This is a genomic window from Methylobacterium sp. ap11 (assembly GCF_900110515.1).
GTDB lineage: Bacteria > Pseudomonadota > Alphaproteobacteria > Rhizobiales > Beijerinckiaceae > Methylobacterium > Methylobacterium ajmalii.
Window position 1 is genome coordinate 110,599 of sequence record NZ_FOEB01000006.1, and the last position, 110,693, is coordinate 221,291.

Genomic DNA, 110,693 nt, shown 5'->3' on the forward strand with positions numbered 1-110,693 from the left:
CGAGCGCCGACAGCAGGGTGACGGGCTCGAAATGCGTCGAGCGTGCGGTGCGCTCGCTGGAGCGCAGGTCGGCGTCGCGGATGCCGGTGCCGTCCTCGAGGAAGATCAGGTCGAACTTGGCGGCCTCGGCGCGCTTCGCCCAGCCGACGTAGCGCTCGAGGGTGATCCCGCCATCGGCCTCGCTCGACGGGTGGCGCCAGCCGGCGACGTGGTGGCCGGTGGCGTAGAAGAAGGCGCCGAGGCGCATCGTGGCTGTCGTCATCGCGTCCTCGCTCGGCCGGTCATCGCGCCCCTCGCGGGGGCGTCTGCGATCGGATCTAGGGCACGAAGGCCGCGCGGCTGTCAGCCCTTCGCGACGATGTCGAGGGCGTGGGCCAGGTCGGCCAGCAGGTCGGCCTCCGCCTCCAGCCCGACCGAGAGCCGCACCAGCCCGTCGCCGACGCCCGCCCGCTCCCGCGCCTGCGGGTCCATGGCGGCGTGGGTCATGGTCACCGGGTGGGCGATCAGGCTCTCGACCCCGCCGAGTGACTCGGCCAGACTGAAGACCTGCAGCGCCCCGACGAGCCGGCGCACCGCCTCGCGCCCGCCCGCGAGTTCGGCGCTCAGCATCGCCCCGAACCCCGCCTGCTGCGCACGGGCGAGAGCGTGGCCCGGATGGGCGGGCAGGCCCGGATAGTGGACGCGGGCCACCGCCGGATGACGGTCGAGGAAGGCCGCGACCGCGGCGGCGTTGCGCTCCTGGCGCTCGATGCGGGCAAACAGCGTGCGCACGCCGCGCAGGGTGAGGTAGGCGTCGAAGGGCGAGCCGGTGACCCCGACGGTGTTGGCCCAGGCGGCGAGCTCGTCGCCCAGCGCCGCGTCCGCGGCGATCACCGCGCCGCCGATCACGTCGGAATGGCCGTTGAGGAACTTGGTGGTCGAGTGGACGACGAGGTCGGCCCCGAGGGAGAGCGGCCGCTGCAGGGCCGGCGACAGGAAGGTGTTGTCGACGACGAACAGGGCGCCGGCGGCCTTGGCGAGTGTCGCGACCCGGCGGATGTCGGTGATCCGCATCAGGGGGTTGCTCGGCGTCTCGGTGAGCACGATCCGGGCGCCCTCGGCGAGGGCCGCCGCGAGCGCCGCCTCGTCGCCCTGGTCGACGAAGGCTACCCGGTAATGGCCGCGGGCCGCGCGCATCGACAGCAGCCGGTGGGTGCCGCCGTAACAATCGTGCGGTGCCACCAGGAGGTCGCCGGGGCGCAGCGGCGACAGGGCGAGGTCGAGGGCCGCCATGCCGCTCGACACCACGACGGCCCGGGCGCCGCCCTCGAGCTTCGCCAGGGTGTCGGCGAGCTGGTCGCGGGTCGGGTTGCCGAGGCGGGCGTAATCGTAGGCCCGCGGCTGCTCGAACTCGGCGAAGGTGTAGGTCGTCGAGAGGTAGAGCGGCGGGGTCACCGCGCCGAAGGCGGTGTCCGTGCCGATCCCGTTCGCGGCTGCGATCGTCTCCGCCCGCCGCTGCCCGTGCACCACGCTCTCGTCCGACACGTCGCTCTCCCGTTCCAGCCCGCGGGACCGGTCCCGCGCATCGCCTTGGCCGATGCGGGACCTTGTCCCGCTCCCTCTTGGCCGATGCGGCGTCCGGTTCCGCCCGTCGTTCTGTATGACGAACGAAACGGGCGATCAACGGAATATCGTTCTGTGCGGCGTACGGCGCGGGCTTTATTTCAGTCCGAAGCCCCGCCGTTCCAGGATCTCCCGCAGCCGGTCGCGGCCGCTCAGGGAGCCGGGCCCCCGCACCCGGTCGAGGGCGGCATCGCTCCAGCCGGCCTGCGGCATCCCCTGGCCGGCCTGGAAGTCGCGCATCGCCGCGTCGTAGGCGGCCACCGCCCCGCCGGCCCGCGCGGGCTCGTAGCGGCCGCGATGCAGCACCACGTCCTGCGGCAGGCGCGGCTTCACCGCCGCCGGCCGGGCCGGGTCGGGATGGCCGACGCACAGGCCGAACACCGCCAGCACGTTCGGCGGCAGGCCGAGAAGCTCGGCCACCGCCTCGGGGTCGTTGCGCAGGGCCCCGATATAGACCGTGCCGAGGCCGAGGGATTCGAGCGCCACCGTCGCGTTCTGGGCGGCGAGCGCGGCGTCGACCACGCCGACCATCAGCATCTCGAGGTAGTCGAGCCCGTCGGTCGCCTTGGCACGGTCGCGCCCGAGCGCCTCGAGGCGCGAGAGGTCGGCGAGCCAGACCAGCACCAGGGGCGCCTCGGCGACGTGGCGCTGCCCGCGCGCCACCTCGGACAGGCGCGCCCTGACGGCCGGGTCCTCGACCGCGACGACGCTCCAGGTCTGGAGGTTGGAGGAGGAGGCGGCCGATTGCGCGGCGGCGACCAGCGTCTCCAGGGTGCCGGCCGGCAGGGGATCGGGCCGGAACGCCCGCACGGTGCGGTGGGCGAGGAGCTCCGCGACCGTGGCGTTCCAGGCCACGTCGAGGGCCGGATCGGCGCCGTAGCGCGCCCGCAGCGCCTCCGCCCGGGCCTGCGGCGTCGCGGCGTGGTGGTCGGTGTCGCTCATCCGGTTCCCGTCTCCCATCGCTCCAGGCCGGCGGCTTACTTCATGCTGAAGACCTGCACCATGGCGGGGGTGAGGATCACCACGAACAGCACCGGCAGGAAGAACAGGATCATCGGCACGGTCAGCTTCGGCGGCAGTGCGGCGGCCTTCTTCTCGGCCTCGTTCATGCGCTGGTCGCGGCTCTCCTGGGACAGCACCCGCAGCGCCTGGCCGACCGGGGTGCCGTAGCGCTCGGCCTGGATCAGCGCTGTGGTGATGTTCTTCACCGATTCGAGGCCGGTGCGCAGGGCGAGGTTCTCGTAGGCCATGCGCCGGTCGGAGAGGTAGGACAGCTCGGCGGTGGTGAGCGCCATCTCCTCGGCGAGCGTCATCGACTGGTTGGCGATCTCGACGCCGACGCGCCGGATCGCCCCCTCGATCGCCATGCCGGATTCGACGCAGATCAGCAGCAGGTCGAGGGCGTCGGGCCAGTTGCGGGTGATCTCGGCCTGGCGCTTGGCGGTCTTGTTGCGCAGGAACAGCTCCGGCGCCTTGATGCCGAGATAGAGCGCCACGACCACGATGCCGAAGCGCACCAGCACCGGCTGGTCGATCACCTCGAGCACGAACAGGTAGAACACCGACACGAAGAAGAACGCGATCGGCGTCACCAGGCGGAAGAACAGGAACGCCACCTCGGCCTGCGGGCCGCGATAGCCCGCCATGGTCAGGCTGTTCTTGGCGTTCTCGGCGCCGAGCCAGTCGTCCAGGTGCAGGCGCTCGACGACCCGCTTCATGTAGGCCTTGGGCTCCTGGCGCAGGGACGCCTTCTGGTTCAGCCGCTCGCGCTCGCGCAGGCGGATGCGGTCGCGCTCCTTGCCGACGCTCTTCATGCGCCCGGCGAGCCGGTCGGGCTCGATGAGCGGCTGGACCAGGGTGAAGACCGTGGCCGCCGCCGCCACCGCGGCGAGGAGGGCACCGGCGAAATGGGGGTTGATCAGCTGGGACAGGAACTGCACGCGCCGTCTCCCGGGAGCGGTGGCGCCGGCCGCGCGGGGGCCGGGCGAGGAACGGGGCGGCGGGGCCGCGGGGACCCCGGCGCCGTCAGATGTCGAAGCGGATCATCCGGCTCATGACCACCACGCCGATGATCATCCACAGGGCCGAGCCGACCAGGGCGACGTGGCCGATCGAGGTAGTCCAGAGCAGCGAGATGTAGTCGGGGCTGGTGAGGTAGGCGAGCGAGGCGACGACGAAGGGCAGGGAGGCGATGATCGCCGCGGAGGCCTTGGCCTCCATGCTCATCGCCTTGACCTTCTCGGCCATCTTGCGCCGGTCGCGCAGCACCTTCGACAGGTTCCCGAGCGCCTCCGAGAGGTTGCCGCCCGACTTCTGCTGGATGCCGACCACGATGGCGAAGAAGTTCGCCTCCGACACCGGCATGCGCTCGTAGAGCCGCGCGACGGCCTCGGTGAGCGATATGCCGAGGGCCTGGGCCTCGATCATCGCCCGGAACTCGCTCTTGACCGGCTCCTGCGCCTCCCGGGCGATGATGCGCAGGCAGTCGCCGACCGGCAGGCCCGAGCGGATGCCGCGCACGATCACGTCCATGGCGTTGGGCAGTTCGAGGATGAAGCGGGCGATCCGGCGCTTGCGCAGGTAGCTCAGGACCCAGCGCGGCAGGCCGAACCCCGCCGCGAAGGCCATCCCGAGGGCGATGAGCGGATCGCCGCCGAACAGGAAGCCGAACGCGCCGACGACGGCACCGGCGATCGCGCTGAAGACGTAGAACTGGCGCGTGCCGATCGTGAGGCCGGCCTGGGTCAGCCGCATCTCGAGGCTGACCCGGGACTTCTTCTCCTTGTCCTCGATCTCCTTGAGGCTCTTGGCAACCTGGTCGCGGCGGCTGACCGCCTGCACCCGCTCGACGGCCCGGCGCTGACCGACCAGAGCCTGCTGGCGCTTGCTCGCCCGCGCCTCGCTCGGCAGCAGCGGCACCACCACGGCGGAGGCGATGCAGACCGCGCTGACCACGACGAGGACCGCCCCGAGGGTGGCGTCGATCTCGATCATCGGCGCGCACCCGGGCGGCAGTCCGGGACGTGGCCCCGGTAAGAGTGGGCCGGAGAGGAACGGGCCGGGGTCGCGGCGGCGGTCGTCATGCCGTCTCCTCCACCCGGACCTCGGCGGCGTCGAGGGCGGCGGCCAGCGCCCGGTCCTCGCCGTAGTAGCGCGCCCGCTCCCAGAACCGCGGCCGGCCGACCCCGGTCGAGCGGTGGCGGCCGATGAGCTTGCCGTTCGGGTCCTCGCCGACCACGTCGTAGACGAACAGGTCCTGGGTGGTGATGACGTCGCCCTCCATCCCCATCACCTCGGTGATGTGGGTGATGCGGCGCGAGCCGTCGCGCAGGCGCGCGGCCTGGACCACGACGTCGATCGAGCCGGCGATCATCTCGCGCAGGGTCTTGGAGGGCAGGCTGAAGCCGCCCATCGCGATCATCGATTCGATACGCGCCAGGCACTCGCGCGGCGAGTTGGCGTGCAGCGTCCCCATCGAGCCGTCGTGGCCGGTGTTCATCGCCTGGAGGAGGTCGAAGGCCTCCGGGCCGCGCACCTCGCCGACGATGATCCGCTCGGGCCTCATGCGCAGGCAGTTCTTGATCAGGTCGCGCATCGTGACCTGGCCCTGGCCCTCGAGGTTGGGCGGCCGCGTCTCGAGGCGCACGACGTGCGGCTGCTGCAACTGCAGCTCGGCCGCGTCCTCGCAGGTGATGATGCGCTCGTCGTCGTCGATGTAGCGGGTGAGGCAGTTGAGCAAGGTGGTCTTGCCCGAGCCGGTACCGCCCGACACCACCACGTTGCAGCGCACCCGCCCGATGATCTGCAGGATCTTGGCGCCCTCGGGCGAGATCGAGCCGAAGCGGGTGAGCTGGTCGAGGGTGAGCTTGTCCTTCTTGAACTTGCGGATGGTGAGCGCCGGGCCGTCGATGGCGAGCGGCGGGGCGATCACGTTGACGCGCGAGCCGTCGGGCAGGCGCGCGTCGCAGATCGGCGAGGCCTCGTCGACCCGGCGGCCGACCTGGCTGACGATCCGCTGGCAGATGTTCATCAGCTGCTGGTTGTCGCGGAAGCGCACCCCGGTCAGCTGGATCTTGCCGCCGACCTCGATGTAGGTCCGGTTGGCGCCGTTCACCATCACGTCGGCGATGTCGTCGCGGGCCAGCAGCGGCTCGAGCGGGCCGTAGCCGAGCACGTCGTTGCAGATGTCGTCGAGCAGCTCCTCCTGCTCGGCGATCGACATCACGACGTTCTTGAGGCCGATGATCTCGATGACGATGTCGCGGATCTCCTCGCGCGCCGCGTCCGGCTCGAGGCGGGCGAGCTGGGTGAGGTCGATCGCCTCGATCAGCGCGCCGAAGATCATGCTCTTCGTGCGGTAGTAGTCGTCCGAGCGGACGTTCTCGACCGGGACCGCGATCTCGCGGGGCGGCGCCTCGGCCCGGCGGCCGTCCTGGAAGACCGGCGCGATCGGCTCCGCCGGGACCGGCGCCGGTGCGGGGCCGGCCGGGCGCGGGGCCGGACTCTTCTGCGCCGTCGCTCCGGGTCTCCTGCCGAACATGGGATCAGCGGCCTTCTCGAGAAAACGGACCCCGTCGCGCGGTTTTCCGCCGAAGGGGGATTCGGGGGCGAGGGGACCCGGGGCGGCAGAACGAGGCGGACCCGTCGCGGCTTCGCGGGCGCGGCGCCCTCACGCCGCGGCCCGCCGGATCACGACGCCTTGCGGCGGGCGAGCCGGGCGAGCAGCGGCTCGAGGAGGTTCGCCCGGCCGCGGCGCGCCTCGGCGCGTCCGGTCAGGCTGCCGGCGAGCTCGGTCAGGATCTCGGTGACCTTGGACCCGGCCTGCACCTCGGCCAGCATCTGGCCGTTGTTGGCGGCGGTGCCGAACAGGGCGGGGTCGAACGGGACCGCGGCGGCGACCGGCGCGTCGAGGGCCTTGGCGAATTCCGTGGTGGCGATCTCCGGACGCTTGGGCATCCCGACGCCGTTGAGGACGAGGCGGGGCATCCGGTCGTGCGGCCGGGCGCTCTTCAGGACCTCGAACAGGTTGCGGGCATTGCGCAGGGAGGCGAGGTCGGGGGCGGCCACGACCACGATCTCGTCGGCGCCGATCAGCATGCGGCGGCACCAGGACGACCAGGTGTGAGGCACGTCGAGCACGATGCAGGGCACGCTCGCCCGCAGCACGTCGATGACGCCGTCGAACGATCCCTCGGCGAAATCGGTCGGACGGTCGAGGGTCGCGGGGGCGGCGAGCAGGCTGAGCTTGTCGGTGCACTTCGACAGCAGCCGGTCGACGAAGTTCGCATCCACCCGTTCGGGCGCGAACACCGCCTCGGCCACGCCCTGCGGCGGATCCTGGTTGAAGTTGAGGCCGGCGGTGCCGAAGGCCACGTCGAGGTCGGCGATGACGGTGGCGGTGCCGAAGTCGCGGGCCACCGACCAGGCGATGTTGTGGGCGAGCGTCGAGGCGCCGACGCCGCCCTTGGCGCCGACCACCGCGATCGTCCGGCCGAGGGGCTCGGCCGAGGGGTTGCAGAACAGGTCCGAGATCGCCGCGATCACCGCGACCGGGTCGATCGGCGCGATCAGGTACTCGCTCACGCCCCGGCGGATGAACTCGCGGTAGAGCACGACGTCGTTGACGTGGCCGACCACCACCACCTTGGTGCCGGCGTCGCAGACCTCGGCCAGGCCGTCGAGGGCGGCGAGCGGGCTGCCCTTGGCGGCGCCGATCTCCACGATGATGACGTTCGGGGTCGGGGCGTTGCGGAAGGCCTCGACGGCGGCGGGCGCGCCGCCCATCTGGACGCGGGCATGGGCCTTCTGCATCCGCCGGTCGGCGGCAGCGGCCTCGATCACCGCGGCGACGTCCGGGCTCTCGCAGAAGGCCTGGACGGTGATGCGGGGGACCGGGGCGATGACCCGGTCGGTCGGCGAGGTCGCATCAGACATGACGGGGCGCCTGCGGGACGGGGGCCGGTCGCCGGGCCCGCATCGGAGCCGGCCGGGGCCGGGAGGAGGAGGGTCGGGGGCGGATCCGGGTGGCGCCGGCGCGTCTCGCCGCGGGCGCGGCCGCGTCTGTCGTCCGGCGCGTCGTCATCACTGGTTCACCTGGTTCTTCACGCTCGCGCGGCCATCCTGCTTCCAACTGGTTGATGGATCCTTTCCGGTGCGCAGGTCGGTGAGGTTCTGGGTCCGGATCGCCGTGTCGATCCGGCCCTCCTGGCGGCCGCGCACAAGGTCGACCGGATCGGCGATCTGGCTCGCGACGTTCGACTGCATGGCGCAGCCGAGGTTCCAGTACGGCTCGTTGCGGGTGTTGAAGCCGGCATTGGACGAGCCGAGATCCTGCGGCCACAGCCCGCAGGCGCCCGCGACCTTGGCCTGCATGCGCTGGAAGCTGAGGCGCACCGGGGCGCTCACCGCGACGTTGGCGACCGGGTAGGGCGCGACTACGATCTCCCGCACGGCGACGCCGCGCTCCAGCGCCCGGGCGCGCACCCGCTGCAGGGTGCGCTCGACCGCGACGCCCGAGACCTGCGAGCCGCGCGGCACCTCGAACACCAGGACCCCGCGCCCGTAGCGGCGGTACTCGGTGAGGAAGCCGTCGACGTCGTCGGCCTGGCGCGGGTCGATATGGCCCGTCCCGGTCACGAACACGTCGAGGTTGCGCGACGAATCCGCCAGCACGATCGGGTGCCGCTCGGGGACCGTCATCGGGTAGGTCGAGCCGGTGGTCAGCGGCGGGCGGGTGCTGGTGCACGCCGCGAGGCCGGCCGTGGCGGCGAGGAGCGTCAGGCGGAAAGCGATGCGGATCATGGGAGCGTGTGCCTCGACGGGCCAAGTCGTGATGGCTGAGGTCGTGATGGCTGAGGTCTCGATCGGGGAGGTCCCGACCTGGGAAGGCTCGGCGGAGTCTCGGGGGAGACTCCGGGGGAGCGGGTCAGTCCGTGATGAAGCCGACCCGGCCGCGGTAGCGCGCGCCCAGCGGCGCGGCGCCGACCACGCCGTAGAGGCGGTTGAAGCGGCCGAGCAGGACCGACTGGCTGTCGCTGACCTCGGTGAAGCCGTCGTCGGGCTTCTTGACCTGGCCCGGATCCATCGGCTTGGCGATGAACGGGGTCACCATGATCATCAGCTCCGTCTCCTGGCGCTGGTAGTCGCGGGAGCGGAACAGGGCGCCGAGGACCGGCAGGTTGAGCATGCCCGGCAGGCCGCTGATCGCCTGGCGGTTGCGCTGCTGGATCAGGCCGGCGATCATCATCGTGCCGCCCGAGGGCAGCTCGATCGTCGTCTCGGACTTGCGCACCGTGAGGCCCGGCACCGAGATGGTGTTGTTGCCGTTCGAGACCGGGATCGCCGCCTGGGGGTCGATCTCGGTGACGTTGGTGCCGACCCGGATCGAGATCCGGTTCTCCGACTGCACCACCGGGGTGAAGTTGAGCGCGACGCCGTAGGGCTTGTACTCGATGCCGACCGAGCAGTTCGACGAGTTCGAGGCGAGCACCGCCGAGCAGCTCTGGCTCGTCGGCACCGGGATCTCGCCGCCGGCGGTGAAGTTCGCCGCCTCGCCGGAGATCGCCGTCAGGGTCGGCTCGGCCAGCACCCGCGACACGCCGGCCTGCTCGAAGGCCCGCAAGGTGGCCTGCAGCGAGAACCCGCCGGCCTTGATCGAGCCCGAGATGTCGTTGCCGGCCGGGTAGGAGCCGCCGGTCAGCGGGAACGGCACGCCGTTCACGAAGTTCATCGCGCTCCAGTTGGCGTTCAGGTTGACGCCGAACTGCTTGAGCACCTGGCGCGACACCTCGACCACGGTGACGCGCAGCATCACCTGGTCCTTGCCGCGGATCGTCAGGTTGTTGATCACCGCGCCGCGGGCGCCGACCGCCGCCCCGCCGACGCCCACGAAGGCGTTGGCAATGTCGATGGCCTGCTGGGCTTCGCCCGCCGAGGCGACCGTGCCGGTGAGCAGCACCGAATCGCCCGCAGGGCGCACGTCGAACCGCGCGCCGGGGAGGCTCGTGGCGAGCGTCTGGCGCAGGACGTTGAGGTCGCGCCCGACCGTGACGTCGAGGGCGGCGATCTGGCGGCCCTCGCCGTCCATCACGAAGATCGAGGTGGCGCCGTTCTCGATCCCGATCACGAACACCTTGCGGGTCGAGCGCACGACGGCGTTCGCCACCTTGGGGTTGGCGACGAACACCTCCTTGGCGTCCCGCGGCAGGTCGATCACCAGCGAGCGGCCGATGGTCAGGTCGAGGCGACGCGAGACGTCGGCCTCGTTGGCGCCGACATTCACCACCGGCGCCGGCGCGATGCCGCCGCGCATCCCGCCCTGGGCGAGGGCCGGGGCGGCGAGCGACGCCACGGCGCCGGCGACGAGGACGGCGCGCAGCGTGGCGGCCGCCGGGAGGATCTGGGACAGGCTGTTCCGGGACGGGTTCATGGGACGGGGACTCGCGGCGCGCAGGCCGGTCGCGCGGAATGGGCCGGGGGCGGGCGCGCTCATCGGCGGGGCATCTGCTTGGCGACGCCGTAGCGCACGACCGTGAGGCCGCCCTCGGCCGGCGGCTGCTCCGCCGTCGCCGGGGCGGTCTGGCCGGCATCGGCGAGGCTGCGCAGGGTGAGGGAGAGCTGGCCGACCTTCTGGGCGAGGGTGATGGCCTCGGCCTGGGACGGGGTCAGCTCCAGGGTCGCGGTGTCGCCGGTGACGACCCGCTCGCCGTTGCGCTCCTGCACGGTCTGGCCGACCGCCAGGACCCGGATGTTGGTGAGGATCGTCTCGGCGGTCTGGACGTCGCCGCCGCCGGAGCGGGCCGCGTCCTCGTCGCGGGAGGTGCGCAGCACGTCGACCCGGTCGTTCGGCAGGATGAAGCCGCCGGCGGTGTTCGAGCCGCGGGCGTCGATCGAGATCGCGACGGCGCGCATGCCGGAGGGCAGGATCGCCGACAGGAAGCCGCTGCCATTGGCCTTGATCAGCTTCTCGCGCCGGATCGGCTCGCCGGACAGGAACGGGCTGCGCACGATCGAGCCCACCGTGTCCTCGAGGGCCGAGGGAGCGGCGGCGCGCTGCAGGAAGCCGTCGCCGGCGGCGCTCTTCGGCCAGGACTGCCAGCGCAGGTCCGGCATCTTCACGGTCTGCCCCATCGGCAGCTCGGCGGCGGCGACCAGCACCTCCACGGTCTCCATCGCGGGCGCTGGCGCGGCGACCGGCGCGACCTGCGGGGGCGGGGGCGGCTCGCGGCCGCTCATCATGACGAAGGCCCCGGCCCCGGTCACGACGGCGACGCTGATGAGAAGCAAGCGCGATGACTTCATGGGGCGCCAAACAGAGGAGACGGCAGGGGACGACGCGGTGCCGCCCCTGACCGGACTTCATCAGGCAATCCTCAAATTAAGGTTAACCGCCCTTAGGGTTAACGATCTGCGCCGCACCCGGGCGGCCGTTCGTGCCGGACGCGGGACAGGCCGACGCAACGCGCCCGGCCGGGGCCGGGCGCGTTGCGCGACGGGAGAGGCGAGGAGAGCGTCGAAACGGCCGGGCCGGCGCTCAGCCCGCCAGCGCGATGCGCCAGAGCGGCGCCGACGGGCAGGTGATGAGCGCGGAGGCCGAGAGGGCGACGCCGTAGGGCATGCCGACGCAGCGGTCGTGCAGGCGCAGCGCGAAGGGCCAGGCGATCACGAAGCCGGGGAGGGGCTGGCCGCGGACGTACAGAATGGCGAGGGCGAGCAGGCCGCCGAGCAGCGAGAAATTGACGACGTAGTCGAGCAGCGGCTCGAACCCGAGCCACAGCGCGGTCGCCGCGGCGAGCTTGGCGTCGCCGCCGCCGATCACCCCGAAGGCGAACAGCACGAAGCCGACCGCCAGCACCAGCCCGAAGGCGCCGGCATGCCAGGCGATCTCGGACCAGCCGAGCCCGGCCGTGGCGGCCAGCACCGCGAAGGCGGCGACGAGGATCAGGCTCACCCGGTTGGGAATCGTCATCGTGAGGACGTCGCTCATGGCCGCGTAGGCCATCAGGAACGGGAAGACGACGAGGAGGCAGAGGCTGGCCATGCGGGCTCGCGACAGGGTCCGACGGACGCGGGATCGGTTCGTCCGCGCTTGCGTTACACCGACGGCCCGGGATGCCGGCGCATCAGGCCGCTGATCCTTCCCGGATGTCCGACACCGGGCCGGAGGCTTGGGCGACGATTCGAGAACGGAGCCGTAGGTCGTCTGAGACCGGTGGCATTGTACGCCGAATCGAGAAGGGCGGCACCGGGCCCGACCGGCACCCTGCCGGGAGCCGCCACGCCTTGCCGCCGTCTCGCGGATCGGGCCCGCCGTCGTGGCGGCGGCCGGGAGGCGATCCGTCTCGGGGCGCGGCCGCGAGGGCCGTGCCGCGCTCGCGCGCCGGCCCGCCGCGGCGGGCCGGCCCTGCGAAGCTTACTTGAGGTTGCCGGCGATCGAGTTGAACTGGGCGCCGAGGTTCTGGCCGACCGTGCGGGCCGCCACGATCACCGCCAGGGCGATCAGGGTCGCGATCAGGCCGTACTCGATCGCGGTCGCACCGGACTCGTCGCTGACGAAACGCTTCAGCTTGGTGATCATAACTCTTGTTCCCGCCTGGATGATCTCGGTTAGTCCACCGACAATCGACTGGCGCCGATCGGGACTGACGACAAGCTAGGCCCGACTGCGTTGCAGTTGGGTTAAAGCGATCGTCGATCCCGGCGGTCCGGCGCGGAAATCGGCCCGTGGTTAACGGATGCCTGATCCGATCATGGGCTCTGCCGGGGTGGCTTAGCGATTTGTCAACCCTCCGGGCGCTTCACTGGCGCGAGCCCGAGGATTCCCGCCCGAAAGACCGTCCTGCCGATGACCCCGCCCCGCCGCCCCAGCCTCCCGCGCGCCGCGAGCCTCCTCCTGGCCGCCGCCCTGCTGGGCCCCGCCGCCGCGCAGGGCGGCGACGGAGCGATCGTCACCGTGATGGTCGACAACGCCAAGGTGATCCGCCTGCCGGAGCGCACCGCGACGGTGATCGTCGGCAACCCGATCATCGCCGACGTGTCGCTGCAGCGGAACGGCATCGTGGTCCTCACCGGCAAGAGCTTCGGCAGCACCAACCTGATCGCCCTCGACTCGGGCGGCACGATGCTGGCCGAATCCGCCATCAGCGTGCGGGCGGGCAGCCCGTCGGTGGTCACGGTGCAGCGCGGGCTCGAGCGCGAATCGTATTCCTGCACGCCGGCCTGCCAGCCGGCGATGCAGCTCGGCGACGCCCAGCGCTACTTCTCCGAGGTGAGCGGGCAGGCCGGCCAGCGCAACTCCCTGGCGACGGCGGGCGCCGCGGCCGCGGGCGCGGCGGCGGGGATGCGCTGACGTCTCGGGGATCGCCGTAACGGATCCGCAATCTCCGTCCGGCATCGAACGCTCCGAGGCCCAGCACCGGACACGAACCGCACCATGCCCTGTCGTCGCGCGCTGCATGACCCCGGATCGCCGGCCCTCCGGGGCGCGACCGGTCGGCGGGCGGGCGCGGTCCGGCGCTTCTCCGCCTGCCGCGAGGGGGCGACCGCGGTCGAGTTCGGGCTGATCGCGATGCCGTTCCTCTGCCTCATCGCGGCGATCGTCGAGACCGCGCTCGCTTTCTTCGCCGGCCAGGTCCTCGACAACGCGGTGTCGAGTGCGGCGCGCCAGCTCTATACCGGCCAGTTCCAGGCCGCCCGCGCCGCGGACCCGCCGCCGCCGGCGGACAAGACGACCCAGCAGGTCGCGCTCGACAAGTTCAAGGACGCGATCTGCAACGGCCGGGTCACGATCTTCGCCTGCAGCAACGTCAAGGTCGACGTGCTGATGATGCCGGACGGCGGCAGCTACACGCCGGCGAGCCCGATCGATTCCTCCACCAAGTCCTGGCGCACCACGCCCACCGCCTTCGGCACGCAGTACCAGGACCCGGCCTCGAACCGGATCGTGATCGTGCAGGCCGCGGTGGAGTTCCCGGTCTTCTTCAGCTTTCTCAATCCCAACACCCTGGCCAACGGCAAGCGCGTGCTCCAGAGCACCGTGGCGTTCCGCACGGAGCCCTTCCAATGAGCGAGCGGGCCTGCGGCGCGGCCGGCCTCGCCGCCCGGGGACGGGGCGCCCTCGCGCGGTTCGGACGGGCGCGGGACGGGTTGGCGGCGGTCGAGTTCGCGATGGTGCTGCCGCTCCTGCTGCTGCTCTATCTCGGCACCACCGACGTTGCGGGCTACGTCAGCAACTTTCGCAAGGTCACGCTGGCGGCCCGCACGGTCGCCGACCTGGTCTCGCGCGAGGCCGGCGACATCCCGTCGGCCCAGTTCGCCACCATCGCCCGGGCCGGACGGGCGGTGCTGGCGCCCTTCGACGGCGCCGGCGCGCGGATCTCCGCCAAGGCGATCGGGGTGTACGACACCGGCGGCACGGCCCGGGTCTGCTCCTATGCGGTCGATGCCGGCAATGCCGGCGTGGCCCAGCCGACCGGCCCGACGACGGTGCCGCCGCCGGTGCCGGACGCGTTCAAGACCGTGGGCGCCCGCTACGTCGTGGTCGAACTGACGATGACCTACAAGCCCCTGTTCGGGGCGACGCTCGCCAACCGGTTCAACCTCAGCACCATGACCGAGACGGTCGTCTGGCCGGTGCGCAACGGCAAGGTCTACAACGTCGCCGTCACCGCCTCGCCCGAGGTGGTGCTGCCGACCGTGACCGATACCCGCAACGGCGGCGCCTGCCCGGCCACCTGAACGCGCACGGGGCGGCCCGTGCGGGGAGGGCTCCTCACCCCCGCAGGATCATGCGCCCGCCCGCGACCTCGAAGCCGCGCAGTCGGCGCAGGAACGACATGCCGAGCAAGCTCGTCTCGAGCCGGCCGCTCGGCAGCACCAGGGCCTCGACGTCGCGCACCGCGATGCCGCCGACCCGCATCTCGCGCACCCGCACCGGGGCCGCCGGCACGGTGCCGTTGGCGGTGCCGACCTTCGCGGTGAAGTCGCGCTCCGCGACCCGGAGGCCGATCCGGTCCGCGTCCTCGCGGGTGAACACGCAGAGCGTCGCGCCGGTATCGACCAGCATGCGCAGCACCCGGCCCTCGACCTGGGGGTGGGCCCGGTAGTGCCCCGACAGGTCCTGGGCCAGGGTCACGCTCGCCTCTGTCCCGGATGGCGTCGGGGCCGTCGCAGCGACGGCGGCCTCCGCGGTCACGGGCGCCGGGCGGGCGAGGCCGCTCCGGGCGATGCGCTCGGTGAGGGATCCGCCGGCGAGGACGGCCCCGGCGAGCACGCCGAGAGCCCAGAGGATCGGGCGCGTCACGGATCGGACCTCCGGGTCATGGGGCGGGGCGCCGCCCGAGGCGACGCCGCCTGAAGCGACGCCGCGCAGGGTCGCGGCGAAGCGGTTAAGGATCCATCCGGAACTTCGGGCGAAAACCGTGCCGTCCCCGGTCCGGGCTGGATTCTTGCCATCCGGGGCGATGCCTGCTAAGGGCTCCCCGCCCGCCGGACACCCTTGGAGGCCGGATCTCCCCTCGCGGGGACGGGCGTGGCGACGTCGGTTCACAGGGCCGTCCTCGAGGGGGCGGCCTTCGGCGTTTGAGCCATCCGCAAACACCAGTTTTAAGGATCACGCCATGAGCGCCGTGAAGCCGCTTGAGGCCGTGGCACGCGACCGGGTCGGCAAGGGGGCCGCCCGGGCCGTTCGTCGCCAGGGCCAGGTGCCGGCCGTCATCTACGGGGGCAACCAGCCGCCGCAGGCCATCGCCATCGACCTCATCCGCACCCGCACCCTGATCTACGCCGGCGGTTTCCGCACCACCGTGTTCGAGATCAGCACCGGCGGCCGCAAGGTCCGGGCGATCCCGCGCGACTTCCAGCTCGACCCGGTCACCGGCGTCCCGCTGCACATCGACTTCCTGCGCGTCGTCGCCGGCCAGTCGATCGAGGTCGAGGTGCCGGTGCACTTCACCAACGAGGACGCGGCCCCCGGCATCAAGCAGGAGGGCGGCACGCTCAACGTGGTGCACCACACCGTCACGGTCGAGGTGGCCCCCGAGTCGATCCCCGACGCGATCACCGTCGACCTGACCGGCAAGGCGATCGGCGACACCGTCCACGTCTCCGACCTGCCGGTCCCGGCCGGCGTCTCCGTCGTGCTCGGCGGTGACGAGGTCGTCGCCACGGTGGTGCCGCCGACGGTGCTGGGCGCCGAGGTCGAGGCCGAGGAGGCCGCGGTGGCCGAGGCCGCCCGCGCCGAGTCGGCCGCCGAGGCCGAGGCCGAGGCTGCCGAAGAGGCCGCCAAGGACGACGAGGCCAAGGAGGACTGAGCCGGTCACGGCTCACCTCTCGACCACATCGAAACGCCCCGGTCGCGAGACCCGGGGCGTTTCCCATTTCTCGGGGAGCCTCGTTTCGCCATGCGGCTGTTCGTCGGCCTCGGCAATCCCGGCACGCGCTACGCGGGCAACCGGCACAATATCGGCTTCATGGCGCTCGACGCGATCGCGCGCCGGCACCGCGCCGCGCCGTGGCGGCGCAAGTTCCAGGGCGACTGCACCGAGGCGGTGGTCGGCTCCGAGCGCGTGCTGCTCCTCAAGCCCCTGACCTTCATGAACGAATCGGGCCGGGCGGTGACGGAGGCGCAGCGCTTCTACAAGATCCCGCTGGACGGCATCGTGGTGTTCCACGACGAGCTCGACCTGGCGCCCGCCAAGCTCAGGGTGAAGAAGGGCGGCGGCAATGCCGGCCATAACGGCCTGCGCTCGATCACCGGGCAATGCGGCAACGAGTACTGGCGCGCCCGCCTCGGCATCGGGCATCCGGGCGACAAGGCCCTCGTCCACGCCTACGTGCTCAACGATTTCGCCAAGGCCGAGATGCCGTGGGTCGAGGACCTGTGCGACGCGATGGCCGACGCCGCCGATCTCATGGCCGCCGGCGAGGATGCCCGCTTCCAGAACAAGGTCCACCTCGCGATGGCCGGACGCGGCTGGGACGAGGTGAAGCGCGTCGGCGAGAAGCCGGCTTGACCCCGACACCTCCACACCGCAATGGCGACGCGACAAGGCCGCGGGCCGGCGGTCTCCACGAATCGAACGGAACGATCTGATGGGCTTCAAATGCGGCATCGTCGGCCTGCCGAACGTCGGCAAGTCGACGCTCTTCAACGCGCTGACGCAGACCGCGGCGGCGCAGGCGGCGAACTACCCGTTCTGCACCATCGAGCCGAATGTCGGCGAGGTGGCGGTGCCGGATAGCCGGCTCGACGACCTCGCGCGGATCGCCTCCTCGAAGGAGATCATCCCGACCCGCCTGACCTTCGTCGACATCGCCGGCCTCGTGCGCGGCGCCTCGAAGGGGGAGGGGCTCGGCAACCAGTTCCTCGCCAACATCCGCGAGGTCGACGCGATCGCGCACGTCGTGCGCTGCTTCGAGGACGGCGACGTCACCCACGTCGAGGGCAAGGTCGACCCGATCGCCGACATCGAGACGATCGAGACCGAGCTGATGCTCGCCGACCTCGACAGCCTCGAGAAGCGCCTCACCGCCCTCGAGAAGAAGGCCAAGGGCGCCGACAAGGAGGCCAAGGAGGTGCTGGACCTCGTCCAGCGCGCGCTGCCGCTCCTGCGCGACGGCAAGCCGGCCCGCCTCGTCCAGCGCAAGGCCGACGAGGAGCGCCTCTTCTCGCAGCTCGGCCTGATGACGGCCAAGCCCGTCCTCTACGTCTGCAACGTCGAGGAAGGCGCGGCGGACGCCGGCAACGCCCATTCGGCGGCGGTCTTCGCCCGCGCCAAGGAGGAGGGCGCCAAGGCGGTCGTCGTCTCGGCCAAGATCGAGAGCGAGATCGCGGTGCTGCCGCCGGCCGAACAGGTCGAGTACCTGGAGGCGGTCGGCCTCGCCGAGCCGGGCCTCAACCGGGTGATCCGCGCCGGCTACGAGCTTCTGGGCCTCATCACCTACTTCACCGTGGGGCCGAAGGAGGCCCGGGCCTGGACCATCACCAAGGGCACCCGCGCGCCGGGCGCCGCCGGGGTGATCCACACCGACTTCGAGAAGGGCTTCATCCGGGCCGAGACCATCGCCTTCGCCGACTACACGGCGCTGAAGGGCGAGGCCGGCGCCCGCGAGGCCGGCAAGCTCCGGCTCGAGGGCAAGGAGTACCTGGTGCAGGACGGCGACGTGCTGCACTTCCGCTTCAACACCTGATGGACCTCGTCCGGCGCCACGGCTGGGACCTGACGCCGGTGCAGGCCGTCGCGCTCCAGCGCCAGCTCGCCGGCGAGGTCGTGGCCGACCGACCCCTGAACCTCGACGCCGTGCGGCTCATCGCCGGCGTCGACGTCAGCGTGAAGAACGAGCGCTCGCACGCGGCGATCGTGGTCGCGACCTTTCCCGACTTCCGGGTGGTCGAGACCGTGACCGCCGAGATGGCGACCCCGTTTCCCTACGTACCGGGCCTCCTCAGCTTCCGCGAGGGCCCGGTGCTGGAGGAGGCGTTCGGACGCTTGAGCGCCGAGCCGGACGTGTTCCTGTTCGACGGCATGGGCACCGCCCATCCGCGCCGCATCGGCATCGCCAGCCATATGGGCCTGTGGCTCCAGCGCCCGACGGTCGGCGTCGGCAAGACCCGGCTGTGCGGCCGCAACGCGCCGCTCGACGAGGAGAAGGGCGCCCACCAGCCGCTGATCGACAAGGGCGAGACGATCGGCGCGGTTCTCCGCACGCGGACGGGCAAGCAGCCGCTCTTCATCTCGCCCGGCCACCTCGCCGACATCCCGACCAGCGTCGCCCTGGTGCTCGCCTGCGCGCCGAAGTTCCGGCAGCCGGAGCCGATCCGCCTCGCCCACAAGGCCGCGGGCGCTTTCGGGTAGGCGCCCGCCCGTGCTAGCCCGGCGGCCCGACCCGCGCCGGACGCCGACAGCCATGCCCCGCTACTGCTTCGAGAACCTTACGCCCGGCCTTCGGCTCGATTTCGGGCCGCTCGACGTCAGCCGCGACGACATCGTGGGGTTTGCCCGCGAGTTCGACCCGCAGGGCTTCCACGTCGACGAGGCTGCCGCGACGGATAGCTTCGTCGGTGGGCTGATCGCCTCGGGCTGGCATACCTGCGCGCTCGGCATGCGGCTCGTCGCCGACGGCTTCATCCTGCAATCGAGCTCGATGGGCTCGCCCGGCATCGAGGAGGTGCGCTGGCTGCGCCCGGTCCGCCCCGGCGACGCCCTGTCGATGCGCATGAGCGTGACCGAGAACCGCCCCTCGGGCAGCAAGCCCGACCGCGGTTTCGTGCGCTTCCTCCTCGAGATCGAGAATGGCGCCGGCCAGCCGGTGATGACCCAGGATTTCTGGGCGATGTTCGGCCGCCGCGGCACGCCGCCCCTGCCGCCCCGCCCGCGCCCGCCCGAAGAACCGGCCCCAAGCGACCTGCCCGAGGGCGAGGCGCTGCCCTCCGGCTACCTGGAGGACATGCCTCTCGACCGCAGCTTCGACCTCGGCGCCCACCACTTCACCCGCGACGACATCCTGCGGTTTGCCCGCGCCTTCGACCCGCAGCCGTTCCACGTCGACGAGGCGGCGGCGGCCGAGACCCATTTCGGGGGCCTGTGCGCCTCGGGCTGGCACACCGCCGCGGCCTGGATGAAGCGGATGGTGGCGGGCCGCGACCGCGGCCGGGTCTTGGCCCTCCAGCGCGGCGAGCCCGTGGTCGAGGGCGGCCCCTCGCCGGGCTTTCGCGACCTGCAGTGGCTGAAGCCCGTCTATGCCGGCGACACGATCCGCTACGACGTCACCCTGACCGAGGCGCGCCCCTCGCGCACCCGGCCGGGCTGGGGCGTCGTCAGCCACACCGCCACCGGCACCAACCAGCGCGGCGAGCCGGCATTCCGCTTCGCAGGGGCCTGGCTGGCGCCGAGCCGGGGCGCGTGAGGCAGAGCCGAGATTGAAGACTGTCAACCCATCCACGACCTCATCCTGAAGTGTTGGCTGATTGAAAATCGGCTGACCTCGAAGGAGGCTTCCAGGGATCAGAGAGGCATCTGGAGGTCTCCTTCGAGGTCAGCCCATCAATGATGGACTGACACCTCAGGATGAGGTTGCGAGTAGGAAAAGAGGGCGTCGATCGATAGGATTCGCGATCGAAGTTCATAATCAGACGATCGCTGTCCCCCTCACTCGATTACGCCGCTGCCCGCCGCTCCGGATAGAGCCCGAGCAGCCCCTCGGGCGTCGCCTCGGCTACGCCGCGCTCGGTGATGATCCCGGTGACGAGGCGGGCCGGCGTCACGTCGAAGGCCGGGTTCGCCACCGGGCTGCCCGGCGAGACCACCGCCACCGTCGCGAAGGCGCCCTCGTCGGTGCGGCCGGTGAGGTGGGTCACCTCGCGGGCGTCGCGCTCCTCGATCGGGATGCCGGCGACGCCGTCGGTGAGCGTCCAGTCGATGGTCGAGAACGGGAGCGCGGCGTAGAACGGCACGCCGCAATCGCGGGCGGCGAGCGCCTTGAGGTAGGTACCGATCTTGTTGCAGACGTCGCCGGTCGAGGTCGTGCGGTCCGAGCCGACGATGCAGAGATCGACCTCTCCGTGCTGCATCAGGTGCCCGCCGGCATTGTCGGCGATCACCGTGTGGGGCACGCCGTGGGCCTTGAGCTCGAAGGCGGTGAGCGCCGCACCCTGGTTGCGGGGCCTCGTCTCGTCGACCCAGACATGGACCGGCAGGCCGGCATCGTGCGCGACGTAGATCGGCGCCAGGGCCGTGCCCCAGTCGACCGTGGCGAGCCAGCCGGCGTTGCAATGGGTCAGCACGTTGACCGGCCCGGATTTCCTGCGCGCGATCGCGGCGATCAAGGCCGCCCCGTGCTCGCCGATCGCCCGGCAGCTCGCCACGTCCTCGTCGGCGATCCGGGCGGCCTCCGCGAAGGCGGCGGCCTCGCGCTCGCTCGGCGACAGCGGTTGCAGCATCCCTGCCACCCGGTCGAGGGCCCAACGCAGGTTGATCGCCGTCGGCCGGGTCGCCGCGAGCCGCGTCCGCGACCCGTCGAGGTTGCGGTCGGACGGGTCCTCCCGCATCGCCAGCGCCAGGCCGTAGGCGGCGGTGGCGCCGATGAGGGGAGCGCCGCGCACGATCATGGTGCGGATCGCAACCGCCGCCTCCGCCTCGCTCCGCAGCACCTTCGTCTCGAAGGCGAAGGGGAGGCGGGTCTGGTCGATCACGCAGATCCCCTCGCCGTCGGGCGCGGGGAAGATGGTGCGGTAGTGGCGGCCGTCGATCTTCATAGGCAGGAGTTTAGCACGAATGGCGGGGGCGGGGAGGCCCGTCCGATGGAGTCGCCGCTCTCCTGCGCGTGCGGTTCGATTCTCGTCGCCGCGTCGAGACGAGGCCCCGGCGGCGGGCGGATCGGTGGCGAACCGGCAGGCCGGGCCCCCTCTCTCCGACGAGCCGATTCACGGCATGCCCTTCTGTGCTAGAATGGAGGGTGTAATCGGAGGATCGACCGTGAAGGCACTCGTCCTGCCTGATGGAAGCCTCAACCTTCCCGAAGCCCTGCGCGAGCGGCACGGCCTGTCTCGGGGGGGAGAGGTGCTGGTCGAGGATACGGGCGAAGCCATTGTGCTCCGCACGCTCGACCAGGCCGTCGCCAGGGCGCAGGCCCTGAGCCGATGCCTCGTCGCGGGCCGGTCCGGCGCATCCGTCGACGATTTCCTTGCGGCGCGCATGGGTGACACGGGCGCCGAATGAGTGCCTTCGTTCTCGACGCATCGGCGTTGCTCGCGCTCCTGCTCGACGAACCGGGGGCCGATCGCGTCAAGGCTGTCCTCGACGGCGCCGCGATGGGTGCCGTCAACTGGGCCGAGGTCGTCAGCCATTACGCCAAGCTCGGTGCAGCGCGCACGGACATCGAGGCGATGCTGCGGCCGCTCCCGATCCGTGTCGTCCCGGCCGATCGGGATCTGTCCGTCTCCGCCGGCATGCTGCGGCCGATCACGCTGCCACTCGGCTTGTCGCTCGGCGACCGTTACTGCCTGGCTTTGGCGAAACGAGAGGCCGCGACGGCGCTGACGGCCGAGCGGCGCTGGTGCGACATCGCCGCGGCAGCGGCCGTCGAAGTCGAAAGCATCCGTTGAATGGGCGGGAAGACCACCGGCAATCCCGCCCCCGACCGCTTCAGAACCGCACCGCCCGCGCCCGCTTCACCTGCGGGATCGCCTCGATCGCCTCCAGCAGGGCGCCCGAGACCGGCTCGTCGACGGCGGCAAAGCAGATCGCGTCGCCGCCCGGCCGGTCGCGGCCGAGATGGAATGTGGCGACGTTGACGCCGGCCTCGCCCATCAGCGTGCCGAAGCGGCCGATGAAGCCGGGCTGGTCGGCGTTGCGGATGTAGAGCATGTGCGGCGCCACCGCGGCCTCGAGCGCGATGCCGCGGATCTCGACGAAGCGCGGGCGGCCGTCGCCGAACACCGTGCCGGCGGCGTCGCGGGGCATGTCCTCGGCCTCGACCGTGAGGTGGAGGCGCGAGGCGTAGGGCCCCTCGACGGCGGTGCGGGTCGCGGTCTCGACCTGGATGCCGCGGGCCCGCGCCACCTCGATCGCCGAGACCATATTGACGCCTTCCAGGAACGGCCGCAGCGCGCCGGTTACCGCAGCCGCCGTGAGCGCCTTGGTGTTCAGCTCCGCTGCCTCGCCCTCGTAGACGATGCGGATGCCGCGGATCGGCGCCTCGGTGAGCTGGCCGAGGAACGAGCCGAGCTGCTCGGCGAGCGTCACGTAGGGCCGCAGCCGCGGCGCCTCCTCGGCGGAGATCGACGGGAAGTTGACCGCGTTGCGGATCGCGCCGTTGAGCAGGTAGTCGCTCATCTGCTCGGCGACCTGGAGCGCCACGTTCTCCTGCGCCTCGGTGGTCGAGGCGCCGAGATGCGGCGTGCAGACCATGTTCGGGTGCCCGAACAGCACGTTGTCCTTCGCCGGTTCCTCCGTGAACACGTCGAAGGCCGCGCCCGCGACGTGGCCGGATTCGAGAGCGGCGCGCAACGCCACCTCGTCGACGAGGCCGCCGCGGGCGCAGTTGACGATCCGCACCCCGGGCTTCGTGCGCGCCAGTGCCTCGGCCGACAGGATGTTGCGGGTTTTTTCCGTCAGCGGGACGTGCAGGGTGATGACGTCGGCCCGGCGCAGCAGCTCGTCGAGCTCGACCTTCTCGACGCCGAGCGCCACGGCCCGCTCGGGCGTGAGGAACGGGTCGTAGGCGACGACCCGCATCCGGAGGCCGATGCCGCGATCGGCCACGATAGCGCCGATGTTGCCGCAGCCGATTACGCCGAGCGTCTTGGCAGTGAGCTCGATGCCGAGGAAGCGGTTCTTCTCCCAGCGGCCGGCTTGGGTCGAGGCGTCGGCCTGCGGGATCTGGCGGGCGAGCGACAGCATCAGCGCGATGGCGTGCTCGGCGGTGGTCACCGCGTTGCCGTGCGGCGTGTTCATCACGATCACGCCGCGGGCGGTGGCGGCCGGCACGTCGATGGTGTCGACGCCGATGCCGGCCCGGCCGATCACGGTGAGGTTGCCGGCGCGCTCCAGGAGCGCGGCGGTGACCTTCGTGGTCGAGCGGACGGCGAGGCCGTCGTACTCGCCGATGGCCGCGGCGAGCGCTTCCTTGTCCTTGCCGAGCTCGGGGCGGAGGTCGGCCTGAATCCCGCGCTCGCGGAAGATCGCGATCGCCGCGGGAGAGAGGGTGTCGGAGATCAGGACTTTTTTGATGGGTGTGGGCATGGCGGCCTCGAATGGGGTCGCGCCATCGCCCCGCGGAGGAGCGGGTCGGCCGGGGGCTCGCGCAGTCACACCGGGTCGCGCGCATGTCTCCTCTCCCCGCTCGCGGGGAGAGGAGAAACCCGCGCTTCATCGGGCGATGTGTGGTTGTCGTCAGCCTTGTTCGGCCGGCTCCCGCTCACGCGGGGCTCCGGCGCCGGATACGGCGATGATGGGCTTGGAGATCAGGCCGCCTGCGTCAGGCGGGCCTTCTCCTGGGCGAAGGCCCAGTCGAGCCACGGCGTCAGGGCCTCGAGGTCGGACGCCTCGACGGTGGCGCCGCACCAGATCCGCAGGCCCGGAGGCGCGTCGCGGTAGGAGCCGATGTCGAGGGCGACGCCCTCGCGCTCCAGCGCCGTGGTGATGCCCTTGGCCACCGCCGCCACGGCTTCGGGGCCGCGCCCGACCACGTCGGGATCGCTCACCACCAGGCAGACGCTGGTGTTCGAGGCGGTCGCCGGGTCTTCGGCGAGGTTGGCGATCCAGGGCGTGCGGGCGACCCAGTCGGCGATCACGCCGGCGTTGCGGTCGGCACGCGCCCGCAGGGCCGACAGGCCACCGAGCGTCTCGGCCCAGAGCAGCGCGTCGATATAGTCCTCGACCGCCAGCATCGAGGGCGTGTTGATGGTCTCGCCCTGGAAGATGCCCTCGATCAGCTTGCCGCCCTTGGTCATGCGAAAGATCTTCGGCATCGGCCAGGCCGGGACGTGGCTCCCCAGGCGCGCGACGGCGCGGGGCGAGAGGATCAGCATGCCGTGGGCCGCCTCGCCGCCGAGCACCTTCTGCCAGGAGAAGGTCACGACATCGAGCTTCGGCCAGTCGAGGTCCTGCGCGAAGGCCGCCGAGGTGGCGTCGCAGATCGTCAGCCCCTCGCGGTCGGCGGCGATCCAGTCGGCGTTCGGCACGCGCACGCCCGAGGTCGTGCCGTTCCAGGTGAACACCACGTCGCTGGCGCGGGTGTCGACGGTCGAGAGGTCGGGCAGGCGGCCGTAGGGCGCCTTGATCACGCGGGCGTCGAGCTTGAGCTGCTTCACCGCATCGGTGACCCAGGTCTCGCCGAAGGATTCCCAGGCGAGCATGTCGACCGGGCGGGCGCCCAGCAGCGACCACATCGCCATCTCGACGGCACCGGTGTCGGAGGCCGGCACGATGCCGATGCGGTAGTCGTCCGGCACCTGCAGCACGCTGCGGGTGAGGTCGATCGCCTGCTTGAGCTTGGCCTTGCCGAGCTTGGCCCGGTGCGAGCGGCCGAGCGCCGCGTCGGAGAGGGCGTCGGGGGTCCAGCCGGGGCGCTTGGCGCAGGGGCCGGAGGAGAAGAAGGGCGCGCGCGGGCGCACCTCGGGGAGGCGGGTCGTCGTCATCTTGTGTCCATCCTTCCAGATGGGCGCCTCTCGGTGGGGAGAGGTGTCCCGCCGCCGGGGATGCGCCGCGCCGGCCCCCGCGTCAAGCCTGCCGTCGGCGCACCCTGGCCGGCCGGCGCCCGCCCGGATACGAGGAGACCCGGTGAGACGGGGGTGACACGGAGGGGTGACATGGACGAGTTCGGGCGCGCGCTGGGGCTGGCGGTGGCGATGATCCTGCGCGGGGATGCCGACCTCGTCGCCATCGTCGGCCTGTCGCTGCGGGTCAGCCTGACGGCGGCGGCCCTCGGCTTCGTCCTCGGCGCGCCGCTCGGCGCGCTCCTCGCCGCGACGCGGTTTCCCGGCCGCGGCGCGGTGCTGGTGCTCGTCAACGCGCTTCTCGGCCTGCCGCCGGTGGTGGTGGGCCTGGTGCTGTACCTGCTGGTCTCGCGCTCGGGGCCGCTGGGGAGTATCGGCCTGCTGTTCACGCCCGACGCCATGGTGATCGCGCAAGGGGCGCTCGCCCTGCCGATCGTGGCGGCGCTCTCGCATCGCACCTGCGAGGCGTTGTGGGCGGAATACGGCGACGCGCTGCGGGTCGACGGGGTCGGGCCCGGGCACGCGGCCCTGATCCTGCTCGCGATGACGCCCGCGCCCCTCGTTACCGCCTTCCTGGCGGCGTTCGGGCGGGCGATCGCGGAGGTCGGCGCCATCCTGATGGTGGGGGGCAACATCCGCGGCTACACCCGCACCATGACGACCAGCATCGCGCTCGAGACAAGCCGCGGCGACCTCGCGCTGGCGCTCGGCCTCGGGCTCGTCCTCGTCAGCCTGACCCTGGTGGTCAGCGCCGCCGCCTTCGGCATCAACCGGGTGGCGGCGGCGCCCCGCGGGTGATCACTGCGTCGGCATCGTGCCGGTCGGGAAGAACAGCTGCTCGCCGCCGACCTTGAACGAGGCGATGGCCGCACGGCCGCGCTCGGAGGTCAGCCACTCGTGCCAGATCTTGGCATCGGCGGCGTGGATCTGCGGGTTCTTCGCCGGGTTCACCAGGATCGAGCCGTAGGGGTTGAACAGCGAGGCATCGCCCTGGACCAGGATCGCGAGGGTCTGGCGGTTCTTGAAGTTCGCCCAGGTCGCCCGGTCGGTGAGGGTGTAGGCGTCCATGGCGGCCGCGGCGTTCAGCGTCGGGCCCATGCCCTGGCCGAGCTCGCGGTAGCTCGCCCCCAATCCGCGGGCCTCGATGCCGGCCTTCTTCCACAGGCGCAGCTCGGTGCGGTGGGTGCCGCTGTCGTCGCCGCGGCTGGCGAACGGCGCCTTGGCCTTGGCGATGCGGGCGAGCGCCTCGGTTGCGTCGCGCCCGCCCTTGATGCCGGCCGGGTCGGCGGAGGGCCCGACGATCACGAAGTCGTTCGCCATCACGTCGCGGCGGTCGAGGCCGTGGCCCTCGGCCACGAACTTGTCCTCGCCGGCCCGGTCGTGGACGAGGAGCGCGTCGGCGTCGCCCTTGGCGCCGATGGCGAGCGCCTGGCCGGTGCCGACCGCCACGACCCGCACCGTGATGCCGGTCTCGCGCTGGAAGATCGGCAGGAGGTGGCCGAACAGGCCCGATTGCTCGGTCGAGGTGGTGGAGGCGAGCGTGATCGCCCGCTCCTGCGCGGTGGCGGGCAGGACGGGGGCGAGGGCGAGAAGCGCGGCGAGCGCGAGGCGGCGCGTGATCGGGAGGCTCAAGGGCGGGGCTCCGGTGGCGGTGTCGGCCAGCGATAGCCCGCGGGCCGGCCGCGGCGCCAGGGCGATTCGCGGTCGGGGGATCACCTCTTCGCGGGCGCCGCCGCTGCGAGGCTGTTGGCGAGCGTCGTCAGCAGGGCGGCGGCCTGGGTGGCGACCGCCGGTTCCTGCCCCTCAGCCGCCAGCCGGCGCTTGGTCTCGATCACGGTCTCGACCGCCTCGACGAGCTCCGCCGCCGGGACCGTCCCGCGCTCGACGAGGACCAGCATCAGGCTCTCGACCAGCATCAGGGCGGCCTGGGCCTCGGCGGCGTAGACCCGGTCCATCCCGGTCGGCTCCCCGTCGCGCTCAGGCTCCGGCATCGTCGCCGCCCGTCCGCTCGCCGCCGGCTTCCCGCACGCCGACGAATTCCGGTCGGCCGCGCTCCGAGATGTCGAGGAGCGGCCCGGCGATCCGCACCAGCGCGTCGAGGTCGCCGATCGTCACCCGGCGCCCGCGCATCGCGACGACGCCGTTCTCCCGAAACGAGCGCAGGACCCGATTCACGTGGACGTTGGAGATACCGAGATGGTCGCCGATCTGCTCCTGGGTCATCGGCAGGTCGTAGGCCCGCGCATCGGGGGCGATGGTGCCCGTGAGGATCAGGCGGCCGCGGAAATCGACCAGCAGCATCGCCAAGCGCTCGTCGGCGCTGCCGCGGCCGAGGCCGACGACCCAGTTGTGCAGCCTGCGCTCCTCCTCGATCACCTGCCACATGCAGCGGGTGGCGAGGTCGGGGTCGCGCTCGTAGGCCTCGCGCAGGGTCCGGTGGTCGACCTGCTCGACCATCACCTCGGACAGGGCCTGCACGGCGTCCGGGCTGTGGGTGGCAAACAGGCTTTTGACCGCGAACAGGTCCCCGGGCAGGAAGATGAGGATGAACTGGCTGCGCCCGTCCTCCAGGGTGCGCAGGCGCCCGACCCAGCCCTTGCGCAGGCGGAAGACCGTGTCGTTCGGGCTGCCGGCCTCCACCAGCAGGCGGCCGGCCGGGTAGATCCGGCCGGACCCGGCCATCACCCGGTCGAGCGCCACCTCGCCGCGACGCAGGGCCCCCAGGATCTCGGGCCGGTGCATCATGTAGCGGGCGGAATCGGGCATGGGGGCGGGGCGGTCCGGGGCGTCGCGAGGGGACGACGCCCGGGAGGGACGGCGTCGATCCCCCCGGCTCTACGGAGCCTCGGTGGCCGCGGCATTCACCTGCGTTGTGTTCCCAGCAGAGTCCGGTGGACGCGGACCGACGATCAGCCGATCAGGTCCGGGCGCCGCTCGCGGGTGAGCCGGGCGGATTCCGCCGCCCGCCAGCGGGCGATGGCCGCGTGGTTGCCGCCGGTGAGCACCTCGGGGATCTCGCGCCCCTCCCACTCGCGCGGGCGGGTGTAGTGCGGATATTCGAGGCCGCCGCTCTCGAAACTCTCCTCGACGCCGGAGGCGTGCTTGCCCATCGTGCCGGGCAGGAGGCGCACGCAGGCGTCGAGCACCACAAGCGCCGCGGGCTCGCCGCCCGACAGGACGTAGTCGCCGATCGAGACCTCCTCGAGGCCGCGTCCGGCGATCACCCGCTCGTCGACGCCCTCGAACCGGCCGCAGACCACGACGACGCCCGGCCCCTCGCTGAGCGCCCGGACGCGGGCTTGCGTGAGCGGGCGGCCGCGGGGGCTCATCAGCAGGCGCGGGCGGGGATCGTCGGGCGCGCAGGCGGCGTCGATCGCCGCGGCGAGCACGTCGCAGCGCAGCACCATCCCGGCGCCGCCGCCGGCGGGCGTGTCGTCCACCGCCCGGTGCCTACCGATCCCGTGGTCGCGGATGTTGCGCGCCTCCAGGCTCCAGGCCCCCCGCGCCAGCGCGTCGCCGGCGAGCGACAGGCCGAGATGGCCGGGGAACATCTCGGGGTAGAGCGTGAGGATCGTGGCGCGCCAGGGCGCGGCGGGGGAGGCGTCGGAGGTCATGCGGGTTGATGGCGCCGGAGGGGCGGGACGGTCAACCGGCCTTCCCGTCCTCCGCACCTTCCGCCCGGCACAGCTCGTCGACGGTCTTCAGGTAGGCCTTGGCGTCGAACTTCTTCAGGGTGTTCGGCCCGAGGTAGCGGACGGTGCCGAAGACCTTGCGCCGGCCCCAGGGCCGGTCGTGCAGGCCGAACAGCCAGGCGACGTTGGTGAAGGAGTTCGCGTCGCGCCCGTCGAGGAAGTAGCGGTTGTTGAGCCGGAGCGCCACCGCGAACGCTTCCTCCGGCGAGGGCGACCATTCGAGGATCTTCTTGCCCCAGTACATGCGCAGGTGGTTGTGCATGTAGCCGGTGACGCGCATCTCGCGCATCGCGGCGTTCCAGTGTTCGTCGTGGGTGCGCCCCTCGGCCAGCGCGTCCTCGTCGTAGAGGTGGGGGCGGGGATCGTCGGCGTGCTCGGCCAGCGCCTTGCGCGACCAGTCCGGCAGGGCCGTGTCGTAGGCCGCGTAGCCCGGATTGGTGTGGACGTGGTTCATCGCCAATTCGCGCCGGACGATCAGCTCCTCGAGATAGGCCGCCCGGTCCTCCGGGCCGCCGGTCTTGGCCGCCTGCACCTTGAGGGCGATCGCCACCGGGGAGATCTGGCCGAAATGCAGGTAGGGGCTCATGTGCGAGGCCGCCCCCGCCTCGGGCTTGTTGCGCACCGTGCCGTACTCGCCGAACGGCCCGGCGAGGTAGGACGCGAGGCGGCGATGCGCCTCGACCTCGCCGCCGCGGAAGCGCCGCACCGGCGGCACGTCGCGGTCGAGCGTCATCGCGGCGAGCGCGGCGTCCGGATCCGAGACGTCGATGTCGCTCTTCAGGGAAAGGTCCTCGGCCGAGTGCTTGACGGTGCGGGCCCGCAGAGGCGCGAGATAGGGCTCCCAGGTCCGGTGCAGCTTGGGCCGCAGGGTGCGGGCGGCGAATTCGTGCTTGCCCGAGGCGACCTCGAGCGGCACCACCACGTCGCCCTCGACCTGGACTAGGCGGCCGTCGAACCCCGCTTCGATCTCGGCGTACCACTGCTTCTGGATCGTCAGGTAGCCGCGGTCGAGGACCAGCATCGCGGCTTTCTTGCCTAAAGTCAGTGCAGCCTTCGCCGGAGTGGCGCGGCGCAGCACGAAGGCGATGCCCCGGCGCTCCAGGCCCGCCCTGGCGTCGGCGAGGCCCTGCAGCAGGAAGGCGTAGTGCCGGGCGTTGGCTTCGGGGAAATGCGCGCCGCCGTCGAGGAGGCCGAACCCCGCCACGACCGGCAGTCCGAGGCGGTTGGCTTCCTCGACGGCGTATTCGAGGGCCGGGTTGTCGCGGCTGCGCATCCCCTGCTGCATCAGGTAGAGCACGTAGGCGCCGTCCCGCGGCTCGACGTCCTTCAGAACCCGGATCCGCCCCGCCTGAATCGCCATGTCGCCGCCCGGATCCCGATGCCCTGCCAGAGCGGCGAAACTAGGCCTTGGCGAGGCGCGGTCCAGGGTGGCGCGGTGCCGCTGCCCGGAAAAGCGGCAGCGCTGCCACCAATGTCGCCTTGCCTTCCGGCGCGGCATCTCTATTTTTTGCAGTGCGGGAACGCGATGGCGTCGCGCTCCCGCAGCCCTCTCTTTGGGCGTTTCCTCCCTAGACTTCGGGCCACTCGCGAGAGTGGCCTTTTTTCTTGGCCTGGTGCCTGCGGGCCGGATCTCGATTGACGTGCGGTGGAGCTTATGGCCGCGCTCCGCGTTGCCCCTCCGGCAATGGCCCGTCTCGTGCATCGCGGGTGGATCGGAGCCGAGCGTCAGGGGAGCGGTCGAACGATGCGGCAGTTCACGTTGCGGGTCGAGGAGAGCGGCGAAGGCTTCGTCTGCATCACCAGCCCGGAGATCAAGAGCCTGTTCGTGGCCGACGAGACGCTGGCCGACGCGCTGGAGGCGGTGCCGAGCGTGGTCCGCGCGCTGATGCGCGAGGAGGGCCGCGGCACCCTGCCGGGCGAGGAGGCCGCCGAGTAGGCGGCCCCCGCCGGGCTCAGCCCCTGGCTCGGGCCCGGATCATGAAGTTGTCGTAGGTATATTCCGCCACCTGGAACCACAGGTACTCTTCGTTGCGGAACGTCTTCAGCGCGTCGTAGACGCGCTTGAAGTCCGGGTTCTTCGCGCCGATCTCGGCATAGATGTCGTTCGCCGCCTTCAGGGCGGCTTCCATCACCTCCTGCGGGAAGGGCCGGAGCTGGGCCCCGCCGCCAACGAGCCGGCGCAGGGCGGCGGGGTTGCGGGCATCGTACTTGGCTTGCAGGTCGCCGTTGACGGTCGCCGCCGCGCCCTGCGCGATCGCCCGGTAGGCCTTGGGCAGCTCGGCCCATTTCTGGGCGTTGAACCAGAAGTGCAGCATCGAGCCGCCCTCCCAGAAGCCCGGATAGTAGTAGAACGGCGCCACCTTGTTGAGGCCGAGCTTCTCGTCGTCGTAGGGGCCGATCCACTCGGCGGCATCGAGGGTCTTGCCCTCCAGCGCCGCGTAGAGATCGGCACCCGGCAGGGTCTGGGTCGCGACGCCGAGCTTTCCCATCACCTGGGCGCCGAGGCCGGCGATGCGGAAGCGCAGGCCCTGGAGGTCGGCGAGGCTCTTCACCTCGCGCCGGAACCAGCCGCCCATCTGGGTGCCGGTGTTGCCGCCGGGCAGGGCGTAGAGCTTGCTCTTCGAAAAGATCTCGTTGAACAGGTCGAGTGCCCCGCCCTGGAGCATCCAGGCGTTCTGCTGGCGCGCGTTGAGGCCGAACGGCACCGCGGTGGCGAGCGCGTAGGTCGGGTCGCGACCGACCTCGTAATAGGCCGCCGAATACGCCATCTCGACGGTGCCGGAGCCGACCGCGTCGAGGAGGGCGGGGGATTCGCCCGACGGCGCGGCCGCGACCTCGATCTGGAAGCGGTTGTCGGTCGCCTCGGCGACGAGGCGGGCGAAGAGCTCGGCGGCGCCATAGAGCGCGTCGAGGTTGCGCGGGAAGGCGGAGTGCAGGCGCCAGCGCAGCTCGGGGGCGGTCTGCGCGACCGCCGGTGCCGCGAGGGCGGTGCCGCCGGCGAGGCCCAGCCCGGCCGTCAGGATGTCGCGACGCTTCATGCTCTCCCCATCGGAGGATCGTTCCCGTGGCGGGCCGCTCCGGGCCCGCCGGTCCAGAGGTAGGGCATCCGGCGCGAAAGCGCACCGGGGGCGGCCGAGGCAGGGTGTGGAGGCGGGGTGTGGAGCTTTGGGCGGGGTCCCGGCCGTCCCGGGAAAGACCTCGTCCGGGCGGGTGGCCTATGCTACCTCCCGGGTCCGATCCCGCGGGCCCGTCGCCCCGGAGCATCCCATCGGCCCTGCCGGAGCGACCCGACCGTGAAGCCCGAACCGATCTCCCTGCACACGGTCTGCGGCCTCGAGGAGCTGGACCACCACTCGACCCGCGGCGTCACCCACGTCCTGTCGATCCTCGACCCGGCCTGGCCCGAGCCCGAGGCCTTCGGCACCTACGACGCGCATCACCGCATCACCCTGCGCTTCCACGACATCATCGAGCCGACGGACGGGCAGGTCCTGCCCGAGCGCCGGGACGTCGAGGCGATCCTGCGCTTCGGCGAGGAGCTGACGGCCGAGACCGCGCGGCGCAAGACGCACCTGTTGATCCATTGCCACGCCGGCATCTCGCGCTCCACCGCCGCGATGACGATGCTGCTGGGCCAGGCCCATCCCGACCTCGACGCCGCCGCCGTGGTGGCGAAGGTCCATGCGCTGCGCGAGAAATCGTGGCCCAACGCCCGCATGATCGCCTTCGCGGACGAGGCGCTGGGCTACGACGGCACGTTGACCGAAGCGGTGCGCCGGCTGCACGCCGAGCAGCTGCGGATCCGCCCGAACCTCGTCGAGCTGATGCGGGGCCTGGGGCGCGGGCGGGAAGTGGATGCGGCCCTGGCCTGACCGGCCCGGCACCGAAGCTCGGCCCGCCTGGGAGTGCGAGACGGAATATCAGCCCGGATCGTCCAGTCTGATACGTCGACTGTCGTATCTTGTATCGTTCTTGCGTCATTTACTGTCGGTCGGTAAGACTCTCGCAGCTGGTCGATCGCGAATCCCAGCAACACGCGGGATACATTCGATGCGAGTTCGACCCATCCTCTTGGCGGCCGGTCTCCTGTCTGTGCTGCCGGCGAGCGCATTCGCCTGGCAGCGGCCGGTTCCGACGGTCGAGAAGGTCGTGAGGCCCGGGCAGACCTTGAAGATCGGGTGGTTCATCTCCGTCGATCCGACCTGCCGCTCGCTGGGTCCGATGACGGTCAACCTGATCGAGCCGCCCGAGAAAGGGCGGATCCTGGTCGAGCAGGGGCCGGAATTTTCGAGTTTCCCGCCCGCCAATCCGCGCTCGGCCTGCAACAAGCGGAAGACTTCGGCCACCCGCCTGATCTACAGCGCGCCGCCCGGCCCGGCGGACGACGACCGGTTCACCATCGAGATCGTGGATTCCCTCGGCGATGCCAGGCGGGTGAACTACCACGTCGCGCTGCACTGATCGGCAGCCGATCGGGTCCACGCATTCCGGGTTCGCCGCCGGAGAGACGGCGGCCCGACCGCGGGGACCGCTCCTGCCTGTTCCAAGATGAGCGGCGACAGCGATTGCCCCGGGGCTCGGCTATCGCCGATCACCCGGCATCGAGCGGCGCGGAACCCGTCAACCGAGCACGTACCGCTCGACGGCCTCCGCGAATCCGTCCGCCTCGTTCGTCGCCGTCACGCGGGTCGCCGCCCGCTGCACCGCCTCGCTGGCGTTCCCCATCGCGATCGACAGGCCGGCGCGGGCGAACATCGCCGTGTCGTTCGCCATGTCGCCGAGCACCGCCACCTGGGCCAGCGGGATGTCCAGCTCATCGGCGAGGCGGGCGACGAAATGGCCCTTGTCGACGTGGGGCGGGGTGACGTCGAGATAGTAGGCCTGCGAGCGGTGGACCGCGGCGCCCGCGCCGATCTCGGCGGCGAGGCGCGGTTCGAGGGCGGCGAGCGCCGCGTGGTCGCGCGAGACCCCGACGAGCTTGGCGGCGCGGGCGAGGTGGGGCGCGAGGTCGTCCACCACCCGCGGTTCGGCCTGGAGCGTACGGCGCTCGAGATCGGTATAGGCCCCGGCGGGATCGGTCAGGAGCCAGGCTCCCTCGGAAAACACCCAGAGGTCGACGCCCTCGGCGGAGAACCGCGCCGCGGCCTTGCGGGCCGCCTCCTCGGGGATGAGCACCTCGTCGACGAGCGACAGGTCGGGCCGCACCACCGTCGAGCCGTTGAAGGCGCCCATCGGCAGGGTGAGCCCGAGCGGCGCCACCAGTGCGCGCAGGCCGATCGGCGGCCGGCTCGAGGCCACCGTGAAGGCGATGCCGCGCTCGCGCAGAGCCGCGATCGCCCGGATGGCGCGGGGCGTCAGCCGCTTGTCGCCGGTGACGAGCGTGCCGTCGACGTCGGTGACGACGAGGCGGATCGGCAAGGCGGTCGTCATGCCTGGGGCTTCCTCAGATTTCCCGGTGGACCGGCACCGTCTCGGGCGGCGTCTCGGGCCGCAGCGGGACGATGGCGGGGGTGAGCACCCGCTCGCGCAGGGCCTGCGGCCCGAGCGTCAGGGCGAAGAAGTCGTACTCGCCGGGCAGGTCGTTGGCCATCAGGAACTGGAAATGCATGCGGAACGGCCGGAACGAGATCCGGCGGTAGACCTCCGGCACGATGATGTCGCGGAACTGCGTCGAGCGGATCACCGGGTTGCGGACCGGGCCGGACGGGGTCTCGCCGAGGTCGCGGGCGGGGTTGAAGCCCGGGAAGTTCATCCAGTCCTGCGGCGCCTGGTAATCGGCCCAGACCATCCTGTCGGTGGCGACGAGGCTCATCAATTCGGCCCGCACGCCGCGGGCCCGCGGGTTGATGGCGACGAGGGGCAGCCCGGCCCCGAGGGTGAGGAGCGACAGGCGCGGCCCCGGCGCGCTCCCGGCGGTCGCGGGCAGGACCCGGGCGGCGACCTCGGCGGCGGTGAGCCCGCCGGAGGAATGACCGACGATCAGGATCTCGTCCACCGCACCGGCCTCGTGGATCCCGGCGACGTGGGCGGCAAACAGCGCGAGGCGGTCCTCGTAGTCCCGGCGCCAGCCGTTGCTGTGCTGCCAGTTGAACACCCAGTCGTTGATGAGCTGGCGCAGGAAGATCCGGTCGAGGAGCGGGGTCGCCGCCAGCACGAGGCCGATGCCGGCGAGCGCGCCCACGAGTCCCGCGGCGAGGCCCGGCAGCCAGCCCGCGGCGAGATGGGCGACCCCCTGGCCCAGCACGGCGGCGAGGGCCGCGAGGATCAGCGTCATGCCGAACGGGTACAGGATGACGTTGCCGTACTTCCAGTTCAGCCCGTAGAGCCGGAAGAGCTTGCCGGTCACCGCACCGTGCAGGATGCCGGCGGTGAGGAGCGCCATCGAGGCGATCAAGGGCCGGCGGAAATCCGCCCGCACGAGGTCGTCCCAGAGCAGGACCTCGTAGGTGGTGTGGGTCTCGGCGCCGTCCCGTCCGGTCTCCACGGTCCAGGTCTGGACCAGGCCGTCGGGGCGGGTCTCGGCCCGGGTGATGCTGCGCTTCGCGAGGTCGAAGCGCTTGGCGTAGCGGGTGAACTCGCGGGCGAACAGCGCCCGGTAGCGCTTGCCCGCCTCGGGATCGTAGCCCGGCAGGTAGACGACGTGGCGCCGCCGCACCGGCCCGGGGGCCTGCGGCGCCAAATCCGGCGGCGTGAAGCCGATCTGTGTGGTCATCTCTGTCCCGCCATCCGCTCGTGCCCGGCCTCGCCCTGATCCGTGGCCGGTGCCCGCGCCGTCCTAAAGCCGTGATTTGGTAACCAGTGTCGTGGTTGGACGACATGACGAAGGATACCGCCCCGGCCCCTCGCCGCCCTGTGTCTAGCGGGGAAGACGGCCCTAGGGGAGGGCTCCCGGAGCCACTGTGACACGCCGGCCACGGACAGCGGTCCTCGACTCGGCTAGGGACCACTCTCAAGCGAAGGACGAGCAATCTCCCTGATGCGCGCAATCCCGATCGCCCTGTGCACCGCGCTCGCGGTGTCGGGCTGCTCCAACTTCCTGCCCGCGGCCGGCCCCACGGCGAGCGCGGTGGAGTCGGGCGCCGACGTGGCGACCGACCAGGGCCTGCTCGCCCGCTACGAGATCGTCGACGTCAACGCCGCGACGGTCGAGGCCCTGCGCGGCCGTCCCCTCGACAGCCTGCTCGCGTCCTTCGGCGACCGGCGTCCCTCCGTCGAGCCGGTGATCGGCGTCGGCGACATCGTGGCGGTGACGATCTACGAGGCCAGCACCGGCGGCCTGTTCTCCGGGTCCCTGTCGATCGACCGGTTCTCCTCCGGCTCGAAGTCGGCCACCATTCCGCCCCAGACCGTGACCCGCGACGGCGCCATCACGGTGCCGTATGCCGGCCGCGTCCAGGTGGCGGGCAAGCGCGTCCAGGACGTCCAGACCCAGATCGAGCAGGAGCTCGCCGGCAAGGCGATCGAGCCGCAGGTCATCGTCACCGTCGTCCAGCCGACCAGCACCGCCGTGACGGTGACCGGCGAGGTGACGGCGGGCGCCCGCGTGCCGCTCTCGACCAAGGGCGATCGGCTGCTCGACGTGGTGGCGGGTGCGGGCGGCGTGCGCGCGGCGGTCTCCGAGACCTTCGTGCGGCTGTCGCGCGGCGGCACCACCGCGACGGTGCCGCTGACGGCGATCGTCTCCAACCCGCGCGAGAACATCTTCCTGCGTCCGGGCGACACTCTCACCCTGGTGCGCGACCCCCAGACCTTCCTGGCGGTGGGTGCGCTCGGGGCGCAATCCGAGATCCCGTTCTCGGCCGAGGGCATCACGCTCGCCCAGGCGCTGGCCAAGGCCCGCGGCCTCTCGGACCTGCAGGCCGATCCGGCCGGCGTGTTCCTGTTCCGGTTCGAGCCGGCCTCGGTGGTGCGCCGCCTGCGGCCGAACAGCCCGCTGCTCTCCTCGAACTTCGTGCCGGTGGTCTACCGGATCAACATGCGCGATCCCAACAGCCTGTTCGTCAGCCAGGCGTTCCGGATGCGCAACCGCGACCTCGTCTACGTCTCGAACGCTCCCTTCACGGAAGTCCAGAAGGTGCTCGGCGTGTTCTCGACGATCACGGCGCCGGTCTCGGCCGGCGCCTCGGTCTACGCCGGCGTCCGGTAAGGGCGATCGGGCGGGCGTCCGGCGCCCGCCCTTCGCGTTCAGGCCGTCACCATCCGCACCGGCGCGCCCGAGCGCCAGGCCGCGATCGCCTCGACGGTGTCCTCGTAGAACATCCGGAACGTGCTGTCGGTGACGTAGCCGAGATGCGGGGTCAGCACCGCGTTCGGCAGGCTGCGCAGCGGATGGTCCGCCGGCAGCGGCTCGCGGTCGAACACGTCGAGCCCGGCCCGGATCCGGCCTTGCGCCAAGGCCGCCACCAGCGCCGCCTCGTCGACCAGCGGTCCGCGCGAGGTGTTGATCAGGATCGCGTCCGGCCGCATCCGGGCGATCTCCGCCGGCCCGACGATGCCGCGGGTCGAGGGCGCCAGCACCATGTGCAGGCTGATCACGTCGCTCTGCGAAAAGAGTGCCTCGCGGGTCGCCAGGGCCGCGCCGCCGGCCTCCGCCCGCTCGGGCGTCAGGTTCGGGCTCCAGGCCGTCACCCGCATGCCGAGCGCCCGGCCCACCGCCGCGACCCGCGCGCCGATCCGCCCGAGCCCGACGAGGCCGAGGGTGCGCCCCTCCAGCCCCTCGCCCAGCGTCTCCTGCCAGCGCCCATTCGCCATATTGGCGAATTCCCGCGGCAGGGCGCGGGCGCAGGCCAGCATCAGGGCGACCGTCAATTCGGCGGTGGCGATCCCGCCCTCGCCGTTGCGGGTGTTGCAGACGGTGACGCCGCGGGCCCGGAGCGCCGTGGTATCGACCGAGGGGTTGCGCCCGCCGGTGAACACCACGAGCTTCAGGGCGGGGAGGGCGGCGGCCAGGCCCGCGTCGAGCGGCATGCGCTCGCGCATCAGGCAGAGCACGTCGTAGGAGGCGAGCCGCGCGGCGGCCTCCGCCGCCGGCACCGGCTCGTGAAAGAAATCCACCGCCACGTCGGGACCGAGGCCGGCCCAGTCGGCGAGCCCCGCCGCCACGCCCTGGTAGTCGTCGAGCACCGCGACCCGGATGCCGTGAGCCTGTGTCATCGTGCGCGTCCTCCTGTTGATCCGTCCCTATCCCGGCGCCGGCGGGCATTCCAGCCGCGCCGTCCGTGCTATGCTTCCCGCTGCACCCTGACGCGTCGCGGCCCCCTTGCGCCCCCGCGGGCTCGCGCCCGATAGAGCGGGCGGTCGGCCAAGCCCGTCGGTCTCGCCGGACAAGGGGGCTGCGGTCGTGCTAAGCGGCCGGCGAGACGCCGAGGAAGCCGAGCCGGAGGTCGGAGTGGGTCGTTGCAAGCGGGAGCGCCGGGGATGACGCGCACCAGGGCCGTCGCCGCCCTGTGGCTGGCGATCGGGGCGCTCGTGACCGGGGCGGGACCGGCCCGGGCCGACGTGACCGTCGGGGTCGCGGTTCCGCGCACCGGCGCGGTCGCGGGGATCGGCGAGCAGGTGCTCCAGGGCGTGCAGGCCGCCGTGCGCGACGCCAACGCCCGCGGGGGCATCAGCGGCGAGCCGATCGTGCTCGACGTGCAGGACGATGCCTGCGACCCGGGCCAGGCGATGGCGGTGGCCGAGCGCTTCGTGCGCGCCGGCGTGCGGCTGGTGATCGGGCACGTCTGCTCGAGCGCCTCGCTCGCGGCCTCCGACGTCTACGCGGCGGCCGGCGCCGTGATGATCAGCCCGGCCTCCAACGCCGCGCGCCTGACCGACCGCGGCCTGCCCACCATCTTCCGGGTCTCGGGGCGGGAGGACGACCAGGGCCGGCTCTCGGCCACGATCCTGGCCGAGCGCTTCCGCGACAAGAAGATCGCGATCCTCTACGACGACACGCCGCTGTCGCGGAACCTCGCCGAGTCCACCAAGGGCAACCTCAACAAGATCGGCCAGAACGAGACCCTGTTCGCCGCGATCGTGCCCGGGCAGACCGACGACGCGGCGCTGATCAAGCGCCTGCAGGGCGCGGGGATCGAGGTGGTCTATTACGGCGGCCACTACCAGGAGATGGGCAAGCTGGTGCGCAAGGCCGCGGAAGCGGGTTTCCGCCCGCAATGGTTCGGCACCTCGGGCATCGCCACCAAGGAGTTCGGCGCGCTCGCCGGCCCGGCGAGCGACGGCGTGCTGATGACCTTCAACCCGGACCTGCGCCGCAAGCCCGAGGCGGCGGCCGCCGTGAAGGCGCTGCAGGCCGACGGGATCGATCCCGCCGGCTTCACCCTCTACGGCTACGCCGCGCTCCAGGCCCTGGTCGAGGCCGGCAACTTCGCCAAGTCGACCGACCCGAAGGCCATCGCCGAGACGCTGCATTCCGAGCGCTTCACCCTGGTGCTCGGCAATGTCGGCTTCGACCAGAAGGGCGACGTGACGGCGCCCGGCTACGTGCTCTACGTCTGGCGCGACGGCGTGTTCACCTACGCGAATTGAGGTCGAGGGGGAGGACCCCTTCCGCCACCGTGAGGGTGCGGCCGCCGATCCAGTCGGCGCCGTCGTAATCGACGAAGATCCGGCCGCGGCGGCCGAGCTTGGTCCCTTGCGCGGCGACGTAGGGCCCGGCGGTACGGCCGGTCTCGCGCAGCCAGCCGGCCACCGCCGCGTTGAAGCTGCCGGTCACCGGATCCTCGACCAGCGCGCCGGCGCCGCCGTCGAACAGGGTGCGGATCTCCCAGGCCACGTCTGCGCCCGGCGCGTGGGGACCGACGAGGCCGACATCGATCCGGCCCTCGATCCGTCGGATCGGCTCGACCGCCAGCACCTCCTCGGCCGAGGCCAGCATCACCCCGACCCAGCCCGGCCCGTTGTCGCACCAGCGCGCCTCGACCACCCGCTCGGGCGCGATGCGCAGCACCGCCAGGATCTCCCGCATCAGGGCCTCGTCCACCGGCCCTTCGCGCAAGAGCTTCGGCGCCGCGAAGGCGAGGCGGTCGGCCTCCTGCCGGATCGGCACGAGGCCGGTGCCGCATTCCTGCACGATCCGCCCCGGCCGGCGCGGCACGCCGCCCAAGGCCAGCCAGGCGTGGCAGGCGCCAAGCGTCGGGTGGCCGGCGAAGGGCAATTCGTGGGCGAGCGTGAAGATGCGGGCCCGGTAATCGGCCCCCGGATCGGTCGGCGGCAGCAGGAACACCGTCTCCGACAGGTTGAACCACCGGGTCATCGCCTGCATCGTCGCGGTGTCGGGCTCGACCCCGCTCACCACGGCGAGCGGGTTGCCGGTGAAGGCGCCGTCGTGAAACACATCGATCAGGGCGAAGCGGGCGGTCATGCTCGGGCCTCCGGCCGGCGGCTCGTGCCGCCACGGATTTCTGTGCCCGATTCCGTTGCCCCCTCCCAGCCTGAACCTCATCCTGAGCAACCATCCGATCGCATTTTTCGGATGCGATCGGGGTGCGTGCGACTTCGAGCATGGCGGCGGGAGGAGCGTGGACGAAGCTCCTCCTTGCCCGATTTCCTCCATTGCCAGCCTCGGGAGCGGGAGAGATCGATCGGTCGGCCTTATCAGTCGGTCTTGGCGCGGCCCAGGTGTCGACGACGTCCACCGGCCGGCCCACCCCGGATGGCCGTCCCGCGTGGGCCATTCCCCGTCGGAACCAACCCCTTCTACGTCACCGCGCCATTACAGGGCGTTGGCGATCGAAGATCGCAGGTAATCAAAGATCGACTGACCTCAAAGCAGACTTTCGGAGGCCGCTGCGATTCCTGGAAGCCTCCTTCGAGTTCGACCCATCTTCGATGAAATAACGTCCCGGGACGAGATCGTGGATGGAACGAAAAAGACCAAAAAAATAGCCTCACCGCTTGCGCACGAACTCCGTGCGCAGCACCAGACCCTTGATCGTGTCGTGGCGGCAATCGATCTCCTCGGGGTCGTCGGTCAGCCGGATCGAGCGGATCACCGTGCCCTGCTTGAGGGTCTGGTTGGCGCCCTTGACCTTCAGGTCCTTGATCAGCGTGACGGCATCGCCGTCGGTGAGCACGTTGCCGGAGGCGTCGCGCACCTCGCGGGTCGCGGTGGCCTGCATCTCGCTCGCCGGGCGCCACTCGCCCGTCGCCTCGTCGTACACGTAGTCGTCGTCCGCACCCGTCACGCTCGTCGGTCCTCCGTTGCCGGGGCGTTGTCGCCGGTGGGGACGGCCCCCCGCAAGGGGCCGCGCCTCAGATAACCGGTAGGCCGCGCTGCTTGGCCTCCTCGCCGGGCTCGACGTGGATCGTCACCACGGCGCCCTCGACCGCCCCCTCGATCGCGGCTTCCAGCCGGTCGCAGATGGCGTGGGATTCCGCCACCGTCATCTCGCCCGGCACCACGAGGTGGAAATCGATGAAGGTGACCTGACCCGCGTGCCGGGTGCGCACGTCGTGGGCTTCCAGCGCGCCCTCGCCGTGCTCGGAGATCAGCCGGCGGATCTGCCCCACCATCTCGGCCGGTGCGGCCTGGTCCATCAGGCCGCTCACCGAATCGCGCACCATGGCGCCGCCCGACCACAGGATGTTGAGCGCCACCACGACCGCGATCACCGGATCGAGGATCGCCCAGCCGGTCGCGGCGGCGAGCCCGAGGCCGATGAGCACGCCGCCGGAGGTGAACACGTCGGCCAGCACGTGCTTTCCGTCCGCCACCAGGGCCGGCGAGCGCCAGTCGCGACCGCGCCGCACCAACATCACGCCCCAGACGAGGTTGATCACCGTGGCGAACCCGTTCACCGCGACGCCGACGAGCGGTGCGTCGAGGGTCTTGGGCGCCTGGAGCGCGTCGTAGGCGTCGCGCAGGATGACGATCGCCGCGACGATGATCAGCGCGCCCTCGATCACCGCCGAGAAGTACTCGGCCTTGTGGTGGCCGTAGGGGTGGTTCTGGTCGGCGGGCTGGGCGGCGACGCGCAGGGCCACGAAGGCCGTCATCGCCGCGACGACGTTGATGATGCTCTCGAGCGCGTCCGAGTAGAGCGCGAGGCTGCCGGTGATCCACCAGGCGAAGAACTTGAGGCCGAGCACCAGGAGGCCGACCCCGGCACTGGCGAGGGCGGCGGCTTGCGCGCGTTCCATGACGATGTTCCGAGGCACGAGGGTGCCGCCGCGGCGCGGAGGGCGCCGCCGCGGTCCGGCGCCGCTCCCATACGGCGCCGCGTGCCGGAAGGCCACGGCACAGGTCTTAGCCCCGGCTAAGACCTCGGGCGCCGGCTATTCCTCAGGGGAAGGCGCGGGCCCGCTCAGCCGATGGCGGGCCGGGGAGCCGGCTCCCGGGCCTGCTCGCGCAGGCGGCTCACCTGGGCCCGTGCCCGGGCAGCGGCGGCCTTGTGGGCGTAGTGCCGGCGCGTGAAGCCGAAGCGGGCGGAGGACGCGAGGCTCTCCAGCCGCGCGGCCTCGCACTCCCACCAGACGACGAGCTCGGCATCGAGGGTCGGATGGCTGGGCATGACGGGAACTCCGGACGGACGAAACGACGCGATGTCAGATGGGGCGCCGGAGGCCGGCGCGCCATCCTCCGCCCCGCGAGCGCCCGTGCCCCATTGATCCGGCGGCGGAATCCTGGCTGAAGGGCGCGATGCGCGTGGACCTGTTCGATTTCGACCTGCCGGAGGACAGCATCGCCCTCCGGCCCGCGGTGCCGCGGGACGGCGCCCGCCTGATGCTGCTGCATCCGGGCAGCCCCCCGGAGGACCGCATCGTGCGCGACCTCCCCGGCCTCCTGCGTCCGGGCGACGTGCTAGTCTTCAACGATACGCGGGTGATCCCGGCGCGCCTGCGCGGCCTGCGCCACCGCGACGGCGGAACGGTACGGCTCGAGGCGATGCTGCACCTGCGGGAGGCGCCCGACCGCTGGCGCGCCTTCGCGCGGCCGGCCAAGCGCTTGAGGGTCGGCGACCGGGTCAGCTTCGGGGCGGCCGGGGAGGGCGAGGCCTGCGGGCTCACCCGCCTCGACGCCACCATCGTCGAGCGCGGGGAGGGGGGCGAGACCACCTTCGCGTTCGACCTCGCGGGCCCCGCCCTCGACGAGGCGGTGGCGGCGCTCGGCGAATTGCCGCTGCCCCCCTACATCGCCGCCAAGCGCCCGACCGACGCGCAGGACGCGGCCGACTACCAGACCGTCTACGCCCGCGAGCCCGGGGCTGTGGCCGCCCCGACCGCGGGCCTGCACTTCACGCCGGAGTTGCTGGCGGCCTGCGACGCCGCCGGGCTGGCGCAGGTGAGGGTGACGCTGCATGTCGGCGCCGGCACCTTCCTGCCGGTCAAGGCCGACGACACCGACGCCCACCGGATGCACGCCGAGATCGGCGAGATCACGCCGGGGGAGGCGGAGGCCCTGAACCGGGCCCGCGCGGCGGGCGGGCGCATCGTCGCCGTCGGCACCACGGCGTTGCGGCTCCTCGAGAGCGCGGCCGATTCGGAGGGCACGATCCGGCCCTGGACCGGTGCCACCGACATATTCATCACGCCCGGCTACCGCTTCCGCGCGGTCGACGCGCTGATGACCAACTTCCACCTGCCGCGCTCGACCCTGTTCATGCTCGTCTCGGCCTTTGCCGGGCTCGAGCCGATGCGGGCGGCCTACGCCGCCGCGATCGACCGCGGCTACCGCTTCTATTCCTACGGCGATAGCAGCCTGCTCTTCCGGGCGGAGACGCGATGACCGACCAGTTCACCTTCACCGTCGCGGCCACCGACGGCCCGGCCCGCACCGGCGAGATCCGCATGCCGCGGGGCGTCATCCGCACCCCGGCCTTCATGCCGGTGGGCACCGCCGGCACCGTCAAGGCGATGTATCCCGAGCAGGTGAAGGCGCTCGGCGCCGACGTGGTGCTCGGCAACACCTACCACCTGATGCTGCGCCCCGGTGCCGAGCGGGTGGCGCGCCTCGGCGGCCTGCACGCCATGATGCAGTGGCCCTACCCGATCCTGACCGATTCCGGCGGCTTCCAGGTCATGTCGCTGTCCGGGCTGCGCAAGCTCGACGAGACCGGGGTGCGGTTCCAGTCGCATCTCGACGGCTCGACGCATCTCCTGAGCCCCGAGCGCTCGATCGAGATCCAGGGCCTGCTCGGCTCCGACATCCAGATGCAGCTCGACGAATGCGTGCGCCTGCCCGCGCCCGAATCGGCGATCGAGAGCGCGATGCGCCTCTCCCTGCGCTGGGCCGAGCGCTGCCGCATCGCCTTCGGCGACCAGCCCGGCAAGGCGATGTTTGGCATCGTCCAGGGCGGCGATATCCCGGCTTTGCGCGTCGAGAGCGCCAGGGCCCTGGTCGACCTCGACCTCAAGGGCTACGCCGTCGGCGGGCTGGCGGTGGGCGAGCCGCAGGCGACGATGCTGGCGATGATCGAGACCGTCGAGCCGCACCTGCCGACCCACAAGCCGCGCTACCTGATGGGCGTCGGCACGCCCGACGACATCGTCCAGGCGGTGAGCCGCGGCATCGACATGTTCGACTGCGTGATGCCGACCCGGGCCGGCCGCCACGGCATGGTCTATACCCGCCACGGCCGCCTCAACCTGCGCAACGCGCGGTTTTCCGAGGACAACACCCCCCTCGACCCGGAATCGACCTGTCCGGCGGCCAACCTCTACAGCAAGGCCTACCTGCACCACCTCGTCCGCGCCGGCGAGATACTGGGAATGATGCTGCTGACCTGGAACAACCTGTCCTACTACCAGGACCTGATGGCTGGCCTGCGCAAGGCCATCGCCGAAGGGCGGCTCCAGGACTTCATCGGCGAGACCCGCGAGGGCTGGCAGAAGGCGGAGCGCGACCGGGCCGCCTGATCACGGGCCCGTCGCCCGCGGCGCGGCGAGCACGCGGTAGAACCCGTCCGGGTCGTCGGCCTTCGCGTCCACCGCCCGGCGCAGGGCATCGACGATGCGCCCGGCGACCGGCAGGCGGTAATGCAGCGCGTCCCAGTACTGGGTGTCGTCCCGCGTCACCGGTGACGGGATGCGGAAGTCGACCAGCGTCGCGCCGCGGCGGCGGGCGATGTCCGTCACCCGCGCCTTGCAGGCCGCCTCCCGCGCCGCCCCGGCGCTACCCGGCGGGGGTTGCGCTGCCACGTTGACCGGCATGAAGGCGACGAGCTTGAGGGCATCCGCCGGCACGAGGCCCAGCAGCTCGTCGAGCCAGGCCAGGGCCGGTGTGGCGGGATCGGCCGCGGGCGCCGCGTCGGGTGCGGGCGCCTCGCCGTGGATATGGGCCGCCGCCCGGGCCGCGTCGTAGAGCGATTCCGGCGGGGTGAAGACCTCGTAGCCGTCGCCGCGGATGCGGGCCTTCATCCGGCCGAGGCGGTGGAGGAGCGCCCGTCCGGCGATCTCGACGCTCTGCTGGTTCCATTGGTGGAGGAGCGCGTTCCAGGCGAGCGGCTCGCGGTAGAGCCAGGGCGGAAAGGCCCGGAAGGTCAGGCGCTTTGCATCCGCATCCGCCTCGCACCACGGCGCGTCGAGGCCGAACAGCACCGCCTTCGCTGAGGTCCGGGCGAGGAACAGCCGGGCGAGCTGCGTCTGCTCCCAGGGCGTCGCGGCGTTCATCGCCAGGTTGGCGAAGCGCCCGCCGAAGGCGCGGTCGAGGGCCTGCGGATCGAGGAGCCGTGCCGTCGAGGTGCCGAACACCGCCGCGTCGTAGGCGCCGCTGCGCACCACCTGCGGGTACATGAAGCGCTGGTTGAGATCCATGATCGGCCCCGGCGCCCGCCCGGGCGCGGCACGCAGGCCGTAAGGGTCGAGGAGCGTCACGAAGCCGAGCACGAGGAGCCCCAGCGCGCCGGCCGCCCCGACGAGGAGGCCGGCGAAACGCCGCCAGGCCGCGGCGGACACGGTCGCGGGATCGGCGGACGGGGCGGGGGCAGGGGACATGGCGACGGGGGTTCTGTGGGCGGCCGTGGTCTCCCGGTTGACCCGGCCGCGTCAACCCCCTATGTCCGCCCATGCTCCGAACAGGACCAGGGCCGGCCCGCCAGCGCCGCGCTTCATCCCGGGAGCACGGGCGCGTAGCTCAGCTGGTAGAGCAACGGACTTTTAATCTGTAGGTCCTGGGTTCGAGTCCCAGCGCGCTCACCACTCTTCTTCCGACATTCAAGCGATGTGGCTGCAGCCCACGGCAAATGCCGTGGCGCGAGTATCGCATGACGGGAAATGTCGGTCTCGACTGTTCGCGGGGTCTTTCGTCCGCAGTCTACGCGCCGGGTCGACCGGACCACCGGCGTCGCGGCGGCGGCCGTATCCCGGGCAAGACGCGGGGACATCCCTGCGGTCGTGCGGGTCTTCGTTGACGCTGTCGGACACCTATGCAACGAGCCATTGCCCAGAATGTCTGGAGGGGCAATGTCGGAGAATGATGCGCTCATGAAGGCCTTGGCTGATGTGAGCGAACGGCGCGCGGCGCTCGAGGCCGAGTACGAGCGGATCGGGGCGGAACTCGCCAAGCTCCGGCTCGCCGAGAACGCGCTGCGGGCGATCGTCGAGGATACGCCGATCGAGGATCTCGGCCTCGCGCGGCCGGCGGCCGGCCCGGCGGGCGGGTTCGCGGGCGCCGGCGGCATGAGCGCCGAGGCGCGGGCGAGCGGGCGGCGCGGCCCCCGGGGCCCGCGGGCGAACTCGACCAAGGGGCGGCTGAAGGCGCTGATCGACGGGGCCGGGCCGCAGGGCCTGTCGCAGCCGCAGATCCTGCGCGCCCTGCCGGACGCCGCACCGGCGACCATCAACGCCTACCTGAGCGGCATGGTCGGCGCCGGCGAGGCGCTGCTCGTCGGCAACTTCTATACCAAGCCGCGGACCCGCGACGACGAGGTCCAGGCCCAGAACGGGGCCCCGCACGACGACGGCGCGGAGGACGAGGACGACCTCTACGAGGGCGAGGGCGAGGTCGAGGACGGCGACGCCGACGAGGCTCCGCCCCGCGACCGGTGATCCCACGACGGGGCACGATCCCATCGCGGGCGCGTCCGGCGCGCATCCGGGACACACCCTCGCGGTTTCTCGACCTGCGGGGGGCCCGGGCATGACCGGTTTCGGGGGAGGGCGGTGGCGGTCCGGCTCCGGCTGGCCTAGGTGATCGGCCATCCCCGTCAGCCCCTGACACGCCCCGGGACCGGATGACGCCCATCATCACGATCGCCAACCTGTCGAAGACCTACGCCTCGGGTCACGCCGCGCTCAAGCGCGTCGACCTCGACGTCCGGGAGGGCGAGATCTTCGCCCTGCTCGGGCCGAACGGCGCCGGCAAGACCACCCTCATCAGCATCATCTGCGGCATCGTCACGCCGAGCACCGGCACGGTGACGGTCGGCGGCCACGACATCCTGGCCGCCCCCCGCGCCGCGCGCCGCCTGATCGGCCTCGTGCCGCAGGAACTGACCGCCGACGCCTTCGAGACCGTGTGGGCGACGGTGAGCTTCAGCCGCGGCCTGTTCGGGCTGAAGCCCGATCCGGCCCATATCGAGCGGGTGCTGCGCGACCTCTCGCTGTGGGAGAAGCGCGACGCCAAGATCATGACCCTGTCGGGGGGCATGAAGCGGCGCGTGCTGATCGCCAAGGCGCTCTCGCACGAGCCGCGCATCCTCTTCCTCGACGAGCCGACGGCCGGCGTCGATGTGGCGCTGCGCCAGGACATGTGGCGCCTGGTGCGCCGCCTGCGCGAGCAGGGCGTCACGGTGATTCTCACCACCCACTACATCGAGGAGGCCGAGGAGATGGCCGACCGGGTGGGGGTGATCGCCAAGGGCGAGATCGTGCTGGTCGAGGAGAAGGCCGAGCTGATGCGCAAGCTCGGCCGCAAGGAGCTGACGCTCCTCCTCCACGATCCGCTCCCCGCCCTGCCGGCGGCGCTCGCCGGCCATCCCCTGGCCCTGTCGGCGGACGGCACGGTGCTCACCTACACCTACGACGCCAAGGCGGAGCGCACCGGGATCACCGGGCTGCTCACCGACCTCGCCGCCTCCGGCATCCGCTTCCGCGACCTCCAGACCCGGCAGAGCTCGCTCGAGGACATCTTCGTCGATCTCGTGAAGGACCGCGCATGAACTGGCCCGCCATCCGCGCCATCTACGGCTTCGAGATGCACCGCGCCTTCCGCACGCTGCTCCAGAGCATCGTCGCGCCGGTGATCTCGACCTCGCTCTACTTCGTGGTGTTCGGCGCCGCCATCGGCGGGCGGATGACCTCGGTCGACGGGGTGCCGTACGGCGCCTTCATCGTGCCCGGGCTGATCATGCTGACGCTCCTGACCCAGAGCATCTCGAACGCCTCGTTCGGCATCTACTTCCCGCGCTTCTCCGGCACGATCTACGAGATCCTGTCGGCGCCGATCTCGGCGGTCGAGATCGTCGCCGGCTATGTCGGGGCGGCGGCCACCAAGTCGATCATGCTCGGGCTGATCATCCTGGCGACCTCGGCGCTGTTCGTGCCGCTGCGCATCGAGCACCCCTTCGTGATGGTGCTCTTCCTGGTGCTCACCGCCGTCACCTTCAGCCTGTTCGGCTTCGTGATCGGCCTGTGGGCGGACGGGTTCGAGAAGCTTCAGCTGGTGCCGCTCCTCATCGTCACGCCGCTGACCTTCCTGGGCGGCAGCTTCTACTCGATCGACATGCTGCCGCCGCTGTGGCGCACGGTCAGCCTCGTCAATCCGGTAGTCTACCTGATCAGCGGCTTCCGCTGGAGCTTCTACGGCCATTCGGACGTCAACCCGGCGGTGAGCCTGGGCATGGCCGTGGTGTTCCTTCTCCTCTGCCTCGCGGCGGTGGCCCGGATCTTCAAGACGGGATACCGGCTCAAAAGCTGACGATTCGATCGGACGGTCGCACGAGTCTCCGTCCCGCCCCGCGCGACCGTGCTTTTGCCCGTTCTCCGTCGGAGCCGGAAGCGGGTGCACAGAGCCGGATGCAATGGCAGGCTGTCCACGACGAGGTCCGCCGCCGGCATGCCGGCGGGGATCCCCTGCTCGGGATCGCCCGTGACCATGGGGCTGGCTCGTGCGACGGTGCGCCACTGTGCGAGCGCCGAGGCGTTCCCGGCGCGGCTGCCTCACGGTGCCGGAGCGAGCCTGCTTGATCCGTACGTCGCGTACCTGGCGGGGCGGATCGACGAGGGCTGCGAGACCGCGATGGCCCTGTGGCGCGAGATCCGGGAGCAGGGCTATCCGGGGACGAGCCGGCAGGTGCATCGCTTCGTCGCCGAGCGCCGGACGAGGCCGGTCCGATCAGGCCGCAAGCCCCTCCGTGCGAGGGCCCAGTGCATCGCAGCGGCCTGGCACGGATGCTCCATCGCCGCCCGCACGGCAGCTGGCGTGGCTGCCCGTGCAGCCGACCTCGGTCTTGGATGAGGGCGACGCCGCTGTGATGAGCCGCATCGAGCAGGATGACACCGCGCGGGCCGTCACGGGTCTGGCCCGCCGCTTCACGGCCCTGGTGCGCGCCGCCGGGAAGGGCAAGACCGTCGCCGATGATCAGAACGCCGCTGCTGACCTCGTTGTCCGGATCACCAAGGCCCGGACCTGCGACGCTCCTGCGATCGCGATGTTCGCCTCGGGATTGGACGCGGACCTCGCGGCCGTTCGGGCTTCCCTCACGGAGCCCTGGAGCAGCGGCCAAGCGGAAGGCCAGGTCAACCGGCTCACGCTCGTCAAGCGCCAGTGCTATGGACGGTCCGGCCTCGAACTTCTGAAGCGCCGCATGGTTCTGGCCGCCTGATCCACGCAAAGTGAGCAAGAATCCGATCCGGGGCAGTCCCAAACTGACCGATCACCCCGCACAGCCTCGTGGCGAATGCTACCACGAGATGCACGCCGTCGCAGCCGTCGCGCTCGGCTGGAGCCGAACCGCGCAGCCGTTTGCCGTCGAGCGCCACGTGTTCGTGTTCCAGATCCTGGCTCAGGCCCCGCCCCGGTTCGGCTGCGCCCCGCACCCAGGCTCCCGGCACCGCCTCGGTCGCCGTCACTTCGATGGCCTTGAAGAAGTAGTGGTACGCGGCATGGCAAGGCGCCCGCTCCAGGCCGAGCAGGAACAGCGCCTCGGGCAGCCGCCGCCGGCGCCGTCGGAATACGGCGCGCAGATCGTAGGCGCCCGACAGCATGGCGGCCAGAGCCAGGGTCGGAACGGACGACAGCCCGTGCTGGTGTCCTTTGCGGCCGCGCCGATCCGGGATGACGGCGAAACGATCCCACGAGCTGCGGGGCTCCGCGATGTCCAATGCTTCGTCCACAGCCCCCTCCAGGATCGCGTGCCGGATCCTGGATGAATCGTCCCCGCACGCCCGTCACCCCACCAACCGACTTCCCTGAATCGCCCTGCCCGGTTCAGGCCGACGCCTTGCCGCCGGGCCTCGGCTGTGCCCTGTTCGACGTCGCGGTGCACAGCGCGACGAGGCGGGCGGCAATCGGACGGCAGCGGGCGCTCAAGACCGCCAACGACGGCAGGCAAGGGTCGATCACCGTAGGGCCGTCGAGACACACGATCCGCAGAGAGGATCACTGCCCTGTGCGACCGGCGGCAGCGCCTCCAGCGCGGCGGTGGCGACCGCCTTCGACGTGGTTCGGGTCTCTCTGGTGACCGTAGGCCTCGCACAGTAGCCGGCCGGTACCCGTCGCCGATCCGGCCCGCCTCGCGGCGCGGATCGACGACGAGACCGCTCACTCCTTCGCCAGCGCGTCGGCGAAGGCCGCGATCCGGTTGCGGGCGTAGGTCGGCAGGCCGGCGCTGATCGAGGTGCCGGTGTTGAACGAGGAATTGCCCATCAGCACCTGGGCGGGCAGCAGGTTGCGCAGCACCGGCACGCGCTCGTACTCCTTCTTGCGGTCGAGCACGTCGGCCTTGATGCCGAGCGTCATGTAGGCGGTCACCGCCGTCTTGTTCGGATCGCCCGCCACCGGCTGCATCACCGCCAGGAACTTGCCGAAGCGCAGGATCTGGTTGACCCAGAAGATGTTCTGCTCCATCGCGCCGGCCACCGGCGCCTCGATCCTGGTGAGCTGGACGAGCTTGGCCGCCTCGTCGGGCGGCAGCACCCGCAGCTCGCTCTGGAACGAGACGAACTCGGCGATCTTCTTGCCCCCGTCCTCGAGCTTGTTGGCGAGCTTCACGCCGAGCGGCAGCTTGCCCTCGAGGTCGTAGCGCGACTCGATGCAGGTCGTGTCGGGCGCCTCGCACCACGGCCGGTCGGGCCGGCGGGCGAAGGCGGCGGCCGGGTCCTTGGTCGGGGTGGCGTCCGCGGGGCTCAGGGGCTTGTGCTTGATCGCCGGGTCCATCCGCGACACGAACGGGATCGTGGCGAAGCGCTTGAGGTCGATCCGGTCGGCCGGGCGCGGCACGACGAACCGGGCCTCCGCCACGTAGACCTTCAGCGCCTCGTGGCGGGGCTTGGCCACCCCGTTCACGGTCTGGACGTAATCCGGCTCGGCGTAGGCCGGGTGAGGGGACAGCAGGGCCTTCTGGGCCGGGCTGCGCTTGCCCCACTCGGTGAACGGCACGAGGCCGCTCTCCGGACTCGCCGGGTTGTCGCGGTGATCGGTGAACGCGATCGTGTTCGGGGCGATCGTCGCCGGATCGAGGCCCGTTACCGCCGGCACGTCCTTTGTGCGGTACTCGGCGAGGGCCGGGGAGGCCGCGAGCGCGGCGGCGAGCACGAGCGGAACGGGGCGCAGGCGCGCCGTGAGGCTGTCACGCACGGGAAAGGTCCTGTCCTGAGGGTCAGTAGGTCGGGTCGTCGCCGAACGGGTAGTCGGGATCGCGCCGGCGCGGCCGGCGGACGTATTCGTCGTCGTCGCCGAAGGGCGAGCGGCTGCGGGCGCCGGGCCAGACCGGGTCGGGCGGCTGGATCGGCTGCGCCCGGCGGGCATAGGGGCGCGGCTCGGGCCGGCCGAACAGGCTGCCGAACGGGTCGAACCGGTCGGAATCCGGCGCCTCGTCGGGGGCGCGGCCCGGATTCTCGCCCGGCAGCCCGCCCTCCATCGCGTCGCCGTCCTGGTCGCTATCCGGGCGCATCGCGTAGATCTGCTCCTGCGGCACCAGGCGGAAGCGGGTATCGGCGAGGCGCCCGTCGACCGAGAGGCGGAAATGCTCGATGAAGCCGCCCCCCGACACCCGGTTGCCCGAGCGCAGGTCGATCGCCGCATCGGCGATCAGGGGCTTGGCCTCCGGGCTCGGGCCCGAGAGCGGGGTCTTGGCGACCCCGTTGGCCCAGGCGGCCTGGAGCACCTGGGCGAAGATCGGCACCCCGAGATGGCCGCCGGTCTGGCCGCGGCCGAGCGTGCGGCGCCTGCCGTCGGCGTTGTCGTAGCCGACCCAGGCCACGATGGTGATCTCGTTGGTGAAGCCGGAGAACCAGGCGTCGTTCTCGTCCTCCGAGGTGCCGGTCTTGCCGGCGACGAAGGGCGAGAACCGGGCGAGCGCCGCCGCGGTGCCGCGCTGGGTCACGCCCTGGAGCAGGCTCTTCAGCTGGTAGAACGCCACCCGGTCGGCCGCGCCGATGCGGGCGAGCGGCCGGTCGGCGTGCTGGTAGAGCACCTTCTCGCCCTGGGTCACGCTCTCGAGCCCGTAGGGCGAGGGGCGCTGGCCCTCGTTGGCGATCGCCGCGTAGAAGGCCGCCAGATCGATCATCCGCACCGGCTGGGCGCCGAGCACGAAGGGGTAGTAGCGCTCGCACTCGGCGTAGAGCTGGGCGTCGAGCGCGATGTCGCAGACCTTCTGCAGGCTCGCCGGCGCCTTCTCGGCGATGCCGCCCTTGAGGAGCTGGGCGGTGACGAGGTTCTTCGAGTGCTCGAGGCCGCGCCGCAGGGTGGTGGGACCGGAGCCGCCGCCCTCGTAGTTCTTCGGCGACCACGAATCGCCGACCCCGCCGATCGGCGGCAGGGTCACGCGGGCATCCATCACCAGGGTGTTGGGTTGCAGGCCGGCGTTCAGCGCGGCGAGGTAGGTGACGGGCTTCAGCGTCGAGCCGGGCTGGCGCACGCTCTGGGTGACCCGGTTGAGCTGGCTCAACGGGTAGGAAAAGCCGCCCGCCATGGCGAGGATGCGCCCGGTGCGGTTCTCCATGACCAGCACCGCGCCCTGGACCTGCGGGCGGATGCGCAGGTCGGCGCGCGGCGCACCCTTGCCCTCGGAGAGCTTGACCCGCACCACGTCGTAGGGAGAGAGCCGGCCGCGGGCGGCACCCGGGTTCAGGCTCGCGACGCGCCCGTCGGCGAGGCCGACGCGCACGCCGCCCTGGCCGCCGGTGGAGAGCACCACGGCCGCCGGCCAGTGCACGTCGTAGAGCGGCAGGCGCGCGGTCTCGAGGGCCCGCTGCCAGGCCGGCTTCGGACCGGCGGGCTTTGCCACCTTCGCCTGCTTCTTGCCCTTCGGCGCCGGTTCGGGCGCGGGGGCGGGGGCCGGCTCGGGGGCGGGCGCGGCGGCCTCGATGCGGCGCACCGCGTCGGCGAGGTTGGCCTCCGGCCCCTCGTAGCGGGCGCGGCCCGTAGAGGCCTCGTAGCGCGACAGGCTCTCCTGCAGGATGCCCTCGGTCGCCTCCTGGAGGCCGGCATTGAGGGTGGAGCGCACCGTGTAGGCACCGGCGGTGAGCGAATCGAGGCCGGCGAGGGTACGCGCCTCGCGGGTCAGGTGGTCGACGAAGTGGAAGCCGGCATCCTGGCGCAGGCGCTCCAGGGGCGCGAGGCCGAGGGGCGCGGCGAGCGCCGCGTTCATCTCGGTCTCGGTGATCGCGCCCTCCTCCTTCATCCGGGTGAGGACGTAGGCGCGGCGCTCGCGGGCCCGCTCGGGGTAGCGGTCCGGGTTGTAGAAGTTCGGGCCCTTCGGCATGCCACCGAGGAGTGCCGCCTCGGCGACGTTCAAATCCTTGACCGACTTGCCGAAATAGCTGCGGGCGGCCATCTCGACGCCGTAGGCGCCGCGGCCGAGATAGATCCCGTTGAGGTAGAGGCCGAGGATCTCCGGCTTCGTCATCACCCGCTCGGCCCGGGCCGCGACGATCATCTCGCGGATCTTGCGCTCGTAGGTGACGTCGTCGCCGACCGAGAGGTTCTTCACCACCTGCTGGGTGATGGTCGAGCCGCCCTGGGGCCGGCCCGGCGAGGCGAGGTTGCCGATGAAGGCGCGGATCACCCCGCGCTCATCGATGCCGTGATGGGTGAGGAAGCGCTTGTCCTCGGCCGCGATGAACGCCTTCTGGACCAGCGCCGGAACCTCGCCGATCGGCACCGCGATGCGCCGGCCGTTCGGCTCGAAGGTTTCCGAGAAGCGCTTGCCGCGCTCGTCGAGGATCGTGGTGGCGCCGGGCAGCCGCAGCGTCTTGAGGGAATTGGCGTCCGGCAGGTCGGTGACCGCCTTGTTGTAGAACTCGATCACGTCCCGCGCCACGAAGGGCGAGTTCGCCGGGTTCTCGCCCTTGCAGAACTGCTTGTAGCTCGTGTTGAGCTCGCCGATGTCGAGGCCGTGCAGGAGCTTCGACTCGCCGGCGACCGCCTTCGGGTCCTCCATCGCGGTCGAGATCAGGTCGTCGAGGTTGATGTCCTCGATGTCGAAGGCCTTGCGCATGTGGGCGCAGCCGTCGCGCAGCAGCCGCACCACCTCCGGCCCGTCCTTGGCCGGATCGAACTGCGTGCGGATCGCGTCCGGCCGGGTGGTGACCTGGCTCAACGTCAGGGCCGTGGCGAACAGCTTGATGAGGATCGCGTTCATCGATGACCAGAGAGCCGGGGAGGGCCGGGGGCAGGAGGCGCCCGGCGGCCTGAACCGGACTTGACCCAGCCGGACATCGACAACGCGGCTGTTTTAAGGACGGGGCGGGGTCGCGGCCGCCGAAGCGGGGTTCTCCCCGGTCTCCTCGCCCGCCTCGCCCCGCAGCCGCCGCAGGGCGAAGGCGGTGAAGACGCCGACGAGGCAGAGCGCGAGGCCGAACCAGGTGAAGGCGTATTGCAGGTGGTTGTTCGGCAGGTCGACCCGGAGCTGCCCGCCCTTCGGCCAGCCGCCGGGATTGGGCGTCTGGTCGGACTCGATCAGGTAGGGGGCGACGCCCGACGGCCCCGTCGTGGCGAGCCCCTTGGCGGCGGCGATGCCCGGCACGTCGCGGTTGAACCACTCGCCGGTCTGCGGGTTGGGCGCGGGCACGAACATCGCCCGCGCCTCGCTCTGGCGCAGCATGCCGGTGACGGTGGTCTCGCCCCCGACCTGCCCGGCGGCGCGGCGCGCGACCTCCTTGAGTTCGGTCGGGACGAAGCCGCGGTTGACCAGCACCGTGCGGCCGTCCTTGAGGCGCAGGGGCGTGATCACGTAGTAGCCCTGGAGCGCCCGGCCCGGCGTGTCGCCGGGCGCCAGGCCGTGGACCAGCGTCTCCTTGTCGTGGAGGAAGCGGCCGGCGGCGCGCACCCGCTCGAACTCGTCCCGGGCCGGCTCGAAGGAGTCGAAGGCCGGCAGAGGGGCCGGCGGGTCGATCCGCGAGCGGGCGACGATCCGGTCGATCAGGGCCTCCTTCCAGGCCTTGCGCTCGAGCTGCCACACCCCGAGGCCGACCAGGATGCCCAGGCAGACGAGGCTCGCGAGCGCCGGCGCCACGAGGTCGCGCAGGGCGGCCCGCCGCTCCGCCGCGCCGGGCCCGGGGGCGGGTGCCGTCACCGGAAGCGCCCCTCCGCGGCCTTGTTGGAGTATTGCAGCGCCGCCATCATGCCCTTGAGCGGGCGGACCAGGATCAGGCTGAGGATGATCGAGAGCGGCGCCCAGAGCGCGGCATGGACCCACATCGGCGGCTCGTAGGCGAACTCGACCCACATGGCGAGCGCCACCACCACGATGCCGACGATCGACATCACGAAGAAGGCCGGACCGTCGGCGGAATCGATGAAGCGGTAATCGAGGCCGCAGACCTCGCAGGACGGGCGGAAGCTCAGGTAGCCCTTGAACAGGTGCCCCTCGCCGCAGCGCGGGCAGCGGCCGCGCAGGCCCACGGTCGCCGGTGAATCGACGGTGCGGTTGGATTCCATGGCCCTGCTCCTCGAGGCGGTCGGCGCGATGGACCCGATCTGGGCCCTGCCCGCCATAAGAAAAAGGGCGGCTTGCGCCGCCCTCTCATGTTCCCGACGCGGATGCGTCCCGGATCAATGCGCGGCGGCGTGACCGACGCCCGAGCCCCAGACGTAGATGGCGGCGAACAGGAACAGCCACACCACGTCGACGAAGTGCCAGTACCAGGCGGCGAACTCGAAGCCGAGGTGCTGCTTGGCGGTGAACTGGCCGAGGTAGAGGCGATACAGGCAGACCGCGAGGAAGATCGTGCCGATGATGACGTGGGCGCCGTGGAAACCGGTCGCCATGAAGAAGGTGGCCGAGTAGATGCTGCCCGAGAAGCCGAAATGGGCGTGGCCGTACTCGTAGGCCTGGACGAAGGAGAACAGCACGCCGAGGGCGATGGTCAGCCAGAGGCCGTACTTCATGCCCTTGCGGTCGTTGTTCAGCAGGGCGTGGTGCGCCCAGGTGATCGTGGTGCCCGAGGTGAGCAGGATCAGGGTGTTGAGCAGCGGCAGGTGCCAGGGATCGAACGCCTCGACGCCCTTCGGCGGCCACAGGCCCCCGGTGAACTCGACGCGCGAGGCCTGGATCGGGTCGGAGGTGTAGAGCGCGGCCTCGAAATAGGCCCAGAACCAGGCGACGAAGAACATCACCTCGGAGGCGATGAACATGATCATGCCGTAGCGGTGCGAGAGCTGCACCACGCGGGTGTGATCGCCGGTATTGGCCTCGTGGGCGACGTCCCGCCACCAGCTGAGCATGGTGTAGAGGATGCCGATCAGGCCGGCGAAGAAGACGTAGGGCCCGACCGCGAGGTTCGCGATGGTCAGGCTCTTCATCCACAAGACGGCGCCCGACGTCATCACGAAGCCGCTCATCGAGCCGACGAGCGGCCACGGGCTCGGATTGACGAGGTGGTAGTCGTGGTGCTTCCCGTGCGCCTCGGCCATCGTGTCGGGTCTCCTGCCTATCGTCTCGGACCGGTCGCGCCCCGCGCCGGCCGTGGATCTTGGTCTCGCGCGGGGCGGACCGGCTGCCGGCGTTCGGCCGCCGGCCTCGCATGGTCACGCTTTAAAGCCGCCCCGGCGCGGTTGTCACCTCGTCAATTGGCCTTGATCCCCGCCGGCGTCGCGAGCGCGGCCTGCGGCTGCCCGTTCTTCGACGCGAAGTAGGTGTAGGACAGGGTCATCTCGGTGAGGTCGCGGGTGTTCGAATCGGCCTTGATGCCGGGCTCGACGTAGAACACCACCGGGAAGTCCATGGTCTCGCCGGGCTTCAGCGTCTGCTCGTTGAAGCAGAAGCACTGCACCTTGACGAAGTAGCTGCCGGTCAGCGCCGGCTGCAGGTTGAAGGTCGCGATGCCGGTGCTCGGCACGGTGCCGGTGTTGGTGACGCGGAAGAACACCGTCTGGGTGGCGCCGAGCTGGGCCTCGACCCGCGGGGTCTCGGACTGGAAGCGCCAGGATAGGCCGGGCGCGACGTTGGTGTCGAAATGGACCACCATCCGGTCCTCGCTCACCGGCCCGGTGCGCGAGGTGCCGGTGCGGGGCGTGCCGTCGAAGCCGGTCGCCTTGCAGAACAGGTCGTAGAGCGGCACGAACGCGAAGGCGAGCGCCGTCATGCCGGCCACGATGCCCAGGCAGGCGAGAGCCGTGGCGCGGGACTGCCGCTGGCGGGTGCGCGGATCGGTCATGGCGGGTTGCCTCCTCGCGTCACAGCGGCCGGTTGAGGACCTGGGGGCCGAGCTTGGCGATCGTCAGCACGTAGAAGATCAGCACCAGGGCGGCGAGCACCATCGCGATGGCGACGGAGCGCTTGCGTCGGCGCTGGATCTCTTCGGGGGTCAGTTGCTGGGGCACCGTGCTCATCACCGGGTCGACCTGAGGGGAGGGCGCTTCAGCCGAGGACCGGCCGGAACAGCCCGAGGCCCTGCTCCGCCAGGAGGGCGGAGAAGAGCAGGAACAGGTAGAGGATCGAGAAGCCGAACAGGCTCATCGCCGCCTTGTTGGCCGCCTCGCCCTCGCGCCGGCGCAGCACCTGGACGCTGAGGCCGATCATCGCCAGCCCGCCGACGAGGCCGACGAGCCCGTAGAGCAGGCCGCCGAAGCCGAGGAAGACCGGGGCGAGCCCGAGCGGGGCGAGCAGCACCGAGTAGGCGAGGATCTGGCGGCGGGTCGAATCGGGGCCGGCGGTGTTCGGCATCATCGGGATGCCGGCGCGGGCGTACTCGCCGGCCTTGACCAGCGCCAGCGCCCAGAAATGCGGCGGGGTCCAGATGAAGATGATCAGGAACAGGACCGTGCCCTCGATCCCGATCGAACCGGTGACGACGGCCTGGCCAATCATCGGCGGCAGGGCGCCAGCCGCACCCCCGATCACGATGTTCTGGGCGGTCGAGCGCTTCAGCCACATCGAGTAGATGACGGCGTAGAACACGATGGTGAAGGCCAGCAGCCCCGCCGACAGCCAGTTGGCCGCGAGCCCCAGCACCAGCACCGAGCCGACCGACAGGGTCAGCCCGAAGGACAGGGCCTCGCCGGGCTGGATCCGGCCGGCCGGGATCGGGCGGGTGCGGGTGCGGGTCATCACCGCGTCGATGTCGGCGTCCCACCACATGTTGAGGCAGCCCGAGGCGCCGGCCCCGACGGCGATCATCAGGAGCGAGATCGCCCCGATTACCGGGTTCACGTGCGAGGGCGACACCGTCATGCCGACGAGGGCGGTGAAGATCACCAGCGCCATCACCCGGGGCTTCAGGAGCGCGAAGTAGTCCGCGACCTCGCCGCCGGAGCTGTTCGCCTCGACGAAGGGACGGTCGGAGATCGCGCTGTTCGACAGGGTGGTCATGCTGGGTGTCGCGGCCATCGTGGAAAGGGATTGCAGAAGGTGTCGCGCTCCTCGCCGGAGCGCCCGTGAGGGCGCTCGGGGAAGGAGCGGGGGCCGCACGCGGGCGGCCCCCTCTCGATCGTCAGTGGGCGTGGGACGGCTCGTCCACGATCACCGGCAGGGTCTCGTACTGGTGGAAGGGCGGGGGCGAGGTCAGGGTCCACTCGAGGGTGGTGGCACCCTCGCCCCACGGGTTGTCCGCGGCCCGCTCCTTGGAGCGGAAGGCGAGCACCACGCCAATCACGAACACCACCATGCCGAGCGCGAAGATGTGGCCGCCCATGGTCGCCACCCAATGCCAGCCCGCGAAGGCCTCCGGGTAGTCGGCATAGCGACGCGGCATGCCGGCGAGGCCGAGGAAGTGCATCGGGAAGAACAGCACGTTGGCGCCGATGAAGGCGAGCCAGAAGTGCAGCTTGCCGGCCCACTCGGGGATGATGCGGCCGGTCATCTTCGGGAACCAGTAGTAGACGCCGGCGAAGATGATGAACACCGCGCCGAGCGACAGCACGTAGTGGAAGTGCGCGACGACGTAGTAGGTGTCGTGCAGGTAGCGGTCGACGGCGGCGTTGGCCAGGATCACGCCGGTGACGCCGCCAACGGTGAACAGGAACACGAAGCCAACGGCCCAGTGCATGGCGGCGGTGAAGCGGATCGAGCCGCCCCACATCGTGGCGATCCAGGAGAAGATCTTCACGCCGGTGGGAACCGCGATCACCATGGTGGCGAACACGAAGTAGGACTGGGTCTGGAGGGTGAGGCCCACGGTGTACATGTGGTGGGCCCACACCACGAAGCCGACGACGCCGATCGCCACCATCGCGTAGGCCATCGCCAGGTAGCCGAAGACCGGCTTGCGCGAGAAGGTCGAGATGATGTGCGAGACGATGCCGAAGGCCGGCAGGATCATGATGTAGACTTCGGGGTGACCGAAGAACCAGAACAGGTGCTGGTACAGGATCGGGTCGCCGCCGCCGGCCGGGTCGAAGAAGGTCGTGCCGAAGTTGCGGTCGGTCAGCAGCATGGTGATCGCGCCGGCGAGAACCGGGAGCGACAGCAGCAGCAGGAAGGCGGTCACCAGCATCGACCAGGCGAACAGCGGCATCTTGTGCAGGGTCATGCCCGGCGCGCGCATGTTCAGGATGGTGGTGATGAAGTTGATGGCGCCGAGGATCGAGCCGGCGCCCGACAGGTGCAGGGCGAAGATCGCGAAGTCGACGGCCGGGCCGGGATGGCCGGCGGAGGACAGCGGCGGGTAGACGGTCCAGCCCGTGCCGGCGCCGACGGCGCCGGGCGCGCCCTCGACGAACAGCGAGCAGACGAGGCTCATGAAGCCCGCGACCGTCAGCCAGAACGAGATGTTGTTCATGCGCGGGAACGCCATGTCGGGCGCCCCGATCATCAGCGGCACGAACCAGTTGCCGAAGCCGCCGATCAGCGCCGGCATCACCATGAAGAACACCATGATGAGGCCGTGGCCGGTCACGAACACGTTGTAGGTCTGCGGGTTGGAGAAGTACTGGAGCCCGGGGGCCTCCATCTCCATCCGGATGCCGAAGGACAGGAACGCGCCGACGATGCCAGCCGAAAAGGCGAACAGCAGGTAGAGCGTGCCGATGTCCTTGTGGTTGGTCGAGTTGAACCAGCGCTGGAAGAACGGGGGGGTATGGTCGTGGGCGTGGTCGTGCCCTGCCGTGACGGCTTGAGCCATGGTCAGCCTCTTCGAGGGATGTCTCGGTCGGTCTGTCGGAAGGTGCGGGGCGCGCCGCCGGCGGCGCCCCGCGTCATGAGGTCGGCGCGCGTCGGCCGCGCGCCCGCGGCGCCTAGCGGTTGGCGTCCGCGAACTTGGCGCCGCCGTCGGTGCGGGCGAACTTGGTCTTGGCCTCGGCGGTCCAGGCCTGGAAGGCCTGGTCGCTCACCACCTTCACGGTGATCGGCATGTAGGCGTGGCGCTGGCCGCACAGCTCGGAGCACTGGCCGTGATAGGTGCCCTCGCGGTCGGCCTTAAACCAGAACTGGTTGAGGCGGCCCGGGACGGCGTCGATCTTGAAGCCGAAGGACGGCATCGCCCAGGAATGCATCACGTCGGCGGCGGTGACCTGGATCTTCACGATCTTGTTCACCGGCACGACCATCTCGTTGTCGGTCGCGAGCAGCTTGGGCTGGCCGGACTTCACCTGGTCGTCGCCCTCCAGCAGGTTGGCGTCGAACTTGAAGCCGCCGACATCCTCCGGGTACTCGTAGGACCAGTACCAGGCGTGGCCGATGACCTTGACCATCAGGTCGGCCTTCGGGTCGGAGAGCTGCGTGCGCAGCACCCGGAACGACGGGATCGCGATCGCCACCAGGATCAGCACCGGGACGATCGTCCAGGCGACCTCGAGCATCGTGTTGTGGGTGGTGCGCGACGGGGTCGGGTTCTTCTTCTCGTTGAACTTGACCACCACCGCGATCAGCAGCGCGAGCACGAACAGGACGACGGCGAGCATGATCCAGTTCAGGAGGTGGTGGAAATTGTAGATTTCCGTCGCCACCTCGGTCACCGGCCGCTGCAGGTCCATCTGCCACGGCACCGGCTGGCCGGTCCCGGCCGCCTCGGCGGCCGCCGCGGACCCGAGGAGCCCGGTCGCCGCCAGCGCCGCGGCGCGTCCCCCGAAGCTCCGGACCGTCGCCGGCCGTATCTGCGCCCTCGCCATCCCCATGGTGCCCTCGATGCTCCCCAACAGGCTGTCTGCCGGCAACGGCTGCCCGCGGGGCGGAGCGCCGTCCTCGCTTCGGCCGCGCGATGCCGGCCCGCTGCCCTGCGGCCGGAAACCGGCCGAGACCCGGTTGCCGTCTCTCACCACAATGCCGCCGCAAGCGCAACGGCGTTGGCGTCGCATCGGCGCCGGGAATTCGCGTGTCGGCACTGGACATTCGTCGTGATGCTCGAATGATTCCGCAAAAGCGTGCGCGATCCCGCCGCGCCCGTCCGGACCCGCTTCCGTACCCTGCCGGCACGCCCGACCGAATTGCGATTCTTCGATGATCGATCGTCTCGAGTTCATCCTGGCGCTCGCGCGCGAGCAGCATTTCGGCCGCGCCGCCCAAGCCTGCGGGGTGTCGCAGCAGACCCTGTCGGCGGGGGTCAAGCAGCTCGAGGAACGCCTGGGTGTGCTTCTCGTGCAACGCGGCTCGCGGTTCCAGGGCTTCACCCCGGAGGGCGAGCGGGTGCTCGACTGGGCGCGGCGAATCGTCGGCGACGCCCGCGCCATGCGCCAGGAGGTGGCCGCGCTCCGCCGCGGCCTCTCGGGCACGCTCAGGATGGCGGCCGTGCCGACGGCGACCCCGATGGTCGCGGCGCTCACCACCCCGTTCCGCGCCCGCCACCCTGCGGTACGCTTCTCGGTGCAATCCTCGACCTCGCACGAGATCGTCCGGCAGATCGCCAACCTCGAGCTCGATGCCGGCCTCACCTACATCGAGGACGAGCCGCTGGGGCGGGTGACGGCGCTGCCGCTCTACCGCGAGCATTATCGGCTGCTCACCGCGGCCGACGGGACCTATGGCGGGCGCGCCAGCGTGACCTGGGCCGAGGTCGGCCGCATCCCGCTCTGCCTGCTCACCCCGGCGATGCAGAACCGCCGCATCATCGACCGCCACCTGCGCGCCGCCGGGGCCGAGCCGGCACCGCTGCTCGAATCGAACTCGATGATCGTGCTCGTCACCCACGTGCGCACCGCCAAGTGGGCGAGCATCATGCCGGCGGCGCTGGCCGAGACCTTCCGGCTCACCGAGCGGGTCCGCGCCGTGCCGATCACCGATCCCGACGTGAGCCACACGATCGGCCTCGTCGTGCCCGAGCGCGATCCGATGACCCCGCTGATCGCCGCGTTCCTCGCCGAGGCGCGGGCGATCGCCCCGGAACTGGCCGCCGAGGTGGCCGCCCTGTAAGTTCTTCGGCGGACGTTCTGCACGATGTCGGCAATCCCTTGAAAAGGTGCTGTCGCTCAATGCCTTGAGGGTACCGGTACCGGTCCCCGGCCGCGCTCCTGGAAAGCGCGTTCGCTCCATGAAAATGCGTCGCCGCGTGCGCTTTCAACAAAAATTCGTTGTCGCATCACCGAACCGCGCGATTGATTCCGCCACCACCGGTGGTCAGGTTGGAGATTAGAACGACAACGATCTGGGCTGGAAACCATGCCGGGATACGCACCCTGGGACGCCGACCGGGCGACCGGGATCATCGCCGAACACGCCCACCGCGAGGGCGCGACCCTGCCGATCCTGCACGCGCTCCAGGAGACGTTCGGCTACGTCGACGGCGCGGCGGTCCCGCTGATCGCCGAGGCGCTGAACCTGTCGCGGGCCGAGGTCCACGGCTGCATCACATTCTACCACGACTTCCGCAGCGCGCCGGCCGGCCGCCACACTGTCAAGTTGTGCCGGGCCGAGGCCTGCCAGGCGATGGGCGCCGACGCCCTGCATGACGACATCCTGCGCCGCTACGACGTCGCCTGGCACGGCACCACCCGGGACGGGCAGGTGACGGTCGAGCCGGTCTTCTGCCTCGGGCTCTGCGCCTGCGGACCGGCGGCGCTGGTCGATGGCGAGCCGGTCGGCCGCCTCGACCTCGACGCCCTGGCGGGCGCCCTGACGGAGCGGGCGGCATGAGCATCACCCTCTATCTGCCCAAGGACGCCGCCAGCCTCGCGCTCGGCGCCGACCGCGTCGCCGGGGCGCTCCAGCGCTCGGCGCAGGCCCGCGGCCTCGACGTGACGCTGGTCCGCACCGGCTCGCGCGGCATGCTGTGGCTCGAGCCGATGCTCGAGGTCGAGACGCCGGAGGGGCGCATCGCCTACGGACCGGTGCGGCCCGGCGACGTCGAATCCCTGCTCGATGCCGGCCTGGTGCAGGGCGGGGCGCATCGCCTGCGCATCGGCCGGCCGGAGGACCAGCCCTATTTCGCCCGCCAGCAGCGCCTGACCTTCGGCCGCTGCGGCGTGATCGACCCGGCCTCGGTCGAGTCCTACCGGGCCCATGGCGGCTATCGCGGCCTGGAGGCCGCCCTGAAGGCCGGCCCGGCCGGCACCGTCGAGGCGGTGAAGGCCTCGGGGCTTCGCGGCCGGGGTGGTGCCGGCTTCCCGACCGGCATCAAGTGGAACACGGTGATGCTGGCTCAAAGCCCGCAGAAATACGTGGTCTGCAACGCCGACGAGGGCGATTCCGGCACCTTCGCCGACCGGATGCTGATGGAGGGCGATCCGCTCACGCTGATCGAAGGCATGACGATCGCGGCCGTCGCGGTCGGCGCCACCCGCGGCTACATCTACTGCCGATCGGAATATCCCCACGCCTTCGCGGCGCTGGAGACCGCGATCGCGGCGGCCGAGCACGCCGGCTACCTCGGCGCCGACGTGATGGGCTCGGGCCACGCCTTCCACCTCGAAGCGCGGCTCGGGGCCGGCGCCTATATCTGCGGCGAGGAGACCTCGCTGCTCGAGAGCCTGGAGGGCAAGCGCGGGCTCGTGCGGGCCAAGCCCCCGATCCCGGCGCTCAAGGGCCTGTTCGGTCAGCCGACGCTCGTCAACAACGTGCTGTCCTTCGCCGCCGTGCCGTGGATCCTGGAGCATGGCGGTCCCGCTTATGCCGCCTACGGCATGGGCCGCTCGCTCGGCACCCTGCCGATCCAGCTCGCCGGCAACGTCAAGCGCGGCGGATTGATCGAGACCGCCTTCGGGCTGACGCTCCGCGAGGTGATCGAGGAGTTCGGCGGCGGCACCGCGTCCGGTCGGCCCTTGCGCGCCGTGCAGGTCGGCGGGCCGCTCGGGGCCTATTTCCCGGAAAGCCTCCTCGACACGCCGCTCGACTACGAGGCCTTCGCGGCGAAGAAGGGCCTTCTGGGCCATGGCGGCATCGTGGTGTTCGACGACACCGTGGACCTCGCCCGCCAGGCCCGCTTCGCCTTCGAGTTCTGCGCCGCCGAGTCGTGCGGCAAGTGCACGCCGTGCCGGATCGGCGCGGTGCGCGGCATGGAGACGATCGACAAGGTGATCGCCGGCGAGTCGCCGCGCGAGAATCTCGCCCTCGTCACCGACCTCTGCGAGGTCATGACCGACGGTTCGCTCTGCGCCATGGGCGGGCTCACGCCCGTCCCGGTGATGAGCGCGCTCACCCATTTCCCGGAAGATTTTTCCGGCCGCGGCGCCAAGCTGCCGCTGGCTGCCGAGTGAGGACGCGTCCGATGGCCCTCATCAAGGAAATCGACTACGGCACCCCGATCCGCGTCTCCGACCAGTCGGTGACGCTGACGATCGACGGCCAGAGCGTGACGGTGCCCGCCGGCACCTCGGTGATGGCGGCGGCGATGCATGCCGGCACGCAGATCCCCAAGCTCTGCGCCACCGATTCGCTCGAGCCGTTCGGGTCCTGCCGCCTTTGCCTGGTCGAGATCGACGGGCGGCGCGGCACCCCGGCCTCCTGCACGACGCCCGCCGAGAACGGCATGGTGGTGCACACCCAGAGCGACAAGCTCGCACGCCTGCGCAAGGGGGTGATGGAGCTCTACATCTCCGACCACCCGCTGGACTGCCTGACCTGCTCGGCCAACGGCGATTGCGAATTGCAGACCCAGGCCGGCACGGTGGGCCTGCGCGAGGTCCGCTACGGCTACGACGGGGCGAACCACGTCTCGAAGAATTCCGAGCTTTATCTCCCGAAGGACGAGTCGAACCCTTACTTCGCCTACGATCCGTCGAAGTGCATCGTCTGCAACCGCTGCGTCCGGGCCTGCGAGGAGGTGCAGGGCACCTTCGCGCTCACCATCGCCGGGCGCGGCTTCGATTCGCGGGTGGCGGCGGGTCCCACCGACTTCTTCAACTCCGAATGCGTCTCCTGCGGCGCCTGCGTCCAGGCCTGCCCGACGGCGACGCTGCAGGAGAAGTCCGTCATCGCGATGGGCCAGCCCGAGCACGCGAAGGTGACGACCTGCGCCTATTGCGGCGTCGGCTGCTCGTTCAAGGCCGAGATGCAGGGCGACCGCATCGTCCGCATGGTGCCCTACAAGGACGGCAAGGCCAACGAGGGCCATTCCTGCGTCAAGGGCCGCTTCGCCTACGGCTACGCCACCCACCAGGATCGCATCACCAAGCCGATGGTGCGCGAGCGTATCACCGATCCCTGGCGCGAGGTGTCCTGGGAGGAGGCGATCCAGCACGCGGCCTCCGCCTTCAAGCGCATCCAGGCCCAGTACGGGCGTGATTCGGTCGGCGGCATCACCTCGTCGCGCTGCACCAACGAGGAGGCCTACCTCGTCCAGAAGCTGGTCCGCGCTGCGTTCGGCAACAACAACGTCGATACCTGCGCCCGGGTCTGCCACTCGCCGACCGGCTACGGCCTGATGTCGACGCTCGGCACCTCGGCCGGTACCCAGGACTTCAAGTCGGTCGAGGATGCCGACGTGATCCTGGTGATCGGCGCCAACCCGACCGACGGCCACCCGGTCTTCGGCTCGCGGATGAAGAAGCGCCTGCGCCAGGGCGCCAAGCTCATCGTGGCCGATCCGCGCCGGATCGACCTCGTGAAGTCGCCCCACATCAAGGCGACCCATCATCTGCCGGTGAAGCCGGGCTCCAACGTCGCCCTCGTCAACGCGCTGGCCCACGTCGTCGTCACCGAGGGCTTGATCGACGAGGCCTACGTCCGCGAGCGCTGCGACCTCAAGGACTTCGAGATCTGGGCACGCTTCATCGCCGACGAGCGCCACGCGCCGGAAGCGGTGCAGGAGCTGACCGGCTGCGATCCGGCCGAGGTGCGGGCGGCCGCCCGGCTCTACGCCACCGGCGGCGCGGCGGCGATCTACTACGGGCTCGGCGTCACCGAGCACAGCCAGGGCTCGACCATGGTGATGGGCATGGCGAACCTCGCCATGGCCACCGGCAACATCGGCAAGCCGGGCGCCGGCGTGAACCCGCTGCGGGGCCAGAACAACGTCCAGGGCTCCTGCGACATGGGCTCGTTCCCGCACGAGCTCACCGGCTACCGCCACGTCTCGGACGACGCCACCCGCGAAACCTTCGAGGCCCTGTGGGGCGCCGAGCTGTCGCCGAATCCGGGCCTGCGCATCACCAACATGCTGGACGAGGCCGTCGCCGGCACGTTCAAGGGCCTCTACATCCAGGGCGAGGACATCGCCCAGTCCGACCCCGACACCCACCACGTCACTGCCGGCCTGCGGGCGATGGAGTGCATCGTCGTCCAGGACCTGTTCCTGAACGAGACGGCGAAGTACGCCCACGTCTTCCTGCCCGGAGCCTCGTTCCTGGAGAAGGACGGCACCTTCACCAACGCCGAGCGGCGGATCAGCCGGGTGCGCCAGGTGATGGCCCCGCTCGGCGGCTACGGCGACTGGGAGGGCACGGTGCTCCTCGCCAACGCGCTCGGTTACCGGATGGACTACACGCATCCCTCGCAGATCATGGACGAGATCGCGTCGCTGACCCCGAGCTTCGCCGGCGTGTCCTACGCCAAGCTCGAGGAACTCGGCTCGATCCAGTGGCCCTGCAACGACAAGGCGCCGCAGGGCACGCCGATGATGCATGTCGACCGCTTCGTGCGGGGCCTCGGCCGGTTCATGCTCACCGAGTTCGTGGCCTCCGACGAGCGCACGACGCGCAAGTTCCCGCTCATCCTCACCACCGGCCGCATCCTGTCGCAGTACAATGTCGGGGCGCAGACCCGGCGTACCGCGAACTCGCTGTGGCACCCCGAGGACGTGCTGGAGATCCACCCCTTCGACGCGGAGAGCCGCGGCATCGTCGACGGCGACCTCATCAGCCTGGAGAGCCGGTCGGGCGACATCGCGCTGAAGGCCCGGGTCACCGAGCGGATGCAGCCCGGCGTGGTCTACACCACGTTCCACCATGCCAAGACCGGCGCCAACGTCATCACCACCGATTATTCGGACTGGGCCACCAACTGCCCGGAATACAAGGTGACGGCGGTGCAGGTGCGGCGTACGAACCGGCCCTCCGATTGGCAGGCCCGGTTCTATGAGGAAGACATCTCCCTCACCCGCATCGCCCAAACCCTCGATGCCGCCGAGTAGCGGCGTCGCGACGAGCGCACCCGTCCCGACCCGCGTCGTCGCCTACGGGCGCGGCGAGGAGCGGGACGGGGAGCGCCCGCTCGCCGTCGAGATGCCGGTGAACGTGATCTACGGCGACGTTCCCTACGCCGTCATGATGACGACGCCGGCCGATCTCGAGGACTTCGCCTACGGCTTCAGCCTGACGGAAGGGATCGTGGCGGGCGCCGACGAGATCCGCGGCGCCGCGGTCGAGGAAGGCGAGGGGGGCCTGCGCCTCGTCGTCGACCTCGCCCCCGGGCGGCTGCGCGAGCACCTCGCCCGCAAGCGGGCGCTGTCGGGCCGCACCGGTTGCGGCGTCTGCGGCATCGACGACCTCAAGGACATTCCCCGCGCCGAGCGGCGGGCGGCCGACGGAGTCACGGTCTCGCTGTCCGCGGTCGAACGGGCGCTCCAGGCCCTCGACGACCTCCAGGTGCTCGGGCGCGAGACGCGGGCGGTCCACGCCGCCGCCTGGGCCGACCGCGACGGCGCCGTCCTCGCGGTGCGCGAGGATGTCGGACGGCACAACGCCCTCGACAAGCTGATCGGGGCGCTCCTGCGGGCGGGCACCGATCCGGCCGCGGGCTTCCTCGTCATCACCAGCCGCTGCTCGTTCGAGATGGTCGAGAAGGCGGCGAGCTTCGGCGCCGCGATCCTGGTGGCGATCTCGGCCCCGACCTCGCTCGCCGTCGAGCGCGCCGCGCTCCACGGCCTCACCCTGGCGGCGATCGCCCGCCACGACACCGTCACCCTGTTCACCGCTCCCGAGCGCCTGACGAAAGCGTGAGTGTTCATCGATGAGTGCCGCCGATCCCGCCGAAAAGCTCGTCCGCATGGCGAACCAGATCGCCGCCTTCTTCCGCTCCTATCCGGAGGACGAGGCGGTGGCGGGTATCCACAAGCACATCGTGGCGTTCTGGACCCCGCGCATGCGCGAGCAGCTCGTCACCTATTGCGCGGACGGCGACCACGGCCTCGATCCGCTGGCGCTGACCGCCCTCGAGGTCACCCCGAAGGCGCGCAGCCCGATCCCGGACGCTGTCACCGACCCGCACGAGCAGGGCCTGGGGGCGAGCGACGCGGGGTAGGCCGGCGCGGGCCAGGTACCACCTCGACGATTCCTGGGCCGTCGGTCGACGAAGTTCAATCACACCGCCTCGCCGTCGCCGTCCGGTAGCCGGATCGCGAAGGTCGATCCCGGCTCGTCCCCATGCATCTCGGCGGTGGCCCGTCCGCCATGCAATTCGGCGATGCGCTTGACGATCGAGAGGCCGAGGCCCGTCGAGCCCTCGCCGGCGGTGGGCTTGGCCGACAGGCGCTGGAAGCGGCCGAACAGGCGGCCGAGATCCTCCGGCGACAGGCCGGGCCCGCGGTCGCGCACGGCGTAGACCGTCTCGGCCTCCTCCCGCACCACCGTGACGGTGATCTCGCCGCCGGGCGGCGAATACTTGATGGCGTTCGAGACCAGGTTGTCCATCGCCTCGCGCAGGCGCTCGGCATCGCCGTGCAGCACCAGGGAATCGGGGATCTCGGAGCGCAGGCTCTGTCCCTTGGTCTCGGCGAGCGGCGCGTTGGCTTGCGACACCTCGCGGGCGAGGGCCGCGACGTCGATCGGCTCGCGCCGCACCGCGATGTCGTGGGCGTCGTTCATCGCATCGGCGATCAGGGTCTCGATCATGCCGGTGAGGCGGCGCGCCGTGTCGCGGATATGGCCGATCTGGGCGTGCATCGCCTCGATCGGCTGCGGCTGCGCCTCGGTCATGTCGCGCAGCATCTCGGCCCGTCCGAGGATGACGGCGAGCGGGTTCTTCAGGTCGTGGGCGACCGTGCCCAGGATCTCGGTCTTGAGCTGGTTGGCCCGGCGCAGGTCCGAGCGCTGCAGGGCGAGGCGGCGGTTGGCCCGCAGCAGCTCGCCGGTGCGCTCCGCCACGCGCTGCTCCAGGCCGACATTGGCCCGCTGCAGTTGTTCGTAGAGGATCACGTTGTCGAACGCGATCGAGAGCCGGGAGGTGAACAGCCCGATCAGGGCGCGGTCGGTCTCCGACAGCGGACGGTCGGTCTTCAGCAGGGCGACGATCTCGCTGCCGCTGGCCGTGTGGACGTAGAGGGTCGACCACAGGTCGCCGAAGGTGTGGCGCCGCTCCGCGAAGGCCCCGGCGACGATCGTCCGCACGTCCTCGTCGAGGGGCCAGGCCGCGTCGCCGCCGACGAGGTGCTGGTAGCAGCCGGAGCCGGCGAGCACGCTCACCGCGTCCTGCGGCCCGGCCCGGTCGCGCAGCACCAGGATGCCCGCGCAGGCCGCGTTGAGGAGCGAGGCGACCTGGGTCAGCACCCCCTCGGCCAAGCGCTGCATCGACTTGTAGTCGAGCAGCATCGGGGCGGCGTCGATGATGATCTCGAGCCCGCGCCGCGTCTCCTCCAGGCGCTTGAGCTGCTGGTAGGCGCGCAACGCGGCGGTCAGGCTGGTGAACAGCTTGTCGGCGGTGAGCTCGGTCTTCGCCTTGTAGTCGTTGATGTCGTAGTCGACGATGACGCGCCGCTCGGGCGCCTGGCCGGGCTGGCCGGTGCGCAGGATGATGCGCACGGCCTCGTTCTTCAGCTCGTGCCGGATGTGGTCGACGAGGCGCAAGCCCGCGTCGTCGGTCTCCATCACCACGTCGAGCAGGATCACCGCGATGCCGGGCCGCGCGGCCAGCACGGTCCGGGCCTCGGCTGCCGAGTGGGCGGAGACGAGGTCGAGCCGCGCCCCGTCGAGGCAGTAGCCGTCGAGCGCGAAGCGGGTGCCCTCGTGCACCGCCGGGTCGTCGTCCACCAGCAGCACGGGCCAGGCTGCGGCGGGCAGGGCCTCGCCGGGCTCGTCATCCGGCAGGAGGAAGAGGATGTCGTCGTCGCTCATCGACCGTCCGTAGACCATCCCGCGACGGGGACAACGGCCCGCAAGTCGTCGGTCCGGTATCCTGGCCGGGCCGGGGCGTCCCGGCAAGATCGCCGCAGACACACCCGATCCGGCGCGGCGGGAGAAACCACGCCCGGGCGACCGGCACCGCCGCCCGCCCTGTGCGCGAGAGCACATCGCGCCGGCGCCGGATCGCGAAACGTGGTCTGATCGGTATTCGGGCAGCAGAGCGCATCGACAAGCGCCCCGCCCGCGGACGAGGGAGACAGGCGATGCTTCACGTGGTCCCGGAGAAAGCCGGCGCGCGCGCCGTTCCACTGACCGAGGACGCACCCTGGCGGCGCGACCTCGCGGCCCTCGACGCCCTGCTGCAGGCCTCGCGCGCCGGCCCGAGCCTGGCCGAGATCGCCGCCTTGATCGAGGACGAGGCGCCGGGCGCGCTCCCGGCCGCGGTCCGGACCCGGATCGCCGAACGGCTCGCCGCGCTCCTGGACTGACCGTTGTACTGACCTTCCCGAACGCCCCCGCGCGATCCGTGGACGGACGGCGCGCGGCACGGCATTGTCGCCGGGCGGGCGCCCGGACGGTCGGCGCCGCTCCGGTACGGGGGCGCGGGATGAGGGGGCGGCGCGGAGCGATGGGGGCGGCCCGCCATCGAGGAGCGGCGCCGTGACGGGCGCCATGCCCCACGCCGGCCCCCACGCCGGCCCCCACGTGGGCCCCCATGTCGTCGTGGTGGACGACGAGGCCGACGCCCGGGCGATGGTGGGCGACTACCTGCGGATGCACGGGTTCGAGGTCAGCCTGTGCGACGGCGGCCGCGCGTTGCGCCGGCGGCTCGACGAGGTGACGCCGGACCTGATCGTCCTCGATCTCAACATGCCGGAGGAGGACGGGCTCTCGATCGTGCGCGACCTCAAGGGCCGGTCGAGCGTGCCGATCATCATGCTCACCGCGACGGCAAGCCCGATCGACCGGGTGGTCGGCCTCGAGCTCGGCGCCGACGACTACCTGCCCAAGCCCTGCGAGCTGCGCGAGCTGGTCGCCCGCATCCGCTCGGTGCTGCGCCGGGCGGCGCAGGCCCGCGGGGCGCCGCACGCGCCGGCCCGGCCCGCCGGCGGCCTGCGCTTCGGCCGGGTGACCGTCGACACCGAGACCCTGCGGCTGCGCGACGAGGCGGGCGCCGAGCAGATCCTGACCCGCTCGGAATGCGCCCTGCTCAAGGCCTTCCTCGACAATCCCCGGCGCGTGCTGACGCGCGAGCGCCTGCTCGACCTCGCGGATGCCCGCGACCCGGAGGCCTTCGACCGGGCGATCGACGTGCGGATCAACCGCATCCGCAAGAAGGTCGAGCCCGATCCGGCCCACCCGCGCTTCATCAGGACGGTCCGCGGGCTGGGCTACGTGTTCCGGCCGGACGGGGATTGAGGGGCGGGCCTGCGTCGCAGGGGCTTGATGAATCGGGTCCGCCTCTCCAGGCTAACGAGAGAAGATCGTCGCGCATCGGAGCGGCGTGCGCGGGAAACCGTCGCCCCCTCCGGCAGCCGTGGAGAAGTCCGTTGTCGTCCAGCCCCGCCGTTCCCGCCGCCGATCCGGTCGCCGGCACCGTCGACCCGGTCTGGCGGCGGCTGCGCCACGAGGCCGAGGCAGTGATGCGCGACGAGCCGCGCCTCGCCTCGTTCCTGTTCGCCAGCGTGCTCAACCACGCCACCCTCGAATCGGCGGTGGCCCACCGGGTCGCCTCGCGGCTCGGCCACCCGGCGCTCACCGCCGACCTGATCGCCCAGAGCTTCGGCGAGGCGGTAGCGGACGATCCGGATATCGGCCAGGCCTTCCGGGCCGATATCGGCGCGGTGATCGACCGCGATCCGGCCGCCGGCCGGGCGATCGAGCCGGTCCTATACTTCAAGGGCTTCCACGCCATCCAGGCCCACCGCCTGAGCCACTGGCTCTGGATTCGCGGCCGGCGCGACCTCGCGCTCTACCTCCAGAGCCGGTCCTCGGAGGTCTTCCAGACCGACATCCATCCGGCGGCGCGGATCGGCCGCGGCATCTTCCTCGACCACGCCACCGGCCTCGTCGTCGGCTCGACGGCGGTGATCGAGGACGAGGTCTCGATCCTGCACGGCGTGACGCTCGGCGGCACCGGCAAGCAGGGCGGCGACCGCCACCCGAAGATCCGCCAGGGCGTGATGATCGGCGCCGGCGCCAAGATCCTCGGCAACATCGAGGTCGGCGCCCGGGCCCGCGTCGCCGCCGGCTCGGTCGTGCTCCAGGCGGTGCCGCCCTGCACCACCGTGGTGGGCGTGCCCGCCCGCGTCGTCGGTTCGGCCGGCTGCTCCGATCCGGCCCGGGCGATGGACCAGTTCATCCACCTGATGGACGGGATCTGAGACAGCGGTCGCCGCGCCGCCTTGCCCGGCCGGTCCCGGCGTGGCAAGGCGGGGCCCACCGCCCCTGCACCGCCCCCGCGGCACGCCCGGCGGGGAGGGGGCGTCGTCGCGTCCCGAGCCCGGCCCGCGGCTTCGGGATCCTCGATCAAGACGGAACGCAGCCGCGCCGGATCGCTCCGGGCGCGGTCGCCGACTGCAAGCAGCTGAAGAGGCCAGCGTGAACAAGACCGAGATGACGAAGGTCGAAGGCTACCTTCGCCGGACCTTCGCGAACCACAACATCCGCCTCGTCGCCCGTCCCAAGAAGACCGACTCGGCCGAGGTCTATATCGGCGAGGAGTTCGTCGGGGTCCTGTCGGTGGACGACGAGGACGGCGACCGCTCGTTCAACTTCTCGATGGCGATCCTCGACACCGACCTCGACGAGTAGTCGTCGCGCGAGCGATCCCCGACGGCCGCTCAGGGCTCGGAGCCGAACAACCGCTCCAGCCCGGCGAGGCCCGCGCTCCAGGCCGGGAGCCGTTCGGGCGAGAAGCGCAGGCGCAGGCTCAGCGCGCCGATCCGCACCTCGCTGAGGCAGGCGGCATCCGGCTCGGGGCTGGCGCCGGTGGTGCAGCGGGCCGCGAACCGGCCGCCCTCGCCCTCGGCGAGGTAGAGGTCTTCGCCCTCGAACGGCGTTCCGGCGCGGAAGCGCCGGCGCATCAGGCCCTCGGGCAGGGGCTGCGCCTCGGCGGTGAGGAAGCGGGCGTAGCGCCGGGCCGGGCTCAGCGGGGCCTCGGTCTCGGGTGCGCGGGTCGCCGTGACCCGCATCAGGCCGGGCAGGGCGCTGCCGGTCAGTTCGCTCCACGGAATCGCCAGGTCGATGCGGCCGCCGTCAGTCCCGGCGGCGGGCCGGACGAACCAGGCCGCCGGCAGCACGACAGGGCGCGGCGCGAGCGTGCCGACGACCACCGGGCCGGCGGGCTTCGGCGGCCGGGCGAGCCAGGTCGCCGCGAGCCCCGTGAGGGCGACGGCGCCGACGAGGCCGAGGGCGCCTCCCAGCATGAGCCGCCGGTCGAGCGGGACGAGGAGCGGCGGGGCGGCCCGGGGCGATCCGCGACCGGCCGCCCGCAAGCGTCCCGGGCGCACGCCATCCCGGTCGAGTCTTGCCCTATCAAGTCCTGCCCGATCGAGTCCCGCCCGGTCCAGTCCCGTCGGGGCGCTCAGTGCCGACCGCATGGCGCCCGCCTCCGCATTCGTTCGAGTCCCTGCTCCCGAGAGGGAGCACCCGCGAACGTTCGGCTCGCGTCCTTAACGGCCCCTTACCGCAGGGGCGGGGCGGCCCCGATTTTTTTCGCGCTTCACGAGCGCGATGCCTGGGCAAGTCCCGCGGCGGGACATGGCGAAGAGATCTGTGGATAACTGAATATTAACCATAACCGCAAATCGCGACTGGCGCAGGGTGGGACGAACGCGCCGCCAGGGATTTAACGATCCATGAACCTTTCGCCCTCCGCCCTCGAGAACCTCCAGACGCTGGTGCTCGGCCTCGCTTTCGCGGGCCTGCTGGCGAGCGCCTTCGAATGGGCGACGGCGCGCCGGGCGAGCTTCGGGCTCCTGGCGAAGGGCGGGCTCGTGGCGGTGGCCTCGCTGCCGCTCCTCGCCTTCGGGGCGCCGTTCATCATCCTGCGCAACACCGTGCGCGGCCGGCGGATCGAGGGGCGCCCAATCCCTTTCGTGATGTTGGCGACGATCCTGGCCTGCGGCTGGAGCCTGGTCTCGGGCCGGGTGGTGCTCGACCTCGCCCACTTGTTCGCGGGCGCGTGACGGTCGGTCGGGGATCGACCTCTCGACCTTAGGGAATGTCGCTCCCTATTCGTCCGCAGACCTCGTCAGGGATGCGCACGATGCCGATCGCCGTCCTCGCCCTGTGCTTCACCGTCGGTCTGGCGGTGCACGCCGCCAAGACCGGGCGGTTCTCGCCCTGAGGCTGGATCATCATCCTGCTGCCGCCCCTGGGCGGCGTCGCCTACCTCCTCGTCGAGGTGCTGCCGGAACTCCTCGGCTCACCGCGCGGGCAGAGGACGCAGCGCGCCGTCGCGCAGCGCGTGAACCCCGAGAAGACCTACCGGGTCCTGCGTGACCGGCTCATCGATGCCGACACCGTGGCCAACCGGGCGCGCCTGGCCGAGGAATGCGCCGCGCTCGCCAAGTGGCAGGAGGCCTGGGAGCAGTACGACGAGATCGTCCGCCGGCCGAACGGTGACGAGCCTGTCTTTCATCTCGGCTTGGCCGAAGCCGACCTGGAACTCGGTCGGCCCGACGCGGCGCTGGCGGGGCTCGAGGCCCTGAAAGCGCGGGAGCCCGACTTCGCGAGCGCCCGCGGGCACATGGCCTACGCCCGGGCGCTCGCGGCGCTCGGCCGAACCGACGAGGCGCTCGATGCCTTCGAGGCGATCTCGCAACACCATCACAGCTACGAGGCCCGGGCCCGGCTCGCGGCGCTGATGGCCGACACGGGACGTATCGAGGAGGACCGTCGCACCGCCCAGGAGATCCTGGATCGCCTGCGGCGCGCACCCGCCCATGTCCGCAAGATCCAGGCGGGGTGGGGCCGGGTCGCCGAGGAGGTGCTGCGCCGGACCTAACGGCGCGGAGCGGGACGTCTCAGCGATTCGCGGTGGTGACCGGCGAGGCGATCCCGTTCAGCGCCACCCAGGCGAGGCCGTCCTGGCCCTCGCGCTTCACGTAGGTGTAGCCGGTGCGCTGCCAGGGCAGGATCGCGTTGGTCTTGTTGTCGAGGATGTAGTCGCCCCGGTCGGTGCGGACCATCAGGACGGCGTGGCCCTCGCCGATCTCGTCGATGACCACGGTCATGCGCAGGGCCCGGCGGGCGAGGCCGCGCTCGACCAGCATGCGGCGCTTGAGGAGCTGGTAATCCTCGCAATCGCCCATTCCGTCGTCGGGAAAATCCCAGCGGTCGACCACGCCCCAATGGTCCTGGTCGACCACCGGGCGGATGCGGCCGTTGACGCGGCGGTTGACGGCGGTGAGCGTGCGCCACAGGGCCGGCGTCATCGTCAGCGTCGTCGGCTCCTTGAGGTCGACGGCGCATTCCGCCGGGTAGCGGGCGCAGAAGTCGTTCCAGGCGCTGACGGGCTTGGCCGAACCGCCGCGCTCGATCGCCGCGCTGGCATCCGGCAGGGCCGCGAGGGTCTGCGTCTGCCCCTGGGTGGTGGCGCCGCCGACCAGCAGGAGGGCGCCGAGAAGACCCAGCTGCGCCGCACGGGCGCCACGCATCAGGAGGCCCTGGCGGTCGATCCGAAAATCGACGTGGCTCGCCCGGCCCAGGCCGTCCATCACTGCCCGCATTGCCCCATCGCTTCGTTGAGCTTGGTTCTTGCATCCAAGCTGCCACGGGGCCGGGCGGGGCTCAACCGAAAAATTTAAACCCTGGTAAACGGTCTCGCCGCACTTTGGTTCCAATTCGAGACGCAGATTTTTCGGTGATTCGCCGGCTCAGCGGTTCGCGGTGACGGTCGGGGCGGTGGCGCCGCCGAGGGACACCCAGGCGGTGGCGTCCTGTGATTCGCGCTTGATGTAGGTGTAGCCGGTCTTGTGCCAGGGGAGCACGGCACTGGTCTTGTTGTCGAGGACGAAGTCGCCGCGGTCGGTGCGCAGCATCAGTACGGCGTGGCCCTCGCCCTTCTCGTCGATGACGACGGTCATGCGCATCGCCCGGCGGGGCAGGCCGGCCTGGGCCAGCAGCTTGCGCTTGAGGAGCTGGAAGTCCTCGCAATCGCCCGAGCCGTCCTCGGCGAGGTCCCAGCGGTCCGGCACGCCCCAGTGCTCCTGGTCGGTGACGGCGCGCAAGCTGGTGTTGACCTGGCGGTTGACCGTCGTGACGGTCTGCCACAGCCGCGGGGTCAGCGTGACCTGGGCCGGCTCGCTCGCGTCGACGGCGCATTCCGAGGCGTAGCGCGAGCAGAACTCGATCCAGCCGACGATCGGCCGGGCATGGCCGAGATCGGGGGCGCCGACGCTCGGCATCGGCAGGGCGGCCAGGGTCTGGGCCGAAGCGGCCCCGCACGAGGCCGCCGCGACGAGGGCCGCGCCGACCAGAACCCGCTTCACGTTGCGCCCGAAACCCGTGGTCATCTGAGCCATCCCCTTCGTTAGGAAGGAGAGTGCCGCCCGACCTGCTGGCCCGCGCTGAAATGGATCTGCGCAATTTTATCGAATCGGCCGCCCGGAAGACCGGCGCGGCGACAGGACCAAGACCCCGCTCAACTGATCCGGTGAAAGCGATCATTCGCGTTCACCGGCCGGTGAGCTTAACCGGAGGTTCCCGGCTGGATCGGCGCCTGGTAGGACAGCCCCATGTCCCATGGGAAGTAGATCCAGGTGTCCTGGCTCACCTCGGTGACGAAGGTGTCGATCAGGGGCCGGCCGGCGGGCTTGGCGTAGACCGTGGCGAAGTGGGCGTCCGGCAGCATGGCGCGGACCACCTGGGCGGTCTTGCCGGTATCGGTCAGGTCGTCGAGGACGAGCACGCCGCGGCCGCGTCCGTCGCCGATGGCGCGGATGCTCGGCGCCACGTCCTTGAGCACCTGGAGCGAGCCCTGCTCCTGGTAGTCGTGGTAGCTCGCCACGCATACGGTCTCGATGAGCCGGATGCCGAGCTCGCGCGCCACGATCGCGGCCGGCACCAGCCCGCCGCGGGTGATGCACACGATGGCCTCGAACGGGCCGGCGCCGGCGAGGCGCCAGGCCAGGGCCCGGGCGTCGCGGTGGAACTGGTCCCAGGAAACGGGAAACGCCTTGTCGCTCGGGGCAGCCATTGTCTCTCAGGTCCGCTCTGCTTGGAGGCGCGCCAGCAGCGCCTCGATCTCGGTGCGCGCGGCGGCCAGCGCCTCGGGCTCGCGGCCGCGCACCACGATCTGGTTGCGAAAGCCCGCCGGGGTCATCGACGGGTAGGAGCCGATCGAGACGCCCGGATGCGCCTTGGCGATGACCGCCAGGCCCTCGGCGTAGCCGCCCTCCGGCAAGTTGCCGGCCTCGATCGTCTCGGCGGTCACCCGCGCGCCGGTCTTCAGCCGCGGGGCGACCGAATCCATCATCGCCTGCATGATCGAGGGCACGCCCGCCATCACGATCACGTTCTCGATCATGAAGCCCGGCGCCTTCGAGATCGGGTTCTCGATCAGCTCGGCCCCGAACGGGATCCGGGCCATGCGCAGGCGGGCCTCGTTCAGGTCCTCGGGCTTGATCCGCTCGAGCAGCATCGCCCGCGCCCGCGGGTCGACGTCGATGCCGACGCCGACCGCTTGGGCCACGCAATCGGCCGTGATGTCGTCGTGGGTCGGGCCGATCCCGCCGGTGGTGAACAGGTAGGTGTAGCGGGTCCGCAGCGCGTTGACCGCCGCCACGATCTCCTCGGCGACGTCGGGCACCACCCGCACCTCGCGCAGGTCGATGCCGGAATTGGTCAGGTACTCGGCGATGTAGCCGATGTTCTTGTCCTTGGTGCGTCCGGACAGGATCTCGTCGCCGATCACCAGGATGGCGGCCGTGACCGGGGCGGGGCTGGCGTCAGGCATCTCGGGGGCTCTCTTCGACGGCCCGCCGCCCGGCGGCGGCCACAGGGTTGCGCCCGCCTTATCGCGGCGCCTCGCGGGGCTCAAGCGTGACACCCCGGCGCCCACCGGGTTAAGCGGCGGGCATGTCCACCGGAATCGTCCCTCCCATGCGCGCGTCCCGATGCGTTTCCCCGGCCCGCTGACCGAGGGGCGGCTGGTGCGCCGCTACAAGCGCTTCCTGGCCGACGTCGAACTGTCCGACGGCAGCCTCGTCACCGCGCATTGCGCCAATCCGGGCGCGATGCTGGGGCTCGTCGCGCCCGGTCGACCGGTGCTGCTCTCGGCCTCGACCAATCCGGCCCGCAAGCTCGCCTGGTCGTGGGAGCTGGTCGAAGCCGACCTTCCCGGGGGGCCGCAATGGGTCGGCATCAACACCGCGCGGCCGAACGCCTTGGTGGCGGAGGCCTTTCACGCGGGGCGCCTCCCGCCGCTCTCCGGCGCGACCTCCTGGCGGGCGGAGGTGGCCTACGGCCGGGCGAGCCGGGTCGATTTCCTGGCCGGCGACGCCGACGGCCCGATCCACGTCGAGGTCAAGAACTGCCACCTGATGCGGGAGCCCGGCCTCGCCGAGTTCCCCGACTGCGTCGCCGCCCGCAGCGCCCGCCACATGGACGAGCTCGCCGAGGTGGTGCGGCTCGGCGGGCGCGCGATGGTGATCTGGGTGGTGCAGATGCGGGCCGAGCGGTTCGCGGTCGCCGGCGACCTCGACCCGGGCTTTGCCGCCGCGTTCCGGCGCGCGCGGGCCGCCGGGGTGGGGGCGCATGCCTTCATCTGCCGGGTCGATGCGACCGAGGTGACGATCGGGGAGGAGATCCCGATCGTCGGCTGAGGCGCCTACCAGCGCCCGTCCCCGCCCTCGTCGTCCCAGTGCCGGTGGCGGCGCCAGGGGGGCGTGCCGCCCCAATGCGGGCCGTCCCAGCGCGGGCGGTCGCGGTACTCCGGCGCCTCGTCGCAGACCCGCACCCGGCGCACCACCTCGTCGCCGTCGGCGTCGATGCGGCGCTTGACGAAGACCCGGCAGGGTCCCGGGCCCTGCGCGAAGCGCGGCGGGGGAGGAGGAGGTGCCGGGCGCCACTCGCCCCGGCTCTCGAAGCGGGGCGGCTCGGGAGGGGGCGGAGGGGTCGGGCGCCACTCGCTCCGGCCCTCGAAGCGCGGCGGCGGGTAATCGTCGAGATCGGCCGCCGCGACCGGGCCCGCGAAGGCGAGGAGCGCGAAGGCACCGAGGATCAGGGAGCGCGCGGTCATGGCGGGCGACTCGTGTGTGGCAAGCTCGGGCGGTGATGACCGCCGGCATGTCCGTCACTGTCGCGCCCACCCGTTGAACCGGGGCTGAAGCCGGCGTTGTCGAACCGTCAGGTTTCGGGACTCGCCACGGCGCGGCGCGACGGATGCCGGCTGTGGATGCCCGGGCGGCGCCGGCTTGTCCGGGTCGGCCGTCTCCGCGAACCTGGAGCTGCAATGGCCGGCGACGGGTCGCCCCGGGCCGCGGGAGCGGCCTCGCCGAGAAGGATCACGCCTCATGCGCCTCCTGAGGGCCGAAGACCACGCGCGCATGCCATGGAAGAACGGCGGCGGCGAGACCGTCGAGGTCGCCGTCCATCCCGCCGTGCCCGGGCTCGACGGGTTCGACTGGCGCGTCTCGATGGCGACCGTCGCGGCCGACGGTCCGTTCTCGTGCTTTCCCGGCATCGACCGGACGCTGGCCGTCTTCGACGGCGCGGGCCTGGAGCTGTCGGTGGAGGGGCAGGGAGCGCATCGCCTCACGCCGGCCACCGCGCCGCTCGCCTTCCCGGGCGACGTCCCGGCCTTCGCCCGCCTCGTCGGCGGGCCGGTCACCGACCTCAACGTCATGACCCGGCGGCGGGCCTGCCGGCAACGGGTGACGCGGCTCCGGGGAACCCACCCGTCCGCCGCCTTGTGCGGGGCTTGGATCGTCCTCGTCACCGCCGGTCCCTCGCTCGTCACGGTCGATGGCCGGGAGGTGCGGCTCCGACGCGGCGACGCTCTGCTCGGCGAGGGCGGTGCCGCGGTCGCCGGGGGCGACGATCCGGTCGACCTCTTCGCGGTGGAGATCGATCCCGTCTCACCCTCGTGACGGCGGCGCCGAGACGAGGCCCTGGGCCCGGCCCTCGCCGAGGAGCCAGCGGTGGAAGGCCCGCGCCCCGGTCTTCCTCAGGGAATCGGGGTTCCAGGCCAGGTAGTAGGGCTCGGGCAGCGCCAGGCGCAGGTCGAAGGGGACGACCAGCTTGCCCGTCTCGAGCTCCGGCCCGATGAAGGCGATCTGCCCGAGCACGAACCCCTGGCCGGCCAAAGCCGCGTCGATGGCGCTGCCCGACAGGCCGTAGGTGAGGTTGGCGGGCGGCGGCCGGGCACCGATCAGCCGGCCCCACTCGGCCCAGCCGGGATTGGCGCCGAACCGCGTATCCCAGGCGATGTGCAGAAGGGGAAAGCCCAGGATGTCGTCCGGGCCGGAGAGGTGCCGGCCCTCGATCAGGGCCGGCGCGCAGACCGGCACGATGTGGTCGACGAAGAGCTCGGCGTGGTGCGGCGGATGGCGGCGGCCGCCGTAATAGATCCGCAGGTCGACCCCGGCCTGCGCCAGGTCAGGCTCCGCATCGCTGCCGACGAGCGAGACCCGGGCGGTGGCCTCGAGGGCGGTCCAGTCGCGCATCCGGCGGCCGATCCACTTGCCGAGCACGGTCGTCAGGCAGGACAGCACGATGACGTCCGCGCTCGCCTCCCGCAGGGTGGCGGCGGCATCGGCGAAGGCCGCGAAGCCCTGGCGGATCTGCGCGTGGTACGTCGTCCCGAGCGGCGTCAGGCGCAGGCCCCGGCCGTCATGCTCGACGAGCCGCGCCTCCACCGCCTCCTCGAGCTTGCGCAGCTGCTGGCTGATCGCCCCCGGCGTCACCCCGAGATCCGCCGCGGCGAGCGCGACGCTGCCGGTCCGCCCGAGGGCGTCGAAGGCCTGGAGCGCCTTCAGGGGAGGCAGGGGGGACACGAGACTTCCGGCATGACACCTCCGCCATATCGCCCGGGATCCGGCGCTGGGCCGATCCTGCGCAGATTTTCTAAACCATGAAGCAGAATCCCTGCGCTCCCCGCAAGCCCGGACCCGGGCATACTGGTCGGCACCGAGGCCGCGCCGTCCCGTTCAGGAGAGCCGTGAATGACCCGACCGGACAAGCTCAAGCTGGGCACCTTCGTCTACACGTTCGGCTTCCACCCGGCGGCATGGCTGCACCCGGGCAGCGACGTGCGCGGCGCCAACGACCTCGGCCATCTGGCCCACTGCGCGAAGGTCTCGGAAGCCGCGAAGCTCGACTTCATGTTCTTCGCCGACAGCCCGGCGAGCGCGATCGGCGATGCGGGCGCGCTCGCCCGCAACCCCACGAAGATGAACCGCTTCGAGCCGATCACCGCCATCACGGCCCTGTCCCAGCACACCGACCGGATCGGGTTCGTGGCGACGGCCTCGACGAGCTACTACGAGCCCTACAACGTCGCCCGGCTGTTCGCCTCGGCCGACCACCTCTCCCGCGGCCGCATCGCCTGGAACGTCGTGACCTCGGACCACGACGAGACCGGCTACAACTACAACCGCGAGGGACTGCCGCCCCATGCCGAGCGCTACGAGCGCGGCGAGGAGTTCCTCGACACGGTGTTCGGACTCTGGGACAGCTTCGAGGACGACGCCCTGCTCCTCGACCGGGAGAGCGGCGTCTACTACGACAAGGACAAGCTCCACACGCTCAACCACAAGGGCAAGCACTTCCAGGTGCGCGGACCGCTCAACATCGCCCGCACGCCGCAGGGCCGGCCGGTGATCGCGCAGGCCGGCGGCTCCGAGCAGGGCATGGAGCTGGCCGCCCGCACCGCCGAGATGGTCTTCTCGCTGGCCTCGAACATCGAGAAGAACCGGGCCTTCTACGCCAACGTGAAGGGGCGGATGGCCCGCTACGGCCGCGACCCGAACGACCTCAAGATCCTGCCCGGCATCGTCATCAACGTCGGCGAGACGCGCGAGGAGGCGGAGGCGAAGGCCGAGGCGCTGGTCGCGATGATGCACCCCGATGTCGGCCTGCTGATGCTGCAGGAATTCCTGGAGACCGACCTCCACGGCGTCGACCTCGACAAGCCGTTCCCGATGGACCGGATGCCCGCCGCGGCCAAGGGGTCGAAGGCGATGTTCGAGGAGCTGAAGGAGTTCGTCACCCAAGGCCACACGATGCGCGAGCTGATCACGCATTACGCCCGCCGCCATACCGGCAACGGGCTCACCGGCACGCCGGCCGAGGTCGCCGACTTCATGCAGGAATGGTTCGAGACGAAGGCCGCGGACGGCTTCATCCTGATGTGCCCGACCCTGCCCTCGAGCCTGGAGGACTTCACCCGCCTCGTCGTGCCCGAGCTGCGCCGCCGCGGCCTCTTCCGCGAGGAGTACGAGGGGACGACGCTGCGGGAGAATCTCGGTCTCTCGACCCCGCCGAACCGCCACGCGCTGGCCCGCGGGAGGGACCGGGCATGACCCTGGCGATGGCAACCCGGATGCCGGGCGCGCCCCGGGCCGCGTATCCCGGCGAGGCGGCGGGCGGCGAGCGGGCCGGTCCCGCGCTCCTGTCGGGCGATGCCGAGACCTTCCGGCAGCTGTGGCGCGGGATCGGCGCGACCGTGGCGCTGGTCGCGACCGAGCACGATGCGGCGCGCCACGCCATGCTGGCGACCGCCGTCACCTCGGTCTCGATGGATCCCCCCTCGCTCCTCGTCTGCGTCAACCGGACGGCGTCGTCGCACGCGGCCCTTCGGGCGCGCGGCGCCTTCTCCCTCGGCATCATGGCGGCGGCGCACCGGGACCTCGCCGCCGCCATCGCCCAGGCGCCGTCGGCCGCGCGCTTCGACCACGGCACCTGGCGGGCGCTGCGCGCCGACAGCGACGCGATCGAGGGACTGCCCTGGCTGGAGGAGGCCGACGCGACCCTGTTCTGCGCGATCGACATCTGCCACGATTACGGCACGCACGCGGTCCTGATCGCCCGGATCGCGGGTGCGGTCGGCGCCTGCCCGGGCGATCCCTTGCTGTACCGCGACGGCGGCTACGGCCGGTTCGCGGCCGCGGACGCGTGACGGAAAGCCCCGGACGCCATCGTCCGGGGGCGGGCCGCGAGGCGTCACCCCCGGGTGGACGCCTCGCCGGCATCCGGGCCGAAATTCGCGACGAGCTGATGCTCGCTGCCGGGATAGAGGAGCCGGACCCCGGTCACCCAGGCGCTCGCGACCTGGGTGCGCCTGACGATCTCCAGGCACGCCTCGCCGACCGCGAGCTCGAGGAGCTTGGCCTCGGCCGCGGCCGCGTTCACCGCGCGGACGCGGTGGCTCGCCACGCTCCAGGGCACCGCCTCGAGCAGCCAGGCTCCCGGGGCGAGCGCGGTGAAGTCCTGGCCCTTGGCGCCCTCGGCGACCGCCGGGTTGATCAGCCGGGTCTCGAGGCAGAACGGGCGGCCGTCGGCCAGGTGCAGGCCCTGAAGCCAAAGGACCTCGGCACCCCCGGGCGGCCCCCCGAGGAGCAGCGCGTCCTCCTCCTTGCCCGGCCGCATCCGGCGGGCGAGCAGCTGGAAGCGGTAGGCGCGGCCCGAGCTGCGGACCTCGTCGCGGATGTCGGCGATCGCCACCACGGCCGATTCGGCGCGCGGCTGGGCGACCTGCGTGCCGCTCTTCTTGCGCCGGACGAGAAAGCCCTCGCGGGCGAGCTGGCCGAGGGCCTTGTTCATCGTCATGCGCGACACGCCGTAGCGCTCGGCGAGCTCGGTCTCGACCGGGAGCTGGGATCCCGGCGGCCAGCGCCCGTCGACGATCAGCGCGCGGATGTCCTCGACGATGTGGTCGTGGCGGGTCGAGCCCTCGGGGAGGCGGGTCGAGCCTTCCGGGAGCACGGAGGGCGGGGAGGCCGTGGGGCGGGTCGTCCGGCCCGGCGCGCTCACGCGGGCTGCAGCAGCATCGCCGCCCCGCGATCGAGATAGGTCTCGAGGAACTGCGTCAGGCGCGGGTGGCGGGGCGCGGCGAACAGCTCGCCCGGGGTGCCGTTCAGGAGGACGCGCCCGTGGTCCAGGAAGGCGATGCGCTGGCCGACGGTCGCCGCGAAGCCGATCTCGTGGGTCACGACCACCATCGTCATGCCCTCGGCCCCGAGGTCGCGCATGACGTTCAGCACCTCGCCGGTCAGCTCGGGATCGAGGGAGGCGGTCGGCTCGTCGAACAGCAGGATCGCGGGCTCGAGGGCCAGGGCGCGGGCGATCGCGACACGCTGCTGCTGGCCGCCGGACAGCTCGGACGGGTAGTGCCGGGCCCGCGCCTCAAGGCCGACGCGGCGCAGCTGCGCCATGCCGCGCGCATCGGCCTCGGCCCGCGACAGGCCCTTCACGGTGACGAGCGCCTCGGTGACGTTGCCGAGCGCCGTCATGTGCGGCCAGAGGTTGAACTGCTGGAACACCATGCCGATGCCGGCGCGCACCGCGCGGATCCGGTGCGGGGGCAGGCGCACCCGCTTGCCGTCGGGCCGCTCCTCGAAGCCGAGGGGCTGCCCGTCGATGAGGATCGTGCCCCGCGTCGCCTCTTCCAGGAAGGCGATGCAGCGCAGGAGGGTCGACTTGCCCGAGCCCGACGGACCGATCAGGCAGGTGGTCGCCCCGCGGGCGATCTCGAGGTCGATGTCGTGCAGGACCTCGGCCTTGCCGTAGCTCTTGCACAGGCCGCGGATGGCGATGGCGGAAGGAGGAAGCGTCATGCGAACCTGAACTTCGAGAGCCGGCGCTCGATCATCCGGCCTGCCCAGCCGCAGGCCTCGACCAGCCCCCAGTAGATGACTGCGAGCAGGAACAGCGCCTCCAGGAAGGCGTATTGCTGCGAGCCGATGGCGCTGATGACCCCGGTCGCCTCCGGCACCGCGATCACCGACAGGACGGCCGTTTCCTTGACCAGGATCACCGCCATGTTCACGCATTGCGGCAGGACCAGCATGGTCATCTCGGGGACGAGGATGCGCCGGACGATCTGGGCCCGGGTGAGGCCTACGCAATGCGCGGCCTCGACATGGCCCCGCGGCACGGCGGCAAAGCCCGCCCGGAAGATCTCGGAGAAGTAGGCGGCGGCGTAGACGGTCAGGCCGAGGAGCCCGGCCGGCACCGGATCGAGGCTGAGCCCGACATACGGCCCGCCGAAATAGAGCAGGAAGATCTGCACGAGGAACGGGGTGCCGCGCAGCACCTCGACCACGAGTCGCAGGGCGAGGCCGAGGGGCGCGGGCCCGAAATGCCGCAGCGCGGCGACGACGAAGCCGAGGACGACGCCCATCGCCGCCGCGGCGAGCCAGATGCCGAGCGTGACCTTCAGCCCCGACAGGATGGCGGGCAGCGCCGCGAGGATAACCGAGACGTCGAAGCTCATGCGAGACGCCCCCGGCGCAACGCGCGCTCCGTCAGGCTGCCGCCGGCGGCCACCAGCCAGTTGATCGCCAGGTAGAGGCCGCCCGCGGCCGAGTAGAACAGGAGCGGCTCGTAGGTCGAGGCGGCGAGGTTCTGGGCCGTGCGCGTCAGCTCGACGACGCCGACCACCGAGATCAGCGAGGACGCCTTCAGGATCAGGATCGCCTCGTTGACCAGCGCCGGGACGGTGAGCCGCAGCGCGATCGGCGCGCGGATGCGGCGGAACTGCTGCCAGGGCGACAGGCCGGCCATGTCGGCGGCCTCGAGCAGGCCGCGCGGCACGCTGGTGAAGCCGCCGCGCAGGTTCTCCGCCTGGTAGGCGGCGGTGCAGAGCGACAGCCCGATCAGCGCCGCCACCACGCTCGGCACCGCGAGGCCGAGGACCGGCAGGAGGTTGTAGATCAGGAGCAGCTGGACGAGGAGCGGGACGCCCCGGAAGAAGCTCACGAACAGGCTCGCCGGCCAGCGCAGCCACGGCCGCGGCGAGAGCTTGGCGGCGCAGACCAGGAGGCCGATCAGGAGGCCGATCGCGATCGCCGCGACGCTGATGGCGACCGTATAGCCGGCCGCCTTGAGCATCAGTTCGAACAGCCGGGCGGACATCGGGCGCTCGAGACCGGCCGCCGCGTCAGAAGCTCGGCTCAGGCGCGACGTCCGGCGTGTCGAACGCGGTGCCGAACCACTTCTCCTGCAGCTTCTTCATGCGGCCGTCGGACTTGATCTTGACGAGCGCGGTCTGCACGGCATCGAGCAGGGCCTGGTCGTCGGGCTTCTTGGTGCCGATATAACCGAAATAGCTCTTCTGGCCGAAGGGCGGCTTGACGACCGCGAAGGTGCCGGGCTGCTTCGAGGCGACGTAGGCGATGTTGGGCAGCGAGTTCGCCACCGCCGCGATGCGCCGCGCCGCGAGGTCCGCATAGGCCTCGTTGAAGCCCGGATATTCGCGCATCTCGACCGGCTTCGGCAAGGTCGCCGCGTAGGTCTTGAGCTGGGCGAGCTGGGCCGTCGCCTTGCCGGCGCCGACGGTCTTGCCGGCGATGTCCTCGGGCTTCTGGATCGAGTCGTCCTTCGCGCCCTTCAGGATGGCGACGGTCGCCTCGGCGACCGGGGACAGGAACCGGTAACGCTCCAGGCGCGCCTTGGTGATGGTGGCGGGCCCCGCCACCATGTTGAACTGGCCCGCCTCGAGGGCCGGCAGCACGCCGTCCCAGGGCAGCTCCACCCACTTGATCTTGACGCCGAGCTCCTTGCCGACCTCCGCGAAGGCGTCGACGTTGAAGCCGGCATGCTCGCCGGTCGCGTCGATGAAGTCGAAGGGCGCGAAGGCCGTCTCGGTGCCGACCTTGAGGACGCCCTCGGCCTTGACGCGCGCCAGGGCGTCCTTGGCCTGCGGGTCCTTGGCTTGCGCGTTCTGGGCCTGGGCCATCGCCGGGACGGCCATCACCAGACCGAGGCCGAGAGTGATCTGCACGAAGAGACGCTTGTTCACGCGGGCCTCCCACAGGACCGGTCGGCGCGAAGGGGCGAGGCCGACGGGTTAATATGATTAGACATAAGGACGGCTGCCGATCCTGATGTCAATCGCGGGTCATCCGGCGGGATGCGAAAAAACGCGGCATCCGGTGGCGTCCGGAGCGCCTCCCGGGATCGTCCGGTCGACCCACCAGGGCGCGGCGCCGCCGGACCGGATGCAGGTCTCCGCCCAAATTTCGTGCAGCCGCGACGGGCGCGCCAATGCCAGTGGGGCCGGCACTGCGCGAACGCAACGGCCGGTGGCGTCCTGGCGGTGGAAATCCTTGCGTCAATGATGCGGTTATACCGGGTCGGGAGTATTTTTCCTCGGAACAGGTTAGCGCGCGATCTGTTTGTGACCCACCGTCGCCGTACCGGCGACGGGGCCGAAGGGCGGCTCGCGTCGCCGGAAGGAAGAGGGACATGAGCAAGGGATATCCGTCGATGACCGCCCTGCTGGGCCTCCTGGCGGTCGCCGGCTACCAGAACCGGGACAAGATCGCCGAGTGGCTGGGCGGTCCCGACCAAGACCTCCACCGGTCGAGCGTGCCCCCGGTGCCGCAGGCCCGGCCCGGCCCCGGCGCGACGTTGCCGGCAGGCCTGGAGCGCGTCCTCGGCGGAGTGGGGTCGGCCGGGGTCGGCGGCCTCCTGGCGAGCGGCCTGAGCGAACTCGTCGAGCACTTCACGCATAGCGGCCACGGCGCGACCGCGCGGTCCTGGGTCGACCAGGGCGCCAACCAGGCCATCGCCGAGGCGGACCTCGAGCGCGCGATCGGCCCGACGACCCTCGACCACCTGATCCACCAGACCGGCCTGAGCCGGTCGGAGATCCTGGCGCGCCTGTCGCGCGACCTGCCCTCCGCGATCGATCGCTACGCGATCGACGGCCGCCGCCTCGGCTGAGCCCCGCGTCGTCCGGTGCGCGGCGGCCCCTTCCGGGACGCGGCCGCGCACAAGAGTCGACCGGACCTTAGCCGACCGGAGTTCCGCGACGCCGGGAAAGCCCCCGGGAGAGACCAGCCCCAGGAGAGACCGCGTCCATGATCGCCCGCCTGCACCGCATCCTCGTCACCGCGCTGCTCGGCGCCCTCATGGGCCTCGGGGTGATCCGGGCGCTGTTCGGCGGGCGCCCGAGGGCCGGGATCGCGGTGCCGGACCGGGGACGCGACCTCGTCGCCATCCCGGTACCGGTCGCCCGGACGGCGGGCCGTCGACGCATGGCCGCCGCGGGGCTCGCGGGCCTGCTGCTCGCGTCGGGCGCAGCCTGGATCGTCCTCCTCGACCCCGATGCGGGCCCGCGGCCGGGGTCGGCCACCCGGGAGGGTCAGGGACGGCCCCTCGCCGCGCTGTCGCCCGCCCGGCCCGGCGGCGGAGCGGCGCCGGCACCGCAAGCGGACATTCCCACGGCTCCTGCGCCGCGCGACGCGGTGCCGACGCCCGGGGCGGGATCCGACGCGCGAGCGCTCGTCACCGCAACCCCGCCCGCACCGAGCTTCGACGTCGTGCGCGTCGAGCCGAACGGCGACGCCGTGATCGCCGGCCGGGCGGCGCCGGACGCCACCGTCGAGCTGCTGGTCGACGGCCGGCCCGTGGCGAGCGCCCGGGCCGATGCCGCCGGCCGCTTCACCGTCACGCCCGAGGCGCTTCCGACCGGCGGCAGCGAGGTCACGCTGCGGGCGGTCGAGGCCGACGGCCGCGAGCAGCGCTCCCCGGCCCGGGTCGCCGTGGTGGTCGCGCCGGCGAAGGACGCCCGGCCGCTCGTCGCCCTCACGTCCCCCGACGCCCCGACCCGGGTGCTGTCGCAGCCGGACCGCCAGCGGGAGACCCGGGCGGGCGCGGCCGCCGAGCCGGGACGGCAGGCGCCGCGCGAGGGCGAGGCGCCGTCGGGCGCGTCCCAGGCCCCGGCGAGCGGGACGGAAGCGGGCGCCGGCGCTGTGGCACCGCCGACGATCGTCAGCATCGATTCCCATCCGGGCGGACGGTTGTTCGTCACCGCGCGGGCGCCAGCCGGCGCGGCGATCCGGCTGTACCTGAACGACACGCTGATCGCCCCGGCCACCGTGGCGCCCGACGGCAGCGTGACCTTCACCATCGGGCGGGGCGTGAAGCCGGGCGCCTACACGGTCCGGCTCGACCGGATGGACCCCGCGACCGGGGCGGTCCGGGCCCGCGCCGAGGTTCCGTTCACGGCGCCCGATCCGGCGCATGACGGCGGGGTCGAGTACGCCGCCCCGAATACCGCGGCATCCGGCGACGCCGCGCGTCCCCGCACGCCGCCGGCCGTGCCGAGGCAGGGGGCGGCCGAGGCCCGGTCCGGCCGGCCCGCCGTCGTCGATCCGCTCGAGACGTCGAGCACGCGCAGCCGCGGAGGCGACGCGACGAGCGCGAGCGTCTACGTCCCCGAGGTCGCCACGGCCCGCATCGTGCGGGGCGACAGCCTGTGGAGGATCAGCCGGCGCGCCTACGGCGAGGGCGACCGCTACACGGTGATCTACGACGCGAACCAGGACCAGATCCGCGATCCCGACCTCATCTACCCCGGACAGGTCTTCGTCCTGCCGACCGACGGCGCCGCCGAGCGGCGCGATTGACCCCGAAACCCGGCGCGCCGAATCGCCCGATCCGCGAATCCGAAGCGTGCCGGTTAACGGCACGGTCAGCCCGGAATGGTACGACAGACCAATTGGGCGTGGAGCCGGGGCGATAAATGGCGAGGGCGGTGCGCAAGTCTTGGGTCGGACCTCGGAGTCGGTCTCGCAGCAGGAGCAAGTCCTGGGGTAAAGGCGAGTTATATGAAACGCTCTGCCTGCTGATCATCGGCGCCGGCTGCTACCTCATCGGCAGCGTCCTGGGCATCTTCGAGGTCGTGATCGCCTTCTCGCTGCAGCACGGCCTGCTCGACCTCGTGATGCTCGCCGGCTGCATGGGAATCGCGCTGTTCGGGGCGATCATCCGCAAGTCGCTGACGCTGCGCCGCACGATGCTGGAGCGCGACGCGGCGGCCAGGCAGGCCGAGGCGATCGCGCGCCACGACGCCCTGACGGGCCTGACCAACCGGCGCCACTTCGTCGAGGCGGTGGAGCGGGCGCGCGAGCGGATGGGCGAGGGCGAGCGCGCCGCGGTGTTCCTGATCGACCTCGACCGCTTCAAGCCCGTCAACGACCTCTACGGCCACGCCGCCGGCAACGCGGTCCTGTGCACGGTGGCCGACCGCCTCCAGGAGCTGCTGCCGGCCGGCGGCATGGCGGCGCGCCTGGGCGGCGACGAGTTCGCCCTGCTGGTGCCCTTCACGGGCAGCCTCGAGACCATCAAGCGGCTGGCCCAGCAGGCGATCGCGAGCCTCACCGCGCCGATCGACTGGAACGACGGGGAGGTCAAGATCGGCGCGACCATCGGCATCGCCCTCGTCAGCGCCGAGCACGATGCGGACGCGCTCCTGCACGCGGCCGACCTGGCGATGTACCAGGGCAAGCGCGAGGGCCGCGGCACCTTCCGGGTGTTCGAGGACGCCATGGACACCGAGCTGCGCGAGCGGGCGGCGCTCGAGGCGGAGCTGCGCGAGGCCGTCGAGCGCGGCGAGATCGAGCCGTTCTACCAGCCGGTCGTCGCGCTGCCGGGGCGCGACTGCGTCGGCTTCGAGGTGCTGGCGCGCTGGCGCCACCCGACCCGCGGCCTGCTCGGTCCCGACCAGTTCATCGGGATCGCCGAGGAGACCGGCATGATCGCCGACCTCAGCTACCGGCTGCTGCAGCAAGCCTGCCGGGACGCGCTGTCCTGGCCCCCGCACCTGCAACTGGCGATCAACATCGCGCCCCAGCAGTTCCAGGATCGCGGCCTCGCGCAGCGCCTCCTCGGCATCCTGGCCGAGACCGGCTTCTCGCCCCGGCGCCTGGAGGTCGAGATCACCGAGAGCGCCCTGGTGCAGGACCTCGAGGCGGCGCGCACCACCCTGACGTCGCTGCAGAACCTCGGCGTGCGCATCGCGCTGGACGATTTCGGCACCGGCTATTCGAGCCTCTACCACCTGCGCGAGCTGAAGTTCGACAAGCTCAAGATCGACCGCTCCTACGTCGACACCATCACCCTGAGCGAGGAGCGCGCCAAGCTGGTGGACGCCATCATCAGCCTCGGGCGCAGCCTGGGCCTGGTGACGACCGCCGAGGGCATCGAGACGGATGCCAGCGTCGACTGGCTCTCCGGCCAGGGCTGCGACTTCGGCCAGGGCTACCTGTTCGGCAAGCCGATGCCGAAGGAGGAGATCGACACGCTGCTCGAGGCGGGCCCGGTCCTGCCGCGGGACGCGCCGGTGATCGCCGCAAGACCCTCGTCCGAGGTCAAGCCGTCGTCCAAGGAGGGCCCGGCCGGGGACGTGGGGCCCGCCAGGCCCGGCGCCCCGTCGATCCCGGACCACGCGATCATCCGGTACGGCCGGGTGCGCGCCGCCTGAACCCGGACGGGCCCGCACCGGGAGAAGAGGCGAGCGTCGCTCAGGCGCGCCGGTCCTCGGGACCGTCCGGCCGGCGGAACCGAGCGAAGCTTTGCGCCAGCACCGGCAGGACCGTGAGGTTCAGGAGCGTCGAGCTGGCGAGACCGCCCAGGATCACGATCGCCATCGGCCCCTCGATCTCGCGGCCGGGCTCGCTGGCGCCGAGCGCGAGCGGCAGGAGGCCGAGGCCGGTGACCAGGGAGGTCATCAGGATCGGCACCAGGCGGTCGGCGGCGCCCTCGATCGCCGTGGCGGCGTCCCAGGTCCGGCCCTCGACGAGGACCAGATGCTCGTAATGCGCGACCATCATGATCGTGTTGCGCAGCGAGATGCCGAACAGCGTCACGAAGCCGACGACGACCCCGAGGGAGACGAGGCCGCCGGTGGCGGCCACCGCCAGCACCCCGCCGACGAGGGCGAAGGGCAGATTGACGAGGATCAGCGCGAGGTTGGCGGGCGACCCGGTGACGACCGTGAGCAGCAGCAGGATCCCGATCCCGGACAGCCCGGCATGGAGCGCGAGGTCGCGGCGGGCCTGTGCCTGCGCCTCCGCCGCTCCCCCGACGCCGACATAGACGCCCGGCGGCAGCTTCACCTCGCGGGCGATCTTGCGCTTCACGGCCTCGGTGAACGAGGCGACGTCCCGGCCCTCGACGTTCGCGGTCACCACCCGCACCCGCCGGGCGCCGTGATGGGCGACGGCGTAGCGCCCGACGGTCTCGTAGACGTCGGCGACCTGCGACAGGCGGATGATGCTGCCTCCGGGGGTGCGAAGCGGCAGGTCGCCGAGGCTCGACAGCCGCGAGCGGGCGGCCGGATCGAGGACGACCACGACGTTGAACACCGCGTTGCCCTCGTAGGACTGGCCGACCGTGTCGCCCTGGAAGGCGGTGCGGGCGAGCTCCAGCACCTCGATCGCGTCGAGGCCCCAGTGGCGCAGGTCGGCGGGTCGCAGGGTGAGGTTGATCTGCGGCAGGCCGGCCGGCGAGCGGAGCTGGATGCCGACGGCACCCCGGACCTCCGCGATCTCCCGGGCCACGTCCCGGGCCGCCGCCTCGATCCGGTCGAGGTCGGTCCCGTAGACGCTCACCACCACCGGGGCGGTGAAGCCCGACACCACCTCCTCGATGCGCTCGGTGAGGAAGGTCTTGAGGGAGAAGGTCGCGCCGGGCGTCGCCGCCATCAGCGCGCGGATCGCGGCCTCGGCCCGCTCCTGGGCCTGCCCGTCGAGATCCGGCGCGAGGTCGATGTGGATCTCGCTCTCGTGCGTCCCGCCGAGGTCGTAGCCGGCTTCCGCCCGGCCGACCTGCTGGGCGACGGCCCGCACCTCGGGGATCGCCTTCAAGCCCGCCGTGACGTGGCCCCCGAGCCGCAGCGTCTCCTGCAAGGAGGTGCCCGGGGCGGTCGCCATGTGCAGGATGAAGTGCCCCTCCTTGAGGTCGGGCAGGAAGGCGCCGCCGAAGGACGGCACCGGGACGGCGCTGGCGAGGACCGCGAGGAGCCCCGCCGCGGCGACGAGGGCCGGGTGCCGGGCCAGGGCCTGCAGCAGCCGGACATAGGCGCCGCGCACCGCCCGGGCGACCGGCGGCTCCCGCGCCGGCAGGGTCTTGCGCGGCGGGGTCCCGTGCGGCGGGGGTTTGCGCCCCGCGAGCAGCAGGCGCGCCAGGGCCGGGGTGACGGTGAGCGCCACCACCAGGGAGGCCAGGACCGCCAGGATGTAGGCGAGTGCCAGGGGTCCGAACAGGCGGCCGGGCACGCCGGTGAGCGCCAGCACCGGCAGGAACACCAGCAGCACCGCGAAGGTCGCGTAGGCGACCGAGACCCGGACCTCCAGGATGGCGTCGAGCACCACCCCGGCCTCCGGCCGGGGCGCGGCGCGGCGTCGGTTCTCCCGCAGCCGGCGCATCGCGTTCTCGACGCCGATCACCGCGTCGTCCACCACCTCGCCGATCGCGATGGCGAGCCCGCCCAGCGTCATCGTGTTGAGGCTGAGGCCGAAGGCGCCGAGCACCAGGACCGCGCCGATGAGCGAGAGCGGGATCGCCGTCGCGCTGATCAGCGCCGTGCGCCAGTCGAAGAGAAAAACCACCAGGACCGCGACGACGAGGATCCCGCCGAGCGCCAGGGCCTGGAGGACGTGGCCGGTGGCCCGGGCGACGAATTCGGCCGGGCGGAAGAGGTCGGCGCGCAGGACGATGCCGTCCCTGGCGAGCCCGGGCCGCAGCTCGGCGAGCGCCGCCTCGACCCCGGCCGCCGCCTCGACGGTGTTGGCGCCGTACTGCGCACCGATCATCATCAGGACGCCCGGCTTGCCGTCGACCAGGGCGGCGCTGATCGCCGGCTCCGGGCCGTCCACCACGTCGGCGACGTCGCCCAGCACCACGCTGGCGCCGCCCTCGTTGATCAGAACCGTGCGGGCGACCGCCGCCGGCGTCACCGACTGCCCCTCGGTCTGCAGGGTGATGCGCTGGTTGACCGTGTCGATGAAGCCGGCGCCGCGCACGCCGGTCGCCTTGCGGCCGGCGGCGAGCACGTCGGCGAGCCCGATGCGGAAGCGGACGAGGTCCCGCGGCCGGACCTGGATGCGGATCGAGCGGACGTCGCCGCCATAGACCAGCACCTCGCCGACCCCCGGCACGGCGAGCAGGCGCAGGCGCACCCGCCAGTCGGCGACGGTCCGCAGGTCCATGAGCGAGCGCGAGTCCGAGGTCAGCCCGGCGAGCAGGATCGCGCTCGTCGAGGAGGTGAGCGCCGTCATCGTCGGCGCGGCCACGCCCTGCGGCAGCCGGCCGGCGACGCCCGCCAGCCGTTCGCCGACGAGCTGGCGCGCCCGATGGATGTCGGTGCCGGCGCGGAAGGTCGCGGTCACCACCGACACGCCCTGGATCGAGTTCGACCGCAGGCCGGCGAGGCCGGGCAGGCCGTTGAGGACGCCCTCGACGGCCTGGGTGACCAGCACCTCGACCTGCTCGGGGTTGAGGCCGGGCGCCTCGGTCTGCACCGTGACGCTGGGCGGGGCGAATTCCGGGAAGACATCGTACTTGGCTGAAGTCAGGGCGGCCAGGCCGTAGACGACGAGGGCCAGCGCCAGCGCAACGACGATCCCCGGCCGGCGCACGGCGAACCGCACCAGGGCCGCCTGCAGGCCGGATGGGCCGGCGGGGGCCGGCGGGGGCGGGCAAGCGTCGGCCGGAGGCGGCGCGGCCGCGTTCGGATCCGTCATGGTCGATCGGTCGGGGTCATTCGGACGCCGTCGGGTTCATCGGACTGCGCATCAATCGTCGTCCGCATCGCCGGAGGCCTGGACCTGGCTCTTCAGCTCCTCGGTGAGCACGACCTGCGGCCCGGTCACGACGATGTCGGCCTCCCCGTCGAGGTCGTCGACCACGTAGCGGTCGGCGGAGACCGCCGCGTCCGGCTTGAGGGGATGGCGGACGAAGGCGTCGGGTCCGATGCCGCGGTAGATCCAGGCGCGTCCCTGCCAGTGGATCACCGCACTCTCGGGCACGGCGACCCCGACCGCCTCCTGCGGCGAGGTCAGGAAGGCCTGCACGCTCATGCCGGGCAGGAGGCCGCTGTCGCCGGCGGCGAGGTAGAGGTAGCCGAGGCCCTGGATGCGCTGGTCGGCCCGGGTCGCCGGCGAGACGAGGCGCAGGGGCACCCGCTCGCTCTGCGGCGGCACCTCGGCGGAGGCGTCGGCCGGGGGCGGCTTCGGCGCCTCGCCGGAGGGCAGCGTGACCTGCACCAGGAGGTCGGCGCGTTCGATCAGCCGGGTGGCGAGGGGCGCCCGCTCGACGATGGCCCGGCCCAGCACCGGCCCCCATTCCTGCTGCGCCGTGGCGGCGAATGTCCGCACCTGCGACTCGGCGGCCGCGACCGCCGCCTCGTCGGTGGCGGCGGTGCCCTCGACCGTCTCGCGCTGGGCGCCCGACACGACCGTGGTGCCGAGGGTCCGCGCCCGGCGCAGGGCCCCGGCCGAGACCTCCGCCCGCGCCCTGGCGGTGCGCAGGGCGGCGACCGCCCCGGCGTAGCTGTTGGTCAGGTCGGTGACGCGGGCCGGATCGAGCACGCTGCCATAGGCCGGGATCTCGATCCGGTGCGGCTGCCGCGCGAGGCGGGCGGTCGCGACCCCGATGCGGGCCCGCTCTTCGGGGGTCAGCCGCACGACGACGCGGCCGCCCTCGGACGACACCCGCGCCGGTCCCTGGCCCTGCGCCGGCACGACCCCGCCGCCCACGCACAAAGCCAGCACCGCGGACCGCACCGCCCGTCGCATCGTCGCGCCTCCCCCGTCACAGCCCCGCTTCTAAGCAGACTTGGCTTCGCAGGCCAACGCTCCGTCCCGCTTAGAACCTTGTTCTATCGCGGACTTTTGCCGCGAAATCGCCGGCCGCTCTTGTGGAATCTGCCCGGCGCGGATTCCAGCCCAGGGCAGGGCGGCGCCTCAGGGGACGGGCTCGGGGTTGGACCTCGCGCCCTGGTTCACCGACCGCTCGACCCACGCATCCAGCAGGAGGTGCGGCAGCGTGAGGGCGGCGAGGAGCTGAAGGGTCAGGGCGAGCAGCCGCTCGGTCCCGGGCGCCTGCCGGTAGGTCGGCCAGAGGAGGAGGCCGATGAGGAGCGTGAGCCCGAAGACCGGCAGCGCCAGCACGACCGCCCGACCCATCCCGTCGACGGCCGGGGCACGGGCGGGGTCGCCGGCGAGCGCCCGCATGTGCCGCGGCGCATGCAGGCAGACGAAGTAGAGCCCGAAGGCGCTGAGCGGCGGCAGGACCAGGAAGGCGAGGCAGAGACCGGCGAGCTCGAGGAGAAGCCGGGGCGCCGGCCGTGCCGCGAGGAGCCAGACGAGCGCCAGGCAAAGCCAGGCCTGGGCGAAGAATCCCCACCAGCCCGGCAGCACCGGCATCGCCGTGTCGGTCACGACCGCGAAGATGCGGGCGGTGGCCTCGGGCCGGGCCAGTGCCGGGAGCGCGATCGGCAGGCCGCCGCGCACCAGGGCCTCGACCGGGCGGCCCGGCCCGGCATCCTCGCGGCCGAAATGCAGGACCGAGAGGGCGAGGAAGCCCGCGAGCGTCGCCTCGGGGGCGAGCCGCCAGGCGACCAGCACCGCGGCGGTGAGCGCGAGATAGGGCGCGGCGAAGACCGGGAACCAGGCCCGCCCGAAGCGCGGTCGCAGGAGGGGCTTGGCCACCTCGCCGTCGAGGGCGCCGTGCGGCACCCCGAGGCCGATGACCACGACCAGCACGGCGAGCCAGCCCGCCTCCCGCGGCAGCAGGGCGGTCGCCGCGAGGAGGATGGCGGCGGCGGGGAGCAGGCAGAACGCGGCCCCCCGCCAGGCGGCGGGCCGCGGAATCCGCGGCACCGGGGCGCCGGCCACCGCCGGGATCGGGGAGGGCCGGCGCATCGCGCCCGCCTACTCGGCCGCCGCGAGGTGGGGCCGCACCGGGGCGGCCTTGCCCTCGGCGAGGTCGCGCTCGACGCGCTTGGCGGTCTGGACGGTGGCCATCAGGCCGTAGACGACCTTCGCCACGAGATCGAGCACCGCGATGATGCCGAGGCCGAGCGCCGGCCCGAGCAGGCCGAGCCCGTCGTCGCCGAACAGCAGCACGACCGGGTAGGCGAGCCAGATCACCGACAGGAACACGGCGTTGCGCAGGAAGTCGGCCCGGGTGTCGTCGCGCTCGTGGGCGTTCTCCTCGCGCAGCTGCACGAAGATCCCGTAATACACCGCCAGGAAGGCGCCGCAGGAGATGGCGAACCAGGTCCATTTCAGCCACGCCACCTGGCTGAGGCCGAAGACCAGCGCGGTGACGATCATGATCAGGTCGGAGCCGATCATCCCGCCAACGACCGCGCGGCGGCGCATCCCGCTATGCATCGCGGTGTTGGCGAGGCCGAGCAGCAGGAGCGGCGTCGTGAACGACCAGTCGATGTAGCGCGCGAAGTAGAACGCCCGCGTGGCCGTGCCGGCATCCGGCCCGGCCGGCAGGAGGATGCTGCCCTGGCCGGTCGCCATCGCGAAGTACGAGCAGGCGGCGATGATCGGCACCAGGCCGTGGATGATGGTGTCGGCCTCCTCGGCCGGGGTGCGCCGCTTGCCGATGAACAGGATCAGGGCGGCGCCGACGCTCATGCCGGCGAAGCCGACCCAGAGCCAGAATTGCGGTGACATCAGTTCGTCCGTTGCTCGAAAAGCCAACCCCATCGCAACGGTCCCGAACGGACAGCAGCAAGGCGGCACGGCAACACAGCATCGGCCGTGAAGTTCCGCACGGTGACACAGCAAATCTGACGCAGAACCGCATAATTTCTGCTTGATCAATTACGAATAATCTAATTCTTGACCGATTGTTTCCATCCGGTTTCCAACGGCACGGGTCGCCGTCTCACGCTCTGTTCGATCGATCGCGACGAGGCCGGAAGACTTTGGACGATGCGCGGGACGAACGGGAACCGCCCGGTGCGGCGCCTCGATCATGTACGGAGCATCAGTATTCGCGCGGCTCGGGTGCGACCTCTCGCGAGCCAAGGCATCGGGACGCACGCCTCGACGGCGGGGGGCTTCGCGGCCGGTCGTCACCCGCGGCGCTTGTCGCGCACCGCCTCCTTGGTGCGGACGAGGGCGGCCTCCGCCGATTTCACGTCGCGCTGCGCGACCAGGACGAAGATCGCGTCGAGGATGTTGAGCTGGGCGATGCGCGCCGCGGCGTTCTCGCCCAGCAGCGGCGAGCCGCGGGCGGTCGAGCACAGCACCACGTCGGCGGCCTCGGCCAGCGGCGAGTGCGAGTAGTTGGTGATCGCGATGGTGCGGGCGCCCCGGCGCCGGGCGATCTGGAGCGCCTCCAGCGTCACCAGGGTCGCGCCCGAATGCGAGAAGCCGATCGCCACGTCCCGGGTGCCGAGCAGCGCGGCCGACATCGCCATCATGTGGGCGTCGTCGTAGACCGAGGCGTGGATGCCGATGCGCAGGAACTTGTGCGCGACGTCGCGGGCGATCTGGGCCGAGCCGCCGACACCGTAGAGGTCGCGCTGGCGGGCATCGGCGATGAAGTCGGCCGCGCGCTCGAAGGCGGCGACGTCGGCGATGGCGAGCGTCTCCTCCAGCGCCTGGATCGAGGCCCGGAACACCTTGCTGACGATCTCGGCGCCGGAATCGTCGGGCGAGAGCTCGTCGTGCATCTCGGCATCCGAGACGCGGACGTAGTCGGCGACGTTCTGGCGGAAGTCGCGGTAGCCGGAGAAGCCGAGCTTCTTGGCGATCTTGACCACCATCGCCTCCGAGACCCCGGCGGTCTCGGCCACGTCCTTGAGGGCGGTCTCGACGCTGAAATCGCGCCGGCCGAACACGCTGTCGACCACCTTCGCCTCGAGCGGCGTCAGGTTCGGCCGCATCATGCGGATCCGCGGCCCGACCGACTTCGGATCCATCACCTCGTTCATCGGGTCCGTCTCCTTGCCGGATGCACTGCTTTAATACCCTCGTGCCTCGGCATCGATGCCCATTCGGCCTGGCCTCGCGCCGTCGAACGGACCCGTTCAAAGGCGCGGCGGAATCACAGCCTGCTCGCCTTGAACCGAAACCTTTGCCCCACTCTAGATCTCATCCTGAGGTGTTAGTCCATCAAGGATGGACTGACCTCGAAGGAGACCTCCAGATAGCGATGAGATCCCTGGAGCCCTCCTTCGAGGTCAATCGATCACAGATCGACTGACACCTCAGGATGAGGTTGTGCATGGGAAAGAAAATTATTGCGCGACATGAGTTATCTCCATCAAACAGGTTCCCACATCTCAGGATGAGGGTGCGATAGGAATGAGAGCGTTTGCTCCAATCACACGCTCCCTCAGACGACACCCTTGCGCAGGATGAAGCAGCCATACGGGCCGGGATCGGAGGTGCGCACCACCGCGAAGGCCTGCCGGGCGGCGGCGTAGAAGTCGAACCGCTCCAGGGCCTCGACGAGGACCGGGCGGCCCTCGGCGCGGTCGGCGACCTCCTGCATCCGCTCGTGGGCGGGCATCAGCCGATCGGGATCGCCCACGACCTTCATCCGCTTCACGGGCGCCGGCACGAAGGCGTCGAGCGGCATCACCGACAGGATCGCCTCCGCGGCCCGGGGGAGATCGCAGCCGGCCATGTCGATGACGCGGCCGTGGACGGTGTGGCGGGCGATGCTGGCGGCGGGATGGTTGACGTCGCAGATCAGGAGATCGTCGCCATGCCCCATCGCCATCAGCATGCCGAGCATCTCGGCCGACAAGGCCCGGTCCAGTCCCTTGAGCATCTTCGTCCCCTCGAACGGTACGCAGGCGCGCCGCGTCAGGCTTGCGGCGGCGCGGGGCGCAGCACCGGCGCGCGCAGGCCGGCGAGCAGCGGACGCAACTGGTCGCGCACCGCCGCGATCATGCTGACCGAGAGCAGGATCCCGCCCCAGACCGCCAGCGTCAGGAACTGGCTGAGGTCGAGGAGGACGCAGGCCGTCGAGATCAGCTGAAGCACGACCAGGGCCAGGACCAGCCCGCCGACCCGGCCGAAGCCCCCCGTCGGCGAGATGCCGCCGAGCACGCAGGCGAGGATCGTGACGAGGAGGTAGCTCTCGCCGTAGGCCGCGTTGGCGGAGTTGAAGCGCGCCATCATGACGAATCCGGCGGTCGCCGCGACGAGCGAGGTCAGGACGTAGATGCGCAGCAACGCCGCCCGCGTGTCGATGCCGGAGAAGCGCACCGCCTGCTGGTTCGAGCCCATCAGGGTCAGCACGACGCCGAACGGCGTGCGGGTGAGCAGGATGCCGAGGGCGAGCGCGACGAGCCCGAACAGCAGGAGCGGCGTCGGGACGCCGAGCACCGAGCCGCTGCCGATGAACAGGATGGCGGGCGGGAAGTCGGAGACGACGCTGCCGCGGGTGAGCCCGATCGCCAGGCCCTTGACCAGCGTCATGGTCCCGAGGGTCGCCAGGATCGGCGAGACGCGCAGGTAGCCGATCAGGGTGCCGTTTAGGAGGCCGACCAGGGCGGCCGCCGCGAGCCCCGCGACGAGCGCTCCCGCCTCGTAGGCGACGAGCAGGGCGCCGCCCGCGCCGTCGGGGGCGGATTTCAGCACCGCGGCCGCCGCGAGCGCGGCGAGGTTCGCGGTCGCGATAATCGACAGATCGAGGCCGCCGGAGAGCAGCGTCACCATCATGGCGAGGGACAGGAGGCCGAGTTCCGGCAGCTGGAAGGCCATCGAGCGCAGGCCCGCCGGGGCGAAGAGCCGGTCGCCGACGAGCGGCGCGACGGCGAGGCACAGGACGGCCAGGAGGCCCAGCAGCCGCAGGTTGGTGCGGCCGACGGTCCGCAGGAGGATGTCCGGCATCAGGCGAGCCCCGGGGAATCGTGCCAGCGGCGGCGGGCGCGGGCCGCCATGCCGGCGACGGCGGCGACGATGACGAGGCCGGTGAAGAAGTCCGTCCAGTAGGACGACACGCCGAGCAGCGCGAGGCCGTTCTTCATGATGACGACGAGGGCGAGGCCGAGGATCGCGCCCAGGACCGAGCCGTGGCCGCCGTCGAGGCTCGCCCCGCCGAGCACGGCGGCGGCCACGACCTCGAGCTCGCGCCCGACCAGCGCGGTGGGCGACACCGACTGGGTGTACTGGGCCTGGACCAGGGAGGCGAGGCCGGCGACGAGGCCCATATAGCCGTAGACGAGCAGATTGAGGCGGGTGGTGCCGAAGCCGACGCGCCGGGCCGCCTCCGGGTTGCCGCCGAGCGCGAAGACCTGCCGGCCGAAATGGGTCCGGTTGAGCAGGAACCAGGCACTCGCGAAGGCGAGCACCAGCGCCCAGATCTGCAGGCTGATCGCGTAGACGTTGCCCTTGGCGTCGGTGGTGACCAAGAGGTCGACCGGGTCGCCGAACCAGGCCGGCAGGGTGAAGATGTCCTGGCCCCGGGTCACGGTGAGCAGGATGCCGTAGATCACGCTCTGCGTGGCGATGGTGACGATGATGCTGGCGATGCCGAGCGTGCTCACTAGGACGCCGTTGACGAGGCCCAGCGCGAGCCCGATCCCGCCGGCGATGGCGACGATCTCGCCCCAGCCGGCCCCGCTCGCGTTGGCGACGGTGAGCGCGGCGTACTGCGCCACCGAGGCGACCGCCGCGAACGAGATGTCGATGCCGCCGGCGATCAGGACGACGAGCAAACCCGAGACCAGGATGCCGTTGAACGCCGTCGCGTTCAGCATCTCCAGGATGTTCTGGACGCTGAGGAAGTTCGGCCTGAGCGCGGTCAGCACCACGACCATGCCGAGGACGACGAGCCCGAGCCAGAGTTCCTGCGGCGCGCGCCCGCCGCGCGTTGCGTTACGCATGAACCATCCTCCTCAAGTCGGGCTCGGCGACGTGGTGCGCCATGACCTCGCCGGTCAGCCGGCCCTCCCGCATCACCAGGATCCGGTCGCAATGGTAGAGGACCTCGGGGATCTCGTCGGAGATCATGATGACGGCGAGCCCCTGCGCCGCGAGGTCCTTCACGAGCTGGTAGATGCCGTCCTTGCCGTGCAGGTCGACGCCGACCGTCGGGCTGTCGAGGATCAGCACGCGGGGCTTGGTGGCGAGCCACTTGGCGATCACCACCCGCTGCTGGTTGCCACCCGAGAGCGTCCGAACCGGGTCGTCCGGGGTGCCGATCTTGATCGCGAGGTCGCGGATCCAGTCGCGGATCAGGCCGGCCTCGCGGCGCCGCCGCAGAAAGCCGAGGCGGTCCTTCAGCGTGTCGAGCACCGTGACCGTGACGTTGGCGCCGATCGACTGCTCGAGGACGAGCGACAAGGACAGCCGGTCCTCCGGCACGTAGGCGATGCCGCGCGCAATGGCGTCGCGGTTGGAGCGAAACGTCACCGCCTCGCCGTCGATCCGGATGGTGCCGGCATCCGGCGCGTTCATGCCGAAGAGCGACAAAGCCAGCTCGGTCCGGCCGGAGCCGAGGAGGCCGGTCAGGCCGAGGATCTCGCCGGGATAGAGCGCGAAGCCGACATCCTGGTACTCGCCCGCCTTGCACAGGCCCTCGACGGAGAGCACCGGACGCTCGCGCGGGACCGCGCGGTCCTTAGTCTCGTAGGTGAAGGACTTGCCCGACATCAGCACGGCGAGGCGCTGCTCGGTCATGTCCTTGGCGTCGTAGGTGCCGAGCTTCACGCCGTCGCGGATCACCGTGACCCGCTCGGCGATCTCCAGCACCTCGTCGAAGCGGTGGCTGACGAACAGCACGCTGATGTCGCGGCGCTTCAGCTCCAGGGTCAGCGCCAGCAGCGCGTCGACCTCGTGGCGGGTCAGCGAGGCGGTCGGCTCGTCCATGATCACGAGCTTGGCATCCGCGGCGATCGCCCGGCAGATCGCCACGAGCTGCCGGTTGGCGATCGACAGGTGCGACACGCGCTCGTCGAGGTCGAGCGCGACGCCGATGCGCCGCATCGCCGCCTCGGCGACCTCCCGCATCGTCTTGCGCTTCACGAGCCCGGTGAGGCCGCGATGCTGCGCGATGGCGATGTTCTCGGCGACCGTGAGGTTCGGAAAGAGCGACAGGTCCTGGTAGATCACCTGGACGCCGAGCGCGCTGCTCTCGACGGGCGTGAGCCGGGCGTGCTCGCGCCCCTCGACCACGATACGGGCGCCGGGATCGGGATCCTGCACGCCCGAGATGATCTTGATCATCGTGGACTTGCCCGAGCCGTTGCCGCCGACGAGGCAGTGGATCTCGCCGCGAGCCAGGTCGAAGTCGAGGTTCGACAGGGCCTGGACCCCGCCGAAGCGCTTCGACACGCCCCGCATTTCCAGGAACATCATGGTTGGGGTCCGCACTGACAGAGCTGTCCGGTGAAGAGAATGGCGCGGGTTTTCCCCCTCTCCCCGCGGGCGGGGAGAGGGTCACGGCCCCCGTGTCGGGGTCGTGACAAGCGGAGGCGAAGCCGGAGCGAGGGTGAGGGGGTGTCCCCGGAGGAGCCTCGTTCGGCACCACCCCCTCACCCTCGCGGCGAACCTGCGGTTCGCAGCTCGCTGCGTCTCCTGAACGGAGACGCAGCCCTCTCCCCGCCCGCGGGGAGAGGAGAACACCCGCGCATCGTCCTCCCCGGCCCAGCCGCATCCGGGAGCGGGCCGAGCCGAAGCCCGCCCCTCAGAGCCCCATCTTCACCAGGTCGCCCACCGTCATCTTGTTGATCGTGAGCACGCGATCGACCTGGATCACCCGGTTCGCCTCGTCGACCGTGGCGGGTCCGAGCGTCGGGATCTCGATGCCGGTCTTGATCGGCGTGCCGTCGAGGACCATCCGGGCGACCGCGACCATGCCGTAGCCGGCATCCTTCGGGTTCCACAGGAAGCCCTCGCGGATCGCGCCGCTCATCAGCAGGGCCTGGGCCTGGGCGGGGATCATCGTGCCGACGACTGCGACCTTCTTCTCCAGGCGGCGCTGCTTGATCACGTTGCCGGCGCCGATCGGGCCGTTCGAGCCCATCGAGACGATGCCGCGCACGTCCGGGTAGGTCTGCAGCACCTGCTGGGTCACCCGCGAGGATTCGTCGATCAGGTCGGCGCCGGGGAAGCGGTCGGCAACCATCCGCATCTTGGGGTAGTGCGCCTTCTGGTAGGCGATGGCGGCATCGGCCCACGAGTTGTGGCCCGGGGTCGTCAGCGTGCCGACCAGGACGACGTAGTCGCCTTCCTCGCCCATCTCGCGGGCGAGCGCCTTCATCTGCATCTCGCCGTAATTCTTGGCGCTGATCAGCTCCAGGTCCCAGGTCTTGCCGTCCTGGTTCTCGCCTTCCTGCGTGATGACGACGATGCCGGCGTCGCGCGCGCGCTTCACGGCCTGGGCGGTCACCTTCACGTCGAGGGGAACGAGGCCGATCACGTCGACCTTCTTGGCGATCAGGTCGTCGATGAGCTTGACCTGCTGGGCCGGATCGACCTGGGCCGGGCCGACCATCGTGGTGGTGATGTTGAACTGCTTGCCGGCGGCCTCGAGCCCCTGGTTGAGGATGTTGAACCAGGGCACGCTGGCGGCCTTCACCACCGTCGCCATCGTCTTGGGCGCGGCCGCGAAGGCCCGGGTCGCCGGGAGCGGCCCGGCGAGCGCCAGGCCACCGAGCATCTTGAGAGTGGTGCGTCGATCCATGGTGCGTTCCCCAACCCCGTTGCGACCGGTCGTGACAGGTTCGCATTATTTACTGCAACACAGGTATGCGTGAAGCGTGGGGCGTGTCAAGCATCGACCGGTCGACGCGTACGGAGCGCATTTGCTGCAGCGCACCACGATGGACGGTGCTCAACAGGGGGTGATCCGACATCTCGTCACTTTACAAATTTACATTGATCCGTGATGTTGCGGCCAGACACAGGAGACTCGCCGGTGACATCCGCCCCCGTGCGCTTCGCGACGCGCCTGAACTCGTTCGCCTCGCAGCCCGACGCCTTCTGGCCCAAGGGCCACGGCAAGCCGAGCCCGCTGGAGATGGCGGCCCGCGCCGCGACGGCGCGCGGCCTGACCGACGTCGACCTGAACTTTCCCGATCACCTCGGGCCCGATCCGCGGGCGACCGGCAACGCGATCCGCGACCTCGGCCTGACCGTGAACGGCCTGGCGATGCGCTACTACTCCAACCCGGCCTTCAAGATCGGCGCCTTCACCAACCCCGACCCGGCGGTGCGGCGCGAGGCCATCGACCTGACGAAGCGCGGCATCGATGCGGGCCGCGAGGCCGGCTGCAACCTGATGACCCTGTGGCTCGGCCAGGACGGCTTCGACTACGCCTTCCAGGCCGACTACGCCAAGCTCTGGGCCGACGAGATCGACGGCATCCGCGAGGTCGCGCTGCACGACCCCGAGTGCCTGATCAGCATCGAGTACAAGCCGAACGAGCCGCGCTCCTACAGCCTGCTGCCCGACTGCGCCACGACCCTGCTGGCGCTGAAGGAGATCGACCTGCCGAATCTCGGCGTCACGCTCGACTTCGCGCACGTCCTCTACGCCGACGAGCAGCCGGCCTTCGTGGCGGCGCTGATCGGCCGGCACAGCCGCATCCTCGGCCTGCACCTCAACGACGGCTACGCCAAGCGCGACGACGGGCTGATGGTCGGCGCGGTCCACCCGGTCCAGACGATCGAGCTCCTGCGGCAGGTCCGCAAGGACGGCTTCCACGGGCCGATCTACTTCGACACCTTCCCGGACCTGACCGGCCTCGACCCGGTGGCCGAGTGCGAGGCCAACATCGCCACGGTCACGGCGATGCTCGGCGTCGTCGACACGCTCGAGGGCGACAACGCGCTGAGCGCGGCGGTCGCCCGCCAGGACGCGGTCGCGAGCCAGAACCTCGTCCGCAAGGCGATGCTCGGCCGCTGAGGCCGGCCCGATCCCGGTCGCACCCATCAAGAACACGAGGAGGAACGCCATGAAGTCGCTGCTGCTGTCCGGGTTCATGCTGCTCGCCGCCACCGTCGCGCTCGCCTCGAGCGCCGCGCAGGCGCAGGAACTGAAGCCCCTGAACCCGGATACCGAGACGGACCGGATCGACTGGAGCCAGCTGGCCACGAAGCTCGGCCCGATGCCCAAACCCGCCGCCGGCACCCGCGTCGGGGCGGTGTCGAAGACCCTGACCAACGAGTATTGGCGCCTCCTCGGCGAGGGTTACCAGTCGCTGGGCAAGAAGCTCGGCGTGAAGGTCGCCTACCAGGCGGCCCAGAACGAGGGCGACCAGGTCGGCCAGCTCTCGATCGCCGAGACGATGGTCGCGCAGGGCGTCAACGTGCTGCTGGTCTCGCCGCAGACCAACGCCAACCTCGAGCCGATCCTCGGCGAGGCCAAGCAGGCCGGCATCCCGGTCGTCAACGTCAACGACGCGGTGATCCCGCTGGCGCCGCACTACGTCGGCAATGTGCAGCGCGACAACGGCGTGCGTGTCGCCCGCTGGTTCATCGCCAACCGTCCGGACGGCGGCAAGCTCGCGGTGATCGAGGGCCAGGCCGGCGTCTTCGCGGCGACCCAGCGGACTGCCGGCTTCAAGGCGACCATCGCGGCGGAGGGCGGCAAGTTCAAGGTCGTGGCCAGCGTGCCGGGCAACTGGGACCGCCAGCTCTCCTACGACGCCGCCACCACGCTGCTGCAGCAGCACCCCGACCTCGTCGGCTTCTACTGCAACAACGACACGATGGCGCTCGGCGTCGTCGAGGCGGTGAAGAACGCGAACCTCCTGGGCAAGGTCGCGGTGTTCGGCACCGACGGCATCACCGACGCCCACGCGTCGATCCGCGCCGGCGAACTGACCGGCACCGTCGACAGCTTCCCGGTGCTGACCGGCGAGGTCGCCATGGAGGCGGCCCTGCGCATCCTCGCCAAGGAGCCGGTGCCGCGGGTCGTCGCGACCCCGCAGGCCCTGATCACCAAGGACAACATCGAGCGCTACAAGGGCAAGGGCGCCGACCTGCGGGCGGTGCTTGAGGAGGATGTCCGGTCGGGGAAGTAAGCGGAGGCTCGGACCCCCGACCGATGGGGTTCGCCCTCAGGAGAGCCGATCGAACGGACCGGGAGCCTGTGCGACCGAACACAGAGGCCTCGTGCGATACGGTCCATCCCGCTCTCGACCTCATCCTGAGGTGCGACCATCGGGAGCCTCGAAGGAGGGATCCAGGGATCGCACAGGTTTCTGGAGCCCTCCTTCGAGGTTAGTCGATCTTCAATCGCCTAACACCTCAGGATGAGGTGAGTGGACAGGATATCCCAAGTCAGATTTCAGTTTTTAAAAGATCAATCTGCTCGATCAGGCTCCTGGGACGGGGCCGCGGTCGTGAGACCCTCGTGGCTTTGGTCGAACAGGCTCTCCGATCGTCCGACGCCCACCGGAACAGTCCCGCCCCGGTCCCCGCCACCCCTCCAACCCCGGTCACGCCATGGCATCCGACGCCCCCCTGCGCCTCCACATCCAGGGCCTCACCAAGCGCTTCCCGGGCGTCGTCGCGCTAGGCGAGATGTCGCTGCGGGTCCGGCCCGGAGAGGTGCATGCGCTGCTCGGCGAGAACGGGGCCGGCAAGTCGACGCTGATGCGGATCCTGTCGGGCGTGCTCCGGCCCGACGAGGGGACCATCGCGGTGGACGGGGAGGAACTGACCCTGCGCTCGCCGCTCGCGGCCCGCCGCGCCGGCATCGCGATGATCCACCAGGAGCTGCAGCAAGTCCCCGAGCTGACCGTGGCGCAGAACATGTTCCTGGGCCGGGCCTTGCGCCGGGGCGGGCTCTTCGTCGACCGCGCCCGGCAGGAGGCGCTCGCCGCCGAGGCCCTGGCGCCGCTCGATGCCTCGATCCGCCCGGACGCGCCGATCCGCAGCCTCCGGGTGGCGCAGCGCCAGATCGTCGAGATCGCCCGGGCGCTCCTCGACAACGCCCGCATCATCGCCATGGACGAGCCGACCTCGAGCCTGACGCCGAGCGAGTTCGAGCGCTTGGCCGCCGTCATCGCCGGGCTCGCCGCCCGGGGCGTCTCGATCATCTACGTCTCGCACAAGATGGACGAGGTGTTCCGGATCTGCAGCCGCGCGACGATCATGCGCGACGGGCGGTTCGTCGCCGATCTCGACCTCGCCGGGACCACCGAGGGCGCCGTCGTCGCCCAGATGGTCGGCCGCGAGCTCGCGGTGGCGGAGCACCGCTCCTCGGTGCAGGCCGAAACCGTCCTGTCGGTGCGCGGCCTGAGCGCCGGGACGAAGGTGGTCGATGCGAGCTTCGACCTGCGGCGCGGCGAGGTTCTGGGCATCGCCGGGCTGATCGGCTCGGGCCGCACCGAGCTCTTGCGCCTCATCGCCGGCGCCGATCGGCGCAGCAGCGGCACCGTCGCGGTCAACGGCCGGCCGCTCGCGCGGGCCGGCACCCGCGCGGCGATCGCGGCCGGCATCGGGCTGGTGCCCGAGGAGCGCAAGCGCGACGGCATCGTGCCCCAGCGTTCGATGGTCGCCAACGTGGCCCTGCCGTCGATGCCCCGGTTCGCGCCCCGCGGCGTCGTGCGCGGGCGCAGGCTCCGGGCCGAGGCCGGGCGCCTCCTCGCCGAGGTGAACCTGCGGCCGATGCAGATCGACCGGCCGATCCGCCTATTCAGCGGCGGCAACCAGCAGAAGGGCATCATCGCCCGCTGGATCGCCGCCGGCACCCAGATCCTGCTCTTCGACGAGCCGACCCGCGGCATCGACATCGGCGCCAAGGCGGAGATCTACGGGCTGATCGAGCGGCTCGCCGCCGAGGGCAAGTCGATCATCGTCGTCTCCTCGGAGCTGCCCGAGCTGCTGCGCCTCTCCGACCGGGTGCTCGTCATGCGCCAGGGCCGGATCGCCGCCGAGCTTCCGCGCGAGGCGCTGAGCGAGCAGGCGATCGTCGCCCACGCCGTTCCCCAATCCGTCCGCGCCGCCTGATCCTTCGATCCTCCATTCCGCGCCGTCGAGGCCCGCCCATGCTCACCCTGACCGACAAAGCCGCCCCCGCGCCCGGCGCGACGACGCGCTTGCGCGTGCCGTTGCGCGATTTCGGCACCCTGCTCGGCCTCGTGCTGATCGTTCTGGTGTTCGCGGTGGCGGCCCCGGGCTTCCTGACCGAGCGCAACCTCCTCAACATCCTGCAGCAATCGAGCATCAACGCCTGCGTGGCGCTCGGCATGACGCTGGTGATCGTGTCGGGCGGCATCGACCTCTCGGTCGGCCCGGTCGCGGCGCTCTCGGCGGTGCTGTCGGCGAGCCTGATGGTCGCCGGCGTGCCGCCGGTGCTCGCGGTGCTGGCCGGGCTGGCGCTCGGCGCGGCCTGCGGCGCGGTCAACGGCGCGCTGATCTGCTTTGGCGGCCTCCAGCCCTTCATCGTCACGCTCGGCACGCTGAGCACCTACCGGGCGCTGGCCCTGATCGCCACGGACGGCAACCCGATCTTCGGCGTGCCGCAGAGCTTCCGGGCGCTGGTGAACGGCACCGTCGCCGGCATCCCGATGGCGGTGGTGGTGGTGCTGGTCGTGGCGCTCCTCGCCGGGCTGATCCTGCGCAAGACGCCGTTCGGCGAATACCTCCTGGCGGTCGGCGGCAACGAGGAGGCCGCCCACATCGCCGGCGTGCCGATCGCGCTCACCAAGATCGGCGCCTACATGCTGTCGGGCCTGCTCGCGGCGCTCGCCGCGACGATCCTGGTCGGCCGCCTCGGCGCCGCCGAGCCGATCCTCGGCAACCTGTGGGAGCTCGACGCCATCGCGGCGGCGGCGATCGGCGGCGCCTCGCTGATGGGCGGCAAGGGCAGCATCCTCGGCACCCTGCTCGGGGCGGTCATCCTCGGCGCCATGCGCAACGGGCTGACGCTGATGAACGTGCAGGCCTTCTACCAGCTGCTCGCCACCGGCCTCATCATCTTGCTCGCCATGCTGGTCGACCGTTTCGCCCGGGGGCGCGCATGACCACGCTCGACGAGACCTCCCCGGACATCGCCGGGCAGGGGACGGGGCCCGCGGTCGTCGTGGTCGGCAGCCTGCACTACGACATCACGGTCGACGCGCCCGACCGCCCCCGCAGGGGCGAGACGGTGACCGGCCGGCGCTGGGCCCCGAAATTCGGCGGCAAGGGCGGCAACCAGGCCGCGGCGGCGCAAGCGCAGGGCGTCGCGACCGCCATGGTCGGCGCGGTCGGCGACGACGATTTCGGCCGCGGACTGCTCGTCGGCCTCGATCGTGCCGGCGTGGATCGGTCCGCCGTGGCGGTGC

At 71.4% G+C, this 110,693-nt stretch carries 111 protein-coding genes and 1 tRNA gene (2 of these 112 only partly in view); 48 read left to right on the plus strand and 64 right to left on the minus strand.

The features are described from left to right. The 12 genes from BMX97_RS10815 to BMX97_RS10870 all read right to left on the minus strand — a co-directional run. Positions 1-262 carry the beginning of an LLM class flavin-dependent oxidoreductase gene (locus BMX97_RS10815; protein ID WP_091749274.1) on the minus strand. 1,067 nt of this gene lie to the left of the window's left edge, so 262 of the gene's 1,329 nt are visible here — the first part of the coding sequence; the start codon lies at positions 260-262; the stop codon falls past the left edge of the window. Between the two features lie 80 nt (positions 263-342). Further along, positions 343-1,524: a cystathionine gamma-synthase gene (gene metB, locus BMX97_RS10820; protein WP_244538377.1), complete on the minus strand. Its 1,182-nt coding sequence runs from the start codon at positions 1,522-1,524 to the stop codon at positions 343-345. Between the two features lie 174 nt (positions 1,525-1,698). Then, entirely contained in the window at positions 1,699-2,544 is an 846-nt protein-coding gene (locus BMX97_RS10825; RefSeq protein ID WP_091749279.1) for an NADPH-dependent oxidoreductase, read from the minus strand. A gap of 35 nt (positions 2,545-2,579) precedes the next feature. Beyond that, on the minus strand, positions 2,580-3,542 hold the full coding sequence (locus tag BMX97_RS10830; RefSeq protein ID WP_177202185.1) for a type II secretion system F family protein: 963 nt from the start codon (positions 3,540-3,542) through the stop codon (positions 2,580-2,582). Between the two features lie 85 nt (positions 3,543-3,627). Then, positions 3,628-4,596 carry a type II secretion system F family protein gene (locus BMX97_RS10835; RefSeq protein WP_091749282.1) on the minus strand — a complete coding sequence of 323 codons (969 nt, stop codon included), beginning with the start codon at positions 4,594-4,596 and terminating at the stop codon, positions 3,628-3,630. 85 nt (positions 4,597-4,681) lie between these two features. Then, on the minus strand, positions 4,682-6,142 hold the full coding sequence (locus BMX97_RS10840) for a TadA family conjugal transfer-associated ATPase (RefSeq protein ID WP_091749285.1): 1,461 nt from the start codon (positions 6,140-6,142) through the stop codon (positions 4,682-4,684). Positions 6,143-6,291: 149 nt separating this feature from the next. Continuing rightward, positions 6,292-7,536 carry a CpaE/TadZ family protein gene (locus BMX97_RS10845; protein ID WP_091749288.1) on the minus strand — a complete coding sequence of 415 codons (1,245 nt, stop codon included), beginning with the start codon at positions 7,534-7,536 and terminating at the stop codon, positions 6,292-6,294. 147 nt (positions 7,537-7,683) lie between these two features. Next, positions 7,684-8,403 (minus strand): CpaD family pilus assembly protein, encoded by a 720-nt coding sequence (locus BMX97_RS10850; protein WP_060850168.1) that lies wholly within the window; start codon positions 8,401-8,403, stop codon positions 7,684-7,686. A gap of 124 nt (positions 8,404-8,527) precedes the next feature. Further along, positions 8,528-10,030, minus strand: coding sequence for a type II and III secretion system protein family protein (locus tag BMX97_RS10855; protein WP_091749291.1), 1,503 nt, complete (start codon positions 10,028-10,030; stop codon positions 8,528-8,530). A 59-nt stretch (positions 10,031-10,089) separates the two neighbouring features. Next, positions 10,090-10,902: a Flp pilus assembly protein CpaB gene (gene cpaB / locus BMX97_RS10860; protein ID WP_091749294.1), complete on the minus strand. Its 813-nt coding sequence runs from the start codon at positions 10,900-10,902 to the stop codon at positions 10,090-10,092. 232 nt (positions 10,903-11,134) lie between these two features. Then, positions 11,135-11,641 (minus strand): A24 family peptidase, encoded by a 507-nt coding sequence (locus BMX97_RS10865; RefSeq protein WP_091749298.1) that lies wholly within the window; start codon positions 11,639-11,641, stop codon positions 11,135-11,137. Positions 11,642-12,013: 372 nt separating this feature from the next. Beyond that, entirely contained in the window at positions 12,014-12,178 is a 165-nt protein-coding gene (locus tag BMX97_RS10870) for a Flp family type IVb pilin (RefSeq protein ID WP_060850171.1), read from the minus strand. A 267-nt stretch (positions 12,179-12,445) separates the two neighbouring features. Here BMX97_RS10870 and BMX97_RS10875 point away from each other — a divergent pair, with 267 nt between their 5' ends. The 3 genes from BMX97_RS10875 to BMX97_RS10885 all read left to right on the plus strand — a co-directional run bounded on the left by BMX97_RS10875 (position 12,446) and on the right by BMX97_RS10885 (position 14,337). Beyond that, positions 12,446-12,949 carry a pilus assembly protein N-terminal domain-containing protein gene (locus tag BMX97_RS10875; RefSeq protein WP_091749301.1) on the plus strand — a complete coding sequence of 168 codons (504 nt, stop codon included), beginning with the start codon at positions 12,446-12,448 and terminating at the stop codon, positions 12,947-12,949. 84 nt (positions 12,950-13,033) lie between these two features. Continuing rightward, positions 13,034-13,666: a TadE/TadG family type IV pilus assembly protein gene (locus BMX97_RS10880; RefSeq protein ID WP_091749304.1), complete on the plus strand. Its 633-nt coding sequence runs from the start codon at positions 13,034-13,036 to the stop codon at positions 13,664-13,666. Next, on the plus strand, positions 13,663-14,337 hold the full coding sequence (locus BMX97_RS10885) for a TadE/TadG family type IV pilus assembly protein (protein WP_091749308.1): 675 nt from the start codon (positions 13,663-13,665) through the stop codon (positions 14,335-14,337). The genes BMX97_RS10880 and BMX97_RS10885 overlap by 4 nt, the downstream gene beginning before the upstream one ends. 34 nt (positions 14,338-14,371) lie before the next feature. Here BMX97_RS10885 and BMX97_RS10890 read toward each other — a convergent pair whose 3' ends face one another. Continuing rightward, positions 14,372-14,902, minus strand: coding sequence for a retropepsin-like aspartic protease family protein (locus BMX97_RS10890; protein ID WP_091749311.1), 531 nt, complete (start codon positions 14,900-14,902; stop codon positions 14,372-14,374). A gap of 316 nt (positions 14,903-15,218) precedes the next feature. Here BMX97_RS10890 and BMX97_RS10895 point away from each other — a divergent pair, with 316 nt between their 5' ends. From BMX97_RS10895 to BMX97_RS10915, 5 genes are all read left to right on the plus strand, one after another. Continuing rightward, positions 15,219-15,911 (plus strand): 50S ribosomal protein L25/general stress protein Ctc, encoded by a 693-nt coding sequence (locus BMX97_RS10895; RefSeq protein ID WP_091749314.1) that lies wholly within the window; start codon positions 15,219-15,221, stop codon positions 15,909-15,911. A 90-nt stretch (positions 15,912-16,001) separates the two neighbouring features. After that, on the plus strand, positions 16,002-16,613 hold the full coding sequence (pth, locus tag BMX97_RS10900) for an aminoacyl-tRNA hydrolase (RefSeq protein ID WP_091749318.1): 612 nt from the start codon (positions 16,002-16,004) through the stop codon (positions 16,611-16,613). 79 nt (positions 16,614-16,692) lie between these two features. Beyond that, the gene (ychF, locus tag BMX97_RS10905) at positions 16,693-17,790 is read left to right on the plus strand and encodes a redox-regulated ATPase YchF (protein ID WP_091749321.1); all 1,098 of its coding nucleotides are present in this window, start codon (positions 16,693-16,695) and stop codon (positions 17,788-17,790) included. After that, complete coding sequence (gene nfi, locus BMX97_RS10910; RefSeq protein ID WP_091749324.1) at positions 17,790-18,455, plus strand: deoxyribonuclease V; 666 nt, start codon at positions 17,790-17,792, stop codon at positions 18,453-18,455. The genes ychF and nfi overlap by 1 nt, the downstream gene beginning before the upstream one ends. A gap of 52 nt (positions 18,456-18,507) precedes the next feature. Continuing rightward, positions 18,508-19,506, plus strand: coding sequence for a MaoC family dehydratase (locus tag BMX97_RS10915; protein ID WP_091749327.1), 999 nt, complete (start codon positions 18,508-18,510; stop codon positions 19,504-19,506). 250 nt (positions 19,507-19,756) lie between these two features. On the opposite strand, the gene mtnA is transcribed toward BMX97_RS10915, so the two are convergent. Next, positions 19,757-20,854, minus strand: coding sequence for an S-methyl-5-thioribose-1-phosphate isomerase (gene mtnA, locus BMX97_RS10920; protein WP_091749330.1), 1,098 nt, complete (start codon positions 20,852-20,854; stop codon positions 19,757-19,759). A gap of 220 nt (positions 20,855-21,074) precedes the next feature. Between mtnA and BMX97_RS10925 the strand changes: the two genes are divergently transcribed. Then, positions 21,075-21,317: an AbrB/MazE/SpoVT family DNA-binding domain-containing protein gene (locus BMX97_RS10925; protein ID WP_091749333.1), complete on the plus strand. Its 243-nt coding sequence runs from the start codon at positions 21,075-21,077 to the stop codon at positions 21,315-21,317. Further along, positions 21,314-21,703, plus strand: coding sequence for a type II toxin-antitoxin system VapC family toxin (locus tag BMX97_RS10930; RefSeq protein WP_091749336.1), 390 nt, complete (start codon positions 21,314-21,316; stop codon positions 21,701-21,703). The genes BMX97_RS10925 and BMX97_RS10930 overlap by 4 nt, the downstream gene beginning before the upstream one ends. A gap of 40 nt (positions 21,704-21,743) precedes the next feature. Here the strand turns inward: BMX97_RS10930 and serA are convergent, their stop codons facing one another. Both serA and BMX97_RS10940 read right to left on the minus strand, forming a co-directional pair. Continuing rightward, entirely contained in the window at positions 21,744-23,342 is a 1,599-nt protein-coding gene (gene serA / locus BMX97_RS10935) for a phosphoglycerate dehydrogenase (protein WP_091749339.1), read from the minus strand. 221 nt (positions 23,343-23,563) lie between these two features. After that, the gene (locus BMX97_RS10940; protein ID WP_091749342.1) at positions 23,564-24,739 is read right to left on the minus strand and encodes a phosphoserine transaminase; all 1,176 of its coding nucleotides are present in this window, start codon (positions 24,737-24,739) and stop codon (positions 23,564-23,566) included. 171 nt (positions 24,740-24,910) lie between these two features. On the opposite strand from BMX97_RS10940, the gene BMX97_RS10945 reads away from it, so the two are divergent. After that, positions 24,911-25,615: an ABC transporter permease gene (locus BMX97_RS10945; protein ID WP_091749345.1), complete on the plus strand. Its 705-nt coding sequence runs from the start codon at positions 24,911-24,913 to the stop codon at positions 25,613-25,615. Here BMX97_RS10945 and BMX97_RS10950 read toward each other — a convergent pair whose 3' ends face one another. From BMX97_RS10950 to BMX97_RS10970, 5 genes are all read right to left on the minus strand, one after another. After that, the gene (locus BMX97_RS10950) at positions 25,616-26,437 is read right to left on the minus strand and encodes an ABC transporter substrate-binding protein (RefSeq protein ID WP_091749933.1); all 822 of its coding nucleotides are present in this window, start codon (positions 26,435-26,437) and stop codon (positions 25,616-25,618) included. It abuts the gene before it with no gap. Between the two features lie 92 nt (positions 26,438-26,529). Next, a complete protein-coding gene (locus BMX97_RS10955; RefSeq protein WP_143074602.1) occupies positions 26,530-26,808 on the minus strand; it encodes a hypothetical protein in 279 nt (92 codons plus the stop codon). Beyond that, positions 26,795-27,583, minus strand: coding sequence for a Crp/Fnr family transcriptional regulator (locus BMX97_RS10960; RefSeq protein ID WP_091749351.1), 789 nt, complete (start codon positions 27,581-27,583; stop codon positions 26,795-26,797). Before BMX97_RS10960 ends, BMX97_RS10955 begins: the two co-directional genes overlap by 14 nt. 143 nt (positions 27,584-27,726) lie before the next feature. Continuing rightward, positions 27,727-28,431, minus strand: a complete 705-nt coding sequence (gene trmD, locus BMX97_RS10965) for a tRNA (guanosine(37)-N1)-methyltransferase TrmD (protein WP_091749354.1) — start codon at positions 28,429-28,431, stop codon at positions 27,727-27,729. A gap of 31 nt (positions 28,432-28,462) precedes the next feature. Continuing rightward, positions 28,463-29,869: a deoxyribodipyrimidine photo-lyase gene (locus BMX97_RS10970; protein WP_091749356.1), complete on the minus strand. Its 1,407-nt coding sequence runs from the start codon at positions 29,867-29,869 to the stop codon at positions 28,463-28,465. Between the two features lie 384 nt (positions 29,870-30,253). Between BMX97_RS10970 and BMX97_RS10975 the strand changes: the two genes are divergently transcribed. Then, positions 30,254-30,445 (plus strand): hypothetical protein, encoded by a 192-nt coding sequence (locus BMX97_RS10975; protein WP_091749359.1) that lies wholly within the window; start codon positions 30,254-30,256, stop codon positions 30,443-30,445. Positions 30,446-30,461: 16 nt separating this feature from the next. Here BMX97_RS10975 and BMX97_RS10980 read toward each other — a convergent pair whose 3' ends face one another. Further along, a complete protein-coding gene (locus tag BMX97_RS10980; RefSeq protein WP_091749362.1) occupies positions 30,462-31,547 on the minus strand; it encodes a TRAP transporter substrate-binding protein in 1,086 nt (361 codons plus the stop codon). Between the two features lie 255 nt (positions 31,548-31,802). Here BMX97_RS10980 and BMX97_RS10985 point away from each other — a divergent pair, with 255 nt between their 5' ends. Both BMX97_RS10985 and BMX97_RS10990 read left to right on the plus strand, forming a co-directional pair. Further along, a complete protein-coding gene (locus BMX97_RS10985) occupies positions 31,803-32,381 on the plus strand; it encodes a tyrosine phosphatase family protein (RefSeq protein ID WP_091749365.1) in 579 nt (192 codons plus the stop codon). Between the two features lie 199 nt (positions 32,382-32,580). Next, the gene (locus BMX97_RS10990) at positions 32,581-32,970 is read left to right on the plus strand and encodes a hypothetical protein (RefSeq protein WP_091749368.1); all 390 of its coding nucleotides are present in this window, start codon (positions 32,581-32,583) and stop codon (positions 32,968-32,970) included. A 159-nt stretch (positions 32,971-33,129) separates the two neighbouring features. On the opposite strand, the gene BMX97_RS10995 is transcribed toward BMX97_RS10990, so the two are convergent. Together BMX97_RS10995 and BMX97_RS11000 are read right to left on the minus strand one after the other, a co-directional pair. Further along, entirely contained in the window at positions 33,130-33,927 is a 798-nt protein-coding gene (locus tag BMX97_RS10995; protein ID WP_091749936.1) for a Cof-type HAD-IIB family hydrolase, read from the minus strand. 25 nt (positions 33,928-33,952) lie between these two features. After that, the gene (locus BMX97_RS11000) at positions 33,953-35,221 is read right to left on the minus strand and encodes a lipase family protein (protein WP_091749371.1); all 1,269 of its coding nucleotides are present in this window, start codon (positions 35,219-35,221) and stop codon (positions 33,953-33,955) included. Positions 35,222-35,485: 264 nt separating this feature from the next. Here BMX97_RS11000 and BMX97_RS11005 point away from each other — a divergent pair, with 264 nt between their 5' ends. Then, positions 35,486-36,655 (plus strand): polysaccharide biosynthesis/export family protein, encoded by a 1,170-nt coding sequence (locus BMX97_RS11005; protein WP_091749375.1) that lies wholly within the window; start codon positions 35,486-35,488, stop codon positions 36,653-36,655. Positions 36,656-36,693: 38 nt separating this feature from the next. Here BMX97_RS11005 and BMX97_RS11010 read toward each other — a convergent pair whose 3' ends face one another. Continuing rightward, positions 36,694-37,662 carry a D-2-hydroxyacid dehydrogenase family protein gene (locus tag BMX97_RS11010; protein ID WP_091749378.1) on the minus strand — a complete coding sequence of 323 codons (969 nt, stop codon included), beginning with the start codon at positions 37,660-37,662 and terminating at the stop codon, positions 36,694-36,696. A gap of 264 nt (positions 37,663-37,926) precedes the next feature. Between BMX97_RS11010 and BMX97_RS11015 the strand changes: the two genes are divergently transcribed. Beyond that, on the plus strand, positions 37,927-39,036 hold the full coding sequence (locus BMX97_RS11015) for a branched-chain amino acid ABC transporter substrate-binding protein (protein WP_091749381.1): 1,110 nt from the start codon (positions 37,927-37,929) through the stop codon (positions 39,034-39,036). On the opposite strand, the gene BMX97_RS11020 is transcribed toward BMX97_RS11015, so the two are convergent. The 4 genes from BMX97_RS11020 to BMX97_RS11035 form a co-directional block, all read right to left on the minus strand. After that, entirely contained in the window at positions 39,020-39,871 is an 852-nt protein-coding gene (locus BMX97_RS11020) for a PhzF family phenazine biosynthesis protein (RefSeq protein ID WP_091749384.1), read from the minus strand. The two genes, BMX97_RS11015 and BMX97_RS11020, sit on opposite strands and share 17 nt — an antisense overlap. 526 nt (positions 39,872-40,397) lie before the next feature. Beyond that, positions 40,398-40,694, minus strand: a complete 297-nt coding sequence (locus BMX97_RS11025; RefSeq protein WP_091749387.1) for an alkylphosphonate utilization protein — start codon at positions 40,692-40,694, stop codon at positions 40,398-40,400. 67 nt (positions 40,695-40,761) lie between these two features. Then, positions 40,762-41,649 (minus strand): cation diffusion facilitator family transporter, encoded by an 888-nt coding sequence (locus BMX97_RS11030; RefSeq protein ID WP_091749390.1) that lies wholly within the window; start codon positions 41,647-41,649, stop codon positions 40,762-40,764. A 164-nt stretch (positions 41,650-41,813) separates the two neighbouring features. Then, complete coding sequence (locus BMX97_RS11035; RefSeq protein ID WP_091749393.1) at positions 41,814-42,020, minus strand: hypothetical protein; 207 nt, start codon at positions 42,018-42,020, stop codon at positions 41,814-41,816. A 128-nt stretch (positions 42,021-42,148) separates the two neighbouring features. Between BMX97_RS11035 and queA the strand changes: the two genes are divergently transcribed. Together queA and tgt are read left to right on the plus strand one after the other, a co-directional pair. Continuing rightward, positions 42,149-43,234 (plus strand): tRNA preQ1(34) S-adenosylmethionine ribosyltransferase-isomerase QueA, encoded by a 1,086-nt coding sequence (gene queA, locus BMX97_RS11040; protein ID WP_091749395.1) that lies wholly within the window; start codon positions 42,149-42,151, stop codon positions 43,232-43,234. Continuing rightward, positions 43,231-44,364, plus strand: coding sequence for a tRNA guanosine(34) transglycosylase Tgt (gene tgt / locus BMX97_RS11045; RefSeq protein WP_091749398.1), 1,134 nt, complete (start codon positions 43,231-43,233; stop codon positions 44,362-44,364). The genes queA and tgt overlap by 4 nt, the downstream gene beginning before the upstream one ends. Here the strand turns inward: tgt and BMX97_RS11050 are convergent, their stop codons facing one another. Further along, positions 44,365-45,441 carry a hypothetical protein gene (locus tag BMX97_RS11050; protein ID WP_091749402.1) on the minus strand — a complete coding sequence of 359 codons (1,077 nt, stop codon included), beginning with the start codon at positions 45,439-45,441 and terminating at the stop codon, positions 44,365-44,367. 128 nt (positions 45,442-45,569) lie between these two features. Between BMX97_RS11050 and BMX97_RS11055 the strand changes: the two genes are divergently transcribed. The 6 genes from BMX97_RS11055 (at position 45,570) to BMX97_RS11080 (ending at position 49,271) form a co-directional block, all read left to right on the plus strand. Next, positions 45,570-45,645 (plus strand) — tRNA-Lys (locus tag BMX97_RS11055). A gap of 285 nt (positions 45,646-45,930) precedes the next feature. Next, positions 45,931-46,494 (plus strand): hypothetical protein, encoded by a 564-nt coding sequence (locus BMX97_RS11060; protein WP_348273120.1) that lies wholly within the window; start codon positions 45,931-45,933, stop codon positions 46,492-46,494. A gap of 185 nt (positions 46,495-46,679) precedes the next feature. After that, positions 46,680-47,606: an ABC transporter ATP-binding protein gene (locus BMX97_RS11065; RefSeq protein ID WP_060845806.1), complete on the plus strand. Its 927-nt coding sequence runs from the start codon at positions 46,680-46,682 to the stop codon at positions 47,604-47,606. Next, positions 47,603-48,364, plus strand: coding sequence for an ABC transporter permease (locus BMX97_RS11070; RefSeq protein ID WP_091749408.1), 762 nt, complete (start codon positions 47,603-47,605; stop codon positions 48,362-48,364). The genes BMX97_RS11065 and BMX97_RS11070 overlap by 4 nt, the downstream gene beginning before the upstream one ends. A gap of 171 nt (positions 48,365-48,535) precedes the next feature. Continuing rightward, a complete protein-coding gene (locus BMX97_RS11075; protein ID WP_143074603.1) occupies positions 48,536-48,904 on the plus strand; it encodes a hypothetical protein in 369 nt (122 codons plus the stop codon). 16 nt (positions 48,905-48,920) lie between these two features. Beyond that, a complete protein-coding gene (locus tag BMX97_RS11080) occupies positions 48,921-49,271 on the plus strand; it encodes a transposase (RefSeq protein WP_091749414.1) in 351 nt (116 codons plus the stop codon). Here the strand turns inward: BMX97_RS11080 and BMX97_RS11085 are convergent. The 11 genes from BMX97_RS11085 to coxB form a co-directional block, all read right to left on the minus strand. Beyond that, positions 49,204-49,782 carry a transposase family protein gene (locus BMX97_RS11085; protein WP_177202186.1) on the minus strand — a complete coding sequence of 193 codons (579 nt, stop codon included), beginning with the start codon at positions 49,780-49,782 and terminating at the stop codon, positions 49,204-49,206. The two genes, BMX97_RS11080 and BMX97_RS11085, sit on opposite strands and share 68 nt — an antisense overlap. 427 nt (positions 49,783-50,209) lie before the next feature. Continuing rightward, a complete protein-coding gene (locus BMX97_RS11090; RefSeq protein ID WP_244537610.1) occupies positions 50,210-51,202 on the minus strand; it encodes a hypothetical protein in 993 nt (330 codons plus the stop codon). A gap of 64 nt (positions 51,203-51,266) precedes the next feature. Continuing rightward, the gene (locus BMX97_RS11095) at positions 51,267-54,251 is read right to left on the minus strand and encodes a penicillin-binding protein 1A (protein ID WP_091749424.1); all 2,985 of its coding nucleotides are present in this window, start codon (positions 54,249-54,251) and stop codon (positions 51,267-51,269) included. A gap of 93 nt (positions 54,252-54,344) precedes the next feature. Continuing rightward, positions 54,345-55,184, minus strand: coding sequence for an SURF1 family protein (locus BMX97_RS11100; RefSeq protein ID WP_091749427.1), 840 nt, complete (start codon positions 55,182-55,184; stop codon positions 54,345-54,347). After that, the gene (locus BMX97_RS11105; protein ID WP_060850033.1) at positions 55,181-55,549 is read right to left on the minus strand and encodes a DUF983 domain-containing protein; all 369 of its coding nucleotides are present in this window, start codon (positions 55,547-55,549) and stop codon (positions 55,181-55,183) included. The genes BMX97_RS11100 and BMX97_RS11105 overlap by 4 nt, the downstream gene beginning before the upstream one ends. Positions 55,550-55,663: 114 nt before the next feature. Further along, positions 55,664-56,524, minus strand: coding sequence for a cytochrome c oxidase subunit 3 (locus tag BMX97_RS11110; RefSeq protein ID WP_060850034.1), 861 nt, complete (start codon positions 56,522-56,524; stop codon positions 55,664-55,666). A 152-nt stretch (positions 56,525-56,676) separates the two neighbouring features. Beyond that, entirely contained in the window at positions 56,677-57,267 is a 591-nt protein-coding gene (locus BMX97_RS11115) for a cytochrome c oxidase assembly protein (RefSeq protein ID WP_091749432.1), read from the minus strand. A 19-nt stretch (positions 57,268-57,286) separates the two neighbouring features. Continuing rightward, complete coding sequence (locus tag BMX97_RS32815) at positions 57,287-57,442, minus strand: hypothetical protein (RefSeq protein WP_048428088.1); 156 nt, start codon at positions 57,440-57,442, stop codon at positions 57,287-57,289. Between the two features lie 28 nt (positions 57,443-57,470). Next, positions 57,471-58,421, minus strand: a complete 951-nt coding sequence (locus BMX97_RS11120; RefSeq protein ID WP_091749435.1) for a heme o synthase — start codon at positions 58,419-58,421, stop codon at positions 57,471-57,473. A gap of 121 nt (positions 58,422-58,542) precedes the next feature. After that, entirely contained in the window at positions 58,543-60,171 is a 1,629-nt protein-coding gene (gene ctaD, locus BMX97_RS11125; RefSeq protein ID WP_060850037.1) for a cytochrome c oxidase subunit I, read from the minus strand. 112 nt (positions 60,172-60,283) lie between these two features. Then, a complete protein-coding gene (coxB, locus tag BMX97_RS11130) occupies positions 60,284-61,156 on the minus strand; it encodes a cytochrome c oxidase subunit II (RefSeq protein WP_236013047.1) in 873 nt (290 codons plus the stop codon). A 328-nt stretch (positions 61,157-61,484) separates the two neighbouring features. Here coxB and BMX97_RS11135 point away from each other — a divergent pair, with 328 nt between their 5' ends. The 6 genes from BMX97_RS11135 to BMX97_RS11160 all read left to right on the plus strand — a co-directional run bounded on the left by BMX97_RS11135 (position 61,485) and on the right by BMX97_RS11160 (position 68,654). Next, positions 61,485-62,393 (plus strand): LysR family transcriptional regulator, encoded by a 909-nt coding sequence (locus BMX97_RS11135; RefSeq protein WP_091749438.1) that lies wholly within the window; start codon positions 61,485-61,487, stop codon positions 62,391-62,393. 246 nt (positions 62,394-62,639) lie between these two features. Then, the gene (locus tag BMX97_RS11140) at positions 62,640-63,113 is read left to right on the plus strand and encodes a formate dehydrogenase subunit gamma (RefSeq protein ID WP_091749440.1); all 474 of its coding nucleotides are present in this window, start codon (positions 62,640-62,642) and stop codon (positions 63,111-63,113) included. Next, on the plus strand, positions 63,110-64,672 hold the full coding sequence (locus tag BMX97_RS11145) for a formate dehydrogenase beta subunit (RefSeq protein ID WP_091749444.1): 1,563 nt from the start codon (positions 63,110-63,112) through the stop codon (positions 64,670-64,672). The genes BMX97_RS11140 and BMX97_RS11145 overlap by 4 nt, the downstream gene beginning before the upstream one ends. A gap of 11 nt (positions 64,673-64,683) precedes the next feature. Continuing rightward, positions 64,684-67,545 (plus strand): formate dehydrogenase subunit alpha, encoded by a 2,862-nt coding sequence (gene fdhF / locus BMX97_RS11150; protein WP_091749447.1) that lies wholly within the window; start codon positions 64,684-64,686, stop codon positions 67,543-67,545. Beyond that, positions 67,532-68,353, plus strand: coding sequence for a formate dehydrogenase accessory sulfurtransferase FdhD (fdhD, locus tag BMX97_RS11155; RefSeq protein WP_244538378.1), 822 nt, complete (start codon positions 67,532-67,534; stop codon positions 68,351-68,353). Before fdhF ends, fdhD begins: the two co-directional genes overlap by 14 nt. 10 nt (positions 68,354-68,363) lie before the next feature. Next, the gene (locus BMX97_RS11160; protein ID WP_060850044.1) at positions 68,364-68,654 is read left to right on the plus strand and encodes a formate dehydrogenase subunit delta; all 291 of its coding nucleotides are present in this window, start codon (positions 68,364-68,366) and stop codon (positions 68,652-68,654) included. Positions 68,655-68,713: 59 nt separating this feature from the next. Here BMX97_RS11160 and BMX97_RS11165 read toward each other — a convergent pair whose 3' ends face one another. Then, a complete protein-coding gene (locus BMX97_RS11165) occupies positions 68,714-70,462 on the minus strand; it encodes an ATP-binding response regulator (protein ID WP_091749938.1) in 1,749 nt (582 codons plus the stop codon). A gap of 272 nt (positions 70,463-70,734) precedes the next feature. On the opposite strand from BMX97_RS11165, the gene BMX97_RS11170 reads away from it, so the two are divergent. The 4 genes from BMX97_RS11170 to BMX97_RS11185 all read left to right on the plus strand — a co-directional run bounded on the left by BMX97_RS11170 (position 70,735) and on the right by BMX97_RS11185 (position 73,285). Next, the gene (locus BMX97_RS11170) at positions 70,735-70,959 is read left to right on the plus strand and encodes a hypothetical protein (protein WP_091749453.1); all 225 of its coding nucleotides are present in this window, start codon (positions 70,735-70,737) and stop codon (positions 70,957-70,959) included. A gap of 184 nt (positions 70,960-71,143) precedes the next feature. Next, positions 71,144-71,890, plus strand: a complete 747-nt coding sequence (locus BMX97_RS11175) for a response regulator (protein WP_091749940.1) — start codon at positions 71,144-71,146, stop codon at positions 71,888-71,890. Positions 71,891-72,021: 131 nt separating this feature from the next. Beyond that, positions 72,022-72,855, plus strand: coding sequence for a serine O-acetyltransferase (cysE, locus tag BMX97_RS11180; protein WP_091749456.1), 834 nt, complete (start codon positions 72,022-72,024; stop codon positions 72,853-72,855). A gap of 217 nt (positions 72,856-73,072) precedes the next feature. Next, entirely contained in the window at positions 73,073-73,285 is a 213-nt protein-coding gene (locus tag BMX97_RS11185) for a DUF3126 family protein (protein WP_048428076.1), read from the plus strand. A gap of 29 nt (positions 73,286-73,314) precedes the next feature. On the opposite strand, the gene BMX97_RS11190 is transcribed toward BMX97_RS11185, so the two are convergent. Then, the gene (locus BMX97_RS11190; protein WP_244538379.1) at positions 73,315-73,983 is read right to left on the minus strand and encodes a hypothetical protein; all 669 of its coding nucleotides are present in this window, start codon (positions 73,981-73,983) and stop codon (positions 73,315-73,317) included. A gap of 348 nt (positions 73,984-74,331) precedes the next feature. On the opposite strand from BMX97_RS11190, the gene BMX97_RS11195 reads away from it, so the two are divergent. Both BMX97_RS11195 and BMX97_RS11200 read left to right on the plus strand, forming a co-directional pair. Further along, positions 74,332-74,661, plus strand: a complete 330-nt coding sequence (locus tag BMX97_RS11195) for a DUF6949 family protein (protein WP_091749462.1) — start codon at positions 74,332-74,334, stop codon at positions 74,659-74,661. A gap of 281 nt (positions 74,662-74,942) precedes the next feature. Beyond that, positions 74,943-75,482, plus strand: a complete 540-nt coding sequence (locus tag BMX97_RS11200; RefSeq protein WP_091749465.1) for a tetratricopeptide repeat protein — start codon at positions 74,943-74,945, stop codon at positions 75,480-75,482. Between the two features lie 19 nt (positions 75,483-75,501). Here the strand turns inward: BMX97_RS11200 and BMX97_RS11205 are convergent, their stop codons facing one another. The 4 genes from BMX97_RS11205 to BMX97_RS11220 all read right to left on the minus strand — a co-directional run bounded on the left by BMX97_RS11205 (position 75,502) and on the right by BMX97_RS11220 (position 78,434). Continuing rightward, complete coding sequence (locus BMX97_RS11205; RefSeq protein ID WP_091749468.1) at positions 75,502-76,206, minus strand: transglutaminase-like cysteine peptidase; 705 nt, start codon at positions 76,204-76,206, stop codon at positions 75,502-75,504. A 147-nt stretch (positions 76,207-76,353) separates the two neighbouring features. After that, positions 76,354-76,992 (minus strand): transglutaminase-like cysteine peptidase, encoded by a 639-nt coding sequence (locus BMX97_RS11210; RefSeq protein WP_091749470.1) that lies wholly within the window; start codon positions 76,990-76,992, stop codon positions 76,354-76,356. Positions 76,993-77,168: 176 nt separating this feature from the next. Further along, complete coding sequence (gene gpt / locus BMX97_RS11215) at positions 77,169-77,675, minus strand: xanthine phosphoribosyltransferase (RefSeq protein WP_091749473.1); 507 nt, start codon at positions 77,673-77,675, stop codon at positions 77,169-77,171. A gap of 6 nt (positions 77,676-77,681) precedes the next feature. After that, entirely contained in the window at positions 77,682-78,434 is a 753-nt protein-coding gene (locus tag BMX97_RS11220) for a competence/damage-inducible protein A (RefSeq protein WP_091749476.1), read from the minus strand. Between the two features lie 160 nt (positions 78,435-78,594). On the opposite strand from BMX97_RS11220, the gene sfsA reads away from it, so the two are divergent. Next, entirely contained in the window at positions 78,595-79,302 is a 708-nt protein-coding gene (gene sfsA, locus BMX97_RS11225; protein ID WP_091749479.1) for a DNA/RNA nuclease SfsA, read from the plus strand. Positions 79,303-79,307: 5 nt separating this feature from the next. On the opposite strand, the gene BMX97_RS11230 is transcribed toward sfsA, so the two are convergent. Next, on the minus strand, positions 79,308-79,718 hold the full coding sequence (locus tag BMX97_RS11230; protein WP_091749482.1) for a hypothetical protein: 411 nt from the start codon (positions 79,716-79,718) through the stop codon (positions 79,308-79,310). Between the two features lie 274 nt (positions 79,719-79,992). On the opposite strand from BMX97_RS11230, the gene BMX97_RS11235 reads away from it, so the two are divergent. After that, positions 79,993-80,568 carry a HutD/Ves family protein gene (locus BMX97_RS11235; RefSeq protein WP_091749484.1) on the plus strand — a complete coding sequence of 192 codons (576 nt, stop codon included), beginning with the start codon at positions 79,993-79,995 and terminating at the stop codon, positions 80,566-80,568. On the opposite strand, the gene BMX97_RS11240 is transcribed toward BMX97_RS11235, so the two are convergent. Beyond that, complete coding sequence (locus BMX97_RS11240) at positions 80,557-81,474, minus strand: LysR family transcriptional regulator (RefSeq protein WP_091749487.1); 918 nt, start codon at positions 81,472-81,474, stop codon at positions 80,557-80,559. The genes BMX97_RS11235 and BMX97_RS11240 overlap by 12 nt on opposite strands. Before the next feature lie 168 nt (positions 81,475-81,642). On the opposite strand from BMX97_RS11240, the gene BMX97_RS11245 reads away from it, so the two are divergent. Both BMX97_RS11245 and BMX97_RS11250 read left to right on the plus strand, forming a co-directional pair. Continuing rightward, positions 81,643-83,001, plus strand: a complete 1,359-nt coding sequence (locus BMX97_RS11245) for an LLM class flavin-dependent oxidoreductase (RefSeq protein ID WP_091749490.1) — start codon at positions 81,643-81,645, stop codon at positions 82,999-83,001. After that, positions 82,998-83,597 carry a flavin reductase family protein gene (locus BMX97_RS11250; protein ID WP_091749493.1) on the plus strand — a complete coding sequence of 200 codons (600 nt, stop codon included), beginning with the start codon at positions 82,998-83,000 and terminating at the stop codon, positions 83,595-83,597. Before BMX97_RS11245 ends, BMX97_RS11250 begins: the two co-directional genes overlap by 4 nt. 44 nt (positions 83,598-83,641) lie before the next feature. On the opposite strand, the gene BMX97_RS11255 is transcribed toward BMX97_RS11250, so the two are convergent. Genes BMX97_RS11255 through BMX97_RS11275 form a run of 5 tightly spaced genes read right to left on the minus strand, consistent with a single transcriptional unit; the run spans position 83,642 to position 87,392 of the window. Next, positions 83,642-84,451 (minus strand): UTRA domain-containing protein, encoded by an 810-nt coding sequence (locus BMX97_RS11255; protein WP_091749496.1) that lies wholly within the window; start codon positions 84,449-84,451, stop codon positions 83,642-83,644. Next, positions 84,448-85,254 carry an amino acid ABC transporter ATP-binding protein gene (locus tag BMX97_RS11260; protein ID WP_060850061.1) on the minus strand — a complete coding sequence of 269 codons (807 nt, stop codon included), beginning with the start codon at positions 85,252-85,254 and terminating at the stop codon, positions 84,448-84,450. The genes BMX97_RS11255 and BMX97_RS11260 overlap by 4 nt, the downstream gene beginning before the upstream one ends. Further along, on the minus strand, positions 85,251-85,913 hold the full coding sequence (locus BMX97_RS11265) for an amino acid ABC transporter permease (protein ID WP_091749499.1): 663 nt from the start codon (positions 85,911-85,913) through the stop codon (positions 85,251-85,253). Before BMX97_RS11265 ends, BMX97_RS11260 begins: the two co-directional genes overlap by 4 nt. Beyond that, entirely contained in the window at positions 85,910-86,554 is a 645-nt protein-coding gene (locus BMX97_RS11270) for an amino acid ABC transporter permease (RefSeq protein WP_091749502.1), read from the minus strand. Before BMX97_RS11270 ends, BMX97_RS11265 begins: the two co-directional genes overlap by 4 nt. A gap of 25 nt (positions 86,555-86,579) precedes the next feature. Then, on the minus strand, positions 86,580-87,392 hold the full coding sequence (locus BMX97_RS11275) for a transporter substrate-binding domain-containing protein (RefSeq protein ID WP_091749955.1): 813 nt from the start codon (positions 87,390-87,392) through the stop codon (positions 86,580-86,582). Positions 87,393-87,886: 494 nt separating this feature from the next. Here BMX97_RS11275 and BMX97_RS11280 point away from each other — a divergent pair, with 494 nt between their 5' ends. The 3 genes from BMX97_RS11280 to BMX97_RS11290 all read left to right on the plus strand — a co-directional run bounded on the left by BMX97_RS11280 (position 87,887) and on the right by BMX97_RS11290 (position 91,910). Next, a complete protein-coding gene (locus tag BMX97_RS11280; protein ID WP_091749505.1) occupies positions 87,887-88,366 on the plus strand; it encodes a YidB family protein in 480 nt (159 codons plus the stop codon). Positions 88,367-88,503: 137 nt separating this feature from the next. After that, complete coding sequence (locus BMX97_RS11285; RefSeq protein ID WP_091749508.1) at positions 88,504-90,054, plus strand: LysM peptidoglycan-binding domain-containing protein; 1,551 nt, start codon at positions 88,504-88,506, stop codon at positions 90,052-90,054. 116 nt (positions 90,055-90,170) lie between these two features. After that, positions 90,171-91,910, plus strand: a complete 1,740-nt coding sequence (locus tag BMX97_RS11290) for a putative bifunctional diguanylate cyclase/phosphodiesterase (protein ID WP_091749511.1) — start codon at positions 90,171-90,173, stop codon at positions 91,908-91,910. Positions 91,911-91,950: 40 nt separating this feature from the next. Here BMX97_RS11290 and BMX97_RS11295 read toward each other — a convergent pair whose 3' ends face one another. From BMX97_RS11295 to BMX97_RS11340, 10 genes are all read right to left on the minus strand, one after another. Continuing rightward, on the minus strand, positions 91,951-95,172 hold the full coding sequence (locus tag BMX97_RS11295) for an efflux RND transporter permease subunit (RefSeq protein ID WP_091749514.1): 3,222 nt from the start codon (positions 95,170-95,172) through the stop codon (positions 91,951-91,953). 51 nt (positions 95,173-95,223) lie between these two features. Then, positions 95,224-96,225 (minus strand): efflux RND transporter periplasmic adaptor subunit, encoded by a 1,002-nt coding sequence (locus BMX97_RS11300; RefSeq protein ID WP_244538380.1) that lies wholly within the window; start codon positions 96,223-96,225, stop codon positions 95,224-95,226. Positions 96,226-96,393: 168 nt separating this feature from the next. After that, entirely contained in the window at positions 96,394-97,353 is a 960-nt protein-coding gene (locus BMX97_RS11305; protein ID WP_091749518.1) for a Brp/Blh family beta-carotene 15,15'-dioxygenase, read from the minus strand. 9 nt (positions 97,354-97,362) lie between these two features. Beyond that, the gene (locus BMX97_RS11310) at positions 97,363-98,121 is read right to left on the minus strand and encodes a bacteriorhodopsin (RefSeq protein WP_060850066.1); all 759 of its coding nucleotides are present in this window, start codon (positions 98,119-98,121) and stop codon (positions 97,363-97,365) included. 404 nt (positions 98,122-98,525) lie between these two features. Then, complete coding sequence (locus BMX97_RS11315) at positions 98,526-99,389, minus strand: MurR/RpiR family transcriptional regulator (RefSeq protein WP_091749520.1); 864 nt, start codon at positions 99,387-99,389, stop codon at positions 98,526-98,528. Between the two features lie 404 nt (positions 99,390-99,793). Further along, positions 99,794-100,234, minus strand: coding sequence for an RbsD/FucU family protein (locus BMX97_RS11320; RefSeq protein WP_091749523.1), 441 nt, complete (start codon positions 100,232-100,234; stop codon positions 99,794-99,796). Between the two features lie 35 nt (positions 100,235-100,269). After that, positions 100,270-101,301, minus strand: a complete 1,032-nt coding sequence (locus tag BMX97_RS11325) for an ABC transporter permease (protein WP_091749525.1) — start codon at positions 101,299-101,301, stop codon at positions 100,270-100,272. Continuing rightward, positions 101,301-102,296, minus strand: a complete 996-nt coding sequence (locus BMX97_RS11330) for an ABC transporter permease (protein WP_091749528.1) — start codon at positions 102,294-102,296, stop codon at positions 101,301-101,303. The genes BMX97_RS11325 and BMX97_RS11330 overlap by 1 nt, the downstream gene beginning before the upstream one ends. After that, a complete protein-coding gene (locus BMX97_RS11335) occupies positions 102,289-103,770 on the minus strand; it encodes a sugar ABC transporter ATP-binding protein (protein WP_244538381.1) in 1,482 nt (493 codons plus the stop codon). The genes BMX97_RS11330 and BMX97_RS11335 overlap by 8 nt, the downstream gene beginning before the upstream one ends. Before the next feature lie 328 nt (positions 103,771-104,098). Next, on the minus strand, positions 104,099-105,097 hold the full coding sequence (locus BMX97_RS11340) for a substrate-binding domain-containing protein (RefSeq protein ID WP_091749531.1): 999 nt from the start codon (positions 105,095-105,097) through the stop codon (positions 104,099-104,101). Positions 105,098-105,346: 249 nt separating this feature from the next. On the opposite strand from BMX97_RS11340, the gene BMX97_RS11345 reads away from it, so the two are divergent. The 5 genes from BMX97_RS11345 to BMX97_RS11365 all read left to right on the plus strand — a co-directional run. After that, positions 105,347-106,321 carry a sugar phosphate isomerase/epimerase family protein gene (locus BMX97_RS11345; RefSeq protein ID WP_244538389.1) on the plus strand — a complete coding sequence of 325 codons (975 nt, stop codon included), beginning with the start codon at positions 105,347-105,349 and terminating at the stop codon, positions 106,319-106,321. A gap of 49 nt (positions 106,322-106,370) precedes the next feature. Next, positions 106,371-107,441 carry a sugar ABC transporter substrate-binding protein gene (locus BMX97_RS11350; protein WP_091749536.1) on the plus strand — a complete coding sequence of 357 codons (1,071 nt, stop codon included), beginning with the start codon at positions 106,371-106,373 and terminating at the stop codon, positions 107,439-107,441. A gap of 424 nt (positions 107,442-107,865) precedes the next feature. Continuing rightward, positions 107,866-109,374: a sugar ABC transporter ATP-binding protein gene (locus BMX97_RS11355; RefSeq protein ID WP_091749539.1), complete on the plus strand. Its 1,509-nt coding sequence runs from the start codon at positions 107,866-107,868 to the stop codon at positions 109,372-109,374. Positions 109,375-109,412: 38 nt separating this feature from the next. Beyond that, entirely contained in the window at positions 109,413-110,390 is a 978-nt protein-coding gene (locus BMX97_RS11360; RefSeq protein ID WP_091749542.1) for an ABC transporter permease, read from the plus strand. Then, positions 110,387-110,693, plus strand: the 5' portion of a protein-coding gene (locus tag BMX97_RS11365) for a PfkB family carbohydrate kinase (RefSeq protein ID WP_091749546.1). 617 nt of this gene lie beyond the right edge of the window; only the first 307 of its 924 coding nucleotides appear in the window; its start codon is at positions 110,387-110,389; its stop codon lies off the right edge, out of view. Before BMX97_RS11360 ends, BMX97_RS11365 begins: the two co-directional genes overlap by 4 nt.

Coding starts and splice junctions, on each gene's coding strand:
- BMX97_RS10825 (WP_091749279.1), bottom strand. CDS start 2,544: ATGAGCGACACCGACCACCACGCCGCGACGCCGCAGGCCCGGGCGGAG.
- BMX97_RS10835 (WP_091749282.1), bottom strand. CDS start 4,596: ATGATCGAGATCGACGCCACCCTCGGGGCGGTCCTCGTCGTGGTCAGC.
- BMX97_RS10840 (WP_091749285.1), bottom strand. CDS start 6,142: ATGTTCGGCAGGAGACCCGGAGCGACGGCGCAGAAGAGTCCGGCCCCG.
- BMX97_RS10845 (WP_091749288.1), bottom strand. CDS start 7,536: ATGTCTGATGCGACCTCGCCGACCGACCGGGTCATCGCCCCGGTCCCC.
- BMX97_RS10850 (WP_060850168.1), bottom strand. CDS start 8,403: ATGATCCGCATCGCTTTCCGCCTGACGCTCCTCGCCGCCACGGCCGGC.
- BMX97_RS10855 (WP_091749291.1), bottom strand. CDS start 10,030: ATGAACCCGTCCCGGAACAGCCTGTCCCAGATCCTCCCGGCGGCCGCC.
- cpaB (WP_091749294.1), bottom strand. CDS start 10,902: ATGAAGTCATCGCGCTTGCTTCTCATCAGCGTCGCCGTCGTGACCGGG.
- BMX97_RS10865 (WP_091749298.1), bottom strand. CDS start 11,641: ATGGCCAGCCTCTGCCTCCTCGTCGTCTTCCCGTTCCTGATGGCCTAC.
- BMX97_RS10870 (WP_060850171.1), bottom strand. CDS start 12,178: ATGATCACCAAGCTGAAGCGTTTCGTCAGCGACGAGTCCGGTGCGACC.
- BMX97_RS10875 (WP_091749301.1), top strand. CDS start 12,446: ATGACCCCGCCCCGCCGCCCCAGCCTCCCGCGCGCCGCGAGCCTCCTC.
- BMX97_RS10880 (WP_091749304.1), top strand. CDS start 13,034: ATGCCCTGTCGTCGCGCGCTGCATGACCCCGGATCGCCGGCCCTCCGG.
- BMX97_RS10885 (WP_091749308.1), top strand. CDS start 13,663: ATGAGCGAGCGGGCCTGCGGCGCGGCCGGCCTCGCCGCCCGGGGACGG.
- BMX97_RS10895 (WP_091749314.1), top strand. CDS start 15,219: ATGAGCGCCGTGAAGCCGCTTGAGGCCGTGGCACGCGACCGGGTCGGC.
- pth (WP_091749318.1), top strand. CDS start 16,002: ATGCGGCTGTTCGTCGGCCTCGGCAATCCCGGCACGCGCTACGCGGGC.
- ychF (WP_091749321.1), top strand. CDS start 16,693: ATGGGCTTCAAATGCGGCATCGTCGGCCTGCCGAACGTCGGCAAGTCG.
- nfi (WP_091749324.1), top strand. CDS start 17,790: ATGGACCTCGTCCGGCGCCACGGCTGGGACCTGACGCCGGTGCAGGCC.
- BMX97_RS10915 (WP_091749327.1), top strand. CDS start 18,508: ATGCCCCGCTACTGCTTCGAGAACCTTACGCCCGGCCTTCGGCTCGAT.
- mtnA (WP_091749330.1), bottom strand. CDS start 20,854: ATGAAGATCGACGGCCGCCACTACCGCACCATCTTCCCCGCGCCCGAC.
- BMX97_RS10930 (WP_091749336.1), top strand. CDS start 21,314: ATGAGTGCCTTCGTTCTCGACGCATCGGCGTTGCTCGCGCTCCTGCTC.
- serA (WP_091749339.1), bottom strand. CDS start 23,342: ATGCCCACACCCATCAAAAAAGTCCTGATCTCCGACACCCTCTCTCCC.
- BMX97_RS10940 (WP_091749342.1), bottom strand. CDS start 24,739: ATGACGACGACCCGCCTCCCCGAGGTGCGCCCGCGCGCGCCCTTCTTC.
- BMX97_RS10945 (WP_091749345.1), top strand. CDS start 24,911: ATGGACGAGTTCGGGCGCGCGCTGGGGCTGGCGGTGGCGATGATCCTG.
- BMX97_RS10955 (WP_143074602.1), bottom strand. CDS start 26,808: ATGCCGGAGCCTGAGCGCGACGGGGAGCCGACCGGGATGGACCGGGTC.
- BMX97_RS10960 (WP_091749351.1), bottom strand. CDS start 27,583: ATGCCCGATTCCGCCCGCTACATGATGCACCGGCCCGAGATCCTGGGG.
- trmD (WP_091749354.1), bottom strand. CDS start 28,431: ATGACCTCCGACGCCTCCCCCGCCGCGCCCTGGCGCGCCACGATCCTC.
- BMX97_RS10970 (WP_091749356.1), bottom strand. CDS start 29,869: ATGGCGATTCAGGCGGGGCGGATCCGGGTTCTGAAGGACGTCGAGCCG.
- BMX97_RS10975 (WP_091749359.1), top strand. CDS start 30,254: ATGCGGCAGTTCACGTTGCGGGTCGAGGAGAGCGGCGAAGGCTTCGTC.
- BMX97_RS10980 (WP_091749362.1), bottom strand. CDS start 31,547: ATGAAGCGTCGCGACATCCTGACGGCCGGGCTGGGCCTCGCCGGCGGC.
- BMX97_RS11000 (WP_091749371.1), bottom strand. CDS start 35,221: ATGACCACACAGATCGGCTTCACGCCGCCGGATTTGGCGCCGCAGGCC.
- BMX97_RS11005 (WP_091749375.1), top strand. CDS start 35,486: ATGCGCGCAATCCCGATCGCCCTGTGCACCGCGCTCGCGGTGTCGGGC.
- BMX97_RS11010 (WP_091749378.1), bottom strand. CDS start 37,662: ATGACACAGGCTCACGGCATCCGGGTCGCGGTGCTCGACGACTACCAG.
- BMX97_RS11015 (WP_091749381.1), top strand. CDS start 37,927: ATGACGCGCACCAGGGCCGTCGCCGCCCTGTGGCTGGCGATCGGGGCG.
- BMX97_RS11020 (WP_091749384.1), bottom strand. CDS start 39,871: ATGACCGCCCGCTTCGCCCTGATCGATGTGTTTCACGACGGCGCCTTC.
- BMX97_RS11030 (WP_091749390.1), bottom strand. CDS start 41,649: ATGGAACGCGCGCAAGCCGCCGCCCTCGCCAGTGCCGGGGTCGGCCTC.
- BMX97_RS11035 (WP_091749393.1), bottom strand. CDS start 42,020: ATGCCCAGCCATCCGACCCTCGATGCCGAGCTCGTCGTCTGGTGGGAG.
- queA (WP_091749395.1), top strand. CDS start 42,149: ATGCGCGTGGACCTGTTCGATTTCGACCTGCCGGAGGACAGCATCGCC.
- tgt (WP_091749398.1), top strand. CDS start 43,231: ATGACCGACCAGTTCACCTTCACCGTCGCGGCCACCGACGGCCCGGCC.
- BMX97_RS11050 (WP_091749402.1), bottom strand. CDS start 45,441: ATGTCCCCTGCCCCCGCCCCGTCCGCCGATCCCGCGACCGTGTCCGCC.
- BMX97_RS11060 (WP_348273120.1), top strand. CDS start 45,931: ATGAAGGCCTTGGCTGATGTGAGCGAACGGCGCGCGGCGCTCGAGGCC.
- BMX97_RS11065 (WP_060845806.1), top strand. CDS start 46,680: ATGACGCCCATCATCACGATCGCCAACCTGTCGAAGACCTACGCCTCG.
- BMX97_RS11070 (WP_091749408.1), top strand. CDS start 47,603: ATGAACTGGCCCGCCATCCGCGCCATCTACGGCTTCGAGATGCACCGC.
- BMX97_RS11080 (WP_091749414.1), top strand. CDS start 48,921: ATGAGCCGCATCGAGCAGGATGACACCGCGCGGGCCGTCACGGGTCTG.
- BMX97_RS11095 (WP_091749424.1), bottom strand. CDS start 54,251: ATGAACGCGATCCTCATCAAGCTGTTCGCCACGGCCCTGACGTTGAGC.
- BMX97_RS11105 (WP_060850033.1), bottom strand. CDS start 55,549: ATGGAATCCAACCGCACCGTCGATTCACCGGCGACCGTGGGCCTGCGC.
- BMX97_RS11110 (WP_060850034.1), bottom strand. CDS start 56,524: ATGGCCGAGGCGCACGGGAAGCACCACGACTACCACCTCGTCAATCCG.
- BMX97_RS11115 (WP_091749432.1), bottom strand. CDS start 57,267: ATGACCGATCCGCGCACCCGCCAGCGGCAGTCCCGCGCCACGGCTCTC.
- BMX97_RS32815 (WP_048428088.1), bottom strand. CDS start 57,442: ATGAGCACGGTGCCCCAGCAACTGACCCCCGAAGAGATCCAGCGCCGA.
- BMX97_RS11120 (WP_091749435.1), bottom strand. CDS start 58,421: ATGACCACCCTGTCGAACAGCGCGATCTCCGACCGTCCCTTCGTCGAG.
- ctaD (WP_060850037.1), bottom strand. CDS start 60,171: ATGGCTCAAGCCGTCACGGCAGGGCACGACCACGCCCACGACCATACC.
- coxB (WP_236013047.1), bottom strand. CDS start 61,156: ATGGCGAGGGCGCAGATACGGCCGGCGACGGTCCGGAGCTTCGGGGGA.
- BMX97_RS11135 (WP_091749438.1), top strand. CDS start 61,485: ATGATCGATCGTCTCGAGTTCATCCTGGCGCTCGCGCGCGAGCAGCAT.
- BMX97_RS11140 (WP_091749440.1), top strand. CDS start 62,640: ATGCCGGGATACGCACCCTGGGACGCCGACCGGGCGACCGGGATCATC.
- BMX97_RS11145 (WP_091749444.1), top strand. CDS start 63,110: ATGAGCATCACCCTCTATCTGCCCAAGGACGCCGCCAGCCTCGCGCTC.
- fdhF (WP_091749447.1), top strand. CDS start 64,684: ATGGCCCTCATCAAGGAAATCGACTACGGCACCCCGATCCGCGTCTCC.
- fdhD (WP_244538378.1), top strand. CDS start 67,532: ATGCCGCCGAGTAGCGGCGTCGCGACGAGCGCACCCGTCCCGACCCGC.
- BMX97_RS11160 (WP_060850044.1), top strand. CDS start 68,364: ATGAGTGCCGCCGATCCCGCCGAAAAGCTCGTCCGCATGGCGAACCAG.
- BMX97_RS11165 (WP_091749938.1), bottom strand. CDS start 70,462: ATGAGCGACGACGACATCCTCTTCCTCCTGCCGGATGACGAGCCCGGC.
- BMX97_RS11170 (WP_091749453.1), top strand. CDS start 70,735: ATGCTTCACGTGGTCCCGGAGAAAGCCGGCGCGCGCGCCGTTCCACTG.
- BMX97_RS11175 (WP_091749940.1), top strand. CDS start 71,144: ATGCCCCACGCCGGCCCCCACGCCGGCCCCCACGTGGGCCCCCATGTC.
- BMX97_RS11195 (WP_091749462.1), top strand. CDS start 74,332: ATGAACCTTTCGCCCTCCGCCCTCGAGAACCTCCAGACGCTGGTGCTC.
- BMX97_RS11205 (WP_091749468.1), bottom strand. CDS start 76,206: ATGCGGGCAGTGATGGACGGCCTGGGCCGGGCGAGCCACGTCGATTTT.
- BMX97_RS11210 (WP_091749470.1), bottom strand. CDS start 76,992: ATGACCACGGGTTTCGGGCGCAACGTGAAGCGGGTTCTGGTCGGCGCG.
- gpt (WP_091749473.1), bottom strand. CDS start 77,675: ATGGCTGCCCCGAGCGACAAGGCGTTTCCCGTTTCCTGGGACCAGTTC.
- BMX97_RS11220 (WP_091749476.1), bottom strand. CDS start 78,434: ATGCCTGACGCCAGCCCCGCCCCGGTCACGGCCGCCATCCTGGTGATC.
- sfsA (WP_091749479.1), top strand. CDS start 78,595: ATGCGTTTCCCCGGCCCGCTGACCGAGGGGCGGCTGGTGCGCCGCTAC.
- BMX97_RS11230 (WP_091749482.1), bottom strand. CDS start 79,718: ATGACCGCGCGCTCCCTGATCCTCGGTGCCTTCGCGCTCCTCGCCTTC.
- BMX97_RS11235 (WP_091749484.1), top strand. CDS start 79,993: ATGCGCCTCCTGAGGGCCGAAGACCACGCGCGCATGCCATGGAAGAAC.
- BMX97_RS11245 (WP_091749490.1), top strand. CDS start 81,643: ATGACCCGACCGGACAAGCTCAAGCTGGGCACCTTCGTCTACACGTTC.
- BMX97_RS11250 (WP_091749493.1), top strand. CDS start 82,998: ATGACCCTGGCGATGGCAACCCGGATGCCGGGCGCGCCCCGGGCCGCG.
- BMX97_RS11260 (WP_060850061.1), bottom strand. CDS start 85,254: ATGACGCTTCCTCCTTCCGCCATCGCCATCCGCGGCCTGTGCAAGAGC.
- BMX97_RS11265 (WP_091749499.1), bottom strand. CDS start 85,913: ATGAGCTTCGACGTCTCGGTTATCCTCGCGGCGCTGCCCGCCATCCTG.
- BMX97_RS11270 (WP_091749502.1), bottom strand. CDS start 86,554: ATGTCCGCCCGGCTGTTCGAACTGATGCTCAAGGCGGCCGGCTATACG.
- BMX97_RS11275 (WP_091749955.1), bottom strand. CDS start 87,392: ATGGCCGTCCCGGCGATGGCCCAGGCCCAGAACGCGCAAGCCAAGGAC.
- BMX97_RS11280 (WP_091749505.1), top strand. CDS start 87,887: ATGAGCAAGGGATATCCGTCGATGACCGCCCTGCTGGGCCTCCTGGCG.
- BMX97_RS11285 (WP_091749508.1), top strand. CDS start 88,504: ATGATCGCCCGCCTGCACCGCATCCTCGTCACCGCGCTGCTCGGCGCC.
- BMX97_RS11290 (WP_091749511.1), top strand. CDS start 90,171: ATGGCGAGGGCGGTGCGCAAGTCTTGGGTCGGACCTCGGAGTCGGTCT.
- BMX97_RS11295 (WP_091749514.1), bottom strand. CDS start 95,172: ATGACGGATCCGAACGCGGCCGCGCCGCCTCCGGCCGACGCTTGCCCG.
- BMX97_RS11300 (WP_244538380.1), bottom strand. CDS start 96,225: ATGCGACGGGCGGTGCGGTCCGCGGTGCTGGCTTTGTGCGTGGGCGGC.
- BMX97_RS11305 (WP_091749518.1), bottom strand. CDS start 97,353: ATGCGCCGGCCCTCCCCGATCCCGGCGGTGGCCGGCGCCCCGGTGCCG.
- BMX97_RS11310 (WP_060850066.1), bottom strand. CDS start 98,121: ATGTCACCGCAATTCTGGCTCTGGGTCGGCTTCGCCGGCATGAGCGTC.
- BMX97_RS11315 (WP_091749520.1), bottom strand. CDS start 99,389: ATGAACGAGGTGATGGATCCGAAGTCGGTCGGGCCGCGGATCCGCATG.
- BMX97_RS11320 (WP_091749523.1), bottom strand. CDS start 100,234: ATGCTCAAGGGACTGGACCGGGCCTTGTCGGCCGAGATGCTCGGCATG.
- BMX97_RS11325 (WP_091749525.1), bottom strand. CDS start 101,301: ATGCCGGACATCCTCCTGCGGACCGTCGGCCGCACCAACCTGCGGCTG.
- BMX97_RS11330 (WP_091749528.1), bottom strand. CDS start 102,296: ATGCGTAACGCAACGCGCGGCGGGCGCGCGCCGCAGGAACTCTGGCTC.
- BMX97_RS11335 (WP_244538381.1), bottom strand. CDS start 103,770: ATGATGTTCCTGGAAATGCGGGGCGTGTCGAAGCGCTTCGGCGGGGTC.
- BMX97_RS11340 (WP_091749531.1), bottom strand. CDS start 105,097: ATGGATCGACGCACCACTCTCAAGATGCTCGGTGGCCTGGCGCTCGCC.
- BMX97_RS11350 (WP_091749536.1), top strand. CDS start 106,371: ATGAAGTCGCTGCTGCTGTCCGGGTTCATGCTGCTCGCCGCCACCGTC.
- BMX97_RS11355 (WP_091749539.1), top strand. CDS start 107,866: ATGGCATCCGACGCCCCCCTGCGCCTCCACATCCAGGGCCTCACCAAG.
- BMX97_RS11360 (WP_091749542.1), top strand. CDS start 109,413: ATGCTCACCCTGACCGACAAAGCCGCCCCCGCGCCCGGCGCGACGACG.